The sequence below is a fragment of the Pseudomonas cavernicola genome (assembly GCF_003596405.1).
In the GTDB taxonomy this organism is placed as follows: Bacteria; Pseudomonadota; Gammaproteobacteria; order Pseudomonadales; family Pseudomonadaceae; genus Aquipseudomonas; species Aquipseudomonas cavernicola.
Genome location: NZ_QYUR01000002.1, coordinates 627,602 through 742,944 on the forward strand (window position 1 = coordinate 627,602; position 115,343 = coordinate 742,944).

Below are 115,343 nucleotides of genomic sequence, written 5' to 3' on the forward strand. Positions count from 1 at the left end.
GGTGACGAGCTGCACACCTCCATGGAAGCTGGCGCCATGGTGCGTAAAGCGGCCATGAAATCCGAGAAGTGGATCGCTGCCTACGAAAACTGGAACGTCGATATCGGTCTGGCTACCGGCCTGCAAGGTCGTGCGCAGATCGGTAAAGGCATGTGGGCCATGCCCGACCTGATGGCCGCCATGCTCGAGCAGAAAATCGCTCACCCGCTGGCCGGCGCCAACACTGCCTGGGTCCCGTCGCCGACCGCTGCTGCTCTGCACGCCCTGCACTACCACAAGGTCGACGTGTTCGCTCGTCAGGCCGAGCTGGCCAAGCGTGAACGCGCGTCCCTGGACGACATCCTCAGCATTCCGTTGGCTGCAAATACCAATTGGTCGGCCGAAGAGATCCAGAACGAACTGGACAACAATTCCCAGGGCATCCTCGGTTACGTGGTGCGCTGGATCGACCAAGGCGTCGGCTGCTCCAAGGTGCCGGACATCAATGACGTCGGCCTGATGGAAGACCGCGCCACCCTGCGCATCTCCAGCCAACTGCTGACCAACTGGCTGCGTCATGGCATCGTCAGCGCAGAGCAAGTGCTGGCCAGCCTCAAGCGCATGGCGCCGGTGGTTGACCGTCAAAACGCCAACGACCCGCTGTACCGCCCGCTGGCACCGAACTTCGACGACAACATCGCCTTCCAGGCTGCCGTCGAACTGGTGATCGAAGGCACCAAGCAGCCGAACGGTTACACCGAGCCGGTACTGCACCGCCGCCGCCGCGAATTCAAGGCCAAGAACAGCCTGTAATTCGTACTGCGACTAAAAAACCGCCCTTCGGGGCGGTTTTTTATGGGCGCTTGCAAAACCTCGACCTGATATAGGTCGCCCGGTAATTGCAGCCTAGTAGGGCGGGTGAAACCCGCGCGGCTGGCCTCTGTGGAATTACCGCGCGGGTTCCTCCCGCCCTACTGAAGCCTCATTTGCGACTTCTGCGAATGGCCGGTTAGGGTCGCACGCGCTCATTCAATACGGGGCAGGAGCTGAGCGACAAGCCATTCCCTCTCGCAAGTGGATTGCAGAAATCTGGCCTGCACACTGCATCCTCCTCTCTGAGGTAAGGAGTACGGCAAAACCCGTCTTTTAGACTTACGTCCAATGTGCCCCCGGCGCCATCCGGCCGACCATGGGGCAGTCGATGAATCTGGATGTGCGTGATGAGCAAAGCGGATGACTTCGCCCAGGCGGGCAAGGTTGCGGTGCAGCAGAACATCCACGGGCTGATGGAGTTCCTGCAGAAATTCCCGCCGTTCAACCTGATGGAAAGCGCCCACCTGGCCTATCTGCTGGAGCAGTGTCAGCTGCGCTTCTATGGCGCCGGCGAGAGCATCCTCCAACCCAGCGACGGGCCGGTTCAGCACTTCTATATCGTCAAGCAGGGCCGGGTAGTCGGCGAGCGGCCGCACGCGGCCAAGCTCGGCACCGAGACAACCTTCGAGATCACCACTGGCGAGTGCTTTCCGCTGGCGGCGCTACTCGGCGAGCGCGCCACCCGCACCGAACACCTGGCCGCCGAAGACAGCTTCTGCCTGCTGCTGAGCAAACCGGCCTTTATCAAGCTGTTCGCCCTCTCCAGCACGTTTCGCGACTTCGCCCTGCGCGGGGTCAGCAGCCTGCTCGATCAGGTCAACCAGCAGGTGCAACTGCGCGCGGTGGAAACGCTCGGCGCGCAGTATTCGCTGGATACCCGCCTGAGCGAGCTGGCAATGCGCCAACCGGTGGTTTGCGTACCGGGCACGCCACTGTGCGAAGCGGTCAAGCTGATGCACGAACAGCAGGTCGGCAGCATCGTCATCGTCGATCCACGGCGACGGCCGCTGGGGATTTTTACCCTGCGCGATTTGCGCCGCGTGGTGGCCGCCGGCAGTGGCGATCTCAGCCAGGCGATCGACCAACTGATGACTCCGGCGCCCTTCCATCTACCGCCAGCGGCCAGCGCCTTCGACGCCGCCATCGCCATGACCGAGCGGCATATCGCCCACGTCTGCCTGGTGCAGGACGGCCAACTCTGCGGGGTAGTTTCCGAACGCGACCTGTTCTCCCTGCAACGGGTCGACCTGGTGCATCTGGCGCGTACCATCCGCCACGCCGGCAAGGTCGAAACCCTGGTGGCACTGCGCAGCGACATCCGCCAACTGGTCGACCGCATGCTCGCCCACGGTGCCTCCTCGACGCAGATCACCCAGATCATCACCCTGCTCAACGACCACACCGTCTGCCGGGTGATCGAGCTGACCCTGGAAGAACTCGGCGACCCGGGCGTGCCCTTCACCTGGCTGTGCTTTGGCAGCGAGGGTCGACGGGAACAGACCCTGCATACCGATCAGGACAACGGCATGCTGTTCGATGCAGCGGATGCACCGGAGGCCGCGCAGATTCGCGGGCGCCTGCTGCCGCTGGCGGAACGGATCAACCAGAGCCTGGCACTCTGCGGTTTTAGCCTGTGCCAAGGCAACATCATGGCCGGCAACCCCGAGCTGTGCCTGTCGCGGGCGGAGTGGTCACGGCGTTTCAGCGGCTTTATTCGTGAGGCGACGCCGGAGAACCTGCTGAGATCCAGCATCTACTTCGACCTACGGGCCGTCTGGGGGCCGGAAGATGGCTGTGAGCAATTGCGCCAGCAGTTGCTGGTAGACGTCGCCGACAACCGTATCTTCCAACGCCTGCTGGCCGATAACGCCTTGCGCAATCGGCCGCCGGTCGGGCGTTTTCGCGACTTCGTAGTGACCCGTAAAGGCGCCGAAAAACACACCCTCGACCTCAAGGTGCAAGGCCTGACGCCCTTCGTCGATGGCGCCCGGCTGCTCGCCCTGGCCCACGGCATCGCCGCCGGCAACACCTTGCAGCGCCTGCGCGAGCTGACTGTCAAAGCAGTGATCGATCCACTGGATGGCGCCGCTTATGAGGAGGCCTACCACTTCATCCAGCAAACCCGCATGCAACAGCACCAGCAACAAGCGCGACAGCAGCTGCCATATTCCAATCGCCTGGACCCGGACAGCCTCAACCACCTGGATCGGCGCATCCTGCGTGAATCCTTCCGTCAGGCCCAGCGCCTGCAGAGCAGCCTGGCGCTGCGCTACCAGCTATGAACGCCTTCTCCTGGCTCAGCCGCCGCTCTCGCCCACAGCCGGGCAGCGCCCTTGCCGAACGGCGCGCCCAGCTGGCGACGCCCACGGCACTGAATGATCGGCCCCTGCGCGAGCAGCGCTTCGTGGTGCTCGACCTGGAGACCAGTGGGCTGAACATGAGCCGCGATCAGGTGCTGTCGATTGGCGCGGTGGTGATCGAGGACGGCGCCATCGACCTCGGCCAGCAGTTCGAGTGCACCTTGCAGCGGGCCGCGCAGAAGCCCAGCGCCAGCGTGCTGATCCACGGCATCGCCCCCAGCGCCCTGGCGGCCGGGGTCGAGCCGGCAGATGCGCTGCTGGACTTCATGGAGTTCGTCGGCGACAGCCCCCTGCTCGCCTTCCACGCCCCGTTCGACCAGCACATGCTGGCCCGAGCCTTGAAGCAGGACCTCGGCTATCGCCTACGGCACGCCTTCTTCGATGTCGCCGCGCTGGCGCCGCTGCTCTGCCCGCACGCCGCCATCCGTCACGCCGGACTGGACGACTGGACCCAGCACTTCGGGCTGCAGGTGCAGCAGCGCCACCACGCCAGCGCCGATGCCCTGGTCACCGCCGAACTGGCAATGATCCTGTTCAGCCGCGCGCGCCAGCAAGGGTTGGACAGCCCCGCCAAACTGGCCGATGCCACTGCCCGCTGGCGCCGCCGACAGCAGGCCCCGGCGATTTAGCCGCGGCTCATCACCCCGAGAATCGGCTCGGTGCGGCCATGAGTCTGCGCACTGATGGGGGCGCCAGCCGTAAGCAGGGCCTCACGTTGCTGGGCAATCGGCGTGCGCGCGCAGATCGCCTCGAAGGCAGTCAGCTTGCCGAACGCCGGCAGTTTCAGGGTCGCATCCATGCAGGCAGCCAGCCTCGGCCAATGCGCGACGTCCAGTTGATAACGGGCGAATTGGGCGTTACGCATGAAGCTGGCAAGGCTGATCTCGCCGATCGACGGCGTACCGAACAGCCAACCCTGCGCCGGCAACTGGCCCTCGAGATAGTCGAAGATGGCCGGCAGGTCTTCGTTATAGGTGCGCTCGAGCAGCGCCTGATCCGGCTCCTTGCCCCACACCGAACGCCGGATCACCAACTGGTTGAACAGTTGCCAGATGATCACCTGGCCCATCCGCGTGTCGGCGAATTCCTCCAGCCAGCGGGCCCGAGCGCGTTGGGCGATGTCCGCCGGATAGAGCGCAGGCTCGGGGTAGCGCTCCTCCAGGTACTGGCAGATCACCGTGGAGTCGTTCAGCACCAGCTCGCCGTCCACCAGCACCGGCACCTGGCGCAGCGGGCTGAGGCGGCCGAAGTCGTCGTTACCGAAGAACGGCACTATCGGGTCGACCTCGTAGGCCACGCCCTTGCTCTCTAGGCAGACCAGCACCTTGCGCACATAAGGCGATAGATAGGAACCAACGATCAGTAGGGGCGCGCTCATGCGGCTTCTCCTTAGTTGTGGGTGATGGCACAGCTCGGCGCACACGACAAGTTGCCGCCGAACCCTCACCAGTCTCCGGCAGTCCATACTGAGTGTCCACTGGCCGGAGTTCGCCCATGCCTCGTTCAGCCTTGGCCGCCGTGCTCGGCCTGTTGCTCAGCACGCCCCTGTTCGCCGCTCAAGTGCAGTACTACCCGTTGCCCCGCGGCAGCGGCCCGCATGACGTGGCCCCCGCGCCGGATGGACGCATCTGGTACACCGCGTAGGTTGGTGCTGAACGCAGTGATGCCCAACAAGGAGTCGCATGCGACTGCCTATGCTCGGTCTCGAACTTGGTAGCCCGGCCTTTCAGCCCGGTTGTTGGGCATCGCCTTCGGCTCAGCACCAACCTACCTCTGCGTTCAGACTGGCAGGGTGGGTTTTGCAGGCTGACTGCCATCGGCTGCAGCGATTTATTATCCGCATCACGCATCCTTGCCATGAACTCATGGTCCATAGCCATTTGAGAGCTGTGCCGGTTATGCCGAGATATAAGAGACTTGCCAACCCTACATCCGCGTTTCCCTACGGAGTGACACGCATGCCGTCGATGACCCTGTTCCACAGCCCCTCCTCCCCCTTCGTGCGCAAGGTGATGGTGCTCTTGCATGAGACCGGCCAGCTTGACCGCGTGGCCTTGCACAGCGTAACGCTGAGTCCGATCAGCCCGAGCCCAGACGTGAATGCCAGCAACCCGGCCGGCAAGATTCCCGCCCTGCGCCTGGCCGATGGCAACCTGTTGCACGACAGCCGGGTGATCTTCGAGTACCTCGACCAGCAACATGTCGGCGAACCGCTGATTCCCCGTGAAGGCCCCGCGCGCTGGCGGCGCCTGACCCTGGCCTCGCTGGCCGATGCGATTCTCGATGCCGCCGTACTGATCCGCTACGAGACCTTTCTGCGCCCGGTAGAAAAACACTGGGACGTTTGGCTGGCCGCGCAGCAGGACAAGATCACCCGCGCCCTCAGCCAGTTCGAAGAAGAAGCCATCGCCGAGCTGACCTGCCATTTCGATGTCGCCGCCATCGGTGTGGCCTGTGCGTTGGGCTACCTGGACTTCCGCCAACCCGAGCTGGACTGGCGCAGCCACTATCCGAAACTGGCCGGCTGGTATGCCGAGGTCAGCCAGCGGCCGTCGTTGCAGGCCACTCAGCCGCCGGTTTGATCGACGCGGGGCAGGCTCTTGTAGAAAAAGGCCGCATTGTTTTTGTAGCGGGAGCTTTAGTCGCGACTCGATCCACTTCCTAGAACGCGACTCCGAGAGTGGCGGTCAAATCGCTCCGGTGGGCGGGGAAATAGTTTGGCAATGCGCGCGACCAAGACCGCGCGCACTTGCGCGTCTTCGCGCAGCCCCAGATACCCGCTCATCGCCAGCAGCACCCACGGAACAACCCCGCTCCCAGCAGCAAGGCGAGCTGCCCCAGCGCCGCACAGAACTGCAAAAAGGACTGCACCGAGGCGTTCTGCGCAGCGCCTTGCACACCGGTCAGAGCGCTCCAAACGCTATCCGGCAACAGCGTTAGGCTCAGGCTGGCCAACGGCTTGCCGGTCAGCACAAGCCCGTCGATGACACCGAACGCGCTGGTGAACATCAGGCCAACCAGAATCAACAGCGCGACAAACACGCCGAGCGCCAAACAGGCGGAAAATTGCAGCACTACTTTCATCGTCGAATCCTCCCTAAAGGCACGACGTCGCAGCTTCAGCTTTGCCGAGGCCATACCAGTCGAGCTTGCGGGTCAGCACCATCACACAGGCCAGCAGGCCGAAGACCAGCAGCGAACCCATCAGCAGCGCGTAGTCCTCGGCACTGAGCAAGCCGTAGAGCATCCCGTAGAGCACGGCCAGGGCAGTGCTGAAACCGGCACCGCGCAGCACGCTCTTCAGCACCGCTGAGAGGTACACGCCGAGCAGCAGCACGCAGGCCGTGGCGGCCACCCCGTAGGCCGTAGCGAAGGGCAAGTGCTCGGACAGCGACAACAGCAACAGGTAGAACAGCGCCAGGGCCAGGCCCACCAGGCCGTACTGCACCGGGTGCACCGCCAGACGCTTGAGCACCTCGAAGAGGAAGAAGCCGGCGAAAGTCAGGGCGATGAACAACAGCGCGTATTTGATCGCACGGTCGGTCTTCAGGTACTGGTCCACCGGATCGATGAAGCTCACGCCGAAGTCGCGGTTGTTGAAGGCCTGGCAGTCGCCGCCGCTGACGCAGTCATCCAACACTTCCTCGAAATTGGTGGCGAAGAAGCTGGTCTGCCAATGCGCGGTAAAACCGCTGCCCGTCACTTCCCGCTGCACCGGCAGGAACTCACCAACGAAGCTCGGGTGTGGCCAATCGGAGCGCAACTGCACCTGGGTATCGCGGCCGACCGGGGTTACCGCCAACTGCGCGGTGCCTTGCAGTTTCAGGCTGAAGGCGAAGTCCAGGCGCTGGCCGTTGACCCTGTCCAGCGCCGGCAGCGGCGCATGCACGCCGTTGGCCAGCAGGCGGTCGGCACTGCCGGCGGCAAACGGCAACTCCGTGCCATTCAGGCGCAACTTGAGGTCGCTCTCGATGCCGCGAATATCACTGATGCCGACACTCAGGAAGGCCGGCTCGAAGCGGTAATCGGCGTAGTTCTCGCGAATGCCGTACTGCGCCGGCAACAGGAAGTGGCCGCCGATCTGGTTGTCGCTGTGGTACAGGCGAGCCTGGTAAATGCCACGGCTGCGCTCCTCGGTGGCGACCGTGCCGTTGAGCTCGAAACGCTCCGGCAGGAAGTACAGGCGCCCACGCTCTTCGAGCTCCTCAAGGTAGCGCACGCCGCTCTTCTCATGGGTTTTCCACTCCCGCACCGTCTTGCGGTAGGGCACCACCAGAATCGGCCCAGTGACTTGCTGCTGCCCGCTGGAGCTGTGCGCAATGTCCGCCAGCACAGCATCACGCAGGGTCTGCCGCTCACTGACCATGCCGCCGATCAGCAGCAGCGGAATCATCAGCAGCACAATAAGCAAGGCAATCACGCCCAGCTTGATGCCAAGGTTTCGGTTCATCCTCATCTCTCCCTGTGGGTGGCCAGGTGGCCGATGGGGAGAGTCTGGGTAGGCTGAGTGGAGGCTGTGTGCAGGGCGGATGGAGAGTGTGTGGAGAATGTGCGCAACCGTAGGATGGGTTACACCGCTTCGCGGCTAACCCACCCTACATCCTCCCGTATCGGAACCGGGCCGCGCGCTACTCGCCGCGAATGTACTGCTCTAGATGATGAATCAGGCTTTCCTGCTCGGAGATGATGTTCTTGACCAGATCGCCAATGGACAGCAGGCCGATCAGCTTGCCGTCTTGCATAACCGGCAGATGGCGCAGGCGCCCCTCGGTCATTAACTGCATGCATTGCTGGCTATTCTGTCTCGGCTCTACAGTGATGACCTTCGCCGTCATGATTTCGCTGACTTGCGCAGTAAACGACGAGCGCTCCAGCAGAGCGACCTTGCGTGCATAGTCACGCTCACTGACGATACCGACCAGTTGCTCGCCCTCCAGCACCACCAGTGCACCGATACCCTTCTCAGCCATCAGGGTGACGGCATCTAGTACCGAGGTCGTGGGGCTGACACTGAAGATCATTGAATGTGATTTTGACTTGAGGATTTCGGCAACCGTTTTCATTCAGCTACTCCCGAGGCTTGTATTTCTTTTTAGCAGAGCTTTGCGACTTGCACGATTTCTGCCAACGCCAACCGAACTCTAGAGTGGATCAGGCCAAAGGCCGTAACCCAACAATGCCTGAGCATTCACAGTGGGATATGCCGCTGCGCGACCTTGCCTATTCAACCCGCGGCAGTGTCAACCGCACCTCGACCCCGCCGTGCACGTTACCCACTCTTAAACCACCACTATGCAGGCTAGCCACTTCCTGCACGAAATTCAGGCCCAACCCAGTGCTCTTGCGCCCAGTGAGCGGGCGCGGCAGGGAATAGAAGCGCTCGGTCAGACGCGGCAAGGCGTAATCGGGGATCGGTTCGCCCTGGTTGAACAGGCTCAGTTCAACGTACCCCGCACGCATCTCGGCGCTAAGACGGAGCAGCCCGCCCGGCGGGGTGAAGTCCAGCGCGTTGTCGAGCAGATTGGCCAGTGCCTGCTGTAGCAAGAAGCGCTCGCCCAGTAGCTGCACCCCCTCGGCCACCTGGTTCTCGATGCGCAGTTGCGCGCTCTCGATACGCGCGGCCTGGGCCTGCAACTGCTCGTCCAGCAGCGCCCGCAGCGGCAGCCCGATGCGCTCCTCCAAGCCTTGGCGCTGCTCCACCAGGGCAAGGTTCAGCAGCCGCTCGATCAGTTGCTGCAGGCGCGCGCTCTCGTTCTGGATATTGCCGACGAAGCGCTGGCGCTGCGCGACCGGCATCTCACCTTCGAGCAGTTCGGCGGCACCACGGATGGCCGCCAGCGGGCTCTTCAGTTCGTGGGTCAGGGTGTGCACATAGCGCTCGACATAGGCCTTGCCCTCCAGCTCGTTGCGCATGTACTCAAGCGCCTCGGCCAGTTGCGCCAGCTCGCCGCCGCGCAGCCTGGGCAGTTCTCCACGCTCACCGGCCGAGACCGCGCGGGCATAGCGGGTCAACCGGCGCAACGAGCCGCTCAGCCACCAGGACAGCACGCCACCGACCAGCAGGCCGAGGGCGATCAGCCCGGCGCCGAACCACGCCAGGCGCCGCTGCGAGCGTTCGATGTAGGGTTGCACGGTACGGCTCGGCTTGCTCACCGACACCACGCCAATGATTTGCCCGTGATCATTGATCGGCGCCGCCACGTACATCACCGAGGAATCGGGATCGCCCGCGGTCTCGCGGGTCGAGCGAGCCCCGTATTGACCGCGCAGGGTCAGGTAGACATCGTTCCAGCGTGAGTAATCCTGGCCCACCGCCTGGCCGCTGGAATCCAGCAGAACCATGCCCTGCGCGTCGGTGACGTAGATGCGGTGGCTCACCGCCGTCTTGGTCACGTCCCAGATCCGGGCCTGCGGCTGGCGCTGGCCATAGGCCTGGAACAGTTCCTGCCAGCGGCTCTGGTTCAGGCGCCCGGCGCGCAGGTCATCGCGCAGCAACTCGGCCAAGAGGTTGGCGGTGTCCACCAGGGTTTCCTCGGTGGACTGGCGCACGCCGGGACGAATCTCCTCCATCACCGTGCTTAAGACAAACCAGCCGGACAGCCCGACGAACAGAAAGTAGACCAGGAAGATGCGGATGCCGAGCGGCATCACGTGAGCCTCAGGCTGTAACCCAGGCCCCGATGGGTCTGGATCGGCTCGGCGTCAGGCGCCACCAGGCGCAGCTTGGCGCGCAGGCTCTTGATATGACTGTCCACGCTGCGCTCGTAGCCGACGTCACTGGCAACGCCGGTGGCATCCAGCAGTTGCTCGCGGGAAAACACCCGCTCCGGCTGGCCGAACAGGGCTTGCAACAGGCAGAACTCGTGGCGGGTCAGGCCGAGCAGTTGACCGTGGTAGTGGATCTGGTAACGCTCGAGGTCGAGGCGGAACGGCCCGGCCTGGCTCCACGCGGCAGGCTCCGCTGGACGCGGCTGCACACGCTTGAGGATGGCCTTGACCCGTGCGGCCACCTCGCGCGGGCTGAACGGTTTGGTCACGTAATCGTCGGCGCCGATCTCCAGGCCCACCACCCGGTCGATTTCGGCATTGCGCGCGGTGAGAAACAACACCGGCACCTCGGAGAAACGCCGCAGTTGCTTGCACGCCTCGAAGCCGCTCATGTCTGGCAGGCCGACATCGAAAATCAGCAGGTCCGCCGGTGTCGCCCGCTGAAACTCCAGCGCCGCGCCGGCCAGCGCCACCCAGTGGGTACTGAAACCCTCGCTTTGCAGGGCATAGATCAGGGTGTCGGCGATTGCCGCTTCATCTTCAACGATCAGAACCTGTGGCATAAGCAAGCAATCCGGCAGCAACACGATAGCCGCACGGTGCCGAAACCGGCGCTAAGGGTCAACCGCGACCTGGCGGTCGCCGTCATGCCAGGCGCATGCCCACAGCAATCAGCACTTAGGTTTGCCAGCGGTGAAGCGGCGCGCCGGGTTGACCGCCGCGTCGAACTCGCGCAATGCCTTGGCGCCGATCAACAGCGGATAGTTGAAACTGCTGCGGTCGGTCAGGTTGACCTCGATGGTGCGCGTCACACCAGCCAGGCACATCTGCAGATCCACCACCGGGCGCTTCACCACCTCGGGGTCTTCCTCACCATCCTCCTCATCGGCGCGGCTTTTGATCTTGCTGATGCGCGCCAGGCGATGCTCGTAGACCGTGTCATCCGCCCCTTTTGTCGCCAGGCGGAAGCGCACCCACTCTTCACCATCGCGCTTGAAACTCTCGATATCCTTGGCCGACAGCGAGGCGGTCAGCGCGCCGGTGTCCATCTTGGCTTTGAAGGTCTGGTTGATTTCCGGCAGCTTGATGTATTCGTAGCGGCCATAAATGGTCGGTTCGGCGGCCAGAACAGGCAGCGCCATGAGGGCCAGCAGGGCGAGAGTACGTTTCATGCGCAGTGTTACTCCGAGCTAAGGATGTAGGGGTAGGACTGAATTGACCGCAGTCGGTTCTTTTTACTAGCTCCGCAGTGAAAAGGAGGTGCTGATTTTGTCAGAAACTCCTCGCCCCAAGCGCCAGCCCGAGCGCGCAGGCCGCCCGCGCCGAATGCTTGCAGACCGCCAAAACCCTACCTCGATCGACTTCGACGCCGCCCAAAGATGCGCGCTACGGCGAAGCATCGGCCTGAGGCGGGTGCCGCGGCTCAGTAGCGCCCGCAGCAGCGATCAGGCGCCGTTGCCGACACCCCAGAGGCTGCCCAGGTTGCCCAGCAGCGAGCCAGCAACGCCCTGCTGGCCGAGGTACTGCAGCAGCAGCGGGGCGAACTGGCCGATCATCCCTCCGTCCATGCCCAGGGCGCTGAACGCCTGATTCAGATCCTGCAGGCTATTCACATTCGCCAGCGCGGCATTGGCTTCGCCACTCACCGGGGTTCCCGCCGACTGGCCGAGCAAGCCGCTGAGGGCGCTCATCTGGCTCAGGCCATTGTTACCCTCGAGTTTTTCCAGACCTGGAACGGTCTGGGTCAGTTGGCTGTACTCGGCGCCAGGCAGTTGATTCTTCGCCAGCCCGAGCAAGGCCCCCGTACCGCCCACCGCCTGTTGCGGCGTCAACTTGAGGCTGCTCAGCGTCTGCAGCAACTCAAGGTTCTGCGGATTGCCCAGCAAGCTTGCCGTGTCACTGCCATTGCCGTTGCCGCCTGTAGCGGCCGACACCACATTGGCGGCGTCGCTCAAGCTGAAAGCAAAGGCCGGGCAGGCCGCCAGGGAAAGAGCTGCGACCAGGGCAAGGCTACGTGGAGCGTTCATCGGTAAAAAACCTCTTCGGGGAAAGTCCTGCCAAGGAGATGCCGCCGGCAGGTAAATGAGCCACCGGTTTGACTGGGCCGGAGCAGACGATGTTCCCGTCTTGCGCAAGATTATCCGTTGCCCGGCCATGGAAGGCGACAGGCGGGAGGCGATCGCGTTGGATAATCAGAAGAACGCAGAGGTAGGTTGGTACGTGGATTGGTGCGTAGGTTGGTGCTGAGCCGAAGGCGATGCCCAACAACCGGCCTGCAAGGCCGGGCTGTCGTGCAAAGGGAGTCGCTGAGCGACTCCTTGTTGGGCATCGCTGCGCTCAGCGCCAACCTACAGGTTAGGCGGCGCTGAACAGCTTGTGCGGATCCATGACGAATTTCTTCGGCACCCCGGCATCGAACTCGTGGTAACCGCGCGGCGCGTCGTCCAGGCTGATCACCTGCACGCCGACGACCTCGGCAATGTTGATCCGGTCCCACATGATCGCCTGCATCAGCTGGCGGTTGTACTTCATCGTCGGGGTCTGGCCGGTATGGAAGCTGTGTGACTTGGCCCAGCCGAGGCCGAAGCGGATGTTCAGGCTGCCATGCTTGGCGGCTTTATTGACCGCACCCGGGTCTTCGGTGACATACAGGCCGGGGATACCGATACTGCCGGCCACCCGCACCACGCCCATCAGCGCGTTGAGCACGTCGGCCGGGGCCTCATGCTGCGCGCCGTCATGCCCGTGGCCGCGGGCCTCGAAGCCGACCGCATCGACCGCGCAATCGACTTCCGGCTCACCCAGCAGGTTGGCGATCTGCTCGTGCAGCGGGGTGTCCTGGGTCAGGTCGGCGATCTCGAAGCCCTGAGCCTTGGCATGCGCCAGACGCAGTGGGTTGACGTCGCCGACTATCACCACCGCGGCGCCGAGCAGGCGCGCCGAGGCCGCCGCGGCCATGCCGACCGGGCCGGCACCGGCAATATACACCGTGCTGCCGGGGCCCACACCGGCGGTCACCGCGCCGTGGTAGCCGGTCGGCAGGATGTCGGAGAGGCATGTCAGGTCGCGGATCTTCTCCATCGCACTGTCGCGGTCCGGCAGCTTCAGCAGGTTGAAGTCGGCGTACGGCACCAGTACGTATTCGGCCTGGCCGCCGACCCAGTCGCCCATGTCGACGTAGCCATAGGCACCGCCGGGGCGCGCCGGGTTGACCGACAGGCAGACGCCGGTGTTCTGTTCCTTGCAGCTACGGCAACGGCCGCAGGCGACGTTGAACGGCACAGAGACCAGGTCACCGATCTGCAGGTTTTCCACGTCACGGCCCTTCTCGATCACCTCACCGGTGATCTCGTGACCGAGCACCAGCCCGACCTGGGCCGTGGTCCGACCGCGCACCATGTGCTGATCGGAGCCGCAGATATTGGTCGAGACCACGCGCAGGATCACGCCATGGTCGATGCGCTTGCCGCGCGGGTCTTCCATTTTCGGATAGGGGATGGTCTGCACCTCGACCTTGCCTGCGCCGAGATACACGACACCACGATTACCAGACATGCTTTCACCTCGCTTTTGTTGTTGTGAGAACACGGCCCTTGGATTTCCAAGGGTCGCGCGGCCTTACATTGCAGCGGTATATGTCTTGCGGATGCTTACAAAATCACGGTGCGATTGGCGTTGAGGAACACCCGCCGCTCGATATGGAAGCCGATAGCCTTGGCTAGGGTCAGGCACTCGATGTCGCGGCCCTTGGCGATCAGGTCTTCGGGATAATCGGTGTGGTCTACCGGCTCGACGCCCTGGGCGATGATCGGGCCTTCATCCAGGTCGTTATTGATGTAATGCGCCGTCGCGCCGACCAGCTTGACGCCTTTCTGATAGGCCTGGTGATACGGCTTGGCACCCTTGAAACCGGGTAGCAGCGAATGGTGGATATTGATCGCCCAGCCATCCAGCTTGCGGCACAGTTCCGGCGACAACACCTGCATATAGCGGGCGAGAATCACCAGTTCGGCACCGGTTTCTTCGATCACCTGCCAGACCTTGCGCTCCTGCCCGGCCTTGTCGTGCGGGTCGAGGGCGAAGTGGTGATAGGGAATCCCATGCCAGCGCGCCAGCGGTTCAAGATCCGGGTGATTGGAGACCACCGCCACCACCTCCATCGGCAATTGGCCGATGCGCTGGCGGTAGAGCAGGTCATTCAGGCAGTGATCGGCCTTGGAGACCATGATCACCACCTTGCTGCGGTAGTTCGGCGGGGTCAGCTCGAAGTTCATGTCGAACGCCGCGACACGCTCGGCCAAGCCCTCGCGGAATTCCTGCTCCGCGAAGGTATCCGGCTGGCGGAATTCGATGCGAATGAAGAAGCGACTCGACAGCCGATCATCGAAGCTATGGTGCTCGGTGACATAGCAGCCCTGTTCGAACAGGTAGCGCGTCACCGCATCCACCGTGCCCAACAGACTCGGGCAGTCGGCGGTGAGAATCCAGGTATCGGGTGTGCGGCTCATGTGCGTACTCCGATGGGGTATTTCGTTAATCGTTCCCACGCTCCAGCGTGGGAACGCAGCCTGTGACGCTCTGCGTCACCGCCGTAGAGCTGGACGCGGAGCGTCCGGGGAGGCATTCCCACGCAGAGCGTGGGAACGATCGGACGTACACGTGCTCCCTACTCCTTGATCGCCAGCCCATACTCCTGGCTGGCATCCTGCAGCCACAGCCAGTAGTAGTCGGAGAAGCTGCGGCGAACCAGCAGTTCCCAGGTCTCCTCGCCGGTGCGGCGAATCACCAGTTGCGACTTGGCGAACACCGTGCCGACCGCTTTACCGACCGGGAAGTTTCTCGGGTGTACGTCATAGCTGGTGGACTTCATCAACAGCTCGCGGACTTTCGGCCCGCTCAGCTCAAGAATCGTCTGCCCGCCGCTGACGTTGACCACCTGATGATGTTGCTCAGCCAGTGCTTCACGCAGGCGCTGCTCGGCGGCCAGCTCTTCGCCACTCGGGACGATCAGCAGCCACTCATCCGGGCCCATCCACTGCAACGAGGTGTCGCCCTGGCTGACCAAGGTCAACGCGCCGGGCAGCTCCAGTCCGGTGGCCTTGTGCACGCCGCCGGCAAACGCCGCGTCATGAGCATCGCCACGAATGGTCAGGTGACCGAGCAACTTCTTCTCGCGCAGGTGGATACCGGCATTAGCTTTGCCCTTGCCAGCCAGCTCATGGAGACCGGTGTGGAACAGCGGCGACTCGGCGTGGGCCGCATCCGGACGCTGTTTGTAGACGTTTACTGAAGTCATAGGGGCCTCGCTTGCTTGTGCACCAGGCTATCGAAATGAACCGTCATCCCCGCGTAGGCGGGGACCCAATAAAGAGATGCTCTAGACATTCTGCTGATCCCCTTTCGGATCGAAGAACACCGAGCTGACGATTTCGGCCTCGATCATGCGGCCGTCCACCAGAGGCGCGAAAACCTTCTCGCCAAGGCGCTTCAGCCCGCCTTTGACCAGCGCCAGCGCGAAGCTGTAGCCGAGGCTGCTGCTGTAGTAGCTGGAGGTGACGTGACCGACCATCGCCATCGGGATCTGCTGTTTGGCGTCGAACACCAACTGCGCGCCTTCCGGCAGCACGATGTTGGGGTCGACCGGCTTGAGCCCGACCAGTTGCTTGCGGTTTTCCTTCACGCAGTCTTCACGGTTCATCCCGCGCCAGCCGATCCAGGAGAATGGTTTAGTGCGGCCAACACACCAGCCCATGTTCAGGTCGTCCGGGGTCACCGAACCGTCGGTGTCTTGGCCGATGATGATGAAGCCCTTCTCGGCCCGCAGCACGTGCATGGTCTCGGTGCCGTACGGGGTCAGGTTGTACTTCTTGCCGGCCTCGACGATTTTTTCCAGCACGCCCATGGCGTAGTCGGCCTGCACGTTGACTTCGTAAGACAGCTCACCGGTGAAGGAGATGCGGAACACCCGCGCCGGCACGCCGCCGACCTGACCTTCTTTCCAGGTCATGAAGGGGAAGCCATCTTTGTCCAGATCGATGTCCGTCACTTCGGCCAGCAGCTTGCGGCTGTTCGGCCCGGACAGGGTCATGGTCGCCCAGTGGTCGGTTACCGAGGTGAAATACACCTTGAGGTCCGGCCACTCGGTCTGGTGGTAGATTTCCAGCCACTGCATGACGCGCGCAGCGCCGCCGGTGGTGGTGGTCATCAGGAAGTGATTGTCGGCGAGACAGGCGGTTACGCCGTCGTCGAAGACCATGCCGTCTTCCTTGCACATCAGGCCATAGCGGGCCTTGCCGACATCGAGCTTGGTCCAGGCGTTGGTGTACACGCGGTTGAGAAACTCGCGAGCATCCGGGCCCTGAATGTCGATCTTGCCGAGGGTCGAAGCATCGAGAATACCGACGCTGTCGCGCACCGCCTTGCATTCGCGGCCGACCGCTGCGTGCAGATCTTCACCGTTTTTCGGGAAGTACCAAGGACGCTTCCACTGGCCTACATCTTCAAACTCGGCGCCGTTCTTCAGGTGCCAGTTGTGCAATGCGGTGTAACGCACCGGATCGAACAGCGCGCCGCAGTTACGTCCGGCTACCGCACCGAAGGTTACCGGGGTGTAGTTCGGGCGGAACATGGTGGTGCCCATCTGCGGGATGCTGATGCCCAGCGAACGCGCGGCGATGGCCAGCCCGTTGATATTGCCCAGCTTGCCCTGATCGGTACCGAAGCCCAGCGCGGTGTAGCGCTTGACGTGCTCGACCGACTCGAAGCCCTCGCGGGTCGCCAGTTCGATACCGGCGGCGGTGACGTCGTTCTGCAGGTCGACGAATTGCTTCGGTCCCCGAGCAGTCGGTTTTTCGTGCGGCACCTGGAACAACGCCACGCTGGCCTCTTCATGGCGCCCGAAGACTTTTGGCAGCTCGCCGCTGACCGGAGCGAACCCAGCATCACCGGCAGCTTTGACGCCGGCTTCGAAACCATCGGCAAGCACATCCCCGAGGGCGAACACACCGTTCACCGCACCGGCGCAAACCCGCTGCTGGAAACCTTCACCGGGCACAAATGCAAGGATGTCTTCACGCCAGCTCGGTTTGCCACCCAGGTGCGAAGCCAAATGCACGACCGGGCTGTAGCCGCCGGAGGTGGCGACCAGGTCGCACTCCAGCCACTCGCCAGGGCTGGTGACTTTATGCGCCAGCGGATCGATCGCCGCCACCCGCGCTGCGCTGACGCGCTTGCTGCCACGGGTTTCGATGACCGCGCTGCCGGTGAGAACCCGCAGGCCTTTCGCGCGCGCTTCCTCGACCCAGGCACCACGCGGGTTTGGCCGGGCATCGGCGATGGCGACCACTTTCAGGCCAGCCTCAAGCCAGTCCAACGCAACGCGATAGGCGTAATCGTTGGTGGTCGACAGCACCAGCTGTTTGCCCGGCGCCACGCCATAACGGCGCACATAGGTGGAGACCGCGCCGGCCAGCATATTGCCCGGTACATCGTTGTTGCCATAGACCAGCGGACGCTCGTGGGCGCCGGTAGCCAGCACCACACACTTGGCACGCACGCGGTGCATGCGTTGACGCGCCTCTTGGAAACTAAAAGCGCCCAGCGGCGCGGTTTCGCCGATGTGATCGAAACGACGCTCATGAATAGTCAGGAAGTTGTGGTCGTGGTAGCCGTGCACCGTGGCGCGCGGCAACAGCAGCACCTCGGGCATGGCCTTGAGCTCGGCGATAGCTTTGCCCACCCAGTCGGAGGCCGGTTTGCCGTCGAGGCTTTCGCGGCTGTCCAGCAGGTGGCCGCCGAACTCTTCCTGTTCGTCCGCCAAAATCACCCGCGCACCGGCACGACCGGCGGCCAATGCGGCAGCCAGGCCCGCAGCACCGCCACCGACCACCAGCACATCGCAGTGCTGGTTCATGTAGTCATAGCGATCCGGGTCGTTTTCTTTCGGCGCGCGGCCCAAGCCTGCGGCCTTGCGGATGTACTTCTCGTAGGTCATCCACATCGACTGCGGATACATGAAGGTCTTGTAGTAGAAACCGGGTGACATCATCTCGCCGCCGACCTTACCGAGAATGCCCATCAGGTCGTTGTTGACGCTCGGCCAGCCGTTGGTGCTGCTCGCCACCAGGCCGCTGTACAGCGCCTGTTGCGTGGCACGCACGTTGGGGATCTGGGTTTCTTCGCGCGAACCGATCTGCAGCACCGCGTTCGGCTCTTCGGCGCCGGCGGCGACGATGCCGCGTGGCCGCGAGTATTTGAAGCTGCGACCGATGATATCGACGCCGTTGGCCAGCAGCGCGGCGGCCAGGGTGTCACCGGCATAACCCTGATAGGTCTCGCCATTGAACTTGAAGGTCAAAGGCTGGCTGCGGTTGATCCGCCCACCTTTGCTCAGGCGATTGATCTGGCTCATGCCTTTCCTCCTGCTGCGCGGCTGGTCAGCGGAGCGCTCTTGGGCTTGGCGGTCACGCTCGGCTTCTCGCCAATTTTGTAGGTTTCGAAAATTTCGTAGCTGATCGTGTCACGGGTGGCGTTGAAGTACTGCCGGCAGCCGGCCGCGTGAATCCACAGCTCGTGGTGCACGCCGCGCGGGTTGTCGCGGAAGAACAGGTAATCGCCCCATTCCTCATCGGTGCAGCCATTCGGATCGAGCGGGCGCGGAATGTGCGCCTGGCCGGCCGAGTGGAATTCCTCTTCGGAGCGCAGTTCGCCACAGTGAGGGCAGAATATTTGCAGCATTTGCAGTACCTCCAGAATTCTTTACTCCCCTCGCCTTTGTATGGCGTAAGGGGCAAGGGGCAACATCACTCTCGGTCTACCCCCTCTCCCTTCAGGGAGAGGGCTGGGGAGAGGGGCTCCCGTGCAGGCCGAACCCACCCTCTCCCGCCCTTCGGGCACCCTCTCCCATAAATGGGAGAGGGTCATCAGCCGTCGCCTTTCAGGCGACCTTTTAGTGGGCGACGCCGGCGGCGCCGTGCTCGTCGATCAAGGCACCGTTATAGAAACGGTCCATGGCGAAGGGTTTGGCCAGCGCGTCCATCTCGCCGGTGGCGAGGCTCGCGGCAAACACATGACCGGAACCCGGCGTGGCCTTGAAGCCACCGGTGCCCCAACCGCAGTTGAAGAACAGGTTCGGCACCGGAGTTTTACTGATTATCGGGCAGGCATCCGGCGTGGTATCGACGATGCCGCCCCATTGGCGGTTCATCCGCACGCGGCTGAGCACCGGGAACATCTCGACGATGGCTTGCAGGGTGTGTTCGATGGTCGGGTAGGAACCGCGCTGGCCGTAACCGACGTAGCCGTCGATACCGGCGCCGATCACCAGGTCGCCCTTGTCCGACTGGCTGATATAGCCATGCACGGCGTTGGACATGATCACGCTGTCGATAATCGGCTTGATCGGCTCGGACACCAGCGCCTGCAACGGGTGCGACTCGATCGGCAGGCGGAAGCCGGCGAGCTTGGCCATGTGCCCGGAGTTACCGGCAGTGACCACGCCAACGCGCTTGCCGCCGATAAAACCACGGTTGGTTTCGACGCCGATCACCGCACCGTTTTCCTTGCGGAAGCCGGTTACTTCAGTCTGTTGAATCAGGTCGACACCGAGGGCGTCGGCGGCGCGGGCAAAACCCCAGGCCACGGCATCGTGACGGGCGACGCCGCCGCGACGCTGCAGGGAGGCGCCCATCACCGGGTAACGAGTGTTCTTCGAGCAATCCAGGTAGGGGATCATCGCCTCTACCTCTTTGGCATTGAGCACTTCGCCGTCGATGCCATTGAGACGGTTGGCGCTGACCCGCCGCTCGATGTCACGCATGTCCTGCAGTGTGTGGCCGAGGTTGAACACACCGCGCGGCGAGTACATGACGTTGTAGTTGATGTCTTGCGACAACCCTTCCCACAGCTTCATGGCGTGCTCGTAGATCGCCGCCGACTCGTCCCACAGGTAGTTGGAACGAACGATGGTGGTGTTGCGCGCAGTGTTACCGCCGCCCAGCCAACCCTTCTCGACCACCGCGACATTCTTGATGCCGTGGACCTTGGCCAGGTAGTAAGCGGTGGCCAAGCCATGGCCGCCACCGCCGACGATGACCACGTCATATACCGGTTTCGGCGTGGGGTTACGCCACATACGCTGCCAGTTTTCGTTATGGCTGAGCGAGTGTTTGAGCAGGCCGAAGCCGGAATAACGTTGCATGTGGATGCTCCTGGTTTTACTCCCCTCTCCCACGTGTGGGAGAGGGGCTGGGGGAGAGGGTTTGGCGACATCGCCCTCTCCCGCCCTTTGGGCACCCTCTCCCGCAGACGGGAGAGGGGATCAGTCAGCTCAGCGGTAAACCGGGAAATCGCTGCACAACGCAGCGGCCTGCCTGGCGACTTGCGCCTCGACATCGGCATCGCCGAGGTGATCGAGGATGTCGCAGATCCAGCCGGCCAGTTCGATGCTCTGGGCCTCCTTGAAACCACGACTGGTAATCGCCGGCGTACCGATCCGCAGGCCGGAGGTAACGAACGGCGACTGCGGGTCGTTCGGTACGGCGTTCTTGTTCACGGTGATCCCGGCACGGCCCAAGGCGGCGTCGGCGTCTTTGCCGGTCAGGCCCTGACGGATCAGGCTGACCAGGAACAGGTGGTTGTCGGTACCGCCGGAGACCACGTCGTAGCCACGCTCGATAAAGACCTTAGCCATCGCCTGGGCGTTCTGGATCACTTGTGCCTGATAGCTCTTGAAGCCCGGTTCCAGCGCTTCCTTGAAGCACACGGCCTTGGCGGCGATCACGTGCATCAGCGGGCCACCCTGGCCGCCGGGGAATACTGCGGCGTTGAGCTTCTTCTCCAACTCCGGGTTGGCCTTGGCCAGGATCAGGCCGCCGCGCGGGCCGCGCAGGGTCTTGTGGGTGGTGGTGGTGACCACATCGGCGAAGGGAATCGGGTTCGGGTACAGACCGGCAGCCACCAGCCCGGCGACGTGAGCCATGTCGACGAACAGGTAGGCACCCACTTTGTCGGCAATGGCACGGAAACGCGGGAAATCCAAGGTCTTCGAGTAGGCGGAGAAACCGGCGATGATCATCTTCGGCTGGTGCTCGACGGCCAGGCGCTCGACTTCGTCGTAGTCGATCAGCCCGGTAGCGGTGTCGATGCCGTACTGCACGGCGTTATACAGCTTGCCGGAGAAACTGACTTTGGCACCGTGGGTCAGGTGACCGCCGTGGGCCAGGCTCATGCCCAGCACGGTGTCGCCGGCTTGCAGCAGGGCCAGATAGACCGCGGCGTTGGCCTGGCTGCCGGAGTGCGGCTGGACGTTGGCATAATCGGCGCCGAACAGCTGTTTGGCGCGGTCGATGGCCAGTTGCTCGACCACATCGACGTGCTCGCAGCCGCCGTAGTAGCGCTTGCCCGGATAGCCTTCGGCGTACTTGTTGGTCAGCCCGCTGCCTTGCGCTTCCATCACCCGCTGACTGGTGTAGTTCTCCGAGGCGATCAGCTCGATGTGGTGCTCCTGCCGCGCTTCCTCGGCATTCATCGCCGCCAGCAGTTCGTCGTCGTAGCCTTTGATCTGGTCGTGCTTGCTGAACATCTCGGATCTCCTGCGACAATCGCGTGTCACGTTTATTGTTGGGGCCGCCCTACCCAGGTTGATTCGGCACCCGCCAAGCCTGATGCGGCCCGGCGACGGTGACGCGGCCAGCGGTGGTCGGCCTGTGGTTCTGCGTTGCTACCGATTCTGCGAAATACCCAGGCACCGCGTTTGCCTGTTTACGACGTCAAAATGCTCAAACTGACCAAGCACAGCCGCCGCTGAGCGAAATTACCGCCCCAGCGGCTAGCTATTTGCGACAACCCGCCTGAGCGTAGCCCGCAAATGTTTCCGTGGCCGCCAAAACCAGCGCCTGACGGCGCTCAACCCAGGGCTGAATGGGTGTAAGCTCGGCCCTGGCGGGATGACTTTCCACGCCCTCGAAAACAATAAAAACAACACAGCTGTCTTAGGCCTTCGGCAGAGGCCCCGCATCCCAAATGCGACAGTTGTAGTAGTGGAGGAACACCAGATGGCAACTGCCACCCAACCAGCAGGACTGGTCAATGTCCGCTCGAGCGAAGCGCCCGCCGCTCGGGTCAAGACCTTCGGCTTTCTGCTGATCCCCAACTTCACCACCATCGGCTTCGCCTCGGCGATCGAAACCTTGCGCATGGCCAACCTGGCGGCCAAACAGACGCTCTACAAGACCCTGCTGATCGCCGCCGATGAGCAGCCGGTGAGTGCCAGCAACGGCATGCGCGTGGTGCCGGACTTTACGATTGCCGACGCGCCCAAGCTCGATGCGTTGTTCGTGGTCGGCTCCAACCCAATCAATCCTAAAAACGACCGCACGATGCTCAACTGGTTGCGCAAACTGGCCCATGAGCACGTTCCGCTGGGCGGGATCTGCACCGGTAGCCACTTGCTGGCCTGCGCCGATCTGCTCAAGGGCTACCGCTGCACCATCCACTGGGAAGACATCGAACAACTGAAAGAGAAGTTTCCAGGGATCATCATCTCCAACCAGCTGTTCGAGCTGGATCGCGACCGCTACACCTGCTCGGGTGGTACGGCCTCGATGGACATGACCCTGCAGCTGATCGCCCGTGAGCCGAACGGCGTGGAGATTGCCATCCGCGCCGCCGAGTTACTGCTCTGCGACCGGATGCGCGGCGCTCGCGAACAGCAGCGCGTGCCGCTGCGGCAAAAACTCGGGCATGCCCAACCGAAGCTGAGCCAGATCGTCGGGCTGATGGAGGCTAACCTGGAAGAGCCGCTGGAACTCGACGAAATCGCCCGACTCAACGAGGTCTCGGTGCGCCAGCTCGAACGGCTGTTCCACAAATACCTGCAACGCACGCCCAGCCAGTACTACCTGGAACTGCGCCTGAACCGCGCGCGCGAACTGCTCCTGCGCAGCGAGTCGCAGGTGCGCGATATCGCCCTGTCCTGCGGCTTCGCCTCACCGGCGCATTTCTCCAAGTGCTACAGCCGCTTCTTCGGCATGTCGCCCAGAGGTGAGCGCAAGCACAGCGTTTTGCATGCCTGACGGGCAGTTTTTAGCTCATTGCGCAAACAACAAAAAACGCCGCCCCCCTAAGGAGTACGGCGTTTTTTTGTTGCGTCCGAGTCAGTCCGACTCAGTCAGGCAAGGCATGGTGCGCGGTTTCACGAACCGCCAAGGTCGCCAGTAGCGCCACCGCCGCGGCCACGACCAGAAACCAGGCCGGTGCCATCTTGTCGCCGCTGACGCTGATCAGCCAGGTGGCAATGAACGGCGCCGTACCGCCAAACAACGCATTTGCGGTATTGAAGCTGAAGGCGAAACCGCTGTAGCGCACCCGAGTCGGGAAGATCTCGGTGAGGAAGCACGGCAGGGTGCCATCGTTCATGGCCAGCATCAGACCGAAGGCGATTTGAATCAGCAGGATCACCATGAAGCTCTGCCCGTTGAGCAGCGAGAACAACGGCACCGTCAGCCCGAGGAACAGCACCGAGGCAGCGACCAGCATGGTCTTGCGGCCGAAACGGTCGGACAACTTGCCCATCAGGAAGATGAAACCGATATAGGTCGCCAGCGAAACCGTCGAGGCCATAAAGGAGTCGGTTTCCGACATGCCCATTTCCGCCGAGAGGTAGGTCGGCATGTAGCTGAGGACCAGATAGAAAGCCACCGCGTTCAGGCAGGTCACACCAATCGCCACCAGCACTTTGAGGCGATACACGCCGAACAGTTGGCGAATCGGCGCCTTGTGCTCAGCCTCCTTGTTTTCCAGGGCCTTTTCCATTTCCAGGAACTTCGGCGTGTCCTGCAGGCGCAGACGGATGTAGCGGCCGATCAGGCCCAGCGGTGCCGCCAGCAGGAACGGCAGGCGCCAGCCCCACTCATGCAGTTGCTGGCTGTCCAGCAGGTTGTACAGCACCGCCACGAACAGCGAGCCGAACAACAGCCCCGCCGCCGTACTCGCCGGCACCAGGCAGGTGTAGAAGCCGCGCTTGTTGTCCGGTGCATATTCGGCCAGGAAGGCCGACGCCCCGGCATATTCGCCAGAGGCGGAGAAGCCCTGAACCAGCCTGATCAGCAACAGCAGCAAGGGTGCCCACATCCCGACCTGGGCATAGGTGGGCAGGAAGGCGATGCCGAAGGTGGCGGCGGACATGATCAGGATCGACCACGCCAGCGCATTGCGGCGCCCGTGGCGATCACCAATGTGGCCCCAGATGATCCCGCCGATTGGGCGCACGATGAAGGAAATGGCGAACACCGCAAAAGCCGCCAGCAGGCCGGAGGTTTTGTCGGTTTGCGGGAAGAACACCACCGCGATCACGGTAGCCAGATAGCCATAGGCGGCGTAGTCGAACCACTCGACGAAGTTGCCGATGAAACTGGCGACCGATGCCCGCCGCAAGGCTTTGCGTTCTACCGACATCGCGCGACCTCGCGGCGTATCGCCGTACGCTTGCGCTCCGCTCACAGTGCTCATTGCCCACCTCCCGACAGCAGCGCAAGCTGCTCGGACTGGGCCACGCAAGAACAAACTTTACTAGCTTTCATATCTACTTACCGTCCGCATAAGAATATTTGTTTTAAGGAGCGATAAAAACAGAGAGCCACAACTTGCAGAGGCTTTAAACTGCAAGCCCACGCAATGCAAACTTCAGGAATTCACCCATCGCCCATGCCGCTGTACTTATTACAGCTTCGGCAGTTGGATAATGAATCCCGTGCTTTCGCCAATTGTTAAACAACATTCGGCAAAGCCTTCAGATTTTGTTATTAGAATCAAACACAGCACATCGCGACTGCAGGGGCTTCAAAGCAACGCCAAAAGGAGTTGAAGCAGCCATTGCCAGGGATCGGACCTTTACAGCCAGCCGATCAAGCCCTATGCAGTTGACACTCCAGTCCGCCCCTGGTTTCAGGCTCTCCAACTCAAAAACAATCAACCCAACTGTCTTACCACTAACACTGGTCAAGGAGTACCTGAGCCAGTACTTGTTCGTCGTCCCCGCCTACGCGGAATGACAACTTACGTAGAACTCCCTTAAGACCCAGCACAGCGCACCAGCAAATATTCAGGCGTAATGCGCTGCGCACGGACTTATTTACGGATAATGTTTTTCTCCGGCCCGTAGGGGAACTTGGTGATGTTCTCGGCGCCATTCTCTTTAACGATCAGAATGTCATGCTCGCGATAACCGCCGGCACCCGGCAGGCCTTCGGGCAGCATGATCATCGGCTCAATGGACACCACCATGCCCGGCTCGAGAACCGTGTCGATATCCTCGCGCAGCTCCAGACCCGCCTCGCGGCCGTAGTAGTGGCTGAGCGTGCCGAACGAGTGGCCGTAGCCGAAGGTGCGGTATTTCAGAAGGTCGTGCTTGAGGAAGATCTCATTCAGCTCGCGGGCGATGTCGCAGCAGCGCGCGCCGGGCTTGATCAGCTTGAGGCCGGCCTCGTGCACCTCGACGTTGACGTTCCACAGGCGCAGGTGCTCATCCGAGCAATGGTCGAGGAACAACGTGCGCTCCAGCGCAGTGTAGTAACCGGCGATCATCGGGAAGCAGTTAAGGCTGAGGATGTCGCCCTTGTTGACCTTGCGGCTGGTCACCGGATTATGCGCGCCGTCGGTGTTGATGCCGGACTGGAACCAGGTCCAGGTGTCCATCAACTCGCCATTCGGGAAGGTTCGGGCGATTTCCCGCACCATCGCCTGGGTGGCGTGCAGCGCCACTTCATACTCCGGCACCTGATCGCGCAATGCTTCGACCACCGCCGCGCCACCGATATCGGCAATCCGCGCGCCGTGGCGAATCATCACCTGCTCTTCCGCCGACTTGATCATGCGCATGCGCATGCACGGTGCGGCGATGTCGACCAGCTGCGCCTGCGGATAACGCGCGGCGAGCTTCTCGTGGTTCTGCAGGTTCAGGTGATCGAACTCGATACCGATGCGCCCCGCCTTCGGCAGCGCCTGCTGGATGGCGACGAAGTAGTTGTCGCGCTGCCAGTCGGTGTAGACGATGTTTTCGGTGCCGACGGTGCGGCGCCAGGGCTGGCCACCGTCGATGTTGGCGCTGATCGACACCACCTTGTCCTGGGTGACCACCAACGCATAGGGACGGCCGAAGGAGCAGTAGAGGAAATCGCTGTAGTAGTTGACGTTGTGGTACGAGGTGAAGACCGCAGCGTCAATGTCCTGGGCCGCCATGTAGGCGCGCAGCTTGGCCTGACGCTCGGCGTATTCCTGCTCGGAGAAGGTCGGTTGGACTTTCTCGCCATTCTGGATTTGCAGCGTTTTTGGCATTTGCATGATCTGTATTCCTTGTCATTGTGAGCGTTTCGGTATGCCGCTTTTGGCCGGCCCCTGGAGAGCATTGCAGCAGATACCCGGGAGCAACTTTTGTACGTTTGCGACCCGAAGTTGGTTAGATCCGAATAGTGGACACCAGGGCAAAAAAAACCGGCCCCGAAAGATCTCGAGGCCGGATGGGTGACGCGTCAGTGATGCTCTCAATGCAGCGGCGGGGAATTCATACGGCGGCGGTGCACTCGCTCATCTTTGGGCGGCACGCCATATTGTTCGCGGTAGCGCTTGGAGAAGTGCTGGGTTGAAATGAAGCCGCACTCAGCCGCCACCTGCATCACCTGACGTGGGTCCATGCCGTTTGGAAGGGTGGAACAGGCGCGCCAGGAGCACTGACGGAGGGGGGAAGGAAAAAGCCGGCCTGCTCTGGGAGCAGGCCGTAAAGAGGTGAGCGATAGACGGCGCCAGGTGGGCCTAGCGTCAAACGCTTTCCGTTGAAGCCACTTCAATGGTTTGCACGGTACTTTTCTTGGCGTTGAAGATTGAGCCCGTACATACGATGGACAGTGTGAGCGCACCGGTAGCGATCACTTCCATACGATGCTCTGGCAAAATCAGCATAACGACCAGAATGCTCAAGATACAGAAAATAACCAGATAGCTGAGCCATGGGTAAAACCACATCTTGAATGCAATGGGCTGTCCCGATTCATTCAATTTCTTGCGAAGTTTGAGCTGGGAAACAGCAATGACGAGGTACACCAGCAGTGCGACAGCTCCCGAACTGGCCAGCAGGAAGGAGAACACTTCGTTGGGCGCGAAGTAATTGAGCGCTGTGGTCAGAAAACCGACGGCTGTGCTCGCCAGTACCGCAACATATGGCACCCCGGACGATGAAGTTTTCTGCAGCACTTGAGGGCCATCCCCGCGCTTGCTCAGGGAGTAGACCATGCGCGAGGCTGTATAGATGGCTGAGTTGAGGCAGCTGGCCACCGCTATCAGTACAACGATATCGACAATCATCTTCGCCTGTGGAACGTTCATCAGCTCAAGCGCTCGCTGATAAGAACCCACCTCCCCAAGCAGGGGGTCGTTCCAGGGGACGATGGAGATGATGAGGAATACCGAGACAATATAGAAAATCCCCATTCGCCAGACGACCGAGTTTGTCGCGCGGATGATCTGCTTGGCGGGGTTCTGGGATTCGGCCGCTGCAATCGTGACGATTTCCGTGCCCATGAAGCTGAATACGGTGATGAGCATCGCGCCGATGACAGCCGTCATGCCATTGGGCATGAAACCACCAAACGCGTTGCTTAACTGCATGACACCACTCACCTCTCTACCCGGCAATGCGCCCGCCAGGGCGAGCCCGCCGATGGCGATGAAGCCCAATACGGCAATGACTTTGAGCATGGCGAACCAGAACTCGAACTCCCCGTAACGAGCCACGCTGAACAGGTTGGTTACCGTCAATAGACCGGTGACCGCGATTGCAAACTCCCACGTCTGCACCGCAGGGAACCAGGCGTGCAAGATAGCGGCGGCGGCGATGGCTTCGATAGGAATGACCAATACCCAGAACCACCAGTACAGCCAGCCGATGGTAAAGCCCGCGCTGCGTCCCATCGCACGCTCGGCATAGGTCGAAAATGATCCGGTATCGGGTGAGGCTACAGCCATTTCTCCCAGCATGCGCATGACCAGAACGACCAGCGTACCGGAAAAAATGTAAGCCAGAATCGCCGCGGGACCGGCGGATGCGATGGCGTGCCCTGAGCCGATGAATAGGCCGGCACCGATGGCGCCGGCAATGGAAAGCATGGTGACATGACGCTGCTTGAGGCCTGGGGCCAAAGTGGAGCTGTTGGACATGATATTTACCCTTTTTATTCTACTAGGAGGGTGAAGGATCAGCTGTGGGTTGTTATTTCGGGCCTCAGGGGTGCTCTTTATGTTGCTAAATCAAACGCCTCCCGTACTGCGGCGCTGATGCCGGAGACACAGACGCTCAGGATCAGCTCGCCCTTCTCGCGGCTGGCCGTTTTCGCCGAAGACAGCGTGCCCGGCGCCGGGGTGCGCTCGGGAATGACCGGGAACACGTCGTAAGGCGGAAAGGTGGCGGGCGGATGGTCCACGACCTTGTCCAGATCGACCAGCTGGGGGTACAGGGCCAGCATCAGCGAAGTCTCGAAGACGCCGCCGTGCTCGATATCCCAGCCCAGGAAACCGTCCGGATACAGACGCCCGATCACCTGGGGATCGCGGACGAAGTCCCAGTACGAGAGCGCCACGACCTTGAAATCGTCCACCCCGGCGTAGCGCAACTCGCGCAAGGCCAGATCGATGCCTTCGACTATGAACATCGAGTTCTCGTAGTGGCCGTTCATCATCACCAGGCGGCGCACGCCATGGCGCGCGAGCTCGCGGATGATGTCCTGGACCGTGTGCGTCAGGGTGGCGCCGTCGAGGCTGGTGGTGCCGGGGAAGTGGTTGCCGCCACCGGACTTCTGCTGCGACTTGTAGCCGTACTGGATCCCCGGCAGCACCAGCGCGCCGATGCGCTCGGCGACCCGCTGGCACACCGCGGTGGGCAGCAGCACATCGACGTTCATGCACATGTGGTGGCCATGCTGCTCGAGCGCGCCGACCGGCAGCATCGCCACGCAGTTACCCTCGGCGACCTTGGCTTCGTACTCCTTCCAGGTCAGCTCACCTATGAAAACACTCTTGCTCATCGATATTTCTCCAACATTTCCGGGTCCGGCCGGAGTGCCGACCGGGATCTGATGCTCACTCGCCGCGCAGGATCAGCGCACGCGCGCCGTCCCACTCGGCGAAGATCTGCTGTCCGCCGTGCAGGCCGAGCCGGTCGTAATCGGCATGCGGTTTCTGCACCTGCAGCTCGAGCCCGCCGCCGGCTTCGAGGTGGATGTTGACCATCGAGCCGATGAACTCTTCACCGACCACGGTGCAGGCCAGCCGGTTGGGCCGGCCAGGCTGCGCGGTGAGGTCGATATGCTCGGCGCTCAGGCAGACGGTGACCAGATCGCCGGGGGCGACCGACTTACCGTCCGGCAGACGCGCCTGGAACTCGCCGTGCTCCGAGCCGACATGGACCAAGCCCGCATCGTCGAAGCCGGTGACGGTACCGGTGAGGATGTTCTTGCCGCCGACGAACTCGGCGACGAAGCGGTTGTGCGGCTCGAGGAAAACCTCCTGCGGCGAGCCAATCTGTTCGACCCGGCCCCGGCTCATGATCACCACGCGATCGGCCATCGCGAAGGCTTCGGACTGACTGTGGGTGACGTAGACGAAGGTGATGCCAAGATCCTTCTGCAGCCCGGTCAACACGCTCTGCATGCGCACGCTCAGGTTGGCGTCGAGTGCGCTCAGCGGCTCGTCGAGCAGCAGGATCGGCGGCTCGGTAACCAGCGAGCGCGCCAGCGCCACGCGTTGGCGCTGGCCGCCGGAGAGCTGGCTGATGTCGCGCGCGGCGAACTCCTCAAGCCCGAGCCGCTCGAGCCAATGCAGCGCCTTCTTGCGCCGCTCGGCCTTGGCCATACCGCGCATCCGCAGACCGAACTCGACGTTCTCGAGCACGTTGAGAAACGGGAACAGCGCCAGGTTCTGCCAGACCAGCGGCGTCTCCCGCTCCCAGGAGTAGAGGTCATTGATCCGCTCGCCGTTGAGGCGTATCTCGCCTTCGCTCGGCTTGTCGAGGCCGGCGAGCATGCGCAGCGTCGTGGTCTTGCCGCAGCCGCTCGAGCCCATGATCGCGACGAACTCGCCCTTGTAGATCTCGAGGTTCATGCGCTCGACGGCTAGGTAGCTGCCGAAGTGCTTGACCACATTGTCGAATACCACCAGCGGTTGAGTCATGGCTGAAATCCTTCCGATTCGGGTGTTTGTCAGGGTCGCCTCAGGCGCTCGCCGGCTTCTGCCGCCGCATCAGCAGCACCTGCGCGAGGATTACCAAGGTCATCGTCGTGATGAAGACGATCGTGCCGATCGCGTTGATGGTCGGGCTCACCTGCCCTTGCAGCGTATTGAGGATGCGTACCGGCACCGTCTCGTTGAGCCCTGACACGAACCAGGCGACGGCGAACTCGTCGAAGGAAACGGCCATGGTCACGAACAGCGCGGCGAAGATGCTCGGTGCCGCGAACGGCAGGATCACAAAGCGCATGGCCTTCCATTGACTGGCGCCAAGGTTCCACGCCGCCGCCTCGATGTTGGGATCCATCTGCGCCAAGCGCATCCGGATCACCGCCATCGCGAACGGCGCGCACATCACGATGTGGCTGACTATCACCGAGTGGATCTCGCCGGAAAGCCCGATCCGCGACAGGAAAGCCAGCATCGCCAGCCCCATGATCACGACTGGGATGGTCGGCGGCAGCAGTGCGAGCGCCATGTATATCGGCTTGCCGAAGAAGTGGTAGCGGAAATCGGTGTAGGCCGCAGTGAAGCCGAGCAGGGTCGACACCAGCGACACCACCACACCCACCATCAGGCTGTTCCTGAATGCCTGCCACACCGCCGGGTCGGCGGCGATCGTCTCGTACCAGTGCAGGCTGAAGCCGCCCAGCGGCAGGGACGGGAAGCGGTCGATGTTGAATGAGAACACGAAGCTGCCGGCGATCGGCGTGAAGATGAAGATGAACACCAGCACGACGTAACTGCGCAGCAACAGGTTGATCAGGCGATTCTCGTTCATGCGCGCCTCCGGTAAGCGAAGCGGACTGATCCGAAGGCCGTGATCAGCAGCGTCACGATCATCATCGTTGCAATCACTGCCGCGCGTGGCCATTGCTGACCGGACTTGGTGGTGTCGGTGATCAGCGTGCTCAAGGTCGGCGGCTGGCCACCGCCCAGGTAGAGTGGGCTGACAAAGTCGCCGAAGGTTAGGATGAAGCAGAACAGCGCCGCGACGACTATGCCGATCCGCGCCGACGGCACCACCACCTGGAACACCGTTCGCAGTCGTCCGCAGCCGAGGTTGTGCGCCGCCTCGATCAGCGAGCGGTCGATGTACATCAGGCTGAACAGCTGCAGTAGCACCACCAGCGGCAGGCACAGCGTGAAGTAGCCGACATAGGTGCCGAACGCGGTGTTCAGCATTGGAATCGGCCCCAGCCCGAGCAGGCCGAGCGCGGCGTTGAGGATGCCGTTGTCGCTGAGGAACACCTGCCACGAATAGGTGCGCACTAGGTAGCTGGTGAAGAACGGCGTGATCAGCAGCAGCACTATCAGCTGCTTAGCCGATTCGCGGAACTTGAAGGCGATCGTGTAGGCGCAGGGAAAGGCCACCATACTGACCAACACCGTTGCACCCGCGGCCATCCCGAGGGTGTGCAAATAGGCGTCCCAGAAGAACCCGCGGCTGAGCATGTAGCTCCAGTTCAGCCACTCGAACGTCGGCACCATCCGGAAATTGCGCACGACCCAGAAGCTGATCGCGACCAGGAACACCAACGGAAAGACGAAGAAGATCAGCTGCCAGATCAGGATCGGCATCGAGAAACTGAGGCCGTACCAAGGCAAGCGGAATGTTTTCTTGCCGCCATATGCCTGCGCGAGCGGCTTAGAGCCACTCATGTCAGCACTGATCGGCGGGGCATATATCTTGCGTGAGACCATTACGACCACTCCCGCGTTTTTTCGTCAGGCGCCCTTGTATTCCGACCAGAAGTCGTTCCACTCCTCCAGACTCTGCTGGACCGGAAGCTCGCGGTACTTGATGCGGCCATCCCGGATGTCATCCATGACGTTGCGCTGGCCGAGCACCATGCTTTGGCGCTTCGCTTCGGCGGGATCAGCCTGGCTCAACAGTTCCCAACCTTTCTTGCTCGGGATCAGAGCCGGATAGGCGGCCATCTTCGCCGACTTGACCTGACCTTCCGGCGAGGTGATGTACTGGATGAACTTCTTCGCCAGTTCGGGGCTGCTCGCCTTCTTGGCGATGCAGTAGGACTCAGTCCATTGCAATCCACCTTCCTCCGGCACCACGGTCTTCACCGGGGCGCCGGCGCGCTGCAGGACACCGGTGATCCAGTCGCCGATGCCGCACATCGCATGGATCTGACCGTTCTTCAGCGATGAAAAGGTTCCGCCGTAATCGAAGAATCCGCCGATCTGCGGGCGTAGGCTCATCATCTTCTGCTTGACGGCTTGCCAGTGCGCCTCGTCGATGTCGTACGGACGCGAATTGCCGCTCAGCAGGCTGATCTGTCCCAGATTCGGCAGGTGCCAGTCGAAATGCCCGACCTTGCCCTTGAGGCTTTCGTCCCAGAACACGTTATAGCTGCGCACCTTGGCTTCGGAAACAAGCTGGGTGTTGTAGGCGATGCCGAGAAAGCCGAAGCGGATCAGGACCGAATACAGTTCGTTGTCCTGCCAGTGCCCGGGGAAGCGCTGGAATTCGGGGAAGAAGTCGTCGAAGGGGTAGTCGGCTGGGTCGAGTCGCTCGATGTAGCCGGCGGCGTTGAGTTGCTGCACGTATTCGGCGTCAGACAGGATCAAGTCGAAGGTGCCGGGTGGGGACTGCGAGATCAGCCCGAGCATGTTGTCACCGCCGGTGTAATACTTGGCCCTGACCTTGATCCCGTGCTGGCGCTCGAAGTCGGCGACTATGTCCGGCTCGGCATGCCCGGCCCATGCCAGGATGACCAGCTCTTTTTCCTCTGCGGCAAAGCTTCTCAAGGGTAGGAAGCTAGAAAGGGCCGCGCTACCCGCCAGAATGCCCGTGGTCTGGAGAAATGTCCGGCGCGAAAGGTCGATGCGATTTTTCATTATTTTCTCTCCTCGGTGATGGAAAGGTGCTTCTGTCCTTCTGTCCTTGCCTCTTGCTTTCTTCTCTGCCCTGGCGCGTCAGCGGTGGATGCGGGGAGGGAATTCCCCCTCCCGCAAAGGCCGGCTGCGACATCTTTTACGTTAGTCGAAGGTACCCGACGGGATGCAGCATTGGCGCGCCCCTGGAGAGCATTTCAGCAGATCCCCAGGAGCAACTTTTGTACGTGTGCGACCCGAAGTTGGCCAGATCCGCCCAACTGTTTTTGCCCGCTTCAGGCACGCCAAAGCGCCGACACCAAGGTGTCGGGTGAGCCGTTTTTCTTGCAGGTTTCAGGGACGAAAAAGAGGCGAGCGCGAACGCTTCTGCGCGGGCGATTGGCGGCGTGTCGTGGCCCATCCATCGCCTCTCATCTGAAGGGCAACAGGTGAGCCTTCGATAGAACGGAAAGCTATGCCATCAATGCAGCGGCAGGGGATTCGAGCGGCAGCGGTGCAGCCGCTCTTCGGTCGGCGACACGGCAAAAAGTTCGCGGTAGCACTTAGAAAAGTGCTGAGCCGAAACGAAGCCGCAGTCCACCGCCACCTGCACCATCGGCAACGCGGTCTGCTTGAGCAGCTGCCGGGCGCGGATCAGTCGCAACTTCAGGTAATAGCGCGAGGGTGTGCAATACAGGTACTTCTGGAACAGCCGCTCCAGCTGCCGCCGTGAAACGCACAAATAGTCGGCCAGCTCATCGAGACTGAGGGGCTCGCGCAGGTTGCTCTCCATCAGCGCCACCACTTCCTGCAGCTTCGGTTGCGAGTTGCCGAGGATGTGTTTGAGCGGCAGGCGTTGGTGTCCCTGCTCATTGCGCAGGTGTTCGAAGGCCAGGGTTTCGCAGATCTGCGCCACCAGTTCAGGCCCATGCCCGTGGCCGATCAGGCGCAACATCATGTCCAGCGGCGCCGTGCCACCCGAGGCGGTGTAACGATCACGGTCGATCACGAACAATTGTGGGCTGATCGCGACCTGCGGGAAGCCCTCCTGCATTTCCAGCAGGTATTCCCAGTCGACACTGCAGTCGTAGCCATCGAGCAGGCCGGCAGCGGCCAGGGCCCAACTGCCGGAACACAAACCGCCCAGATGCAACCCCTGCTCGGCCTGCGCCCTGAGCCAGGCCGCCTGTTCCGCGGTGCAACTGCGTTGGATACCCTTGCCGCCACAGACAATTAGCGCATCCATCGCCGGAGCCGTGCTGCTGGCGGCACTGGGTGAAATCTGCAGGCCGTTGCTGGCCCACACCGGGCGCCCATCCAGGGTCAGGGTGTGCCAGCGGTACAGCTCCTGCCCGGACAACTGGTTGGCCAGGCGCAGGGGTTCCACGGCGGAGGCCATGGCCATCAGCGTGAAGTTGTTGACCAGCAGAAAGCCGATGGACTCGAGCGCACGCGTGTGTGGCGCATGCCGGGTGTATTCAGTAGCCATGGCGCTGCTCCTCCGCTCGGCTCAGCACTCGATGGCACTGACGGCCAGACCGCCGCGCGAGGTTTCCTTGTACTTGTCGTGCATGTCGGCGCCGGTGTCGCGCATGGTACGGATCACCCGATCCAACGAGATGAAGTGTTCGCCGTCGCCACGCAGGGCCATCTGCGCCGCGTTGATCGCCTTCACCGCCGCTATCGCGTTACGCTCGATGCACGGCACCTGCACCAGCCCGCCGACCGGGTCGCAGGTCAGCCCGAGGTTGTGCTCCAGGCCGATCTCGGCGGCGTTCTCCAGCTGTCCCGGGGTGGCACCGAGGATTTCCGCCAGGCCGGCGGCGGCCATCGCGCAGGCCGAACCGACCTCGCCCTGACAGCCGACTTCGGCGCCGGAGATCGAGGCGTTTTTCTTGCAGAGGATGCCCACCGCTGCGGCGGCAAGGAAGTAATCGATCACGTCCGCCTCGCTCACCGCCGGGCTGAAGCGCACGTAATAATGCAGCACCGCCGGGATGATCCCCGCCGCGCCGTTGGTCGGCGCCGTGACCATTCGCCCACCGGCGGCGTTTTCTTCGTTCACCGCCAGGGCGAACAGGTTGACCCATTCCATGCCGCTGAGGGTCGTGCCGATCACGTTGGGCTTGCCCAGCTCCTGCAGGCTGCGGTGCAGCTTGGCGGCGCGGCGTTTGACGTTGAGCCCGCCCGGCAGCACGCCTTCATGCTTGAGGCCCTGCTCGACGCAGTCGCGCATGGCCTGCCACAGACGCATCAGGCCTTGGCGGATTTCCGCTTCGCTGCGCCAGGCCTTTTCGTTGGCCAGCATCAGTTCGGACACCCGCAGGCCATGTTCCTGGCACAGACGCAGCAGTTCGGCGGCGCTGGAGAAGTCGTACGGCAGCTGGGTCTGGTCCTGATCCAACGAGCCGCTGGCGGCCTGGGCGGCATCCACCACGAAGCCACCGCCGACCGAGTAGTAGGTGTCGCGGTGCAGCTCGCCGCTCGCGCCTTCGACGATCAGGGTCATGGCGTTCGGGTGGTAGGGCAGGTTTTCGTCGAGCAGCAGCAGGTCGCGCGCCCAGTCGAACGGCACCTCGAAGTGGCCATCGAGCAGCAGGCACTGGCTCGCGCGCAGGGCGGCGATGCGTGGGCCGATCTGCGCCGGGTCGATGGCGTCCGGCCATTCGCCCATCAGCCCCATGATCACCGCGTTGTCGCTGCCGTGCCCGACCCCGGTGGCGGACAGCGAGCCATACAGGCGCACCTCAACGCGGCGCACCTGCGCCAACACGCCGCGCTCGCGCAGCCCCTGCACGAACAGCGCGGCGGCGCGCATCGGCCCCACCGTGTGCGAGCTAGAGGGGCCGATACCAATCTTGAACAGGTCGAATACGCTGATGGCCATGCCGGTTTCCTGAGCTGAACTGGCGCCAGGATGAAGCGCGCCTTGCGTTGGATTGTCAGCCGGCTAGCAAGGGCAAAGCTGTCTAACCTCGACCCAAACGTGTTCATACTCGCCGCCGTGCCGGCCTCATCTTGCGTGTCGATTCGAGCGCTTAGCCCTTTGCCAGAGCGGGGCTGGCTGGCACGGGGCAGCCAATGGCTAGTGGCCTGTACGGCTAGTTGGTTAACTCAAGTTCGGATGCCTGGAGTCCCGAGACAAGGCGCCGTGACGAGTCATAGCTGGGCTATGACGAGGAGCGGCAACGCAGTATCGGGGCTTCAGGCGCCGAAATTGACTAATGGAACTAGCCACACAGGCCACTAGGTACGTCACGCTGCGGGCGCTTGCGACATGACTGAAGAGAACGGCTAGGCCAGCACGCCCAAGACAGGCGGCGGCATGAGGGACAACGCAGGCGTCACGCCTGGCCGAAAGCTGTGCCGGAAGGCTGAAACAGCCAGGCCGCCCTACTGATAGTTCAATATCGTCAAAAAAATATCTTTTTAATTACATCTATTTAGATAGATAAAAATATTTCAAGAAGAAAAGTGCCGGCACATTGACAGCCTTGCTCAGCAGAACTTAAGTCTGACTGTAGGTGTGTGTGTGACCGGTGGCGGGGAATGCGGCGCAGGAGAGGGCGTTGCGTCCTATGTCAGGTCTATCGCTAGGGAGAAGATCATGGACAAAGCATCGTTCATCTACGGAGTGGTCGTGCTTTTCCCGCCTGCGAGTTTTTCACCCCAACTGCATGGCCCGCCGTCGATCTGACCAGCAACGCCGTCCTCTGGCGCGCTGTCATCGCGGGTAAAACCACCTGTCCTTGACCACTGAGTAGGCGCAAGCCACTCAGCCGCGATCAGCTGAGGCGTTACCCCAAATCCCTGTCATTCAATCTTCTTCGTTCAAATACGGAGGGGTTTTTTGCAGCCATGAATTAAGCATGGCCGCAGCCAGCACTGAGGAATGCACTACCAAGGAGAAGAGCTGCCATGAAATCAAAACTCTTGGCTAACTGGAAAGGCAAACTGCAAGCGGGCACGTGGGGGATATCCATCCAGGCGAGTGGCTGGAAACCCCTCTCGCCCGCCCCATTGGACGAAGCCGACGGCGCCGGCCGGCGCTCCTTCCTGAAGCTCGGCGCAGCCGCGATGGCGGCGCCGCTCCTGCTGCGGGCGCGTATCAGCACGGCCGGGGACGATGATGATGACGCAAGCCCGCCGGTGTTCCCCCCCAGCCCGCCGACCAAGCCGTGGCAGGAGAGGCTACCCGACGCGATCACGCCACTCGCCCCGCTCGACCAGCTCAACCCGCTAACCCCGGCCCCCAGCGTGACGGCGAATACTGCGGGCGAAGAAGAGTGCGGCCGGGGCGCGCACCAGCGCCATGACGAACTCCTTGACGCGGTTGGCGTGACACAGACTGTTTACGCGCTGAATGCCGTGGAGCGGCCCGATTGGCAGTTCCATCCGGACTATCCGAAACAGCCGGTCTGGGTCTTCGAAAGCGACAACCCGGATAAGAGCCAATTCAGTCCGGTGTTCTTCGCCCGTTATGGCCAGCCCATCCTCTGCCGCTTCCGCAATCGGCTGCCGCAGAATCACACCGGCTTCGGCTCGCCCGAGATCTCCGTGCACCTGCACAATCTGCATGCGCCATCGGAGAGCGATGGCTTCCCCGGCGACTACTTCAGCCCGACCAAGGCCGGGCCGACCCTGAGCGCGCCGGGGAAATGGAAAGACCACTTCTACCCCAACATCTATGCCGGCTACGACCAGCAGAAAACCCCCCTCGGCGATCCGAACGAGGCCCTCGGCACGCTGTGGTTTCACGACCACACCCTGGACTTCACCGCGCCGAACAACGTCCGCGGCTTGTTCGGCTTTTACCTGTTGTTCGACAACCTCGACTCGGGCGACGAGGGCCCGCAAAGCAGCGGGCTGCGGCTGCCGAGCCATCCCTACGATTACACCCTGAGCTTTGGCGATCGGCGCTTCGACGCCAACGGCCGGCTGTTCTACGACCAGTTCAATCCCGAGGGGGTGCTCGGCGACAAGGTGATAGTCAATGGCAAGATCGAGCCGGTGTTGCGCGTCGCCAAACGCAAGTATCGCCTGCGCCTGCTGAATATCGGCCCGAGCCGTAATTACGAGCTGTATCTGGCGCGGGCCAACGGCGTCGTGCAGACCTTCACCTACATCGCCAACGACGGCAACCTGTTGCCGGCGCCGCTGCTGAACCAGGCCAGGGTGCGCATCGGCGTGGCCGAACGCGCGGATATCGTCGTGGACTTTTCCAGGTATCCGATCGGCACCGAGCTGTACATCGTCAACCGCCTCGAGCAGATCACTACGCGCAAGCCTGGAGCCGTAAAGGCGCCGGGCACCCAACTGCTGAAGATCATCGTCGACCGCACCGCGGCGGATGTCAGCGTGGTGCCGAGCGCGCTTCGCCCGCTGCCGCCGCTACCCACTGCTGCAGAAATCGCGGCATTTCCGGTTCGCCGCTGGGTGTTTAACCGCAGTGGTGGCTTGTGGACGATTAACGATCAGCTGGTCGACGTGCAAACCCCGCGCGCCCAGATCCGCCAAGGCGAGTACGAGGTATGGGAGCTGGTGAATATCGACAACGGCTGGATCCACCCGATCCACATCCACTTCGAGGAGGGACGCATCCTCAGCCGGAATTTTGAGGGGAAAAACGTCCCGATCCCGGCACACGAGCAAGGCCGCAAGGACGTCTTCATGCTCCGCGGACCCGAGACCATTCGGGTGCTCTTGCGCTTCCGCGACTTCAAAGGGAAATACGTCATGCACTGTCACAACCTGATCCACGAGGATCACGCGATGATGCTGCGCTTCGACATCGTCTGATGTGCGCGCCAACCCCATCCGTGACGCTGGAGGTATGCAGATGAACACTCGCAGAAATCTCTTGGTCGGCCTCGGCGCCGCCGCGCTCGGCGTTGTCGCCTGGCGCACCGGCAGCGACACCCGCCGGCTCGAAGCTCAGCCGGCTGGCGCCGATACAACTGGCGCCAGCTATTTCCCGAACATCACGCTCTACACCCACGAAGGCAAACCGGTGAAGGTCTACGACGACCTGATTCGCGGCAAAGTGGTCGCCTTCAACATGATGTACACACTCTGTGGCGGCTTTTGCCCGACCATGACGGCGAACCTGCGGGGCGTGCAGAAGCTGTTGGGCGAGCGCGCCGGGCGTGACGTCTTCATGTACTCGATCTCACTGCAGCCGGAGCTGGATACGCCACAGATCCTCAAGGCCTACGCCGAGCAGCATCACGTCGGCCCAGGCTGGTCGTTCTTGACCGGTGCGCCCGCCGACATCGAACTGCTGCGCCGGCGCCTCGGCTTCTACGATGTCGATCCGCTGGTCGACGGCAACAAAGCGAGCCATACCGGCATGGTCCGGATCGGTAATGACCGCAACAACCGCTGGACCATGGCTGCGGCGCGCTCAGTTCCCGAACAGATCTTTGCCGCCATCAATCATGTCGACAATAGCGTCGTGCATACGGCGTAGGGTGGGTTAGCCGTAGGCGTAACCCACCACCCGAACCGCACGCGGCGCTGCTCTGCGGCACCGTTGTGGGCGGTGTCTGTTGCTGACACCGCTGGTGGGTTACGCCGCTACGCGACTAACCCACCCTACACTTGATGACTTAAGGCGGCTCGGGATCAGTGCGTAATTAAATCCGACGAAAGCGACGGGTTAGCGTCGCTTTCAACTTTACGATTCCTAGGTCTTGGACTTTAGTCTAATCATTGACGTTTTGAGCGGCATCGAAGAACGAGCCGCGGGACAGTCACCGTCAAGCTAGCGCTGGGGAGGGCAACCGCCATGAACCAAGCATTCATGGGGAGTTGGCAGCGCAAATTGGCAGCTGGGGGTAGGTATGCCCCATGAAAAGCAAGGCTTGGAAATCCAGGTCGAAGCGTTCCAAGGATTTACCCGACGGCGAAGCAAGACGCTCATTCCTCAAATTATCCGCCGCGGCAATGGCGGCGCCGCTGCTCCTGCGAGCACGCAACAGCGCTGCCGTGGAGTGGGTCACCACGCCCCAGCCGATCTTCCCCCCCAGCCCGACCACCAGGCCCTGGCTGGAGGAACTGCCCAGGCAGATCGTGCCGATCGCGCCGCTCGACCCACTAATAACCCCGCTAACCCCGAGTCCCACTGTGGACGCAAATATCGCAGGCGGCGAAGCCGGGCGAGCGCCGCACCAGCGTTACGCCGAGCTCATCGCAAGGTTCGGAGCGCCGCAACTCTATGAGTTAAGTGCCGTGGAGAATCCCGCATGGGTGACCCATCCGGACCTGCCCAACCAGACCGTCTGGGCTTACCGCAGCGCCACACCGAACGCGACCGTGCCCGCCACCATCTTCGCGCGTTATGGCAAGCCGATCCTCTGCCGCATCCACAACGAACTGCCGCAGGATCACGTCGGCTTCGGCAGCCCGGAGATCTCCACCCACCTGCACAATCTGCATACGCCCTCGGAGAGCGACGGCTTCCCGGGCGATTTCTACAGCCCGAATCTGGCCGGCCCGACCCTAACTGCGCCAGGGGAATTCAAGGACCACTTCTACCCCAACATCTATGCCGGTTACGACGAGCAGAAAACCCCTCTCGGCGATCCGAACGAGGCCCTGGGCACTCTGTTCTTCCATGACCACACCCTGGATTTCACCGCGCCGAACGTCTACCGAGGCCTGGTGGGGTTTTACCTGTTGTTCGACGACCTCGACTCGGGCGACGAACGCGATCCCAACGGGCTGCGGCTGCCGAGCCATCCCTACGACTACCCGCTGGCCTTCGGCGACCGGCGATTCACCCCGCTCCCGGACGGCCAGCTGTTCTTCGACCAGCTCCATGCCGAAGGCGTGCTCGGCGACAAGGTGGTGGTCAACGGCAAGATCGAACCGGTGTTGCGCGTGGATCGCCGCAAATATCGCCTGCGCCTGCTCAACAGCGGGACCAGCCGCTTCTACGAGTTCTATCTGGTCACCCCGGGCAACGTCGTGCAGCGCTTCGACTACATTGCCAACGACGGCAACCTGTTGCCGGAAACGCTGCGCAACCAGACCAAGGTGCGGCTCGGCGTGGCCGAGCGCGGCGACATAGTGGTGGACTTTTCCAAGTATCAGATCGGCACCGAGCTCTACCTGGTCAACCGGATCCGCCAGCTCAGCACCCGTGGGCCCAAGGACGTGAAGGCGCCAGGCACCCGCGTGCTCAAGTTCATCGTCGACCGCGACCCGCCGGAGCAGGACATGAGCCAGGTGCCGGACAAGCTGCGGGACTTGCCGGAGCTACCCACCGATGAGGAAATCGATAAATTACCGGTGCGGCGCTGGGAGTTCGATCGCAAGAATGGCCTGTGGGTGGTTAACCAGCAGCTGTTCGACGTGGACAACCCGCGGGCCAAGATCAAGCAAGGCGACGCCGAGGTCTGGGAATTGGTGGATGACGCCGGCGGCTGGTCCCATCCCATCCACATCCACTTCGAGGAAGGCATCATCCTCAGCAAGACCGTCGATGAGATAGAGGTGCCAGTGCCGCTGCACGAGCGCGGCCGCAAGGACGTCTTCGTGCTGGAAAAAACCATGGCCATGCGGGTGCTGCTGCGCTTCCGCGATTTCAAAGGCAAGTACGTCATGCACTGTCACAACGTGATCCATGAAGATCACGCGATGATGGTGCGCTGGGACATCGTGGGCGAGGGCGAGGAGGACGTGGACGTGGGCGAGGACGTGGACGTGGACGTGGACGTGGACGTGGACAATGACGATGACGATGACGATGACGACTGAATGCTGCGCGGCAACGACGCTCATGAGCCTGGAGGAATGCAGATGAACACTCGCAGAGATCTATTGGCCGGCATCGGCGCCCTCGGCGCCGCCGCGCTCGGCTGGGCTGCCTGGCGCGAGGTCGGCGAAGCACCGCAACGCCTTCGCAGCGCGGCCGCCGCTGGCGGTCGCTTGCCGAACACGCTGCTCTATACCCACGAAGGCAAGGCGGTCAGCTTCTACGACGACTTGATCCGCGGCAAAGTGGTCGCCATCAACATGATGTATGCATCCTGCGCGGGGATTTGCCCGACCGCGACGGCGAACCTGCGGCTGGTGCAGCAGCTGTTGGGCCAACGCCTGGGGCGCGACGTCTTCATGTACTCGATCACCCTGCAGCCCGAGCTGGACACGCCGCAGAACCTGAGGGAATACGTCGAGTTGCACCATATCGAGCCGGGCTGGTTGTTCTTGACCGGCGCGCCCGCCAACATCGAGCAGTTGCGCTATAGCCTCGGCTTCTACGACCCCGACCCGCTGGTCGACGGCAACAAGGCGTCCCACTCCGGCATGCTGCGCGTCGGCAACGACGCCTACCAGCGCTGGACCATGGCGCCCGCACTGGCCACGCCCAAGCAGATCCTCGCCACCATCAATCATGTGGACAGATCCAGGGTGCACAGCGCTTAGGGCTGTAGGGTGGGTTAGCCGTAGGCGTAACCCACCAGCCGGCCTGCACGCGGCGGTGCTTGACGGCACCACTGGTGGGTTATGCCGCTACGCGACTAACCCACCCTACAAAAGGCTACGGCCCGATTCAACATTCAACTGGTACATAGCCTTGAAAGCGAGCGGTGGCTAGTCCAGGGCGCGCGGTTTGATGCGCTCTGCAACCACACTGCCGTCAGCCGCGATGCGACCACGCACTTGCACATAGTCCCCCGCGACCGGGGCGTTATCCACGCGGGTGGCCGAGTCGACGATCAGCCTCAACCCATCCAGCGTCCAGCCGGCACCGAGCCTGCCGTGCAAACGCACCCGCGCGCCGCTCGGGCTGGGCGCGGCATTGCCTTGCGCATCCCGCGCGCCCTGGTTGATCCAGGCGCTGATCAAGGCGATTTCCGCATCATCCAGATACGGCGGTCCATCGTGTGGCATGCGCGGCAGCGCCTGCCCGCGAATACGCCGCACCAGCTCGCTGGCCTCGGCAAAACCCGGCACCACCCGCGCGCGCTCGGCGCGGGAAACCGTCGCCTGGTAGGAGGTCAGCACATAGCCCTCGGGCGCCCGCCCCTCGGCGTGGCATTTGGCACAGCGCTGGGCAAAGATCGGCGCAACACGGGCATAGCTGACCGGTTCACCCGGCTGCGCTCGCAGCTCCGCACGGGCCACGGCAGCCGCCGGAGGTGGCGCACCGTGCGGCAACCCGGCAGCCACCCAGCGCTCGAACAGGTCGATCTCCTGCTCAGTGAGAAACGGTGGCCCGGTCATCGGCATGCGCGGCAGGCTGAGGCCTTTGAGCCGGCGGATCAGCTCACTCTCGGCCGGATTACCGGCCTTGACCACCGGGCCGTTTTGGCTGCCGGCCAGCAGGTTGTCGAGACTGTCGAGCTTGAGTCCCAGCGGCGCCGCTGGCCCGCTATGGCAGAGCACGCAGCGCGTTTGCACAAGCGCCGCGAGATCCGCATAGGTCACTTCCTCGGCGTGGCCCGTGGGCGCAGCGAGCAACACCGGCAGCAGGTACAACGACGTCATTCGGTACAGGTTCTGGTTCATCCGCACACCCGCCTCAGGCGCGCTCGCGCACTCGCAAATAACGGCTTGGCTCTTGTAGGAGCGAGCGGGCATGGCAGAAAAGCATCGCTCGCGATGCTCGCTCCCACATTCATTTCCGGGCGCTGCAAGCGAGCTACTACAAGGCCGCCAAGGTGTAGCTCTAGCGCATACGGAAAGAGAGCGTTATTCAGCAACAGCACAGCTGGCGGAGAGGCCCAGCCTCGGAGTACCTGCCATAGCCCACAGGCTTAACAGCTGATATCAATGAGCCATAACAATCTATTGAACCTCTGGCAGAACAGTTATTTGCATACTTATCAAGAACGGTTCTGATCTAAACTGGTCATCGACACCTTTAGCAACATAGTTCAGTTCCAAGGAGGATTTCGACGTTTTGCAGAGCGTTGTGTTGAATAGGCAAGGGCACGACGCCCGGTGCCAGCGTCAACACAACGACGGAGAAAATCATGGACAGCGAGCAACGCACTCGCATGCTGGCGCCGCCGCCAACCGGCGCTTTCGCGGCCTATCAGCCTACCCCCGCCCGGCAACTCCATACCGACCGTTTGTTCGGTGTCGTCAACGCCCAGAACCACTTACGACTGAGCGCTGATAAGCGAAAGCGATTCAGAGGCGTTCGGCTGTGGGCGTTATCCCAATGCCCGATCGCCGAACGCCTGGTTCGAACACGGAGCTGACGTTTTGCCACCCTGCCAGGTGCCGGGCGGCAGTTAGCGAGGAGCAAGCCGCGTGAGAGAAGCACCGCCATGAAACCTACAGACTTGAGACACAGGAAAGGTCAACTGCCGAACCCGCAAGACTCAGCCGATGTCGAGGCCCGGCGCTCGTTCCTTAAGCTCGGCGCTGCCGCCATGCTGACGCCGCTACTGCTGAACGGACGCAGCGCTGTCGCCGATGATGATCCAGAGCCCCCGGTATTCCCCCCGAGCCCGCCCACCACGCCGTGGCTGGTGACACTGCCCAACGCGATCACGCCGCTCCAAGCGGTCGCCGCCCTGAACCCGAGCCCCACCGTGGCGGCGAATACTGCGAACGGCGAAGCGGGGCGAGCGCCGCACCAACGTTTCGCCGAGCTCACCGGAGTGCTCGGCGCACCGCTACTGTACGAGCTGAAGGCCAAGGAGCGCCCCGATTGGGTGTTCCATCCGGCCTATCCGCCGCAGCGCATCTGGGGTTACGAAGGCACCACGCCGGGTGCGACCAGCCCGGGCCCGACGATCTTCGCGCGCTATGGCCGGCCGATCCTCTGCCGCATACGCAACCAACTGCCGCAGAATCATGTCGGTTTCGGCACGCCGGAGATCTCCACCCACCTGCACAACTTGCATACGCCGTCGGAGAGCGATGGCTTCGCGGGCGACTACTACAGTGCGAACAAGGCGGGCCCGACCCTGACCGCGCCTGGGGCATTCAAAGACCACTTCTACCCGAACATCTATGCCGGCTACGACCAGCTGCAGAACCATATCGGCGATCCGAACGAGGCCCTGGGCACGCTGTTCTACCATGACCACACCATGGACTTCACTTCGCCGAACATAGTGCGCGGCTTGTTCGGTTTCTACTTTATTTTCGACCCGCTCGACTCGGGCAACGAGCGTGATCCAACCCCCGGCGCCCTGCGGCTGCCGAGCCATCCTTACGACTACCCGTTGAGCTTTGCGGATAAGCGCTTCGACGCCAACGGCATCCTGTTCTACGACCAGGTCAACCCCGATGGGGTGCTCGGCGACAAGGTATGCGTAAACGGTTACATCGAACCGGTGCTCAGGGTGGCGGCCCGCAAGTATCGCTTCCGCCTGCTCAATGTCGGGCCCAGCCGTTTCTATGGCCTGTCCCTGGTGACGGCGAGCAATGTGCGGCAGACCTTCACCTACATCGCCAACGACGGCAACCTGTTGCCGGCGCCGCTGCTGAACCAGACCCTGGTCAGCTTTTCCGTGGCGGAGCGCGCCGACATAGTGGTGGACTTTTCCCGCTACCCGATCGGTACCGAACTCTATCTGATCAACCGGCTCCGTCAGGACAACACCCGCGGACCTGATGGAACTGGAATCGGGAGTAATGGCCCGCGCATCCTCAAGTTCATCGTCGACCGCTTCCCGCCACAGCAGGACCTGAGCCAGGTACCGGCTGCGCTGCGCCCGCTGCCGCCACTCAGTCTCGCCGAAATCGCCGCCGCGCGAGTTCGCCGCTGGGATTTCGACCACGACCGCGGGGTGTGGGTGATTAACGACCGGCTGTTCAACGTGAATCGCGCCAGCGCCCTGATCCCCCAAGGCGCCGCCGAGGTGTGGGAACTGATCAATGACGACGACGGCTGGCAACACCCGATCCATATCCACTTCGAGGAGGGGCGCATCATCAGCAAGACCAGGGAGGGGAAAAACGTGCCGGTGCCGCTGCACGAACGGGGGCGCAAGGACGTTTACTTGCTCGGCGAGGATGAGACCGTGCGGGTATTCATCCGCTTCCGCGACTTCAATGGGAAGTACCTCATGCACTGCCACAACCTGATCCACGAGGACCACGCGATGATGCTGCGCTTTGACATCGTGGCGCAAAGCGGCAACCAGGGCCCCGGCGGCGGAGGCAGCAGCGGCACCGGCTAAGTGAGGCGCCAGCAACGCTCACAGGCCAGGAGGATTGCAAATGAACACTCGCAGAAATCTCTTAGTCGGCATGAGCGCGGCCGCGCTCGGCGTGCTCGCCTGGCGCGGGGCCAGCGAAGAACCGCAGCGCGCTCGTAGCGGCGCTGCGGACGGCGGCTACTTCCCGAACACGCCGCTGTATACCCACGAAGGCAAGGCAGTCAGGTTCTATGATGATCTGGTCCGCGGCAAAGTGGTCGCCATCAACATGATGTACACCTCGTGCACAGGGATTTGCCCAACCACGACGGCGAACCTGCGGCTGGTGCAGAAGCTGTTGGGTGAGCGCGTGGGCCGCGACGTCTTCATGTATTCGATCACCCTGCAGCCCGAGGTGGACACGCCGCAGATCCTGAAGGAATACGTCGAGAGGCACCACATCGAGCCCGGCTGGTTGTTCTTGACAGGCGAGCCCGCCGACATCGAGCAACTGCGCTTTAGCCTCGGCTTCTACAGTCCCGACCCGCTGGTCGACGGCAATAAGGCCAACCATTCCGGCATTCTGCGCATCGGCAACGACGCCTACGAGCGCTGGACCATGGCGCCCGCGCTGGCTGAGCCGGAGCAGATCCTGGCCACTATCAATCATGTGGACAGATCCGTCGTGCATACGGCGGCGTAGGTTGGTGCTGAGCCAAAGGCGATGCCCAACAACCGGCCTGCAAGGCCGGGCTGCCAAGCGAAAACCCGAATACCGGGAGTCGCGAGGCGACTTCATGTTGGGCATCACTGCGTTCAGCGCCAACCTACGTTCAGCGCCAACCTATGTTGACGGTCAGGCTCAGCCTATCCGGCGCCTAACGCGCCGTGCAAAAGCGCCCGCGCGCCGCTCGGGCGGGGCGCAAGCGAATCCTGTCGTCAAGCAGATCAAGCATCAAACAGCCTGATTTCTTCCCTGCACCTCGGCCAAGGCGCTTGGGGATGTAGCCGGCTGAAACCGAAGGTTGAGGCTGGCAGTCTGCGGCTGAATTTTTCATTTCCGACAAGCAGTTACAGAACGGATGTCCTAATTTTCCTTTATCTCGACATACCCCCGTGCATCTTTCGCCTGGCAGGGTGCTGGTGCGCGAATTCGGGGGAGCGCGAACACGAGGTCACTTTGACCCCGGAGAGCGGCTTCAAGGCGTTAAGCTCCGCCTTTCCGGCAGTGCCAATGTGCCACCTAGAAGGAAGGGGTGGAGAAGTTGGCGATAGCCGCCCTAAGCTGTCCGTTGTCGACATCGAAGGTCAGGGTGAAGGACGCGAGCACCGGGCGCGCCGATTCGGTCGCGTTGGCGTTCACCGGGGTGATGGGGAAAGTGAGCTCTACCAGATCACTAGGCCGGAGCGGCCGGACCACCGTGTTCTCGCCATGCGCGAAGTACCTTGCCCCTGTCGATTGCCCGACGCCGATCACGTTGAGGAAATCGATGGAAAGGATGACACCGGGCGGGCCGTCAAAGTCGGGATCGGTGAACATGGTGCTCCTGATGCGTGCCTGCCCCTTAAGGGCAATGTTTTCCGTAGCCCCGTCCAACGTGCCCTCGATCGGGACGATGAGCTGGGATGTCTGGCGCGCTGGTGAGGGAGCGGCAGAGGCGCTCTCCCAGATCAGGCTGCCCACGATCCCGGCGAGCGCCAGGAGGGCAGACGTGAATCTCGGGTGACCGGTGTTCATTTTTGCCTCCTCGACTCCTTTCGGAGTTCCTATGAGCCCGGAGCGTCGCTCATGGGCTGGGGCATCATCGGGGGCGTCGAGTCTTTCCCTTCCGGATGCTCGTGGGCTGCGCTTTGCGCCTCGAGATACTGGATCAGAGCCTCCACATCGCCATCGCCCAGGTGCAGGTTGGGCATCCGCACCGCGTTGTATCTGGCGTACAGGTCCATGGCGATCGGGTCCTGCTCCGCCAGCATCTCGTCCGGCGTCTTGATGAACCGCCTGAGCCACGCCTGGTCGCGGCGGCTCGTGACACCCAGCAGGTCCGGCCCCAAGGCATCCCCTTTGCCGATGGTGTGGCAGGCGGAACATCGGCTGCGGAAGAGATAGCCCCCTGCGTCCAGCCCTTCGATCGGGGGGGCGGCCGTGTAACTTTTGCCCATGTCCTCCTGCCGATTTTGCCAACCCAGCAGGAACGTGCTGAGCTTCATGGCGAGGAAGCGTGGGTTGTCCAGAGCGGATTGCCGCATCCATTGGCCGGTCGGCTCGTTGCCGATCATGAGGCTGGAAAGGTGGCCGTCCGGGTCGTCGGCGTCCGTGCGCGACCACAACCCCAGCTTCTTCTGCACGAGGGTGATGTCTTCTTTCTTTCCGGTGAGGAACAGCCATCCGGGACCCGCGTGAAACTTCTCTGCATAGGCCTTGAGCACCGCTGGCGTATCGCGTTTGGGGTCGATGCTGATCGAGTAGAAGAAGATCTCTTTCCCCACCCGGTCGCCCAGCAACCGCTGCACCTGAGCCAGCTTTGCGGTGCTGAGAGGGCACTTGTCCGGGCAGTGGGTGTAGATCACGTTGATCACCACAGCCTTGCCCTTGAGCAGATCGTCATAGAAGCGGACCCTCTTCCCGTCCTGCGTGACCAGGGGGACATTGGGAAAATAGTCTGCCCCCCATCGCTCCGCGCTAAGGGCGGGGCCGATCCACAGAAGAGCCCCGGCGCCGGCGAGCCATACGCAGGCTGCCGTGATGCATGCCCACTGGGGCCTTTGCATGGTACCCGCTCCTTTCAGTTCCAATTGACACCTCGCCCGGCGCCGATGCGCCGACGTCGCAGACGCATTACCGAAACGCGGTCGAGAGAATGTCGGTCGGGTCCACGAACGTCACACCCTGGGGCGTCGGCATCGGGGTCGGCAGCGGCCTCAGGAACGCGCCGCCCGCGTCGTTGATCTCCCAGCGCAACAGCATGGCGTTGTCCTCGTGGGTGGTGTTGTGGCAGTGCTCCATGAACATCCCGCCAAAGTCCCGGAACTGCATGGTGATGGTGACACTGCCACCCGGACGCAGCCGATAGACATCCTTGCGGCCGCGCTCCCACGCCGGGACGTTGCTCAGCTTGCCGTCGCGGGCGAGGATCTGGCCCTCTTCGAAGTGGATGTGAATCGGATGATCCCAGCCGCCGCCACCGTTTCTCAGGGTCCAGATCTCACGAGTGCCGAAGCGCGGCGCGGCCGAAATGCGCCCGAAGTCGGCGGCGAGCATGTCTCTCCCGTTGGTCTTGATGCCCCAGGGACCGAAGAACGACGAGACGGGGTCGCTCGTGGTCTGCTTGGCACCCCGCCCGAACTCGAAGATTCGCTTCGCTGCCACGGGAATCCTGGACAGATCCGGGTTTGGGCAGAGGACGGCAGGCACTCGGCTCACATCGGGCCTGGCGGGATCCCGGACGATCCGGAACTCGAAAAACTTCCCGACGCAGGGATCGGACGAAATCCCCGAAAGGGCCTCCCGCAGCGAGAGGTCTTCATGTGGCTTCCTGCCGTTCTCGTGCTCGGCGAGGTTCACCATCCAGACCTTGTCGCCCACCCGATAGCGGGAAAAGTCGATCACGATGTCGTAGCGCTCCGCGATGCCCAGCTCGTCGAGTTCGGTGAGGACCACCGGGCTCGGCAGCAGGTTCCCGTCGTTGGCGATCATGATCAAGGGTGAAGCATCGCTCAAGGCGATCTTGAAGAACCGGGCGACGGCCCCGTTGAGGATGCGGAAGCGGTATTTGCGCCGCTCGACCTCGAAGTAGGGCTTGTAGACGAGGTTCACGGTCATCACATCGCCCAGGAACCCGTCGAAGTCGAAGATATTCATCGCCAGCTGCCCGTCCCCGTCCCAGGCTTTGTCCGCCAGCATGAGGTTCACGTCGAAGTCGAGGTTGCCAAACGACTTGTCCCTGCCGCTGGGCAATCTGAGATTCACCCCGTCGTTGATCTCCTCGTTGCCGCGATCGAGGCTGCTGTAGATGTTGAACATCCCGGCGTTGCCCTTGTACACGTTCTGGGCGGTGAAACTGAACATGTGGTCGTGGAACCAGTGGGTGCTCATGGTCTCGCGGAAGTCGCCGGCGAGCTTGTCGATGCCACCGGCGTCATTAGGGCTGCCGCAGCGGGAATCCGTGGCCTCCAGGTTGAAGCTGAAGTAGCCGCCATGGCAGATCGGGTAGTGGTAGTCGTAGAACTGGCCGGGGAAGAAAAAGGCCCCGGTGAAGCCGTCGTTCTCCGCCCCATGGTGCCCGTTATGCTCATGGGTGCTCAGCGTGTGTATCCCGAATCCGCCGTTTTGGGTCGGGTCGACCGGCAGGCGGTTGTGATGGCGGAAGAGGATGGACTCGTGGTAGCGACCGATCAGCAGCTTGGGTGGCAAGGTCCCGTTGAACGTCCAGAGCGCGAGTGGCCCTTGGTCCGGCAGGCCCGGATGGAAGCGCGGGCGCAAGGCCGCCGTCGGGTCGATGCCGGAATTGAGGCTCGATGGGACGCCGGGATTGTAGAGGGTGTTGGCCTTGGCACCCTCCTGCGTGACCTCCACGGCCACGGTGGGAAAGAAATCGTGCCACTGCTGGTGGGCCCAGATCGGTCCCGGAGGGCGGCCCTCGATGGGGCCGGTGCGCCCGCCCAGCACGGCGGGCACGGGCTGCTGGGTGGTGTTCGCCTGCTCTGTCGGGTCGAACCCCGGACGGCCAGGAAACGCCGGGAGTGGATTCATCACGCCCTTGCCGGGCGTATACGCTTTGCGCGGCAGGACATCGAAGCGAGGCATGGGCTGGGTGAAGGCCTGGACGCCGAACAGCGGGCTCGGCGGCAACCCGGTCGGGACATTGAAATCATCGGCATACGCACTGCTAGTGAAGGGACTCAGGCCGTGGATCGGGACCAACAGTCCCCCTGTCGTGACGAGGCCCCACTTGATGAAGTCGCGTCGTGTAACCTCTCCCTGGGAGTAAGCCTTTACTAACTCCGCAAGATTCCGTCTCGCGTTCTCGGCTTCTCTGAGTCGAGCTTTGGATACATTCGGTGGAAGGTACATTCGCACCTCCTTGCTCGCAGTATCCCCCGACGTACTAATTCCCCTGCTGCCTGAAAGATGCAGGGCCTCAGCGTGTCACTTCGGACCCACTATCGAGCCGAAAATACAGCGCTCTCGCGGTGGCCTCCGCTATACAAGCACCGCACCCCAGTCACCTATGTGTCTTTGGGGCACAAGTGGAGCAGAATCTCACCTTCACCGCCTATATATCCCGTTTAACGGTTAAATTGTGGCGGATGCCTTCTCTAAGCTTAGCTGAGCAAAAATCGAACTAAAGGGGGGAACTAAAGGGGTCGTAAAAATTTATTTTTAAGCGGCGGCCGCCACCGATTACATTGCCCAACCACGCGACCTAAATTTCGCTCAACTGACTCACGGAAGCGCTCATTACCCAGCGGATAGTTGTGAGTCAACGCCTCACGCATGACATGCAAGGCTGAAGCCTCGAGGTGCTCCGTGAACAACTGTCGATAGGCCTGTTGCCGCTGAGAGGCATCTTCGCCCAACTGCTGATAGAGAAGATGATCCGCCACCACCCCATTCGGCATTCCCCAGGCATGCCAGCCATAGCTTGACCAAGGATATTCCTCCGGAGCCGCAACCATGCCTGCTCGCAGGGGGTTCAGCTCGATGTAGCGATAGCAGGTCAGCAGATTCTCGGCAGCGTTGACCAGGCTTGCTTTGTGCCGCCCCTCCCACAGCGTGCCCGTGTGCCGATGGGTTCGGTTGATGTTCAGCACATACAGGCGTCCCACATTCTGCATCACCCGCGAAATACCCTCAGTATCCGCCGGCGTCATCAGCAGATGGACGTGATTGGTCATCAACACATAAGCATGCAGCTCCACCCGATAGCGCTTCAGCGCATCGGCCAGTGCCGCGAGGTAAAAACGGTAGTCGTCCTCATGGAAGAAACTGGCAGCGCGATTGTTTCCGCGCTGCACCACATGGGCCGGCACACCAGGCAGATACATCCGGTGTTTACGAGGCACGGCAAACTCCTTTTGCCAAAAAACACGACCAACAGCTTAGTTGATCGAAAATAAATCACTACGACCCCTTGAGTTAGGCCGGGCCTTCAGGTAGGGCTCCGTTCGCTCACTAGATTCCCCCTGCGCGGGAATCCAATCAAGTTCGAGACCGAGCATTAGGAGTCGCGAGACGACTCCATGTTGGGCATCACTACGTTCAGCGCCAACCTACGTTGACGATCAGACTCGGCCGTGGCCACGCTGGAAAACCCAAAGCCCACGCAAAAAACCCAGACAGACAACCGCCCCGGCGCGAAACATTCCCGCTAAAGTGAGCCGCATAGCCGCAGACAGGAACGCGCCACATGACCGACAACACGCAACAATTCGCCAGCGACAACTACTCCGGTATCTGCCCGGAAGCCTGGGCCGCCATGGCCGAGGCCAATCACGGCCACGAGCGCGCCTACGGTGACGACCAGTGGACCGCCCGCGCCGCCGATCACTTCCGCCGCCTGTTCGAAACCGACTGTGAAGTGTTCTTCGCCTTCAACGGCACCGCCGCCAACTCGCTGGCGCTGTCGGCGCTGTGCCAGAGCTATCACAGCGTCATCTGCTCCGAGACCGCCCACGTCGAGACCGACGAGTGCGGTGCCCCGGAGTTCTTCTCCAATGGCTCCAAACTGCTCATCGCACGCACCGAGAACGGTAAGCTGACACCCGCGGCGATCCGCGAGATTGCCCTCAAGCGCCAGGACATTCACTACCCCAAGCCACGGGTGGTCACCCTCACCCAGGCCACCGAGGTCGGCAGCGTCTACCGTCCGGACGAGATTCGTGCCATCAGCGCCACCTGCCGCGAGCTTGGCCTCAACCTGCACATGGACGGCGCGCGCTTCGCCAACGCCTGCGCCTTCCTCGGCTGTGCCCCTGCGGAGCTGACCTGGCAGGCCGGTGTCGACGTGCTCTGCTTCGGCGGCACCAAGAACGGCATGGCCGTCGGCGACGCCATCCTGTTCTTCAACAAGGACCTGGCCGAAGACTTCGACTACCGCTGCAAACAGGCCGGCCAACTGGCCTCGAAGATGCGCTTCCTCTCCGCGCCCTGGGTCGGCCTGCTGCAGGACGACGCCTGGCTGTATTACGCCAACCACGCCAACCACTGCGCGCGCCTGCTCGCCGAGTTGGTCAGCGACATCCCCGGCGTCAGCCTGATGTTCCCGGTCGAAGCCAACGGCGTGTTCCTGCAAATGTCTGAACCCGCGGTCGAGGCCCTGAGCGCCCGCGGCTGGCGCTTCTACACCTTCATCGGTGCCGGCGGCGCGCGCTTTATGTGTTCGTGGGATACCGCAGAAGAGCGGGTACGGGAGTTGGCGCGGGATATCCGGGAAGTGATGCGAACCGCTTAAGGTGCACGGAGCTTATATAAGCCGGTTACAAGCCAGAGAGCCTAATCGCCATCGGATATAGCTTGTTGGGCCTCGCGCAAGCAATTAAGCCTAGACAGCCGCGAGCGCCCACTATGCTTCATCGTGCCGCCGACCAAACTTGGCGAGGGCTTATCGCCCATGACACGAGGTTGAGAACGAGGAGGATAGCACCATGGTCAAAATCGAAATCAGCTTAGTCATCAACCGCCCCGTCGAGGAGGTGTTCGCCTTTGTCTCCAATTACGAAAACCTCCCCCGTTGGAGATCGATTGCCTTAGAAGTCAGGAAGACTTCAGAGGGCCCCAGCCGCGTGGGCACTAGCTACACAGGAAAATTCAGCTTTCTGGGCCTACCCTTCGACGCAGTCTTTGAGGTCATCGAACACGAGCCGAGTCGCAAGTGCACGATCAAGACCACCACCCGACCGTTTCCACTCGAGACGCGCTACAGCTTCGAGCCGGTGGAGAATGCCACCCGCATCACTCTTGTCTCCGAAGGCTCGCCAGGCGCTTTCTTCAAATTGGCCGAGCCTCTGGTTGCGAGCATGGGGAAAAGGCTGTTCGAGGCCGATCTGCATAATCTGAAAGAGCTGCTGGAAGCCCAGGCCCTATGAACGCCTGAGACGACTAATCAAAGGGGACAGCTTTATTTTCTGAGGCTGCCAAGGTTTGGAAAGATAGATCCGTCCCCTTTACCCATCTTTACCCACTTATGTGTTCATGGGATACCGCAGAAGAGCGCGTGCGGGAGTTGGCCGCGGATATTGGGCTGGTGATGACCGCCGGCTAACGCCCAACCCAGTTGCCGCTCGTGTCAGGGCGGCAGCGGCCGATTCAGCCCGAGCCGCGCCGATCTATACTCCATGCACGCATGCACGCCTTTTCTGCCTAGCGGGAGTTCAAACACAGCGGACTAGCGCCAGCCCCTCAGCGGCGTCGTTCGCCACTGCCATTTGCAGCCGATGAAGCCTCAGCTTTCGTAGGCTCGCGAGGAGTTCACCATGTCTCGTGCTCTCAAACTTTGGCCCCTGCTGACGGGCACCCACCGTTATGAGAAGACCGTGTCGACCCGCGGGCGCGGCCATGGGCAGTTCATTCAAGCGCCGATCCTCGCGTACCTGATCGAGACACCCAACGGCCGCATTCTCTACGACGTCGGCTGCGACTACCGCAAGGTGGCCGATCCCAATTTGAGTAAACAGTACTTCGAGCCGATGCGCCCTCAGTTCGAGCCGCCCACCATGCATGAAGAGCAGCGCATCCCGCGCTATTTGGCGAAATTGGGGCTGACGCCAGCCGATATCGATGTGGTCTTCATCGGCCACCTGCACTTCGACCACGCCGGCGGCATCTGCGACTTGCCGGGCTGCGAGGTGCATCTGCACGCCGACGAACTGGCGGCCGCGCGTACCGGCCTGGATGAGGGGGTGTTTGCCGACGAACTGACCAATGCCGATCAATGGCGCCTGCAAACCGGCGAATACACCGTCGCCCCAGGCGTCGAAGCCATCTCCAGCCCTGGCCACACCGCCGGGCACATGTCGTTGTTCATCGAGTTACCGAAAGGCCGGCCGGTGATCCTCTGCGGCGACGCCGCCGATCTCAGCGAGAATCTGACGGAGGAAATCGCCCCCGGTTACTGCTGGCAAGACAACGAAGCGCTGGCCCTCGCCAGTATCCGCAAACTCAACGCGCTGGCCCGCGACGAAGACGCTCAACTCTGGCCTAACCACGATATGGCCTTCTACCAAAGCTTGCCGAGGTTCCCGCTGTGGCGGGACTGAGGTTGCGCTGACAACCTATGCCCGGGGAGCGCCTGAGCACCCGGGCAATTGGATTATCGGATCGAATACAAACGTGAACTGCTGGCCGGCGGCGTGGTCTCCATTCAGTCCGCGAGCCTGGAGGTCCACGACAAGTCGATTCGCTTCACCCATGAGATACCCAACGCCGAAACCGGCGAGCTGCCGGCGAGCACCGTATTGGTCGGCCTGCACCTCGACATGGCCACCAGGAAAGCCCGCCCCCTGCCGGCCGACGTGCGCGAGCGCATAGCGCTCATGATCGACGAAGGCCGCTGGATTGATAATTGAACTATCTGATCGTTAGAGGCCTGGATCAGGCCACGGAGCAACCATGCAAAAAATCGCGAGCTTCATGTTGATTGGCGCCAGCGCCCTGGCCCTGTCGGGATGCTTCGGGCAAACGTCCGAAGTCGACCAGTCGTACCTCTGCACTTACAGCACCGATGCGCAAGCCGAGCGGTGCAAAGACGGACAACTGGCCTGGTTCAAGCCCGAGCAATGGAACAACGAGCAGCTGCCGCTCAGTGTGGCGGCGGCCTATTGCGACTTTAACCATGAGGTCATGTACAACAAAGCCGGGGTTATCTGCGTGTTCACCAACAAACGCATGAACCTCGTCAAATAAGCATCGGGCTATAGGTGCGGACTGCGTCGAATCGCGGTGCTGGAAGGGCGCGCGATGGCTGGGCGGCGCAGCAAATAGCCCGGATTACCTCACTTACCCCCGCAGACAAATCGCTTTGCGACATGTCCGCCCTACGAGCTTACGGAGCGAAACGAGAATGCAATCGTAGGGTGGACATGGCGAAGCTTTGTCCACCGCAAACGCCGAGGGTTGGCTAGACTTCGGCAGTCAATGAATAACGGACACAAGGATGAGTCCATGCCCCACTATCGTCGTACCTGGGTGCCGGGTGGCACCTACTTCTTTACTGTCAACCTGCATGACCGCCGCAGCGATCTGTTGATCCGCGAGATCGCTCTGCTGCGCCGGGTCGTGGCCGAAGTCAAAAAGCGTCACCCGTTCCAAATCGAGGCCTGGGTGGTACTGCCCGAGCATATGCACTGCCTCTGGACATTGCCGCCGGCGGACTGCGATTACGCGAAGCGCTGGATGGTAATCAAGCAATTGTTATGTCGCGGCTTGCCTGCCACTGACACCTCCTCCGCCCTCCAGCCCAAACGCGGGCGGGAGCGTGGCGTCTGGCAAAGGCGCTACTGGGAGCACCTGATCCGCGACGAGGAGGACTACAGGCGCCACTTCGATTACATCCATATCAACCCGGTTAAGCATGGATGGGTGCCTAGGGGGCGTGACTGGCCATTTTCCAGTTTTCACCGAGCAGTGCGTTCGGGGATCTACTCGGCGGATTGGGCCGGCGATGTTGGCGTGGAAGTGCCGGGCTCGGAGTGGTGAATTGTGGCGGACAAGGCTGCGCCATGTCCGCCCTACACGAGAGTGTCCTCGGCACACCCCTTCAGCGCCTGCCTATACTGCAAAAACCTGCGCTTGGAGGTCGTCATGTCGAACTACTCGGTCGAAAATATTCGCACGGTCGCCCTGGTCGGCCACGGCGACAGCGGCAAGACGACCTTGGCCGAGGCGCTGCTCCAGCGTAGCGGCGCCATCCCCGTGATGGGCACGCTGGAGCGTGGTGACACGGTCTGCGACTTCGACCCGATGGAGCGTGAATACCGCCATTCATTGGCGGCAGCGCTGGTGCACTTCAGCCATGCCGGCGCCGAGATCAACCTGATCGACAGCCCCGGCTTCCCCGACTTCATCGGTCATGCAATCCCCGCGCTGGCGGCGGTGGAAACCGCGCTGGTGGTGGTTAACGCGCAGAACGGCATCGAATTGACCACCCAGCGGATGATGAACGCGGCGCGCGAGCGCGGACTGTGCCGGATGCTGGTGGTCAACAAGATCGATGCCGAGCGAATCGACCTGCCGGCGCTGGTCGCCGATCTGCGCGAGACGTTCGGCAAGGAGGTGCTACCGATCAACCTGCCAGGCGATGGCGGCAACCGGGTGGTCGACTGCTTCTTCGACCCGGCCGGCGAGGCGGACTTCTCGTCGGTGGCCGAGGCGCACCAGGCGCTGGTGGATCAGGTGGTCGAGGTCGACGAAGAGCTGATGGCGCGCTACCTGGAACAGGGCGAGATCACCCCGGAGGAACTACACGCCCCCTTCGAGCGGGCGCTGCGCGAGGGGCATCTGATCCCCCTGTGCTTCGTCTCGGGGCGCAGCGGCGCTGGCGTGAGCGAGCTGCTCGAGATACTGGCGCGGCTCGCGCCCAATCCTCTCGAAGGCAACCCACCACTGTTTTTCAAGGGCGAAGGCGCTGCGGCGAAACCCTTCCGCTCTGTCCCCGATCAGGAACGCCACGTACTGGCCCATGTGTTCAAGGTGGTGATGGACCCGTTCGTCGGCAAGCTCGGCGTGTTCCGCGTACACCAGGGCACGGTGCAGCGCGACATGCAGCTGTTCGTCGGCGATGGCAAGAAGCCGTTCAAAGTCGGGCACCTGCTGCGCCTGCAGGGCAAACGCTATGACGAGGTGGCGCGGCTGATTCCCGGCGATTTCGGCGCTGTGAGCAAGATCGACGAGATCGAGTTCGACGCCGTGCTGCACGACTCCCATGACGAGGACAATATCCACCTCAAGCCGCTCGCCTTCCCCACCCCGATGCAGGGGCTGGCCATCGAGGCGAAGCGGCGCGGCGACGAGCAGCGGATATCCGAAGTGCTGCACCGGCTGCTGGCCGAAGACCCCTGCGTGAAACTCGATTACCACCCGACTACCCAAGAGACTGTGCTGCGCGGCATGGGCGAGTTGCACCTGCGCTACCTGCTCGATCGCCTGGCCGGCACCTACAAGCTCGAAGTGCAGACCCAGCCGCCGCGCGTGCCCTACCGCGAAACCATCACCCGTGCGGCCGAGGGCCATAGCCGGCACAAGAAGCAGACCGGCGGCGCCGGCCAGTTCGGCGAAGTGTTCCTGCGCGTCGAGCCGCTGCCGCGCGGCAGTGGCTTCGAGTTCGTCGACGAGGTGAAGGGCGGAGTGATCCCTGGGCAGTTCATTCCCTCGGTGGAAAAAGGTGTGCGCTCGATGCTGGCGACCGGGCCCCTGGCCGGCTATCCGGTCGAGGATGTGAAAGTGACGGTCTACGACGGCAAGAGCCACTCGGTCGACTCCAAGGACATCGCTTTCCAGGCGGCCGGGCGCAAGGCGATGCTGGAAGGTCTGCGTGCGGCGGGGTGCATCGTGCTGGAACCGATCGTCGCCATCGAGATCACCACGCCCGAAGCCAAGCTCGGTGACATCACCACCGACCTGATCGGCCGCCGCGGCCAGGTGGCTGGCACCGAAACCCTGTCGCAGAGCATGGTGCTGATCCGCGGCCAGGTGCCGCTGGCCGAACTGGACGGCTATGGCGGCCGACTCAAGTCCATCACCGCCGGCCACGGCGCCTACAGCCTGGTGCTGAGCCACTACAGCGCCGTGCCCCTGGACGTGCAGCAACAACTGGCCGCCGGTTATAAAGCCGAGCAGGAGGAGGATTGAGCTGCCACCCGAGCCAGCCAAGGTCTTTGCAGCCGCACCAGGCAGCCGCCAAATTATCCGCTATGGTTTCAGGCTGAACTGTTTCTGCCTCATGCCCCTCCCCGCAATCAGTAGGAACGACCTGTATGTCTGTCACCCCTGAAGTCATCCTCTTCCACTCCCCGCACACCCGCTCCACCGGGGCACTGACCCTGCTCGAAGAGCTCGGCACACCGTACCAGTTGCACGTGCTGAACCTGCAAACGGGCGAGCAGCGGGAGCCGGCGTATCTGGCGATCAACCCGATGGGCAAGGTGCCGGCGATCAAGCATGGCGATGCCGTGATCACCGAGCAGGGCGCGGTCTTTCTCTACCTCGCGGATCTGTTCCCGGAGGCCGGGTTGACTCCGGCCATCGGCGATCCGTTGCGCGGGCCTTTTCTACGCTGGATGTTCTATTACGGCTCGTGCTTCGAGCCGGCGCTGGTCGACCGCGCGCAAAAGCGCGAGCCTGCGCCGCCTGCAATGTCGCCCTATGGTGACTTCGACACCATGCTGCGCACCTTGAACGAGCAACTCGGCAAAGGCCCTTACCTGCTCGGCGAAAAGTTCACCGCCGCCGATGTGCTGTGGGGCACGGCACTGACCTGGACCACGATGTTTGGGCTGGTGCCGCTATCGCCGGTGATCAAGGCTTATATCGAGCGAGTGAATGCGCGGCCAGCCGTGGCGCGGGTCAGGGCCAAAGACGAGGAACTGGCCGCCGCTCAAGCCAAGTGAATCACCTTCAGGCTAAAGCGGCAGAGCCCCCAGCCCTGGCAATGCGCTGGGGGCTAGCACTGGCCAGACTGTTAGGCCAGCCAGTGCAAGCCTTCGGTCTTCATGGCTTTCTGCACCGCCGGCCGGGCGGCGATCCGTTGCAGATAGCCTTGCAGTTCCTCGGTGTTCGGCAGCTCGAACTTGAGATAGGGCGCCCATCCCGACAGGACGAACAGGTAGGCATCCGCCGCGGTGAAGCTGTTGCCGGTCAGGTATTGCTTGCCGCGCAACTGCGCGGAGACCCAGCCGAATTTCTTCTGCAGGCGGCTGATGAAGATCGCCTTGCTCGCCGCGTCGAACGTCGGGTCGAACAGTGGCGCAAAAGATTGGTGCACCTCCGAGTTGAGGTAGCACTGCCATTCCATCACGCGATAGCGCGCCTGGCTCCCGGCGGCCGGCATCAGCTCGGTATTGCCGGCTTTGTCGCTGATGTACTGGGTGATGACCGGCCCCTCGGTCAGCCGCTCACCGTTGTCCAGTTCCAGCGTGGGCACGTAGCCCTTGGGGTTGATGCCGTAGTAATCGGCGCCGGTCTCGGTCTTGTGCGTCTCGAGGTCGACCCGCTCGAGGCTAAAGGGCAAGCCGGATTCGTGCAGGACGATATGGGGGGCGAGCGAGCAGGCGCCGGGTGAGTAGTAAAGTTTCATGGCTATGGCTCCGCAGGGATGCGTGACAGCCCGCAGACTGGGCTGAGCGCGGGCGCTGCCGGAACCTTCGCAGCAACGCCGGCGCGTGACCCGACTCAGCTTAGATCAGTCCTGCGCAAGGCTCCCTGCCCTTCGTCGCCCTGCCAGGCACAAGCACCGCGGAGACGCTTCAGTACTCGATGCTCACATCACCCTTGGGCACGCTGCAGCAGGAGAGGATGTAACCCTCGGCCACATCTTCATCGGTGATCCCGCCGTTGTGCTCCATCTCCACCTCGCCAGCGGTTTTCATCACCTTGCAGGTGCCGCAGATACCCATGCCGCAGGCTTTGGGGATATGCAGGCCAAGCTTGGCGGCGGCGGCATGCACGGTCTCCCCAGGCGCCACGCGGATGCTTTTGCCGGTATTGGTGAACGCCACTTGATGCAGATCGGCGGCATCCACCTCGGGGGCCTCGGCGGCCTGTTCGGCATGCTCGATGGCATCGGCGCGAGCTTCCGGTGGTGTCGCACCGAAAGACTCTTCATGGTAGCGCTTCATGTCGAAACCATTGGCTTCGAGCAGGCGCTTGACCGCGTGCATGTAGGGCGTCGGTCCGCAGCAGAAGATTTCCCGCTCCATAAAGTCCGGAGCAATCAGTTCGAGCATCTTCTGATTGAGGTAGCCGCGATATCCCGACCAGGTTTCGCCAATCTCGTAGCGCTCGCAGATCAGGTGCAATTTGAAGTTGTTGATCCGCGAAGCCATGTGGCGTAGCTCGCGGTGGTAGATGATGTCGCGTGGCGCCCGCGCACTGTGGACGAAGACCATGTCGACATTGCCGTTGGTGTCGAAGAACCAGCGCGCCATCGACATCACCGGCGTGATCCCCACCCCGCCGCTGAGGTAGAGCACTTTATCGCTCGGGAAATCCATGGCGTTGAACAGCCCCACCGGGCCGTGCACAGGCAGCTCGTCGCCCTCTTTCATATTGTCGTGCAGCCAGTTGGAGACCTTGCCGCCCGGCACGCGCTTGATGGTCAGAGAGAAACTGTAAGGCACCGAGGGCGAACTGGAGATGGTGTAGGAGCGCATGATCGGCTGGCCGTCGATCTCCAGCTCCAGGGTGACGAACTGCCCCGGCTTGAAGAAGAACATGATCGGCTGGTCGGCCATGAAACAGAAGGTGCGCACATCCCAGGTTTCCTGGATCACCTTGACGCAACGCACCAGATGGCGGCCATTGGCCCAGGTCCGGGTGTTGACTGGATTAAGGAAGGTGTTCGACATGCTTCGCTCCCGCCATTTTTAGAGTGCCGCTGCCCGAACCATAGCTCAGTACGCAGTGGGCAAGCGCCCGCCAGCAGAAACGCTGATACAGGCTGATGGAGCCGATTGTGGGCAAGGCAATAAGCAGCCACTTACCTATCAGCGACATCTACATACTTATCGCGACCAGCCCCTAACCACCGGGGCTCGCGCGTCGGAAACGGATGCGAGCATGTCGCCCATGGATAAGGCTCCGCGCACGCCCGACCCCACACTCCAATCCAGTCGAGCCGTACCGGAGCATCCGCCAGCGGCCGAATCAGAGCGCGATCCAGGCCGTGTGAAAACGTGGCGAGCGAAGGTTAGACAAGGCGCAACGCAGCGAAGCGGAGTAACAGCCGCAGGCTGGCCCGAAGGGCGAGCGCCAGTGAGTCAAGACAGGTGAAAAAGCGCAGTTTACGAGTTGTAAATGAGCATTTAAGGCCTGTTTTTAACGCTGTATAACCGAGCGCAGTAGTTTTCACACAGCCTGGACCACAGCGCCTTGCGTGCAGACCATAACCGCCACTTTTTCGCTGGCCGCCAGCCGCGACCAGCCATGAGGACTTACCGATGGATGTCACCACTACCCTGAGTTTGGGCGATCCGCTGGAACCAGCACGCAAGGCCACCGCCGAAATGCTGCAGACCCGCGAACGCACCTATTCGCTGCCGCAACCCTTCTACTGCGACGAGCGGCTGTTCGATATCGACATGCAGGAGATCTTCCAGAAGGAATGGCTGATCGCCGGCATGACCTGCGAGATCCCGGCCAAGGGCAACTACCTGACCCTGCAGATCGGCAAGAACCCGATCATCGTGATCCGCGGTGCCGAGGGCGTGGTGCACGCCTTCCATAACGTCTGCCGCCATCGCGGCTCGCGCCTGTGCACCAGCGAGAAGGGCAAGGTCGCCAAGCTGGTGTGCAACTACCACCAGTGGACCTACGAGCTGGACGGCCGCCTGCTGTTCGCCGGCACCGAGATGGGCGCCGACTTCGACATGAATCAGTACGGCCTCAAGCCGGTCAAGGTGAAGACCGCCGGCGGCTACATCTTCGTCTCGCTGGCCGAGAACCCGCCGGCCATCGACGAGTTCCTCGCCACCCTGGCCCATTACATGGAGCCCTACGACATGGAGAACACCAAGGTGGCGGTGCAGACCACCTTGATGGAGAAGGCCAACTGGAAACTGGTGCTGGAGAACAACCGCGAGTGCTACCACTGCAGCGGCTCGCACCCGGAATTGCTGAAGACCCTGCTGGAGTGGGACGACGTCACCGACCCGCGCGCCGATCAGGCCTTCAAGGACCACGTGGCCGCCTCCGCCACCGCCTGGGAGGCGGAGAAGATTCCCTACGCCCACGCCGAATTCGGCCTGCGCAATCGCATCGTGCGCATGCCGCTGCTCAAGGGCACGGTGTCGATGACCATGGACGGTAAGCAAGGCAGCAAGAAGCTCATGGGCCGGATCAAGAACCCCGACCTCGGCTCGATGCGCATCCTGCATCTGCCGCACTCGTGGAACCACTGCATGGGCGACCATGTGATCGTGTTCACCGTGTGGCCGATCAGCGCCCAGGAAACCATGGTCACCACCAAGTGGCTGGTGCACAAGGACGCGGTCGAGGGCGTAGATTACGACGTGGCCCGCCTGCGTGAAGTCTGGGATGCCACCAACGATCAGGATCGCCGGCTGGCCGAAGAGAACCAGCGCGGCATCAACTCCACCGCCTACCAGCCCGGCCCGTACTCGAAAACCTACGAGTTCGGCGTGGTCAACTTCGTCGACTGGTACAGCGAACGCCTGCTGAGCAACCTCGGCGCGGCGCCAGCGGCCTATCTGCGCGGGATCAAGAGCCAGTAAGGTGACCTGCGAAGCCCCGCACCTTCTGGTGCGGGGCTTCGTTTTTTCCAGTTCCCTTTCCGGAGCCCCGCCATGTCGACTGTGAATCTGTGTTTCGTCATCGCGCTGGCGGGCTATGGGCTATATGCCTGCTTCCGGCATGACCGGACGGGGCAGGATCAGCGAAGCTCCAAAGCGACGCCTAAAACGTAGGCTGGGTAGAGCCGCTTTTGGCGAAACCCAGCAGGGCCAATGCTGGGTTTCGCTTCGCTCTACCCAGCCTACGGATACGGGCTTTACGCAGTTAGTAGGGTGGAATCCCCGGAGGGGCTTCCACCGCCTGCCGCGAGCCCAATTTGGTGGATTACGCCGCTGCGCGGCTAATCCACCCTACCTGCTATGGGCTATATGCCTGCTTCCGGCACGAGCGGACGGGGCAGGATCAGCGAAGCTCCAAAGCGACGCCTAAAACGTAGGCTGGGTAGAGCCGCTTTTGGCGAAACCCAGCAGGGCCAATGCTGGATTTCGCTTCGCTCTACCCAGCCTACGGATATGGGCTTTACGCAGTTAGTAGGGTGGAATCCCCGGAGGGGCTTCCACCGCCTGCCGCGAGCCCAATTTGGTGGATTACGCCGTTGCGCGGCTAATCCACCCTACCTGCTGCGCTCTACCCAGCCTACAGACCCCGATAGGTAAGCGAATCAGCCACTCAATCCAGCCGTTTATGCACGCGGGTCACCGCGATGCTGAACATCAGCACCGCAAACAGCCCCAACGCCGCCAACTCGACCCATAGCTCAGCGAGCCCAGCGCCGCGCAGCATGATGCCGCGCGCCAGCCGCAGGTAATGGGTCAACGGCAGCAATTCGGCCAGCTGTTGCGCAAGCCTGGGCATGCCGGCGAAAGGGAACATGAAGCCGGACAACAGGATCTGCGGCAGGAAGGTGAAAAACGCCATCTGCATGGCTTGGAACTGGGTCTTCGCCAGGGTCGAGAGAAATACCCCAAGCCCCAGGCTGGCGACGATGAACAGCAGTGTCGCCAGGTACAGCTCGCCCAGCGAGCCACGCACCGGCACCGTGAACAGCGCCTTGCCGAACAGCAGTACCAGGCTCATCTGCACTAAACCAATGGCGATGAAGGGCAACACCTTGCCGATGGTCAGCTCCCACGGCGACAGCGGCGTGGCGATCAGCATCTCCATGTTGCCGCGCTCGCGCTCACGCACCAGGGTGATGGCGGTGAACATCACCAGGGTCATGGTCAGGATCACCCCGATCAGCCCCGGCACCGTGTTCAGCGCCGCCACCCGCTCCGGGTTGTAGAAGTTCACCACCTCGACACCCGCCGACAGGCTCCAGTTCGGCAGTGGGTAGTTCGCCAGCTGGCGGGCCGCGGCCTGCACCGTCTGATCCGAGCCATCCACCACCAGTTGCAACGGCCGGCGCTCCTGCAGCAGGCCGCTCTGCGACGGGCGGCCCTGCCGCTGTGCCGGCCCGCGCTCCAGGCGCGCCTCGAAATCCGCCGGCACCACCAGCGCCACGCTGATCCGCCCCTGGCGCAGCAAGTGGTCGATCTGCTGCGGGCTCGAGAGCCGGTAACGCAGGTTGAGCACCCGGCTGGAGGCGATCTCGGCGATCACCTCGCGCGAGCGCGCGGTGTTGGCCTGGTCCAGTACCGCCGCATCCAGCCCGCGCACGTCCATATTGATGGCGTAGCCGAACAGCACCAGTTGGAGGATCGGGATGCCGGCGATCATGGCGAACGTCAGCCGATCGCGGCGCAGCTGGCGCAACTCCTTGCGCACGATGGCGATGATCCGCCGCAGGTTCATGCGCCCTCCTGCACGGGTTGCGCCGGACGTTGGGTGACGGCAACGAAGACGTCCTCCAGGTTCGGCTCGGTCTCCACTACCCGCGCGTGTATACCCTGTTCCTGCAACCGCCGAGCGATCCGCTCGCGGCCGTCCGCTGCGCCGCTGAGCACCCGCAGGCTGGCGCCGATTTGCGCCTGGGCGAGAACTTCCGGTATGCCCTTGAGGGCGAGTTGCGCCTGGCGTGGCTGGCTGCACTCGACCAGGAAGGGTCGGCCCGGCAAATGCGCCATCAGCTCACGCGGACTGCCGTCAGCCACCAGCCGGCCGGTGTCGAGAATGCCCAGGCGCGTGCAACGCTCGGCTTCGTCCATGTAGTGCGTGGACACCAGCAACGTGGTACCGGCGTCGGCCAGCTCGAACAGCGAATCCCAGAACTCCCGCCGCGACTGCGGATCGACCGCACTGGTCGGCTCGTCGAGCAGCAACAGGTCCGGCTTGTGCAGCACCGCGGCGGCCAGGGCTAGCCGTTGCCTCTGCCCGCCACTGAGAGTGCCGGCCAACTGCCGCGTCAACTCGCCGAGCCAATAGCGTTCCAGCAACTCCTCGATGCGCTGGCGGCTGGCGGTCTTCGACAGGCCGTGCACGCTGGCGAGGAACTGCAGGTTTTCAGCCACACTGAGGTCTTCATACAACGAGAACTTCTGCGTCATGTAGCCGATACGCCGCTTCAACGCCTCGGCATCGCGGGGAATCCGGCAGCCCAGCACCTCGATCTCACCCGCGCTGGGCCGCAGCAGGCCGCAGAGCATGCGGATGGTGGTGGACTTACCGCTGCCATTCGGGCCGAGAAAGCCGAACACCTCGGCACGCTGGACCTTGAGGTCGAGGCGATTGACCGCGGTCAGCTCGCCGAAGCGTTTGCTCAGCCCGCGCGCCTGGATGACCGGCACCGGCTCATTGGTGTTCATCGACGATCCGCTCGGCGCTCAGCGGCAGGCCGGCTGGCAACTGCCGCGCCGCCTCGCCCTCCAGCAGCAACTCGGCGCGATAGACCAAGCGGCTGGCGTCGTCACCGGTCAGCGCGAAATACGGGGTGAAACTGGCCTCGCTGCTAATGCTACGCACCTTGGCAGCAAAGGGTTCGGCGATGCCCTCGACCTTCACCCGCAACGGTTCACCGATGTGCAAGGCGCTACGCTGCGAGGCCGGCACGAACACCCGCGCATAGGGCGCCTCGCCCACCAGCAGGCTGACCACGGCGGCGCCTTGTGGCGGCTGGTCACCAGGCTTGAACGGCAATGAGTCGACCCGCCCGGCACGCGGCGCGCGCACGCTCAGGTGCTGGCGGCCGACCTGCAGTTGCGCCAGATTGCCCTGTGCGGCCTCAAGCGCCGCCGCCGCCTGTTCGATCTGTTCCACACGGCTGCCGCTCTTCAACTCGCGCAGTTGGGCGCTGGCATTGGCCAGCTCGGCGCGCGCCTGGTCACGGCTGGCGCGGGCTTTATCCAACTCGGCGATAGCCACCAGACTGCGCTTGTAGAGTTTTTCGATGCGGCTGAAGTCCTGTTCGGCGGCAGTCAGCACAGCGCGGTCACGGCGCAGGACCGCCTGAGCCGCATCGATGGTTTCCAGCCTTGCACCATTGCTCAGCTCGCTCAGCCGTGCCTGCGCCTGGGCGACTTCGCCCTGGGCCTGGGCGATGCGCGCGTCCTGGCGGCGCGGGTCGAGCTCCAGCAACAGTTGGCCGGCCTGTACCCTGTCGCCCTCGGCAGTATGCCAGGCAAGGATGGTTTCCGAGGCTTCGGCCGGCAGGCTGACCCGGTCCCACTCCAGGGTGCCGAGCAGGGTCGGGTGGCCCTCGCCTTCGCAACCGGAAACGGCGATCAGCAGCAGCCATAAAGGGAGGAGCCACCCACGCTCTGCACGCACGCTCAAACCTCGTTGAGTTCGTTATGAACAAGCGTAGGCCATACGCCGCCAGCGCCGGCAGCGCCCATACTGAGCATGAAGCGGCACATGGCCGGCGCCGGGCAAGGCAGCCGGCCCAAGCATAGGGGTGGGATAAAGCCATGCGGCACAAGCCTCACGAGCCGACCTGCGACTGGTGCCTGCTGCGCCTGGACGATAACGGCAATGAGTTTGTCGTCAGTTGCGGCCACACCCGGGGAGAGGCGCTAAGCCTGGCCCACGCGTACCAGGCGCGCGGGCACAAACAGCTGTACTGGGCCCAGCAACGTCCTGGTGCAACGCCGACCGAGCAACCCAGCCTACGGATGGCGCCCGACTAGCGCAGCACGCCCTCTTCGAGCAGCAGTTTGAAGACGGCTTCGGCGCCGTCTTGCGGGCTGAGGTCTTTCAGCACTTGCCCGCCACCGCCCGCAGCCTTGGCCGTGGCGGCTTTCATCCGCTCGGCACCGGTTTTCGCCTTGATCACCTTGAGGCGCTTGGGCCGTGGCCGGGCCGGTTGGAACTGCGCGGTGGCGAGCAAGACATCGTCGATCACTTCGACCGCTTCGGCCTTCAGCACGCCGCGCCGGGCCGGGCCGAAGGCACTTTGCCGAGCGGTCGGCGCCGCGTTATCGACACTGGCGAGAAATGGCAGGCGCACCTTCAAACGCCGCCGCTGGCCACGCGGCAAGGCTTGCAGTACTTGAGCGACACCGTTCTCGACCTTCTCCACTTCAGCCAGCCCAACCACCAGCGGCCAGCCGAGTTTTTCCGCCAGCAGGAAGGGCAGCATCCCCGAGCCTTCGCCAGTTTCCGCCTGGCTACCAGTGAGTACAAGCTGGGCGCCGGACTCGCTCAGATAGCTCGCCAGCACCGGCAAGGCGTCAGCGCCTCGCGGTTGTTCGAGCACGCTGAGCTCAGTCAGGCCCATACCCAGATAAGCGCGCAGTGCTTCTTCCTGAGTATCGCCGGCGTGCAGCACTTGCAGCCGCTCACCGGCCAGACGCAGGCCCAATTCGACCGCGCGGGCATCCTGTTCGGCGCGGCGGGCGCGACCCGAGGTGGGATGCGCGCCGACGGAAACCAGGGCAATGATGTTCAGATCAGTCATGGAGCCCCCGTAATGCTATGTGCCGAGACGCACTCGATTTGCCTGCGAGACCTGCTTGGATGGGAATGACGGTAGTTGGGGTTTGACCGCGATGTCATTGCAACCGCTGTCGTCCGCGCGAAGGCGGGGACCCAATAAACAGGCGCATCAGGCCGCATCGCGATTACCTCCCGCGCGGTATTCGGCGACCCGCTGGATCAATGCGCTGAGGATCGCGGCGGAATCGCCGATCACCGCCAGATCGGCACGTTTGATCATGTCGCAGCCGGGGTCGAGGTTGATCGCCACGACTTTGTCACAGCCGCCGATACCTTGCAGGTGCTGGATCGCGCCGGAAATCCCGACCGCCAGATAGACCCGCGCGGTGACCCAGGTGCCGGTCGCGCCGACCTGGCGATTACGCGCCATGTGGCCATCGTCCACCGCCACCCGCGAGGCCCCCTCAGTCGCGCCGAGAGCCTCGGCGGCACGATGGAACAGCGCCCAATCCTTCACGCCGTTACCGCCGGAAACGATGAATTCGGCCTCGGCCATCGGCGTCGCCGCCGGGTCGACTGCCACCGCACCAAGATCCTCGATGCGCGGCAGGCTACGAGCGACAGGCTGCTCCAACGTGACCGGCAGCACTTCATGGCGCGTATCGCTGACCGGCTCGGCACATTCGCTCGCCGCCAGGATCAGCCGCGCCAGCGGCCGCACCAGGTCTTCACGGCCAGCACCGGCACGACCGATGCACTGTTCATCGGTGACCTGCCAGACCCGCGTCGCCGGGCGTTCGCCCAGGAGCGCAGCGAGGCGCCGCCCGAGCTCACCACCACCGGTGCGGCTGTCTGGCAGCAACCAATGGCGTGGCTGGAACTGCCGCTCCACGGCGCCGAGCGCCTGCACTTGCTGCTCAGGTGAATAGCCGGAATATTGCGCACCTTCGAGTTGCAGCAGGCGGTCGACGCCGGCGACATCGAAGGTGGTTTCTTTATGTTCGCCAAACACCACCGCCAACACTGTGCCGTCGTTGCCCGCCAACTTGCGGGCCAGGCCCAGCAGGTCGCGGTCGTGGGTGGTCAGGCGGCCACCGACCATGTCCGGCACTACCACGATGTGGAAGCGCGGCTGGGCAATGACGTGCAACGGCAGTTGAACCACGGCGGCCTGCGTCGCACGCTTGCTCGCGCCACCTTGCTGGGCGCCGCTACGGTCGATCCGTTTGATCCCGTTAGGACCGATGAAGCCGACCGCATGGGGGTTCTTGCGGATCACCCCATTGGGGCCCATCCAACTGGTTTCGCTGCGCTGCATGGCCGCATGCAGCGGGTGCAGGCGGTTACGCGCAATCCATTCGGCGCGCGGGTCACGGCGGATGATGTCGCTCATGCGGGCACCTCCAGGCATGCAGGGACAATCCCCTCGCCCCTTAGGGGGAGAGGGTTAGGGAGAGGGGGTTGCAGGCGACTGAGGAAGCCGCGGCAAAGCGCCCTCTCCCCCGCCCCCTCTCCCTGCTTTCTATAAAAGAAAGGCGGGAGAGAGAAGTAAACGCGTGCGAATGTCATCAATTCACCCCCGCCGCTGCGCGTTTAGCTGGCGCGTTTGGCGCCCCTTCGATCAACACATCGGCCACCAGCTCGGCGATGTCCTTGATCTGCGGCCGCGGTTCGACCACGCCTTCGAGCATCGCCGTGCATTGCGGGCAACCGACCGCTACCAGTTCGGCGCCGGTTTCCTTGATGTCGACCATGCGCATATCGGGAATCCGCTGTTTGCCGGGGATGTCGGTGATCGGTGCACCGCCGCCACCGCCGCAGCAACGCGAACGGAAGCCGGAACGCTCCATCTCCTTCACCTCGATGCCGAGGGCGCGCAGCACCTCGCGCGGCGCCTCGTATTCGCCGTTGTAGCGGCCGAGGTAGCAGGGGTCGTGATAGGTCACGCTGCCCCCCTTGTGCTGACCCAGGTTGAGCTGTTTCTCGGCGATCAGCTCGGCGATATAGGTGCTGTGGTGCAGCACTTCATAGTTGCCGCCCAGCGCCCCATATTCGTTTTTCAGCACATGGAAGCTATGCGGATCGCAGCTGACGATGCGCTTGAAGCGGTACTTGGCCAGGGTCTCGATATTGCGTTTGGCCAGTTGCTGGAAGGTCGCTTCATCGCCCAGACGGCGGGCCACGTCACCGCTGTCGCGCTCTTCCAGGCCAAGCACGGCGAAGTCGACGTTGGCGGCCTTGAGCACTTTGACGAAGGCGCGCAGGGTTCTTTGATTGCGCATATCGAAGGCACCATCACCGACCCAGAACAGCACGTCCGCGCTTTTCTTCTCGCTCAACAGATCGAGGTTCAGGTCCGCCGCCCAGTTCATCCGCCCGCCAGGGGCGAAGCCGCCGGGGTTGTCGGTGGCGATCAGGTTATCCAGCACCTCGGCGCCCTTGTTCGGCGTTGCGCCTTTTTCCAGGGTTAGATGGCGACGCATGTCGACGATGGCATCGACGTGCTCGATCATCATCGGGCATTCCTCGACACAGGCACGGCAGGTGGTGCAGGACCACAACGTGTCGGCTTCGAGCAGGCCTTTGCCTTGCAGAAACACAATCGGCTGATGGGGATCGCCGGCATGTTCACCGACCGGAATGCCCGGATAGGGACTGCCGAAATAACCTTTGTCGCTACCGCCAGCCAGGCCGACGACCATGTCCTGAATCAGCTTCTTCGGGTTCAACGGTTGGCCGGCGGCAAACGCCGGGCAGGCTGCTTCGCACCTGCCGCATTGCACACAGGCGTCGAAACCGAGCAGTTGATTCCAGGTGAAGTCCTTGGGCTTTTCCACGCCCAACGGCGCCATCGGGTCGCTCAGGTCCAGCGCTTTCAGGCCAGTCGAACGGCCACCACCGAAGCGTTCGGCGCGGCGGTGCCAGGCCAAATGCAGGGCGCCGGCGAAGGCGTGCTTCATCGGCCCGCCCCAGGTCATGCCGAAGAACATTTCCGACACGCCCCAGGCCACACCAAGGGCCAACACCCCGGCCAGCAGCCAGCCACCGAAGTTTTCCGGAAGGATGCCAGCCACCGGCAGGGTGGCGATAAAGAAGCTCACCGAGAAGGCCATCAGGCTTTTCGGCAGCCGGCTCCATGGCCCTTTCGACAGACGAGCCGGTGGATTGCGCCGACGTTTGGCCACGAACAGCGCGCCAACGAACATCAAGGCAGTGGCCGCCAACAGGGCGAAACCGAGGATGCGGTTATGCAGGCCAAAGCCATGCACGATGATCGCCAGCAGCGCCGCCAGCACGAAGCCACCAGCCGTCGCCACGTGGGTCTTGGACATGTATTTGTCGCGCTCGACCACATGGTGCAAATCGACCAGGTAGCGCCTTGGCATCGCCAGCAGGCCGCCAATCAAGTCGACCTTCGAGGCTCGACCCTGATTCCACATCAGCATGCGTTTCACTGCACCAATGACGGCCAGCGCCAGGGCGGTGAACAGCAGGATAGGGAGAATGGTGTTCAACATCGTTGGTCTCCTTCGCGGGACCTAAAAGCAGCGCCAATCCAGTCCCCTCTCCACTTGGGGAGAGGGTTAGGGAGAGGGCAAGGTGTGGCAGCCCTCTCCCCCGGCCCCTCTCCCTGCTTTCTATAAAAGAATGGAGGGCGAGGGGAGGTCATCAGAAGTCCTTACACAGCCGTATGGCGTCATAAATCGCCGCATGGGTATTGCGCTGTGCCACGCAGTCACCGATGCGGAACAGCAGGTAACCCTCACCCGGCTCGCTCAGGCACGGCTGCGGCTTGATCGCGAACAGTGCCTCGACATCGATTTGGCCGTTGTTGCGCGAGCCGGCTTTGAGCGCGTAGTAGATTTCTTCGTCGGGGCGCACGCCGTTTTCGATGACAACCTGGTCGATCACCCGCTCTTCCTTGGCGCCGGTGTATTCGTTCTCGAGCACCGCGACCAGCTTGTCGCCCTCGCGATAGACCTTCTCCAGCATCATGTCGCCGGTCATGATCACTTCTTTCGGGTACATGCTGCGGTAGAAGGTCGGGAACGAGGTGCCGCCGACGGCCACGCCCGGCTTGATGTCGTCGGTGACGATCTCGACCTGGGCGCCTTTGTGGGCGAGGAAGTCCGCCACCGACACGCCGCCGAATTCGCAGATGGTGTCGTAGACCAGCACGTTCTTGCCCGGCGCGACCTTGCCGTCGAGCACGTCCCAGCTGCTGACCACCAGGCCATCGGCAGCGCCCCAATGTTCATTCTGCTCGAGGAACGGATGCCCGCCGTTGGCCAGCACCACCACATCCGGGCGCAGGTCGAGGATGGTCGCCGCGTCGGCGGCGGTGCCCAGGCGCAGGTCGATTTTCAAACGTGCCAGCTCCAACTGGTACCAGCGGGTGATGCCGGCGATCTGGTCGCGCTGCGGCGCCTTCGACGCGGTGGTGATCTGCCCGCCGAGGGCGTCCTTCTTCTCGAACAGGGTCACGTCGTGGCCACGCTCGGCCGCCACCCGCGCAGCTTCCATCCCGGCTGGGCCACCGCCGACCACCACCACCTTGCGTTTCACGCCGGTGGTTTTCTCGATGATGTGCGGTACGCCCATGTATTCACGGGAGGTCGCGGCGTTCTGGATGCACAGAACGTCGAGACCCTGGTACTGGCGGTCGATGCAATAGTTGGCACCGACGCACTGCTTGATCTGGTCGACCTGGCCCATCTTGATCTTGGCGATGAAGTGCGGGTCGGCGATGTGCGCGCGGGTCATGCCGACCATGTCGACATAGCCGCCTTCGAGAATGCGTTCGGCCTGGTTCGGGTCCTTGATGTTCTGCGCGTGCAGCACCGGCACCTTGACCACTTCCTTGATCCCGGCCGCCAGGTGCAGGAAGGGCTCCGGCGGGTAGCTCATGTTCGGGATGACGTTGGCCAGGGTGTTATGGGTGTCGCAGCCGGAACCGACCACGCCGATGAAGTCGAGCATGCCGGTGTCGTCGTAGTACTTGGCGATCTGCTTCATGTCCTCATGGCTGAGGCCGTCCGGGTGGAATTCGTCGCCGCAGATGCGCATGCCGACGCAGAAGTCGTCGCCGACTTCCTTGCGCACCGCCTTCAGCACTTCCAGGCCGAACTTCATGCGGCCTTCGAAGCTGCCGCCCCATTCGTCGGTACGCTTGTTGACCCGCGGGCTCCAGAACTGGTCGATCATGTGCTGGTGCACGGCGGACAGCTCAACACCGTCCAGACCGCCCTCTTTGGCACGCCGGGCCGCCTGTGCGAAATTGCCGATCACCCGCCAGATTTCTTCCGGCTCGATGGTTTTGCAGGTGGCGCGGTGCACCGGCTCACGGATGCCGGACGGCGACATCAGGGTCGGCCAGTTGAAACCGTCCCAGCGCGAGCGACGGCCCATGTGGGTAATCTGGATCATGATCTTGGCGCCGTGCTTGTGCATGGCGTCGGCCAGATTCTGGAAGTGCGGGATGATCCGGTCGGTGGACAGGTTCACCGAGCTCCACCACTCCTGCGGGCTGTCGATGGCCACGACTGAGGAGCCGCCGCAAATCGCCAGGCCGATACCGCCCTTGGCCTTCTCCTCGTAGTACTTGATGTAGCGCTCGGTGGTCATGCCGCCATCGGTGGCATACACCTCGGCGTGCGCGGTACTGAGGACGCGGTTGCGGATGGTCAGTTTGCCGATTTGGATCGGCTGGAACAGTGCTTCGAAAGCCATGACGGCACCTCAAATAAAAAGCGGCTCGACTTAAAGGGGTTTAACGACGAACAGGCCGTCGTCGTGGCCTTCTTCGGAACCGCCGTAGACCTGCTCGGCGACGGTACGCAGCGGGCTGCCTTTAGCCGCGAGGATCTGATCCATGGCGCCGGCGAACCAGCCAGTGAACATGTAGTCGACCTTGCGCCCGACCTTGCCGTAGACGTAAACGAATGCGGAATGCTTGAGGCGTACCGAGGCGGTGCCTTTGTCGAGGTCGATGGCTTCGATCTCGAACAGCCCCCAGCCGCGTTGCGACAGTCGTTTCATGTAGTGCTCGAACACCGCTACGCCTTGCAGGCCGTGGCATTCGGCTTCTTTCTCGCACCAGTGCCAGGCGGACTTGTAGCCGGCCTTGTAGAGGATCTCCGCATAGGCTTCGGCGCCCAGCACCTCCTCGATGCCGATGTGGTTGTTGACGAAGAAATGCCGCGGCACGTAGAGCATCGGCAGAGCGTCGGTGGTCCAGACGCCGGTTTCGCTGTCGACTTCGATGGGCAGTTGCGGGGCAGTTTTAGCCATGGTGTTCAAACTCCAGAATTCGGTTTGGTCATACCCTCTCCCCCGGCCCCTCTCCCGCATGCGGGAGAGGGGAGCAAAGCGGCCTCGGTGCTCGCCGGGCCGTCCCCTCTCCCATTCATGGGAGAGGGCTAGGGAGAGGGGCTTTTAAGAGGAGGTTTACTCGCCCCAGACGTCGGCTAGTACCCGCACCCAGTTCTCGCCCATCACCTTGCGCACCACGCGTTCGGGCATGCCGCGCTTGAGCAGGGTTTCGGTGAGGTTTGGGAATTCGCCGACGGTGCGGATGCCCAGCGGGTTGACGATCTTGCCGAAGTTGGTCAGCCGACGGGCGTAGCCCTTGTCGTGGGTCAGCCACTCGAAGAAGTCCTGGCCGTGGCCCTGGGTGAAGTCGGTGCCGATGCCGATGGCGTCTTCGCCGACCAGGTTCATCACGTACTCGATGGCTTCGGCGTAGTCGTCGATGGTCGAGTCGATGCCTTTCTTCAAGAACGGCGCGAACATGGTCACGCCGACGAAACCGCCGTGGTCGGCGATGAACTTCAGCTCTTCATCGGACTTGTTGCGCGGGTGTTCTTTCAGCCCGGACGGCAGGCAGTGCGAGAAGCAGACCGGCTTCTTGGATTCGAGGATGACCTCTTCGGAGGTCTTCGCGCCGACGTGGGAGAGGTCGCACATGATGCCGACGCGGTTCATCTCGGCGACGATTTCGCGACCGAAGCCGGACAGCCCGCCGTCACGCTCGTAGCAACCGGTGCCGACCAGGTTCTGGGTGTTGTAGCACATCTGTACCACGCCAACGCCGAGCTGCTTGAACACCTCGACATAGCCCAGCTGGTCTTCGAAGGCGTGGGCGTTCTGGAAGCCGAAGATGATCCCGGTCTTGCCCTCGGCCTTGGCCTTCTTGATGTCGGCAGTGGTACGCGCCAGCATCACCAGGTCGCTGTTCTCGCGGATCAGCTTCTGGCTGGCGGCAATGTTGTTGACGGTGGCCTGGAAGCCCTCCCACACCGACACCGTGCAGTTGGCTGCGGTCAGGCCGCCTTTGCGCATGTCTTCGAAGAGTTCGCGGTTCCATTTGGCAATGATCAGCCCGTCTATAACGATGCTGTCGGCGTGCAGTTCGGCTGGGCTCATCGGGCGGTCCCCTTATCTAGATAGCACTAGGAGTTCAGTGCGCCGAATCTTCTGCCGGCGCTTTGGGGCCAGCATATCCCTGGGGGATTCGCCGCTATCGCGCAAAAACGACAGGGGAATTGTCGAAAGCGTCAAACCGACGACCTTCGGCCTCCCCGGCGTGCCTCCCAGCTACGGAGCGGCGCTGATCTGTAGCCCGCAGGCTTGCCGGGAGCGCTCCGACAAGCCCTGGCGATCCTGGCTTGGGCAGAAGCCGAAACGCCCGCGATAGCTGCGGGAAAAGTACGACGGCGACTCGAAGCCGCAGGCCAACCCGACCTCCAGCACACTCAGGTCGGTTTGCCGCAGCAGTTGACGGGCCCTGTCCAGACGCAAGTTGAGGTAGAAGTTCGACGGCGTGTCTTTTAGATGCAGGCGAAACAGCCGCTCCAGCTGGCGGCGGGTCACCTGAATGCGCTCGGCCAGCTCCAGGGTGCTCAGCGGCGGCTCGGTATGCCGCTCCATTTCACCGATCACTTGCACCAGCTTCTTGTTGTTGACGCCATAGCGCGTAGCGATCTGCAGGCGCTGGTGGTCCTGGCGCGGACGGATACGGCCGAGCACGAACTGTTCGGAGACTTGCACCGCCAACTCGGCGCCGTGGGCCTGGCCGATCAGGTCGAGCATCAGGTCGATGGACGCGGTGCCGCCGGCCGAGGTGATCCGCGTGCGGTCGATCTCGAACAATTCCTGGGTCACATCCAGGTTGGGGTAGGACTCCTGGAAGGCGCTAATCGCCTCCCAGTGCAGCGTCAGCCGATGCCCGCCGAGCAGGCCGGCTTCGGCCAGCACGAAACTGCCGGTATCGATGCCGCCGAGGGTCACGCCTTCACGGTCGAGGCGTTTGAGCCAGTGTTCCAGCGCCGGGGTATAGGCCTTGAGCGGCTCGAAACCGGCCACCACCAGCAGCGTGGCGCCACGCTTGAGCGGTTCCAGCGCGCCATCGGCGTTTATCGACATGCCATTGCTGGCCAACACCGGACCACCGTCCAGACTCAGGACATGCCAGCGGTACAGCTCGCCGCGAAAACGATTGGCCACCCGCAACGGCTCGACAGCCGAGACGAAGCCCATCACCGAAAAACCGGGTAGCAGGAGGAACCAGAAGTCTTGGGACATGACAGGCGCTTTCGAAAGTTGGCCAGCGTATTTGCTGGCTTACGCGAGTCGAAGCGCTTTAGCAATCCATCAGGTCGCTACCGTGCAAGAGCTGGTCGCTCAGGTGCGTTTTCGGCCCCGTGACGCTGCGTAATTTGTCTACACACGGCGTCACCCGAACGCCGCTATCCCAACAACAATGATTAGCCGTACGAGGGAGCACGCATGAAAAACTTTATCCGTCATCTCAGCTGCAGTGTGCTGATGCTCAGCAGTACCGCCCTACTCGCCGCCGAACCGGCCGAGTGCCAGAAGGTTCGCATGGGCGTGGTCAACTGGACCGACGTAATCGCCACCAGCGCGGTGGCCGATGTGCTCCTGCAAGGCATGGGCTATGAGGTCAAACAGACCAGCGCCGCCCAGCAAATCGTCTTCGGCGGCCTGCGCGACGACCGCCTGGACATCTTCCTCGGCTACTGGCAACCGGCGATGGACAAGAACATCGCGCCGTTCCTCGCCGCCAAGCAAGTCAAGGTGCTCGCCCAGCCGAGCATGAGCGACGCCCAAGCGACCCTGGCCGTACCGGACTATGTAGCTGCAGGCGGGCTGAAAACCTTCGCCGACATCGCCAAATTCAAGGACAAGCTGGGCGGCAAGATTTACGGCATCGAACCCGGCACCGGGGCGAATGCCAATATCAAAGGCATGATCGACAGCAACCAATTCGGCCTGGCCGGCTTCCAGCTGGTGGAGTCCGGCGAAGCCGGGATGCTGGCCGCCGTGCAGCGTGCGGTCAAGCGCAAGGAGTGGGTGGTGTTCGTCGGCTGGACCCCACACCCGATGAATATCAACATGCACATCACCTACCTGACCGGCAGCCAGGACGTATTCGGCGCCAATGAAGGCGCCGCCACGGTATCGGTGGTGACCGCGCCGGACTATGCCGAGCGCTGCCCCAACGTCAGCCGCCTGCTGGAAAACCTCACCTTCAAGGCCGCCCAGGAAAGCCAGATGATGGTGCCGATCATGGAGCACCAAGAGCCGCAGGACGTCGCCCGGCAATGGCTGCGCGACCACCCGGAAGACCTGCAGCGCTGGCTGGCCGGCGTGACCACCTTCGACGGCAAGGACGCTGCGAAAAGCCTGCAACTCAGCCTTAAACCTTAAGCCGCAACGCTCATCCACAACCACTGCCCAGCCCCTCAATCCCTGCGGTTGAGGGGTGCAACCTGAATGCTCGAAGGAAGTACCGCCATGAACCACGACGTCATCATTACCTGCGCCCTTACCGGAGCCGGCGACACGGTTGACAAGCACCCGGCGATCCCGGTCACCCCCAAGCAGATCGCCGCCGCCGCCGTGGAAGCGGCCAAGGCCGGCGCTACCGTGGTGCACTGCCACGTGCGCAACCCCGAGACCGGCAAGTTCAGCCGCGACACCGAGCTATACCGCGAGGTGATGGAGCGCATCCGCGACTCGGGCGTCGACATGATAGTCAACCTCACCGCCGGCATGGGCGGCGACCTGGAGATCGGCCCAGGCGAGCAACCCATGGAGTTCGGCCCGGGCACCGACCTGATCGGCCCGATGAGCCGCCTGGCGCATGTCGAAGAGCTGTTGCCGGAAATCTGCACCCTGGACTGTGGCACCCTGAATTTCGGCGACGGCAACAGCATCTATGTCTCCACCCCGGCGCAACTGCGCGCAGGCGCCAAACGCATCACTGAACTGGGCGTGAAAGCCGAGCTGGAAATCTTCGATACCGGCCACCTGTGGTTCGCCAAACAGATGATCAAGGAAGGCCTGCTCGACAACCCGCTGTTCCAACTGTGCCTGGGCATCCCATGGGGCGCCCCGGCGGACACCACCACCATGAAAGCCATGGTCGACAACCTGCCCGTCGGCGCCACCTGGGCCGCTTTCGGCATTGGCCGCATGCAAATGCCGATGGCCGCGCAAGCCATGCTGCTCGGCGGCAACGTACGGGTCGGCCTGGAAGACAACCTGTGGTTGGACAAAGGCGTGCCCGCGAGCAACGGCCAACTGGTCGAGCGGGTCAGCGAAATCATCAGCCGCCTCGGCGGTCGTGTGCTCACGCCCGCCGAAGGCCGCGTGAAGATGGGCCTGAAACAGCGCGCCTGACGTCCTCCCCTCTCCCATTCATGGGAGAGGGGCCGGGGGAGAGGGACTGACTTGACGCCAAGTCGCCTGCTTTCCCGCTCCCCAACCCTCTCCCGCAAGCGGGAGAGGGGGTATTCGACCTTATTGCTCAAAGGAGCCAACATGCCTTTTATCACCCAAATCAAAACCTTTGCTGCCCTCGGCAGCGGCGTTATCGGCAGCGGCTGGGTCGCCCGTGCCCTCGCTCACGGCCTCGATGTGGTCGCCTGGGACCCCGCGCCAGGGGCTGAAGCGGCTCTGCGCAGCCGCGTCGCCAACGCCTGGCCGGCGCTGGAAAAGCAGGGCTTGAAGCCCGGCGCGGCCCAGAGCCGCCTGCGCTTCGTCGCCACCATCGAGGAATGCGTACGCGACGCCGACTTCATCCAGGAAAGCGCGCCGGAACGCCTCGAATTGAAATGCGAGCTGCACGCCAAGATCAGCGCCGCCGCCAAACCCAATGCCCTGATCGGCTCCTCGACCTCAGGCCTGCTGCCGAGCGAGTTCTACGTTGACGCCACGCATCCCGAGCGTTGCGTGGTCGGCCACCCGTTCAATCCGGTGTATCTGCTGCCGCTGGTAGAAGTGGTCGGCGGCGTGAAGACCGCGCCAGAAGCGGTACAGGCGGCGATCCAGGTCTACGAATCGCTGGGCATGCGCCCGCTGCATGTACGCAAGGAAGTCCCTGGCTTTATCGCCGACCGCCTGCTCGAAGCGCTCTGGCGCGAGGCGCTGCACCTGGTCAACGACGGCGTTGCCACGACCGGCGAGATCGACGACGCGATCCGTTTCGGCGCGGGCCTGCGCTGGTCGTTCATGGGCACCTTCCTGACCTATACCCTGGCCGGCGGCGATGCTGGAATGCGCCACTTCATGGCCCAGTTCGGCCCGGCCTTGCAGTTGCCCTGGACTTACCTGCCGGCGCCTGAACTGACCGAGGCCCTGATCGACAGCGTGGTCGAAGGCACCAGCGCGCAACAGGGCGAACGCAGCATTGCCGAGCTGGAGCGCTATCGTGATGACTGCCTGCTGGCAGTACTCGACGCGGTGAAAGCGACCAAGGCCAAGCACGGGTTTGCGTTTGCCGAGTGAGTGTCGGCCCACCGCAAACCTGTAGGAGCGAGCTTGCTCGCGAAGCGCTGCGTGAGCCCGTTCGCGAGCAAGCTCGCTCCTACAAAAGCTAGCCCGCGCAGCAAGAAAAACAGGAGTGTTCCCCATGTCTGCAACAACCCCGCTCACCACCTATAGCACCGCCATCCTGCCCGAGTGGGTCGACTACAACGGTCACCTGCGCGATGCCTTCTATCTGTTGATCTTCAGTTATGCCACCGATGCACTGATGGACCACCTCGGCCTCGACAGTAGTGGCCGCGAGGCCAGTGGCAATTCCCTGTTCACCCTGGAATGCCACATCAACTACCTGCATGAAGTGAAAGAAGGCGCCACGGTGGAAGTCCGCACCCAGCTGCTCGGCCACGACCGCAAGCGCCTGCACCTTTATCACAGCCTGCATCTAGCGGGGACCGAGGAGGCGCTGGCAGCCAGTGAGCAGATGCTGCTCCACGTCGACCTCGCCGGGCCGCGTTCGGCGCCCTTCGCTGGCACGGTGCTGGCCAAGGTCGAAGCCCTCGGCGAAGCTCATCGCCAGTTGCCCACACCCGCCTGCGTTGGCCGCGTGATCGGTCTGCCGGGTTAAATCATGACCAGCCCCTATCCGCTCTCAGCCGAACTCGCTGGGTTCGTCGCCCAGACCTTGGCTTTCAACGCGACGGAGCCTGGCCTGAACGGTATGCGTGAGGCTTATTCACGCATGAGCCGCGCCTTTACCCCGGAGCGGCCGGCCGGGCTCGCGGTGACCGAGCTGGAGCTGGGCGGCGTGCCCGCGCGACGTTACCAGCCGGGCGGCGTCAGGCCCGAAAACGGCTGGCCCGGTGTGCTCTATCTACATGGGGGCGGCTGGGTGGTGGGCGACCTCGACTCGCACGACTTCATCACCGCCGACCTGGCTGCGCAGCTGAATGCCGTGGTCATCGCCGTCGACTACCGGCTGGCGCCCGAGCATCCGTTCCCCGCGGCATTCGACGATTGCCTGGCGGCCTGGCGTGGCATCAACGCCGCGCATCACGACCTCGGCATCGATCCCCGGCGCCTGGCCGTGGCCGGCGACAGCGCCGGTGGCAATCTCGCCGCCGCTCTTTGCCTGGCACTGCGCGACACTGGCGAACCACTGCCCTGCGGCCAGGCCTTGATCTATCCCGGCCTCGGCGGCGGCCACGACCTGCCGTCGCGCAGCCAATGCGCCGATGCACCGCTACTGAGTAGCGCCGATCTCGACTGCTATCTGGCGCTCTACCTGAGCGACGCGAGCCAGCAACACAACCCTTATGTCATGCCGCTACAGGCCTGCAATTTTGCCCAACTACCGGCGGCTTTCATTGCCGTGGCGGAGTTCGATCCGTTGCACGATGACGGTTTGAGCTATCGCGATGCGCTGACCGCGGCAGGCGTGCCGGTGGCTTTTCACCCGGGCCTGGGCCTGGTCCACGGCTGCCTGCGCGCCCGTGGCCTGGCTGCCGAAGTCGACCTGCTGTATGCGCAGTTACTGGCGGCCTTGCGCCGCTTCCTCGGTCTAGGCGCAAGCTGAAACAGTCTTCCCCAAACACCCTGCAAGGAGATCGCAATGAACGCCGTGGATACGTCCCTCGAGGCGCCGGCCATCGCCGACTGGCGCAACTATCCGGTCAGCGCCGGCCTCGCCACCCTGCGGCCCTCGGCCGAGCGCTTGGACGCGGTCTGGAGCGACGGCCGCGTCAGCCCCTTCCATCACCAATGGTTGCGTGACAACTGCCCCTGCTCCCGCTGCGTCTACAGCGTGACCCGCGAGCAGCTGCTGGAGATCGTCGACGTAGCGGAAGACCTGCACCCCCAGCGCACGCGCATCGACGACCAGGGCCACCTGTTGATCGACTGGCAGGACGGCCACCACAGCCGTTATCACCCCGGCTGGCTGCGCGCCCATGCCTACGACGACGCCTCCCGCGCCGAGCGCCACGCGCAACGCCCGCAGAGCCGACTGTGGAACGCCAAGCTGAATGAGCAGCTGCCGCTGTTCGATTATCAGGCCGTGATGGAGGACGAGCGCGCGCTCTTGGACTGGCTGCTGGCCGTGCGCGATATCGGCCTGACCCAGGTGCGCGGCGTACCGACCGCGCCGGGCTCGTTACAAGCCATCGCGCAGCGGATTTCCTTTATCCGCGAAAGCAACTTCGGCGTGCTGTTCAACGTACAGTCCAAAGCCGATGCCGACAGCAACGCCTACACCGCTTTCAACCTACCGCTGCACAGCGACCTGCCAACGCGAGAGCTGCAACCGGGGCTGCAATTTTTGCACTGTCTGGTGAATGACGCAGTGGGCGGCGAGAGCATCTTCGTCGACGGTTTCTCCATCGCCGAGGCGCTGCGCCAGGAGGCGCCGGAAGACTTCCGCACGCTGTGCGAGATGCCGGTGGAGTTCCGCAACAAGGACCGCCACAGCGACTACCGCTGTCTGGCACCGATCATCGCCCTGGATGCCTATGGCGCGGTCAGCGAGATCCGCATCGCCAACTTCCTGCGCGGGCCTTTCGACGTCGCGGCGCAACAGATGCCTCTGCTCTACCGCGCTTACCGGCACTTCCAGGCACTGACCCGCGACCCGCGCTTTCGCGTGATCCGCCGGCTGGATGCCGGGCAACTCTGGTGCTTCGACAACCGCCGCACCCTGCACGCGCGCAATGCTTTCGACCCGGCCAGTGGCGCCCGCCACTTCCAGGGCTGCTATGTGGATCGCGATGAGTTGCTGTCACGGATTCATGTGCTTCAACGCTAGCGTCAGTAGGCTGGCGTAGAGCGAAGCGACAAAACGGCAGGAAAACCGTTTTGCACAGCTTTAGCTGCCCGCAGGGTTGCCACGCTGGGTTTCGCCGAAAAACGGCTCTACCCAGCCTACGCCCTGAATCCCAGGCAAAAAAAGACCCCCGCAAAGCCGACACAAAGCGGGGGTCAAGTGTGGGTACTGTGCACGCGCCATAGAGTCACTCGTCCAGATTGGCGACCAACCAACCAGGCGGTTTGCACCGCAGACCAGGGACCTAGCTGAGGCCAATTGTGCTGGCTGGCCGCACGGATGAATTAGTTGAAAGCGACCTGTTCATGTGCGTCCAAGCCACTCCCCGACCAACACCCTTGTAGCGGCCTCGCCACATCACCAGAATCGATGCGACAACGACCCCGGATGAGGACCACCGCGATGATGCATGCAGATTTGATCGACCAGGACGACCTGCGTGAACGCCTGTTGGCTTTGGGTTTCGAAGTGCCGTCCGGCGCCAGTGCCGAGCAGGCTTGCGAACGGGTCTTGATGGGGCTTAACGAATCACGCGCGGCGGCATTGCGCAGCCTGGTCGAACAGATGTTGGCCAGTGGCGCGGTGATGTTGCCAGCGGTGCGCGAGGCTATCGCCCGGCAGCTGCTACCGGCGCTGGCGGAATATAAGCAAAGCCATGGCTAAACCGCGTAACGCGGTCGATACGCAGCTGCTCTCTTAGGTTGACGCTGAACGCAGTGATGCCCAACAAGGAGTCGCCTAGCGACTCCCGGTGCACCATCCCACGCACAAACAAGCCCGGCCTTGCAGGCCGGTTGTTGGGCATCGCCTTTGGCTCAGCACCAACCTTGTATGTTGTTTTCCGTCAACCGGGTTAACCTTTCAGGCCCTGCGCTTGACGCAGAGAAACAGTTACTGGGGAGGCCGTTCCAACCTGGAGGTGAGTTCACACTCAACCTCGCCCGTAGATTGGCCCCCCGCCTCATTGCCCACCGCGTGGAGTATCCGGAAGCCAGCTCATTGAGGTGGACTTCGCATCACAAGGTTGCAGCGGCAAGAAGTGCGAGGTCGGGGAACCGGTAGCTATTGTTGCTCAAATGCCGGGCGAGATGAAATCAATGAGCGTATTTGTCGGTGTGGATGTGGGTGCCAAGACAGTTGTCTTGGCATGGCGAAAGGGTGGTCGCACGCGGGGCAAGCTGGACATCCAGCAAACGCCCGAGGGGCACGCCCAGGCGGTGGAGCGGATTAAAGCGCTAAAAGCCGTCCAAGTCGTGATGGAGGCCACCGGCGTTTACTACTTGGACTTGGCCGTTGCCTTGAGCAAGGCCGGGATCGTCGTGTCTGTCATCAACCCCAAAAGCTTCCACCACTTTGCCCAACTCAAGTTGGCGCAAAGCAAGACCGACCCGCTAGACGCGGCCCTCCTGGCCGAGTACGCCGAGCGGATGACGCCAGCCCCTTGGACTGCGCCGGATACCCTCCGTATGGCGCTGCGTGACATCGGCCGACAAATCAATCGGCTGACCGCGACCCGTACACAAGCCAAGAACCGCCTGCACGCCTTGCGCTCCAAACGTGACACGCTGGCGCTGCTGATTGAAGACGAAGTTGAAGCGGTCGAGAGGCTGGATCAGCGCATCGAGCGACTCAGCAACGCTGCACAGCGCCTGATTGCCGAGGACGCCGTGTTGAACAGTCAGTTTCAGCATCTGCTGGCAGCCAAAGGTGTTGGCGTTGCCAGTGCTATTGCGTTACTGGCTGAACTCAGTGTCCTGCCCCAGCATCTGAAGGCGCCGCAAGTCAGTCGCTATGCCGGGCTAGATATCCGCCTGTGCCAATCGGGCAGTAGCGTCAATAAGGCTTCACGGCTGAGCAAGGCGGGTAATGCCTATCTACGAAGCGCCCTCTACATGCCGGCACTGAGCGCGGTACGACATGACCCAAACGCCAAGGCCTTCTACCTGTCCCTACAACGCCGTGGCAAAAAGAAAATACAGGCCGTATGCGCCGTCATGCGCAAGTACCTGACCGGGCTTTGGGCCTGCATCCAACTGGGCGAACCCTTCGACTCCAGCAAGCTATTCAGCAAAATCCATCTGGCTGAAGCTTGACGTCCAACAGAGTATCTACGGTTTTGCGCAGACTCACAGGTAACCGGTGATACGCAGGTGCCCTCGTAGGTTGGTGCTGAACGCAATAATGCCCAACAAGGAGTCGCTTTGCGACTCCCAGCGCACCATCCCATGCATCTACAAACCCGGCCTTGCAGGCCGGTTGTTGGGCATCGCCTTCGGCTCAGCGCCAACCTACGTTACAAGCGCACGCTGGCAAAGGTCGACTCACTGCGCGCCTGACTCAAGGCCGACATGGCCCCGGACAACGGCGCCAGCACCAACGCCTGCGGGATAGGCAGCAACGCCACCTGCTGTGCGGTATTCGAGCCCATACGTTCGTCACGCGGAGGAATGCCGAAGTACTCGCGGTAGCACTTGGAGAAGTGCGGAGTGGAGACGAAACCACAGACCGAAGCCACTTCGATGATCGACATCGGCGTCTGCTTGAGCAGTTGACGGGCGCGCACCAGGCGCAGCTTCAGGTAATAGCGCGACGGCGAGCAATGCAGGTACTTCTGGAACAGCCGCTCAAGCTGGCGACGCGAAACGTTGACGTAAACCGCCAGTTCGTCGAGGTCGATCGGCTCTTCCAGGTTGGCTTCCATCAGCACGACGATTTCCTGCAGTTTCGGCTGGTTGGTGCCAAGCATGTGCTTGAGCGGCACACGCTGGTGGTCCTGTTCGTTGCGGATGCGCTCGTAAACGAACATTTCCGAAATCGCCGCCGACAACTCGCGGCCATGCTCGCGGGAGATCACGTGCAGCATCATGTCCAGCGGCGCGGTGCCACCGGAGCTAGTGAAGCGGTTACGGTCGAGGGTGAACAAGCGGGTACTCATGACCACCCGCGGGAAGGCTTCCTGCATCGCTGCCAGGCATTCCCAGTGCACGCTGCAATCGTAGCCATCGAGCAGGCCGGCACAGGCCAAGGCCCAACTGCCGGTGCAGACCGCACCGAGTTTGCGCGACTGACGCGCCTGGGTTTGCAACCAGGCAACGTGTTCCCGAGTAACACTGCGCTGAATGCCGATACCGCCGCAAACGATCACCATGTCCAGTGGCGGCGCCTTGCTCACCGCGCAATCCGGGGTGATCTGCAGGCCATCGCTGGCCCAGACCTGGCCGCCATCGAGGGTCAGGGTGGTCCAACGATACAACTCACGACCGGATAGCTGGTTGGCCATACGCAGTGGTTCAACGGCCGAGGCCAATGAAATCAGAGTGAAATTATCCAGCAGCAGAAAACCGATGGATTGTGGAGCACGGCTCTGGGGTTGCGCCCCTTGGTTGAACGGCGACATCACGGTATCTCCTCACGCAACGCAGGTATGGCCTCAGGCGAGGCTCTTGTTTTATTGCCATGGGCAGCGCGAACGACACCCTGGCTATGGGCTAACCCAACGCAATTGCCGTGCCTAAATTGAACATGCATTCAATAAAACCTAAAAACGACGCCGCAAAGCCTCTAGTTGGCGGGCAGCCAGCAGCGAGGAGAGCGCCGGGCGCGAGACCTGGACACCCGACAGCGGCAGGGCTTGAGCACTTTCGTAGCACTTTAGAATTATAGCAAGCCGAGGCCTGGGCTAAGTGTCACCCCAAGCGCAATCGGTCCGTGTTCTGCGTACCGTTCAGTACGTGTTCAGGAGGGAAGCACCGCGCCAAAAGATGGCGCAGCGCGGCGAGCATGAGCGAAAAGCGTGCACGTTTTATGCGCTCTCCGCCTCAGAGCCTGTTCACGATCTCGCGAGCTAAGGTCAGGCAAGGCGAAATCGGGCGAAAAAGCGCAGTTTACACGTAGTAAATGAGCATTTTGAGCCCGATTTCAACGCCGCATGGCCGACGCGCAGCAGATCATGAACAGGTTCTCAGCACTCGATGGCGCTGACGGCCAAACCGCCGCGCGAGGTTTCCTTGTACTTGTCGTGCATGTCGGCGCCGGTGTCGCGCATGGTGCGGATCACCCGGTCGAGCGAGATGAAGTGTTCGCCGTCGCCACGCAGGGCCATCTGCGCCGCGTTGATCGCCTTCACCGCCGCTATCGCGTTGCGCTCGATGCACGGCACCTGCACCAGCCCGCCGACCGGGTCGCAGGTCAGCCCGAGGTTGTGCTCCAGGCCGATCTCGGCGGCGTTCTCCAGCTGTCCCGGCGTGGCACCGAGGATTTCTGCCAGGCCGGCGGCGGCCATCGCGCAGGCCGAACCGACCTCGCCCTGGCAGCCGACTTCGGCGCCGGAGATCGAGGCGTTTTTCTTGCAGAGGATGCCCACCGCTGCGGCGGCAAGGAAGTAATCGACCACGTCCGCCTCGCTCACCGCCGGGCTGAAGCGCACGTAATAATGCAGCACCGCCGGAATGATCCCCGCCGCGCCGTTGGTTGGGGCCGTGACCATTCGCCCACCGGCGGCGTTTTCTTCGTTCACCGCCAGGGCGAACAGGTTGACCCATTCCATACCGCTGAGGGTCGTGCCGATCACGTTGGGCTTGCCCAGCTCTTGCAGGCTGCGGTGCAGCTTGGCGGCGCGGCGCTTGACGTTGAGCCCGCCCGGCAGCACGCCTTCATGCTTGAGGCCCTGCTCGACGCAGTCGCGCATGGCCTGCCACAGGCGCATCAGGCCTTTGCGGATTTCCTCTTCGCTGCGCCAGGCCTTTTCGTTGGCCATCATCAGTTCGGACACCCGCAGGCCATGTTCCTGGCACAGGCGCAGCAGCTCGGCGGCGCTGGAGAAGTCGTACGGCAGCTGGGTCTGGTCCTGGTCGAGCACGCCGCTGGCGGCCTGGGCGGCATCCACCACGAAACCACCGCCGACCGAGTAGTAGGTGTCGCGGTGCAGTTCGCCGGCCGCGCCTTCGACGATCAGGGTCATGGCGTTCGGGTGGTAGGGCAGGTTTTCGTCGAGCAGCAGCAGGTCGCGCGTCCAGTCGAACGGCACCTCGAAGTGGCCATCGAGCAGCAGGCACTGGCTCTCACGCAGGGCGGCGATGCGCGGGCCGATCTGCGTCGGGTCGATCGCATCCGGCCACTCGCCCATCAGCCCCATGATCACCGCGTTGTCGCTGCCATGCCCGACCCCGGTGGCGGACAAGGAACCGTACAGGCGCACCTCAACGCGGCGTACCTGCTGCAACAGACCGCGCTCGCGCAGGCCCTGCACGAACAGCGCGGCGGCGCGCATCGGCCCGACCGTGTGCGAGCTGGAGGGGCCGATACCAATCTTGAACAGGTCGAATACGCTGATGGCCATAGCTGTCTCCTAAACCGAGCAACGCGGGCGCACACCAGATTGGCCAGCCCACTTATGCACGGATCATCCGGCTTTTCCCCGCCGCGCCGGTCTCCCAATCCGACCCGGCCATATCCACAAACGCCGCAGGTCCAGCTACGTCAAATACCCAGCCCTAGCCAGCGGGCAACGTCATGCTGAATACGACTCCACTGTTGCCAAACGCGACTCACGTCATAGTCGCCGCGGCAACCCTGGCCCATGATCCAGCCGCCCGGCACGCTTGCTGCGAGGCCGAAGAGCCCACCGGGACGCCCCCATTTACCAGCTAAGGATCGCGCCTATGAAATGTTTCACCTCTTTGTGCCTGGCCTTGTGCCTAAGCTCGCCCGTGCTGGCCAGCGCGGCGGAAGCAGACAGCTGCAAGCGGGTGCGGTTTGCCGATGTCGGCTGGACCGACATCACCATGACCACCGCCGTGACCCGGCTGCTACTTGGCTCACTCGGCTACGTGACCAACGTCAAACGCATGTCCGTGCCGCAGACCTACAAGGCGCTGGCAGATAACAAGCTCGACGTATTCCTCGGCAACTGGATGCCGAGCATGGAAAACGACATCCGCCCTTATCTGGACAAAGGCAGCGTGGAGACGCTGCGGGCCAACCTGCACGGCGCCAAATACACCTTGGCCGTGCCGGAATACGCCTATGAGGGCGGTCTGAAGAGCTTCAACGACATCGCCAAGTTCGCCGACCAGCTGGACAGCAAGATCTATGGCATCGAGCCCGGCAACGATGGCAACCAACTGATCAGCAAGATGATCAAAGAAAACGCCTACGGCCTCGGCACATTCAAACTGGTGGAAAGCAACGAGGCGAAGATGCTCGCCAGCGTCGAACGGGCGGCGCATCTTAATCAGTGGCTGGTGTTCCTCGGCTGGGAACCACACCCGATGAATACCCACAACAAGATGCGCTACCTGGAAGGCGGCGATGCGTTCTTCGGCCCCGACTACGGTGGCGCCACCGTCTATACCAACGTGCGCAAGGGCTACAGCCAAGAGTGCGGCAACGTCGGCCAGTTGCTGAGCAACCTGGCGTTTGAGCTGCCGATGGAAAACCAGCTGATGGATGCCGTGCTGAACCAGAGCCTGAATCCGCGGCAAGCGGCCAAAGCCTGGCTACAGGCCAACCCCCAGGTGCTCGACGCCTGGCTGCGTGGGGTCTCCAGCCGTGACGGGCAGCCAGCGCTGGCGGTCGTCAAAACCAAACTGGAGCTGGCGCAATAACGCCGCCGAGCCGTCACGATTTGCCGCGAATTCGCTGACCAGAGTCTGCCAAGCCGCAACTTTGGTCGGCAAAAAGGCCGTAAACGACCTCACTAATGCTGGATACGACGCCCTCTGCACTGGATGCGACGCACCCTGTAGGCGTTTGTTTTTCACTGTTCCATGATCGTTCTCGACACGACCGCTAGGCTGAATGGCGGTGACGCTCAGAATCCCCCCTCTGAGTTCAACCAGCAGCACAAAAAAACCGGCAACTCGCGCTCAGTAGCACACTGCCGACAACAATTAGAAAGGAGTCCGTCCCATGAAAGGTTCCACATCATTGCTGTTGGCCGCGTCGCTCAGCCTACCGCTGCTGGCCAACGCGGCAGAGCCCGAGTCCTGCGGCACCGTACGCTTCTCCGACGTCGGCTGGACCGACATCACCGTCACTACGGCGGTCACCAGCGAAGTGCTGGAATCGCTGGGTTACAAAACCAAGACCACCATGTTGTCGGTGCCCGTGACCTACAAATCCCTGGCAGTGGGCAAAGACCTCGACGTATTCCTCGGCAACTGGATGCCGACCATGGAAAACGACATCAAGGCCTACCGCGAAAAAGGCACCGTGGAAACCCTGCGCGCCAACCTCGAAGGCGCCAAGTACACCCTCGCCGTACCGGACTACGCCTACGATGCCGGCCTGAAAAACTTCGCCGATATCGCCAAGTTCAAAGACCAGCTGGAAGGCCAAATCTACGGTATCGAGCCGGGTAACGACGGCAACCGCCTGATCCAAAGCATGATCGACAAGAACGCCTTCGGCCTGAAGGACTTCAAAGTGGTCGAGTCCAGCGAAGCAGCCATGCTCTCGCAGCTGAAACGCGCCACACGTAAAAACGAATGGATGGTGTTCCTCGGTTGGGAACCGCACCCGATGAACACCCGCAACAAGATGAAATACCTGGCCGGCGGCGACGATTATTTCGGCCCCGATCTCGGCCGCGCCACCATTTACACCAACGTGCGCAAGGGTTACACACAAGAATGCAGCAACGTCGGCAAGCTCCTGCAGAACCTGGTGTTTAGCCTGGACATGGAAAACCAGCTGATGGACGCCGTGCTCAACGAAAACCAGAAACCGCGTGACGCCGCCAAGGCCTGGCTGAAAGCCAACCCGCAGGTGCTCGACACCTGGCTGGCTGGCGTCAGCAGCCGTGACGGCAAGCCCGCGCTAGAAGTAGTTAAGGCCAAATTAGCACCTTGATACAACCCGCAACCCAGGTCGTGTGAACGCGTTAAAGGCAACTCGCAGGCGCGTTCACCGATCTGCTTCCATCCCTCTGCATGTGGACGTTCAATACCATGCCGACTTTTGACAAAATCCCTCTGGGTCAAAACATAGCCGACTTCGTCGAATGGCTGACCCAGCACGGCGCCGCTTACTTCGATGCCTTCGCCGATGCGCTTGAGATGATGATTCATGGCGTGACCAACGGCCTGACCTTTTTCAATCCGCTGGTATTGATCGGTCTGTTCGGTTTGCTGACTCACCTGATTCAACGCAAATGGGGCCTGACCCTGTTCTGCGTGCTGTCATTCCTGCTGATCCTGAACCTCGGTTACTGGCAGGAAACCATGGAGACCCTGGCGCAGGTGCTGTTCGCCACCCTGGTCTGCGTGCTCATCGGCGTGCCATTGGGGATATACGCCGCGCACAGACCGACCTTCTACACCGTGATGCAGCCGGTCCTCGACCTGATGCAGACGGTGCCGACCTTCGTCTACCTGATCCCAACCCTGACCCTGTTCGGTCTCGGCGTGGTGCCGGGGCTGATCTCCACCGTGGTGTTCGCCATCGCCGCTCCGATCCGCCTGACCTACCTGGGCATCCGCGATGTGCCGCAGGAGCTGCTCGACGCCGGCAAGGCCTTCGGCTGCTCGCGCCGCCAGCTGCTGACCCGTATCGAACTGCCGTATGCCATGCATAGCATCGCCGCCGGCATCACCCAGTGCATCATGCTGTCGCTGTCGATGGTGGTGATCGCCGCCCTGGTCGGCGCCGACGGCCTCGGCAAACCTGTGGTCAACGCCCTGAATACCGCCGATATCGCCCTCGGCTTCGAGGCCGGCCTGGCCATCGTGCTGCTGGCGATCATCCTCGACCGGGTGTGCAAACAACCCGAGTCCAAGCCGAAGGAGGCCGAGGCATGAGCATGATTCGCTTTGACAATGTTGACGTGATCTTCTCCAAGCAACCGCGTGAGGCGCTCGCCCTGCTCGACCAAGGCCTGAGCCGCGATGAGATCCTGAAGAAAACCGGCCTGGTGGTCGGCGTAGAGAAAGCCAGCCTGAGCGTCGAGCGCGGCGAGATCTGCGTGCTGATGGGCCTCTCCGGCTCGGGCAAATCCAGCCTGCTGCGCTGCATCAATGGCCTCAACACGGTCAGCCGTGGCCGTCTGTTGATCGAGCACGAAGGCGCCGAAATCGATATCGCTTCTTGCTCGCCGGCGACCCTGAAAGCCATGCGCACCAAACGCATCGCCATGGTCTTTCAGAAGTTCGCCCTGATGCCCTGGCTGACGGTGCGCGAGAACATCAGCTTCGGCCTGGAAATGCAGGGCCGCCCGAGCGAAGAGCGGCGCAAGCTGGTCGATGAAAAGCTCGAACTGGTCGGCCTCACGCAATGGCGCAACAAGCGTCCGGACGAGCTGTCCGGCGGCATGCAGCAGCGCGTCGGGCTGGCCCGCGCGCTGGCCATGGACGCCGACATCCTGCTGATGGACGAGCCGTTCTCGGCCCTCGACCCGCTGATCCGCCAAGGCCTGCAGGACGAGCTGCTGGAACTGCAGCGCAAGCTGCACAAGACCATCGTATTCGTCAGCCACGACCTCGATGAGGCGCTGAAGCTCGGTTCGCGCATCGCCATCATGAAAGACGGGCAGATCATCCAGTACGGCAAGCCGGAAGATATCGTGCTCAACCCGGCGACCGACTACGTGCGGATGTTCGTCGCCCATACCAACCCGCTCAACGTGCTCTGCGGCGAGAGCCTGATGCGCCCGCTGGAGCAATGCCGGCGCGAGGCCAACGAGGTCTGCCTCGACCAGGGCCGCGACTGCTGGCTTGGTCTGGCGGCCGACAACAGCCTCAATGGCGCCCGCCAGGGCAACCAGAACCTCACTCTGCAGCACTGGGAACCCGGCCAGTCGCTGGCCAGCCTGCACCGCGAGCCGACTCTGGTGGACATGCGCATCACCATGCGCGACGCCCTGCAGATCCGCTACCAGACCGGCCACAAGCTGGTGCTGCAAAACGGCAAGCGGGTGGTCGGCATCCTCGGCGACAGCGAGCTGTACCACGCCCTGCTCGGCAAGAACCTGGAAAAGAGTGAAGAGCCAGGCGGCGAAGCCGCCACGCTGACGACTCGCTCCACACTTTCCAACGTCAGCTGATTTGCTTTAACGCACGGGGCGAGCAGGATGCTCTCCCCGTTGGGTTTTCAAAGCGTCCTCGTTATTCCTTCCCCAGTTAGCCAAGCATCGTCCTTAATGGGACGACCCCCCCCGCCCTATCGAATGCCCCCGTTTACCACACGGCTCAGGTTGACCTGCCACGCCTACGGAAAACCGAATTCCCATTGTCACCGCACCAACCTCCGCCTGATCAAAGAGCTCAATCCAAATGGCCGCAACGCAAGGTTGTGAACATGTCGCTGGAAAACGGTCAACGCGAAATTTCCACTGAAACAATCAGACCCTTCCTATTTATCGCTCTTCGCCTAATCCATACCGTCGGTCGCGGATGCCTGCGTCAGGCGCTGTGCCTGATCGAGCACTAGCTAGAACCGGCACAACTTGGCACAGACTGGGGCCGTGGTCGTAGCGACTCTTTACCCGTAAAACTCGATAGGACGTCTCGTTAAATGGCCGAAGAAGACTGGGCTGGACATCACTGAAAGATTTGTTATGAGCAGTACATTCGATCTCGTTCAATACCAACCAAAGAACAAGAAATTCAGGCGCATGAGGAAGCGTCTCGTCGATACCTCGCAGGTCTAGAAGCCGACCGCGCCCGAGAAGATGAGGCCAATCGCCAGTATGAAGAGCGCCAAAGGGCAGATAAGCCTGTCCGGACTGGCTGCGTGTTTGCCAAGTCCTGCAACTTGCCTGCGGGCATCATCAACCATCACAACCCGAGTGGCTTCGTTCCGCTTGAGCAGCTAAAGGACTACGGCGACTGGGCTGTCCTGGGCACCGGCAGCGCGGTTGCTGCGGGCGGGACACCGCTAAAGCTGATCGGTGGCTCAGCATCGGCCGCAGCCTTGGCGACGCGGTTAGGTGGCAAGTTGTCGCTCGGACTGGCTGAAGGGATATTGACCGCAGGTGTGGCCACGGGCGCTATCGTTGGCACCGTCGCCATGCTGTTGCCGAACAACACCTCAGCTGACAGCGCCTTCTACACCAAAGAGCAGTTCGCAATGCTCACTGTCGCCAACACGCGTGTGCGGGTGAACATCAAGCAGCTGCCAGATGGCTCCGTCGATGCCTATGGCTTTTACACCGGCACCAAGCCCGCGTGGCAGAGCGTCCAGGTCATCAGAGCTAGTGCTCGTGGTGAGCAGTTCGTCGCTGATTTAGGCCAAGGAATAGAGCTTATCTGGACGCCTGTCGCCAACCCTAACGAAACACTAGGCATACCAGCATTGGAAGGGGCGCCAAAGCTACCGACCGTGTGGGTCTATCCACCAACCGAAAAAACCGTCCAGATTTTGGTTAACCCGGTGTATCCGTCGGATTACCAAGACGCCATTATTTGGTTCCCGAACACGGGTGTTCAACCGATCTATGTCGCGCTGAGTGTGCCGGGAGATCATAAATACCATAGGCCGCCAGCAAGCTTCCCCGCTTTTCCTGACCTCAAACGGGCAACGCCTAAAACCCGAAAAAAAGGTGGAGTGCGTCCTAGGTGGAAAGACAAAACGGCAAGATTTATGAGTGGGACTACCAGCACGGCACACTAGAAAAGTATGACAAACACGGCAAGCACCTAGGCGAGTTCGACCCTGTAACTGGCGATCAAACCAAACCGGCAAACAATGCTAGGGAAGTTGAAAAATGACATATGAAGTATACGGAATACCTGCAAACAGCGACTTAGCAGTGTTCGAGACAGATCTACCCTCTACTGTTAATACAGAAACCTTGGCATCGATAATGGGTTGGGAGAGCGAGGAGGATGCTTTTCTTGACTACCGCCTCACTCCCGAGCAAATCAGTGATATCGAGCACCTAGCAACGATAGAGCTCCCTAAGGAACTGGCGTTGTACCTGAGCTGTCACGCCTGAACTACCTCCCCAAGACGGTGCGGAAAATTCAAACGAAGGTATCACCGAAACGGTCAAGGCATGGCGTGCTGCCAACAACTTGGCGGGGATTAAAAGCCAATTCTAAACGCCCGCCTTGGCGGCGGCTTACGCGAGAGGTGAACAGATAAAGACGGTACGATCTACGAATGGGACTCTCAGCACGGGGCTCTGGAGAAGTACAACAAGCGCGGCAAGCACCTAGGCGAGTTCGACCCCACAACTGGCGAGCAAACCAAACCGGCCGACAAAACCAGAGAGGTTGAACCATGAAGTACGAGCTGAAATATGAAATACACGGCGCACCGGAAAACAGCGACCTAGCCGTGTTCGAGACAAATCCACCCTCTACTGTTACTACGGAGGCTCTGATGCCGATAATGGGCTGGCAGAGCGAGGAGGATGCGGTGTCGACCTATCTCCTGTCCGCCGAGCAGACCAAAGCCATAGAGAGCCTCGCAGCGATTGAGCTTCCCAAAGACCTGGAGCTGTACCTCAGTTGCTACGCCTGAACCGTGAAATACGTCATTGAAGTTTTTGACAAAGACACCGATTTTCTAGCCTTTGAGATTGAGTTTCCAAATGGTTGCATCGGTCAGCAGCAGCGGCTCAGCCCGGACAGTGTTGGGCCAATCGTATTGACCTCTCGGGGAACTTTCGCTGATTCGCTGATTGCGCTCAAGTTCACCCGGACTCCCTCCTCGACTGCCTGCGCGCAGGCTCAGCCTGCTCCGTAGGAGGGAGGAGTCCAATTCATTGCGCTACAAACACCCCGTTTTGCCCCTCTCACCCCAAACAAGCACCCTGCCGCCCCTTGCCAACGGCTTGTCGCGACAAGCTATGTTCGGTCGGTTTTGTTGATTCCTCGTTCAATCAAAACTCAATAGACTGCCTGACACCTTCGCGATTCAGGCATCTGTAGGTGTTGGGGCCATAGCCGCGAATGCACATGCGCTCCCCAGCCTGCGAGCCTCACCTTGGTGAAAGGGATCGAGGTCCCCACCTCCAACCTGTAACCGGCACCCATAAAAAAGGCCCCACACCGTCACCGGCATGGGGCCCAGGTTTTACCAGGCGGTGCGCGCAATGCCCTTCACGAGGAAGGGCCGCGCGCCTCTTTTAGCAGTACACCCGGCTCAGGAGCTGCCGATGGTTCTCGTACTGATCCAGCACATCACGCGTGATCTGCTCCCTGGTATAGCCCATCAGGTCGTATTCCTGAGTCCCGTCGAACAGATACACCTCGGCACGGTAATAGCGGCACGGCTCGCTCGCCACACTCCCCGCTTCAGCCAGGGCCAACGTCTGCGGCGGCGCGAAGTAGCCATCCAGGCTCACCTCGTAAACGAACGGCTGGCCATCGGCATGTTCCACCCGCAAGCCCAACTCGTGCTGGCCCAGGCCCAGATGCGTCTGCACCTGCAGGCCACGACCACGCAGTTGTTCGGCGGCAGCCAGCAGGGCGGGGCGCACGTCGCTATCGAGGAACGCCTGCACCACTGCCTGCGCAGGTTGCTGCACCAGCTCAGCCATACGCTGACTGAAGGCGCGACGACCGTGGGTCAGTGGCTCGGCCTGTTCCTGACGCACCTGCTCGTCACGGATCAACGCCTTGTACAGGCCAACCATATACAGCAACAAGACCACCGAGAATGGCAGGCCGGCCAGCACCACCATGGTTTGCATGGCCGTGAAGTTACCGGCGAACAGCAGCCCGATGGTCACCAGGGTAATCACCGCCGACCAGAAGATCCGCAGCCAATGCGGCGCGTCCTCGTCCAGGTCACCGCCCTGGCGCGACAGGTTGGCGAGCATCACCGAACCGGAGTCCGCCGGCGTCAAGAACAATACGAAGCCGACGAAAATCGACATGCCAATGACGATCTTGGCCAACGGGTAATGCTCGAGCAGCAGATAGATCGACATCGACGGCTGCTCCAGCGCCGCCTTGCCCAGCTCCACCGCGTTCTGGTTCATCACCAGATCCAGGGCGCTGTTACCGAAGATCGACAACCAGGCCAGGGTGAAGCCCAGCGGGATCAGCAGCACGCCGCCAACCAGCTCGCGAATGGTCCGACCGCGCGAGATACGCGCGATGAACATGCCCACGAACGGTGCCCAGGAAATCCACCAGGCCCAGTAAAACAGGGTCCACAGCCCCAGCCAGGCTTCGCTCTTGGTCGGCGCCCCGGTGTAGGAGTAGAGGTCGAAGGTCTTCAGCAGCAGGCCGTTGAGGTAATCGCCGACGTTCTGCACCAGGCCGTTCATCAGCATCAGCGTCGGTCCGCAGACCAGCACGAAGATCAGCAGGCTGCTGAACAGGATGATGTTCAGGTTGGACAAGCGGCGGATACCCTTCTCGATCCCGGAAACGGCCGCCAGGGTCGCCACCGCACTCATCACCAGAATCACCATCAGCAGCGCGGTCTGGGTATGCGGCAGGCCGAACAGGTATTCCAGGCCCGAAGACACCTGCAACGCGCCGATGCCCAAGTTGGTCACCAGGCCCAGCAGTGTGACGAAGATGCCGAAGCAATCCACCGCGTTACCCACCGCGCCTTTGACCAGGCGCTCGCCGAAGATCGGCAGCAGCGCCGAACGCAGCGCCAACGGCTGGTTGTGCCGGTAAGCGAAATAACCCACGGCCAGGCCAACCAGCGCGTAGATCGCCCAGCCGTGCAAGCCCCAGTGCAGGAACGTCAGCTGCAACGCCTGGCGTGCGGCCGCATGGCTGCCGGGCTCGCCTTCCGGCGGATTGACCAGGTGATCGATGGGCTCGGAAGCGGCAAAATACAGCAGCGAAATGCCGATCCCGGAAGAGAACAGCATGCCCGCCCAGGCGCCGTAGCTGAAGACGGGCTTTTCATGGTCGGCACCGAGTTTGAGCGTGCCGAAGCGCGAAAAGGCAATCCACACAACGAAGACCAGGTAAGCCCCGATCGCCAGCATGTAGTACCAACCGAAGCTATGCGACAGCCACGTCTGGGCAAGACCCAGGAATTGGCCAGCGGCTTCGGGCGCGAGGATCAGGGCAGCGGTCAGAACCAGGATCAGCACGGTAGAACCGTAGAACACGACGGGGTTCAGACGCACCCGTTCAGGGTTTGTACTGATGGGAGAGATACTCAAGGGAGGCTCCATGGCAGTGAAAGCAGGCACCCGCTGGGTGCCAGACGACAGACACAGCAAAACACCACGCCCGCTCTTTCGTGGACTCTAGGACGGTCACAATGAAAAAACGACGTGATATAGGCGACGAAGCACAAGCGCACGCAAGGTCAATGTCACATATTGTCGCAGAGCTTATTCGTTGTTGATTGAGCGTTCAATAAAAATAAAATAGACTGGTTCACGCCAAGTCGGACGCCTGCCGTCCGTTACCAGGCCCAAGGAGATTTACAGATGCCCAAGATCGGTATGCAGCCCATCCGCCGCTCGCAGTTGATCCACGCCACTTTGCAGGCGGTCGATCAGGTCGGCATGAGTGATGCGAGCATCGCCTTGATCGCGAGGCTGGCTGGTGTGTCCAACGGCATCATCAGCCACTACTTTCAGGACAAGAACGGGTTGCTCGAAGCAACCATGCGCCACCTGATGTCGGCGCTGAGTTTGGCCGTACGAGACCGCCGCCAGCTGCTGGGCGACGACAGCGCAGGCGCCCAGATCCGCGCGATCATCGACGGCAACTTCGATGACAGCCAGGTCAACGGCCCGGCCATGAAAACCTGGTTGGCCTTCTGGGCGACCAGCATGCATCAACCCTCGTTGAGCCGCCTGCAACGGATCAACGACCACAGGTTGTATTCCAACCTGTGCTGCCAGTTCCGCCGCGTATTGCCGCTCGCTGATGCGCGCAGCGCTGCTCGGGGCCTGGCGGCATTGATTGACGGTTTGTGGTTGCGCGGCGCGCTGTCCGGAGAGGCCTTCGACATCAAGCAGGCACTGCAAATCGCTTACGACTATATGGACCAACAACTGGCCAAATAGGCGGGCCAATCAGACCCGTCAACGCCAGCCCACATGCACTTGCGAGGACACTATGGCCCGTTTCGAACTGCAAAAACTCTACATTGACGGCGGTTACGTGGATGCCACCAGCGGCACCACTTTCGAGTCCATCAACCCCGCCAATGGAGAAGTTCTCGCGCAGGTGCAACGCGCTTCGAAAGAAGACGTCGAGCGTGCCGTAGCCAGTGCCGAGAAGGGCCAGAAAGTCTGGGCCGCGATGACCGCCATGCAGCGCTCGCGCATCTTGCGCAAAGCAGTCGATATCCTCCGTGAGCGCAACGACGAGCTGGCCGAACTGGAAAGCCTGGACACCGGCAAGCCGCTCTCGGAAACCCGCAACGTCGACATCGTCACCGGCGCCGACGTGCTCGAGTACTACGCAGGCCTGGTGCCCGCCATCGAAGGCGAGCAGATCCCCCTGCGTGAGACCTCCTTTGTCTACACCCGCCGCGAGCCGCTGGGCGTAGTCGCCGGTATCGGCGCCTGGAACTACCCGATCCAGATCGCCCTGTGGAAATCCGCCCCGGCCCTGGCCGCCGGCAACGCGATGATCTTCAAACCAAGCGAAGTCACCTCGCTGACCACCCTCAAACTGGCTGAAATCTACACCGCCGCCGGCCTGCCCGATGGCGTGTTCAACGTCCTGACCGGCAGCGGCCGCGAAGTCGGCACCTGGCTGACCGAGCACCCGCGCATCGAGAAAATCTCCTTCACCGGCGGCACCGACACCGGCAAGAAGGTCATGGCCAGCGCCTCCAGCTCCTCGCTGAAGGAAGTCACCATGGAGCTGGGCGGCAAGTCCCCGCTGATCATCTTCGAAGACGCCAACCTCAACCGCGCGGCCGACATCGCCGTCATGGCCAACTTCTACAGCTCCGGCCAGGTCTGCACCAACGGCACCCGCGTGTTCATCCCGCGTAGCCTGCAAGCGCGCTTCGAAGCCAAGGTGCTGGAGCGCGTCAAGCGCATCCGCCTGGGCAGCCCGATGAGCGAGACCACCAACTTCGGCCCGCTGGTCAGCTTCGCCCACATGGACAACGTGCTCGGCTACATCAGCAAGGGCAAAGCCGAAGGCGCACGCCTGCTGGCCGGTGGCGAGCGCGTGACCGAAGGCGAATACGCCAAGGGCGCCTATGTCGCACCGACCGTATTCAGCGACTGCACCGACGAGATGAGCATCGTGCGCGAGGAAATCTTCGGGCCGGTCATGAGCATCCTCGTCTATGACGACGAAGACGAAGTCATCCGCCGCGCCAACGACAGCGAATTCGGCCTGGCCGCCGGTGTCGTCACCCAGGACCTGAACCGCGCCCACCGCGTTATCCACAAGCTCGAAGCGGGCATCTGCTGGATCAACACCTGGGGCGAGTCGCCGGCAGAGATGCCGGTAGGCGGTTACAAGCAATCCGGTGTCGGCCGTGAGAACGGCCTGACCACCCTGGCTCAGTACACTCGGATCAAATCCGTGCAGGTCGAGCTGGGCGACTACGGCTCGGTGTTCTAAACGAACCCGTAGGGTGGATTAGCCGCATCGCGGCGTAATCCACCGCTCAGTTTCACGTTCGCCACGGTGGGTTACGGCTTCGCCTAATCCACCCTACGTGCTGCACATGCCCATACGAAGGGTGCAACCATGACCAAAGAATTCGACTACATCATCATCGGCGCCGGCTCGGCCGGTAACACCCTGGCCACCCGTCTGACCGAGGATGCCGACGTCAGCGTGCTGTTGCTCGAGGCCGGTGGCCCGGACTACCGCCTCGACTTCCGTACCCAGATGCCCGCCGCCCTCGCCTTCCCGCTGCAGGGCCGCCGTTACAACTGGGCGTACGAGACCGAACCAGAACCCTTCATGAACAACCGCAAGATGGAATGCGGCCGTGGCAAGGGCCTGGGCGGCTCCTCGCTGATCAACGGCATGTGCTACATCCGCGGCAACGCCATGGACTATGACGGTTGGGCGAAAAACCCAGGTCTGGAAGACTGGACCTACCTCGACTGCCTGCCCTACTTCCGCAAAGCCGAAACCCGCGACATCGGCCCCAACGACTACCACGGCGGCGATGGCCCGGTCAGCGTGACCACGCCCAAGGCCGGCAATAACCCGCTGTTCCACGCCATGGTCGAAGCCGGCGTGCAAGCTGGCTACCCGCATACCGAAGACCTTAACGGCTACCAGCAGGAAGGCTTCGGCCCGATGGACCGCACCGTCACCCCGCAGGGCCGCCGCTCCAGCACCGCGCGTGGCTACCTCGACCAGGCCCGTGGCCGGCCGAACCTGACCATCGTCACCCACGCCCTGACCGACCGCATCCTGTTCAAGGGCAAGCGCGCCGTTGGCGTTGCCTACCTCAAGGGCGACAGTGATGCGCGGATCACCGCCAATGCCCGCCGCGAAGTGCTGCTGTGCTCCGGCGCCATCGCCTCACCGCAAATCCTCCAGCGCTCCGGCGTCGGCCCAGCCGCCCTGTTGCGCGACCTCGACATTCCGGTGGTTCACGACCTGCCAGGCGTCGGCGCCAACCTGCAGGACCACCTGGAGATGTACCTGCAATACCAATGCACCCAGCCGATCTCGCTGTATCCGTCGCTGCAGTGGTGGAACCAGCCGGCGATCGGCGCCGAGTGGCTGTTCCTTGGTAAGGGCATCGGCGCCAGCAACCAGTTCGAGGCCGGCGGCTTCATCCGCACCCGTGACGAGTTCGAGTGGCCGAACATCCAGTACCACTTCCTGCCGGTGGCGATTAACTACAACGGCAGCAACGCGGTGAAGGAACACGGCTTCCAGGCCCACGTCGGCTCCATGCGCTCGCCCAGCCGGGGCCGCGTGCAGGTGCGTTCGAAGGACCCGCGCGAGTACCCGAGCATCCTGTTCAATTACATGTCCAGCGAGCAGGACTGGCAGGAATTCCGCGACGGCATCCGCATCACCCGCGAGATCATGCAGCAGCCGGCGCTGGACCCGTACCGTGGCAAGGAAATCAGCCCTGGCCTCGAGTACCAGAGCGATGCCGACCTCGACAAGTTCATCCGTGAACATGCCGAAACCGCCTTCCACCCCTCCTGCTCCTGCAAGATGGGCACCGATGACATGGCGGTAGTCGACGGCCAGGGCCGTGTGCACGGAATGGAAGGTCTGCGCGTGGTCGATGCCTCGATCATGCCGCTGATCACCACCGGCAACCTCAATGCGCCGACCATCATGATCGCCGAGAAAATCGCCGACAAAATTCGTGGTCGCAAGCCATTGCCGCGCAGTACCGCCAAGTACTACGTCGCCAACGGCGCACCGGTGCGTGGCAAGGCGCAACGCCCGGCCAAATAAGCACTGCGCGGATTTGCGCGGCGTCTCGAACAGCAGGAAGCACGCAACGAGGACGCCGGTTGGCACTGAACGTAGGTTGGTGCTGAGCAAAGCGATGCCCAACAAGGAGTCGCCCGCGACTCCCGAGGCTCGGCCCCACATTTGCAAGCCCGGCCTTATAGGCCGGTTGTTGGGCATCACCTTCGGTTCAGCACCAACCTACGTTTTGTTCACCTGCGGAAATGCCTGCGCAGACCTTTATTCCGGGAGCTCCTGACGGATCATCCAATGCCCCCCCGGGGGCATCAGGCGGCTGATATCGAAACGCTCCAGGCTCTGTCGATCAAGCATCTCGATCTGCGGGCTGACCAGGCCTGGCAAGCTCTTGCTTTCCAACGCACGCACCGCCAGGTCGATGGCCACCCGCGCCTGGATCACCGGCGAGTCGGTGGGTGCGGCGAGGATCAGACCGTCCTCGATAGCTTTCAGCACCCGTTCGGTGGCGTAGAACGAGAGCACCTGAGCGTGGTAGCGCGAGCGGTTCGAATTCACCAATTGGGCGGCGAAGGCGGCGGCCTCGGCATTGCCCAACAGGTAGTCGAGATCGGGCTCCCGAGTCAGCAGGTCACGCACCAGCAGCGCCTGGCTCGAGCGATCAACCGGCCCGTAACCGCCCGGTACCAGAGTCACCGCGCTGCCCTGCAACGCCTCGCGCAGGCCGCGCTCACCGTCCGCCACCCAGCCGGCGTCCCGCGGCCCCGGCAACCAGCCGACGCGAATCGCCCGGCCCTGGCTATGGCGAACGATGTAGGCCAGCGCAACCTTGGCCATGGTGGCGAAGTCCACCCGCGAGCGCGCGGTGACGCCGGCGCATTCGATCCGGTTGACCAGATCGATCACCGGCACACCGGCCTTGTGCAACAGGCCAATGTCGTCACACAGCCTGTTGGTATTGATCGCCGCGATCACGTAGGCATCGGCGCCGAGCTGGATGCAGCGGGTCAGCTGGGCCCACTGCATATCCGGATACTGATAGCCGCCGGCCTCGTAGATACCCAGCTGCACGCCCTGACGCCGGGCCTCTTCATTCAGCCCCCAGGCCACGCCCCACCAGTAGCGATCCATGCCATGGGGCAACAGGGCGCAGATACGCCAAGGCTTGCTCGCCGCCGCCAGCGGCTGGTAGCTGGCCGCCTGGCCATCGGCAAGCACCGGATAGGGGAACCAGTCCGCCGCGCGCAAGGGTGCGGCAGCCATGACTAGCAACAGGAAGGTGCAGAACATCCGCATCGGCAGCGCCTTGTCCGGTTGGCGGGAGAGCAGGAAAGAACACTTTCCCAAGCCCGGCAGTCACTTGTTCGGGTTCGCCGCATATTCCATCAGGGCATTTGCGCTGGCAAGCAGCGGATCATCGGCCTAAAGTCCGAGCAGCCTCAGCACCAAGGACCCCCATGCCCAGCCTTCCCAACCTGGACGCCCGCACTGCCCGCCTACTGCCCTGGATCGTCGCCATCGCGTTCTTCATGCAGACCCTCGACGGCACCATCCTCAACACCGCCTTACCCGCCATGGCCCGCGACCTCGCCGAAGATCCATTGCGCATGCAGTCGGTGGTAATCGCCTACATGCTCACGGTGGCCCTGTTGATTCCGGCCTCCGGCTGGGTCGCCGACCGCTTCGGCACGCGGCGGATTTTCTTCGGTGCGATCCTGTTGTTCAGCTGTGGTTCGCTGCTCTGCGCGCTTTCCGAAAGCCTCAGCCAACTGATCGCCGCGCGGATAGTCCAAGGCCTAGGTGGCGCACTAATGATGCCGGTCGGGCGGCTAGTGGTGCTGCGCGCGTACCCGCGCTCCGAGCTGGTACGGATCATGAGTTTCATCACCCTGCCCGGCCTGCTCGGCCCCTTGATCGGCCCGACGCTGGGCGGCTGGTTGGTGGAATACGCCAGCTGGCACTGGATCTTCCTGATCAACCTGCCGGTCGGTCTGCTCGGTTGCTACGCGGCGATCCGCTTTATGCCCGATCTACGCGGCCCGCAACGCAGCCGTTTCGATGGCGTCGGTTTCGCCCTCTTCGGCGCCGCCATGCTGCTGATCACCATCGCTCTGGAAGGCCTCGGCGAACTGCAACTTGCGCATATGCGCGTCATGCTGCTGTTGCTCGGTGGGCTGGCCTGCTTGGCCGCTTACTGGCTGCGCGCCGGACGGATCGAACAGCCGCTGTTTGCCCCCGAGCTGTTCCGTACCCGCACCTTTGCCGTCGGCATTCTTGGCAACTTGTTCGCCCGCCTGGGCAGCGGCGCCCTGCCGTTCCTGGTACCGCTGCTGTTGCAGGTGGCGCTGGGTTACTCGCCGGCGCAGGCCGGGATGAGCATGATCCCCCTGGCGCTGGCCGCCATGCTGGTCAAACCGCTGGCCAAGCCGCTGATCGAGCACCTTGGCTACCGCAACGTCCTGAGTGGCAATACCTTACTGCTCGGCGCGTTACTCGCCAGCCTGGGCCTGGTCGGCGCGACTACACCGTATGCCCTCTTGCTGCTGCAACTAGCCCTGCTCGGCGCGGTCAACTCGCTGCAATTCACCGCGATGAACACCGTCACCCTGATCGACCTCGATGACACCTCCGCCAGCAGCGGCAACAGCCTGCTGTCGGTGGTGGTGCAACTGGCGATCAGCCTCGGCATTGCCTCCGGCGCCGCTCTGCTCGGTGGCTTCAGCAGCGAGATCGGCAAAGGCACGGTCAACAGCCTGCTCGGCGCCTTCCAGCTGACCTTTGCCTGCGTCGGGGTGTTGTCGATGCTCGCCGCCGCGATCTTCCTGCAACTCGCCCCCGAGGATGGTCGCCGGGCTCGCCGCCTCAATCCGGAGATCGACGGCTGAACACCTCGGCCTTGCCATGGGAGTCGACCAGTGTGCTGGTCGGCTGAGGGAAACCCCGGGGTAGGGGACGTCGCAGTAAACGGAAAAAATCCTACGCCAAGCCCTACCCGCAGCACCCACGCTGCAGCTGAATCGGTGGGCACTTCACCGAGCCGAACGAACAGAACACACAGCAGTCACCGGGATTCGGGCGCAACAGGGCCTTGCAGTTGCTGCACTCGTAGAAGTACTGGCAGGCGTTCGTGGGCATGCTTTCTCGCTTGGCGAAGCCGCAGTGCGGGCAGGTCAGCACGGATTCAAGAACGATAGCGCTCATCGTGGCGTCACTTCTGCACGGCGGAGGGGTAGCCCGCGTTCGTGGTCGCCTCGGTCAGCGCCTCGGGCTGGGCTTTGTCGGGGTCATAGGTCACGGTGGCCGTTTTCTTGTCGAAATCGACCTCGACGGCGTTCACGCCGGGCACCTTTTCCAGTGATTTCTTGACCGTGATCGGGCAGAGTTTGCACGTCATGTTCTGTACCTCGAGCGTGACGGTTTTCGGTGTGGCGGCCAACGCTGCGAGGGGTAAGGCGGCGAGCGCGGCAATCAGCAGTTTGCGCATGGCGATCTCCTTTCAGTAGAACAATGGGGCGAACCACGGCACGGCCAACAAGCCGAGCAGCAGGACGGCAACGACCCAGAACGTGAGCCGCTGCCGCTTGATCGTGCGCGGATCGACACACGGCGTGCCTGCTTTGCAGACCTGCGGCAGCCAGTAGAGCTTGCGCAAGGCCAAGCCGAGAAACAGCAGCGTCAGCCCAATGAAGATGGGCCGGTAAGGCTCCATCGCCGTCAGGTTTCCGACCCAAGCACCGCCGATGCCGAGCGCCAGCAGCACGAGCGGCCCGACGCAACACAGCGACGCACCGATGGCGGCCAGCACGCCCGCGATTAGCGAGGCTTTTCCGCTGAATTGCGCCATGCCTGTCTCCTGGAGACTGTTTGCCAAGTGCTACTCTAAACTCCGTACCTAAGTACGGGATCAAGGAGAATGTGATGGCCGCAGAACTGACCATCGGCAGACTGGCGGATGCCGCCGGAGTGAACGTCGAGACGATCCGCTATTACCAGCGGCTCGGCCTGCTGGATGAGCCGGCGAAGCCGCTGGGCGGGCATCGACGCTACGCGGCGGAACAGGCGAAGCGGCTGCGCTTCATCAAGCGGGCTCAGGCACTTGGCTTCACGCTGTCCGAGGTCGGCGGCCTGCTGCGGTTGGACGCGGGCTGCGCGTGCGCCGAGACGCGGGCATTGGCGGCCCGCAAGCTGGCGCTGATCGAACAGAAGATCACCGACCTTGCCGACCTGCAGAAGGTCTTGGCCGGGTTGGTGAAGCAATGCGATGCAGACGAAGGCGGTGCAGCCTGTCCGATTATCGACGTGCTGGCACAGGATTAAGTCAGGTTGACCGATACCCGGGCATCAGGCGCGAGGTGCAAACCGCGTCAGGGCAGCGCTGGTTTCGGCATTGCCTGACGTCTGCGGCCTAATCGCTCAGGCTTCAACCTGACTGACCGTCCCTGAGCGTGCGATTCTTTCCATTGCCTGCGCTTGTACGGTGATCATTCTTCTCAATGCCTCGCTGTCGCCCTCACCCCCGGTCGCGCCACGCCAACAGCCACAGGCCGGCCTGTTACACTGCACGCCATTTTCGTTTAGCAGGCCTGTCCCGTGACCTCCACCGCTTTCAATTCGCTGCCGCTGTCCGCCGCCATGCTGGCTAACCTCGAGTCCCTCGGTTATGCCCAGATGACGCCGGTTCAAGCGCAAAGCCTGCCGGTGATCCTCAAGGGCATGGACCTGATCGCCCAGGCCAAGACCGGCAGTGGCAAGACCGCCGCCTTCGGCATTGGCCTGCTCAACCCGTTGAACCCGCGCTACTTTGGCTGCCAGGCGCTGGTGCTCTGCCCGACCCGCGAGTTGGCCGACCAGGTGGCCAAGGAAATCCGCCGGCTGGCCCGTGGCACCGACCACATCAAGGTGCTGACTTTGTGTGGCGGCGTACCGTTCGGCCCGCAGATCGGCTCGCTGGAGCACGGCGCGCACATCATCGTCGGCACCCCCGGGCGGATTCAGGAGCACCTGCGCAAAGGCACCCTGAAACTCGACGGCCTCAACACCCTGGTGCTCGATGAAGCCGACCGCATGCTCGACATGGGCTTCTACGATTCCATCGCCGAGATCCTTCAGCAGACCCCGGCCAAGCGCCAAACCCTGCTGTTCTCCGCCACCTATCCGGCCAGCATCAAGCAGCTGTCGGCGGCGTTCATGCGTGACCCGCAGCAGGTGAAAGCCGAGGCGATGCACGCCGACAGCCAGATCGAGCAACGCTTCTACGAGATCGCTCCCGAGCAGCGCATGGAAGCCGTGACCAAGCTGCTGGCGCACTTCCGCCCGCAGTCCTGCGTCGCCTTCTGCTTCACCAAGCAGCAATGCCAGGAGCTGGTCGAACACCTACAAGCCAGCGGCATTTCCGCGATGGCCTTGAATGGCGATCTCGAACAGCGCGACCGCGACCAGGTGCTGGCGATGTTCGCCAACCGCAGCTGCTCGGTACTGGTGGCCACCGACGTCGCCGCCCGCGGCCTGGATATCGAAGCACTGGATGCGGTGATCAACGTCGAACTGGCGCGCGACTCGGAAATCCACATCCACCGCGTTGGCCGCACCGGCCGCGCCGGTGAAAAAGGGCTGGCGCTGAGCCTGGTGGCCCCGTCCGAAGGGCACCGCGCACAGGCCATCGAAGACTTGCAGAAGGCCCCACTGAACTGGCACCAACTGGACGGCCTGAAGCCACAAGGCGGTGGGCCGCTGCTGCCACCGATGGTTACCCTGTGCATAGGTGGTGGCCGCAAAGACAAAGTCCGCCCCGGCGACATCCTGGGCGCCCTGACCGGGGATGCCGGCATCCCCGGCGCCCAGGTCGGCAAGATCGCCATCTTCGATTTCCAGGCCTATGTCGCCGTCGAGCGCGGGGTCGCCAAACAGGCGCTGCAACGCCTGAACGACGGCAAAATCAAAGGCCGCTCGCTGCGCGTGCGAATTCTCTGAGACCGCCTCGTAGGTTGGCGCTGATGTAGGCTGGCGCTGAACGCAGTGATGCCCAACAAGGAGTCGCCCCGCGACTCCTATGCTCAGTCTCGAACTCGTAAGCCCGGCCTACAGGCCGGTTGTTGGGCATCGCCTTCGGCTCAGCACCAACCTACCCTCACCGGCCTCAGAAACCGTGGCGCTGGAAAATCTGTGCGTAACTGCCGTCCCCGCGCATCTCCCGCATTGCCCGATTGAAGGCCGCGACTATCTGCCGATACTGCGGATGACTGCGACGCACCACGATGTGCAGCCCATTTTCGCTGAGCGGCTTGGGCAGGAATTCCAGCTGCCCTTGCAGTTCGTGCAACTCGCGCTTGAGGTAATGACGAGCCACCAATTCGTCCTCCAGGGTCAGCTGCACCCGCCCGGCGGCGAGCATCCGCGCGCCCATGGCGAAGCCCATTACCGGGATCTTGTGCAGCCGGGCATCCTGATCGAACTCTGTCTGGTAGGCATATCCACGCACCGTCGCAATGCTGTAAGGGCGCAAGTCCTCCAGCCGTTCGAAATGAATGTCCGCGCCCTTGCGCTGCAAAAAACGGATGCGGTTGACCAGATAAGCCTCGGAATACAGCCCGTACTGGGTTCGCTGCGTGTCATACCAGGCGCTCAGCAGCACATCATAGTCGCCGGCCTGTAAGCCGCGTAATGCCCGCGCCCAGGGCACCTCATTGTATTCGCTGGTGTAGCCGGCACGCTGCAGCGCGATATTGACCAGGTCACTGGCCAAGCCATTGTTCGGCAGGCGGGCATCGGTAAACGGCGGCCAGGTGTCGGCCACCAAGCGCAGGGGCTCGGCGTTAACGGTGCAGCAACTGCAAAGCAATGCCCACAACGCGATACCGCGTGAAAGCCTCATGCCTATCGTCCGTAGCCGGTTGCTGATTAAGGCAGCTTAGCCAGCCTGCACCACACAACACCAGACCAGCCGGCGGGAAACGCCAAGCATTACGCAAACCTTGCGGTAAACTGCCGCCCCCAGCGGACTCTACGCAGGGCTTTTATCAGGGTTTTGAGGATGTGGCTGTGCTCGGTACAGATGTAGTGATTCTTGGCGCCGGTGCCGCCGGCTTGATGTGTGCGCTGACTGCTGCCGGGCGCGGGCGCAAGGTCATGCTGCTGGACCACGCCAACAAGGCCGGCAAGAAAATTCTCATGTCCGGCGGCGGTCGCTGCAATTTCACCAATATGTACACCGAACCGAGCAATTTCCTCTCGCAGAACCCGCACTTCTGCAAATCCGCCCTGGCGCGTTACACCCAGTGGGACTTCATCGAGCTGGTGAGCAAACACCGCGTGCCTTACCACGAGAAAAAGCTCGGCCAGCTGTTTTGCGACAACAAGGCCAGCGACATCCTCGGCCTGCTGCTTGCCGAGTGCGAGCAAGTCGGCGTGCAACTGCTGCTGAACACCTCGATCCAGCAGATCGACAAGGCCACCAGCGGCTACCAGCTGCACACCAGCGCCGGGCCGCTGAGCTGCGAGTCCTTGGTGATCGCCACCGGTGGCCTGTCGATCCCGACCCTCGGCGCGACCGGTTTCGGCTATCAGGTGGCCAAGCAGTTTGGCCATAGCCTGCTGCCGACCCGCGCCGGACTGGTACCGTTAACCATCACCGATCAGCTCAAGGAGCTTTGCAGCGAGCTGTCCGGCACCTCGGTGGATTGCCTGGTGAGCTGCAATGGCGAGAGCTTTCGCGAGAACATCCTGTTTACCCATCGCGGCCTTAGCGGCCCGGCGATCCTGCAGATTTCCTCGTACTGGCAGCCGGGCCATGCGGTGGAAATCAACCTGCTGCCCGACCATGACGTGCCGAGCTGGCTGCTGGAACAACAGACGGAGCGGCCAAACTCCGAGCTGAAAACCCTGCTCGGGGAAATCTTCACCAAGAAGATGGCTAACCTGCTGGCCGAGCACTGGTTCGTCTCCAAGCCGCTGAAGCAGTACAGCCCGGGCGAGCTGAGCGCGATTGCCGAGAAACTGGCGAGCTGGCAGTTGGTGCCGGCCGGCACCGAAGGCTATCGCACCGCCGAAGTGACCTTGGGTGGCGTCGACACCAAGGAAGTTTCCTCGAAGACCCTGGAATCGCTGAAGTCGCCAGGCCTGTACTTTATCGGCGAAGTGCTCGACGTCAGCGGCCACCTCGGCGGCTTCAACTTCCAGTGGGCCTGGGCCTCGGGCTATGCGGCGGCGCAGTACGTCTGAGCAGTTGCAGGGCGGGCATTGGAAAGGCGCAAACCCGTTAAAGGTTGAACTGAGCTGCTCTTGGTAGGAGCGAGCTCTGCTCGCGAAAGCCCTTCAAGCCAGAGCTTCGCGGGCATGGCCCGCTCCTACAGGTTTTGCGCTCTTCCAATGAACAGCTAACTCCCTTCCGCCTAGAGATGCTCCAGCACGCTGGTGGCCGACTGGAACGGCAAGCCGTGAGCCTCGGCCACGCTGCCGCAGGTAATCAAGCCTTTGGCGACATTCAGCCCATTGAGCAGGTGCGGGTCGTCTTCCAGGGCGCGCCGTGTGCCTTTTTCCGCGAGCGCGATGACGAACGGCAGGGTCGCGTTGTTCAGCGCCAGGGTCGAGGTGCGCGCCACTGCCCCGGGCATATTGGCCACGCAGTAATGCACCACCCCGTCGACCACGTAGGTCGGATCGGTGTGGGTGGTGGCTTTCGAGGTTTCGGCACAACCACCCTGGTCGATGGCGACGTCCACCAGCACGGCGCCGGCCTGCATCTGCCGGATCATCTCCGCCGTGATCAGCTTCGGCGCCGCTGCACCGGGAATCAGCACCCCACCGATCACCAGATCCGCCGCCAGGACCTGCTCGCGCAGGGCCGCATGGGTCGAGTACAGCGTGGTGATGCGGTTACCGTACTGTGCGTCCAGACGGCGCAAGACATCCACGCTCTTGTCCAGCACCGTGACATTCGCACCCAGCCCCACCGCCATGGCCAACGCGTGGCTGCCGACCACACCACCGCCAAGGATCACCACTTTGCCCGGAGCCACGCCGGGCACCCCGCCAAGCAGTACGCCGCGGCCACCTCGAGCTTTTTCCAGGCAACTGGCGCCGGCCTGGATCGACATCCGCCCGGCGACTTCGGACATCGGTGCCAGCAGCGGCAAGCGCCCTTGTGCGTCGGTGACGGTTTCATAGGCGATGCAAATCGCCCCGGAGGCCATCAATTCCTCGGTCTGTGGCAGATCCGGCGCCAGGTGCAAATAGGTGAACAGCGTGTGTTCCGGGCGCAGCCGGGCACGCTCGCCGGCATGCGGTTCCTTGACCTTGACGATCAGTTGCGCCTCGGCGAACACCTGGGCGGCGTCCATGCCAATCTGTGCGCCGGCCGCGCGGTAATCCTCGTCGCTAAAGCCAATAGCCGCGCCCGCGTGGGTCTGCACCCAGACCTGATGACCGAGCCCGCTCAACTCGGCCACCGACTGCGGCGTCAGGCCGACGCGGTATTCGTGGTTCTTGATCTCCTTGGGTACTCCGATACGCATGACAACCTCCGGGTCGATGAAGCGGGGCGCCGCACGCTTATGCCGCTTTTTGCAGTAAAGCCTAGAAAGCCGTCGCCGCGGAACGCCCTCGAAGACGTACTGGTTTTGCGCTGACTCAGCTAAAAACCGCGCCCTTTATCGGGCCGCTCAGGTCTTCGACGACAATTCGGCCATGCCCTTCAACAGCTCGATCGGCAGTGGGAAGACGATGGTCGAGCTCTTGTCGCCGGCGATGAGGCCGAGGGTCTGCATATAGCGCAGCTGCATGGCGCCGGGCTGGCGGCCGAGCATCTCGGCGGCCATCATCAGCTTTTCCGAGGCTTGCAACTCGCCCTCGGCGTGAATCACCTTGGCCCGCCGTTCGCGCTCGGCCTCGGCCTGTTTGGCGATGGCGCGGATCATCGACTCGTTGAGGTCGACGTGCTTGATCTCCACGTTCGACACCTTGATGCCCCAGGCGTCGGTCTGCGAGTCCAACACTTGCTGGATGTCGGCGTTGAGCCGTTCGCGCTCGGCAAGCAGCTCGTCCAGTTCGTGCTTGCCGAGCACCGAGCGCAATGTCGTCTGCGCCAGTTGGCTGGTGGCCATCAGGAAGTCCTCGACCTGGATGATCGCCTTCTGCGCGTCGAGCACGCGGAAATAGATCACCGCGCTGACCTTCACCGAGACGTTGTCGCGGGTGATCACGTCTTGCGTCGGCACGTCCAGCACCACGGTGCGCAAATCCACCCGCACCACCTGTTGGATCGCCGGGATGATGATCACCAGCCCCGGGCCCTTGACCTTCCAGAAGCGCCCGAGTTGGAACACTACGCCGCGCTCGTACTCACGGAAGATGCGGAACGCCGAGACGATCAGCACTATCAGCAGCACCAGCAGGGCGCCAAAACTCAGTGGAAAACTCATGACTAGTCTCCTTGTGGCGGCATCTCGTCAGCCGCAGTTACATCCAGCAGCAGGCCGTTGCGCGCCAGCACCCGAACCCGTTGACCGGGCCGCAGCGGCGCCTGGCTGAGCACCTGCCAGTTTTCCCCTTGCAACTTCACCCAGCCGCCGAGCGGATTGCCCTCCTGCAGAGCGGCCACTTCCACCAGGCTGCCGACCAGTCCCGCATCGCCGCTCACCAGCCGCCGGCGCCGCGCCTTCAGCGCCATGCCGAGGATGGTCACCATCAGCAGCGCGCTGACGAGGGCGACGCTGACGATCAACCCAAGCGGGATGCCTAAGCCCGGCACCTCGGTATCGATCAGGATCACCGCGCCGACCACGAAGGCGACTATGCCGCCGAAGCCGATTACGCCGAAACTGGGCATGAAGGCCTCGGCGGCCATCAGCGCCATGCCGAGCAGAATCAGGGCGACCCCGGCATAGTTCACCGGCAGCAGTTGCAGGGCGTAAAGCGCCAGGATCAGGCAGATGCCGCCAACTACCCCGCCGACGGCCGTACCCGGATTCATGAACTCGAAGAACAAGCCATAGATGCCGAGCATCATCAGGATCAGCGCCACGCTGGGGTTGGTGATCACCGCCAGCAGGCGCGTGCGCCAATCCGGCTCATGGCTGATCAGCGCGGCGCCGGCGGTATGCAATTGCACGGTCTGCCCGGCGGCGTTCAACTTCTTGCCGTCCAGCTGCTTGAGCAGGTCGCTCAGATCGTCCGCCACATAGTCGATCACCTTGAGCTTTAACGCTTCCTTGGCCGACAGGCTGACCGACTCGCGCACCGCCTGCTCGGCCCACTCGACATTGCGCCCGCGCAGTTGGGCCAGGCCGCGGATATAGGCGGCGGCATCGTTGATCTGCTTCTTGGTCAGGGCATCGTCCGACTCGGCGGCGGGCTTGGTTTTGTCGGCCTCGGGTGTAGTGGGTTGTTCCGGCTTCTGCGGTGGCGCGCCCGGCATGCCACCGATCTGCACCGGCGTGGCCGCACCGATATTGGTGCCCGGCGCCATGGCGGCGATATGACTGGCATAGAGGATGTAGGTGCCGGCACTGGCCGCCCGCGCGCCGCTCGGTGCCACATAGCTGGCCACCGGCAGCGGACTGGCGAGAATCGCCTTGATGATCTCGCGCATCGAGGTGTCCAGTCCGCCTGGGGTGTCGATGTTCAGCACCACCAACTGCGCACCCTCATCCACCGCCCGCGCCAGCCCGCGGACAACGTAATCGGCACTGGCCGGGGCGATTGCACCGTCCACCGTCAGCACCACGACTGCGCCCGCAGCCGCCAGCGGCCCGACCGGTAACCCGGCCAGCACCAGCAACAAAAGTACACTGCGCCACCACTGACTGCTCACACGACCCTCCTGGCAGATACCCGTGGGCCGCCACGAACATCCCTGCCCCCTTTCGGCGGCGGCTGATAGCTGAGCGAACGCTGAAACAACCGCAGCGGTTTATGCGACGTTTGCTTACAACAGCGTTCGGTTACAGCTTAGTTGACGCAGGCCGTGGGCGAAGGCTGTCCGCTCAACGCACGATTTTTGCTAAAAAATTTGCACAGCCGGTTCGCAGCGGCGCGCATATCCGCTCTAATCGATCTTCCACCAATCAGGTCGTTAGCCTCTGATGATGCCTTCCAGCTCACTCAGCCACTCCCTGCGCCGCCTGTGGGCGTTGGATAAGTTCAGCTATAGCCTGCGGGCGTTCATCGCGCTGACCGGCATCATGGCGCTGTGCTGGGCGCAGGACTCGATGCACCAGCTGATTCCACTGTTCCTCGGCATCATCGCCAGCGCCCTGGCGGAAACCGATGACAGTTGGCAAGGCCGGCTGACGGCGCTGCTGGTGACGCTGGGCTGCTTCAGCGTGGCCTCGATCGCGGTCGAGCTGCTGTTCCCCTATCCCTGGTTATTCGTCTGTGCGCTGGCGCTGGCGAGCTTCAGCCTGACCATGCTCGGCGCTCTGGGTGAGCGCTACGGCAGCATCGCCCAGGCCACCTTGATTCTCTCGGTGTACACCATGATCGGGGTCGATCAACGCGGCGGCGCGACGGCGAACTTCTGGCACGAACCCTTGCTGCTGGTGGCCGGGGCGGCGTGGTATGGCCTGCTGTCGGTGATCTGGCAGGCACTGTTCTCGCATCAACCGGTGCAGCAGAGCCTGGCGCGCTTGTTCCGCGAGCTGGGCCACTACCTCAAGCTCAAATCCGCCTTGTTCGAACCGGTGCACGGGCTGGATGTGGAACAGCGCCGCCTGCAGCTGGCGCAACAGAACGGCCACCTGGTGGCCGCGCTCAACAGCACCAAAGAAATCATCCTGCACCGCGTCGGCAATGACCGGCCCGGGCCGAAAGTCAGCCGCTACCTGAAGCTGTACTTCATGGCGCAAGACATTCACGAACGCGCCAGTTCCTCGCACTACCCGTACAACGAGCTGGCCGAGGCGTTCTTCCACAGCGATGTGCTGTTTCGCTGCCAACGCCTGCTGCGTCAGCAGGGCGAGGCCTGTCAGGCCCTGGCCCAGGCCATTCAGCTGCGCCAGACGTTCGAGTACGGCGGCCTGTCGGCCC

The 115,343-nt window shown here is 62.6% G+C and carries 95 protein-coding genes and 6 pseudogenes (2 of these 101 running past the window's edge); 47 read left to right on the plus strand and 54 right to left on the minus strand.

Annotated elements, in window-relative coordinates; translation table 11 throughout:
* The 3 genes from D3879_RS03285 to D3879_RS03295 all read left to right on the plus strand — a co-directional run.
* A protein-coding gene (locus D3879_RS03285; protein ID WP_119952664.1) for a malate synthase G crosses the window boundary here: on the plus strand, positions 1-792 show its end. 1,386 nt of this gene lie to the left of the window's left edge; the window shows 792 of its 2,178 coding nt (coding positions 1,387-2,178); its start codon lies off the left edge, out of view; it ends in the stop codon at positions 790-792.
* A gap of 407 nt (positions 793-1,199) precedes the next feature.
* Entirely contained in the window at positions 1,200-3,134 is a 1,935-nt protein-coding gene (locus D3879_RS03290; protein ID WP_119952665.1) for a putative nucleotidyltransferase substrate binding domain-containing protein, read from the plus strand.
* Entirely contained in the window at positions 3,131-3,841 is a 711-nt protein-coding gene (locus tag D3879_RS03295; protein WP_119952666.1) for a 3'-5' exonuclease, read from the plus strand. Before D3879_RS03290 ends, D3879_RS03295 begins: the two co-directional genes overlap by 4 nt.
* Here D3879_RS03295 and D3879_RS03300 read toward each other — a convergent pair.
* Positions 3,838-4,590: a glutathione S-transferase family protein gene (locus D3879_RS03300; protein ID WP_119952667.1), complete on the minus strand. Its 753-nt coding sequence runs from the start codon at positions 4,588-4,590 to the stop codon at positions 3,838-3,840. The genes D3879_RS03295 and D3879_RS03300 overlap by 4 nt on opposite strands.
* A gap of 116 nt (positions 4,591-4,706) precedes the next feature.
* Here D3879_RS03300 and D3879_RS26455 point away from each other — a divergent pair, with 116 nt between their 5' ends.
* Both D3879_RS26455 and D3879_RS03305 read left to right on the plus strand, forming a co-directional pair.
* Positions 4,707-4,856 carry a hypothetical protein gene (locus D3879_RS26455; protein WP_158592059.1) on the plus strand — a complete coding sequence of 50 codons (150 nt, stop codon included), beginning with the start codon at positions 4,707-4,709 and terminating at the stop codon, positions 4,854-4,856.
* A 314-nt stretch (positions 4,857-5,170) separates the two neighbouring features.
* A complete protein-coding gene (locus D3879_RS03305; RefSeq protein WP_177412358.1) occupies positions 5,171-5,794 on the plus strand; it encodes a glutathione S-transferase in 624 nt (207 codons plus the stop codon).
* A gap of 199 nt (positions 5,795-5,993) precedes the next feature.
* Here the strand turns inward: D3879_RS03305 and D3879_RS03310 are convergent, their stop codons facing one another.
* From D3879_RS03310 to glyA, 14 genes are all read right to left on the minus strand, one after another.
* Positions 5,994-6,296 (minus strand): hypothetical protein, encoded by a 303-nt coding sequence (locus tag D3879_RS03310; RefSeq protein ID WP_119952668.1) that lies wholly within the window; start codon positions 6,294-6,296, stop codon positions 5,994-5,996.
* 13 nt (positions 6,297-6,309) lie between these two features.
* Complete coding sequence (gene creD / locus D3879_RS03315) at positions 6,310-7,662, minus strand: cell envelope integrity protein CreD (RefSeq protein ID WP_119952669.1); 1,353 nt, start codon at positions 7,660-7,662, stop codon at positions 6,310-6,312.
* 178 nt (positions 7,663-7,840) lie between these two features.
* A complete protein-coding gene (locus tag D3879_RS03320; RefSeq protein WP_119952670.1) occupies positions 7,841-8,275 on the minus strand; it encodes a CBS domain-containing protein in 435 nt (144 codons plus the stop codon).
* A gap of 157 nt (positions 8,276-8,432) precedes the next feature.
* On the minus strand, positions 8,433-9,860 hold the full coding sequence (gene creC / locus D3879_RS03325; RefSeq protein WP_119952671.1) for a two-component system sensor histidine kinase CreC: 1,428 nt from the start codon (positions 9,858-9,860) through the stop codon (positions 8,433-8,435).
* Positions 9,860-10,543, minus strand: coding sequence for a two-component system response regulator CreB (creB, locus tag D3879_RS03330; RefSeq protein WP_119952672.1), 684 nt, complete (start codon positions 10,541-10,543; stop codon positions 9,860-9,862). The genes creC and creB overlap by 1 nt, the downstream gene beginning before the upstream one ends.
* Positions 10,544-10,651: 108 nt before the next feature.
* Positions 10,652-11,152 (minus strand): retropepsin-like aspartic peptidase RloA2, encoded by a 501-nt coding sequence (gene rloA2 / locus D3879_RS03335; RefSeq protein WP_119952673.1) that lies wholly within the window; start codon positions 11,150-11,152, stop codon positions 10,652-10,654.
* Between the two features lie 273 nt (positions 11,153-11,425).
* A complete protein-coding gene (locus D3879_RS03340; protein ID WP_119952674.1) occupies positions 11,426-12,007 on the minus strand; it encodes a DUF2780 domain-containing protein in 582 nt (193 codons plus the stop codon).
* Positions 12,008-12,335: 328 nt separating this feature from the next.
* Entirely contained in the window at positions 12,336-13,535 is a 1,200-nt protein-coding gene (gene fdhA, locus D3879_RS03345; protein ID WP_119952675.1) for a formaldehyde dehydrogenase, glutathione-independent, read from the minus strand.
* Between the two features lie 95 nt (positions 13,536-13,630).
* Positions 13,631-14,488 (minus strand): formyltetrahydrofolate deformylase, encoded by an 858-nt coding sequence (gene purU / locus D3879_RS03350; protein WP_119952676.1) that lies wholly within the window; start codon positions 14,486-14,488, stop codon positions 13,631-13,633.
* Positions 14,489-14,646: 158 nt separating this feature from the next.
* Entirely contained in the window at positions 14,647-15,276 is a 630-nt protein-coding gene (locus tag D3879_RS03360) for a sarcosine oxidase subunit gamma (RefSeq protein WP_119952678.1), read from the minus strand.
* An 81-nt stretch (positions 15,277-15,357) separates the two neighbouring features.
* Positions 15,358-18,390, minus strand: a complete 3,033-nt coding sequence (locus tag D3879_RS03365) for a sarcosine oxidase subunit alpha (protein WP_119952679.1) — start codon at positions 18,388-18,390, stop codon at positions 15,358-15,360.
* Complete coding sequence (locus D3879_RS03370) at positions 18,387-18,716, minus strand: sarcosine oxidase subunit delta (protein WP_119952680.1); 330 nt, start codon at positions 18,714-18,716, stop codon at positions 18,387-18,389. The genes D3879_RS03365 and D3879_RS03370 overlap by 4 nt, the downstream gene beginning before the upstream one ends.
* Before the next feature lie 211 nt (positions 18,717-18,927).
* The gene (locus D3879_RS03375; RefSeq protein ID WP_119952681.1) at positions 18,928-20,178 is read right to left on the minus strand and encodes a sarcosine oxidase subunit beta family protein; all 1,251 of its coding nucleotides are present in this window, start codon (positions 20,176-20,178) and stop codon (positions 18,928-18,930) included.
* 129 nt (positions 20,179-20,307) lie between these two features.
* Positions 20,308-21,561, minus strand: a complete 1,254-nt coding sequence (gene glyA, locus D3879_RS03380) for a serine hydroxymethyltransferase (protein ID WP_119952682.1) — start codon at positions 21,559-21,561, stop codon at positions 20,308-20,310.
* Positions 21,562-22,033: 472 nt separating this feature from the next.
* Here glyA and D3879_RS03385 point away from each other — a divergent pair, with 472 nt between their 5' ends.
* Entirely contained in the window at positions 22,034-23,053 is a 1,020-nt protein-coding gene (locus D3879_RS03385; protein ID WP_119952683.1) for a GlxA family transcriptional regulator, read from the plus strand.
* A gap of 91 nt (positions 23,054-23,144) precedes the next feature.
* Here the strand turns inward: D3879_RS03385 and D3879_RS03390 are convergent, their stop codons facing one another.
* The 11 genes and pseudogenes from D3879_RS03390 to D3879_RS03440 all read right to left on the minus strand — a co-directional run bounded on the left by D3879_RS03390 (position 23,145) and on the right by D3879_RS03440 (position 35,970).
* Entirely contained in the window at positions 23,145-24,434 is a 1,290-nt protein-coding gene (locus D3879_RS03390) for an MFS transporter (protein WP_119954871.1), read from the minus strand.
* 672 nt (positions 24,435-25,106) lie between these two features.
* Positions 25,107-26,318, minus strand: a complete 1,212-nt coding sequence (locus D3879_RS03395) for a M24 family metallopeptidase (RefSeq protein WP_119952684.1) — start codon at positions 26,316-26,318, stop codon at positions 25,107-25,109.
* A 236-nt stretch (positions 26,319-26,554) separates the two neighbouring features.
* Positions 26,555-26,644: pseudogene (locus D3879_RS27765) on the minus strand (AraC family transcriptional regulator); the annotation flags it as partial.
* Between the two features lie 148 nt (positions 26,645-26,792).
* Positions 26,793-28,187 (minus strand): GABA permease, encoded by a 1,395-nt coding sequence (gabP, locus tag D3879_RS03405; RefSeq protein ID WP_119952686.1) that lies wholly within the window; start codon positions 28,185-28,187, stop codon positions 26,793-26,795.
* Between the two features lie 77 nt (positions 28,188-28,264).
* The gene (locus tag D3879_RS03410) at positions 28,265-29,050 is read right to left on the minus strand and encodes a creatininase (RefSeq protein WP_119952687.1); all 786 of its coding nucleotides are present in this window, start codon (positions 29,048-29,050) and stop codon (positions 28,265-28,267) included.
* A gap of 55 nt (positions 29,051-29,105) precedes the next feature.
* Positions 29,106-30,194, minus strand: coding sequence for an ABC transporter ATP-binding protein (locus D3879_RS03415; RefSeq protein WP_119952688.1), 1,089 nt, complete (start codon positions 30,192-30,194; stop codon positions 29,106-29,108).
* A gap of 40 nt (positions 30,195-30,234) precedes the next feature.
* Positions 30,235-31,032 carry an ABC transporter permease gene (locus D3879_RS03420; RefSeq protein WP_119952689.1) on the minus strand — a complete coding sequence of 266 codons (798 nt, stop codon included), beginning with the start codon at positions 31,030-31,032 and terminating at the stop codon, positions 30,235-30,237.
* The gene (locus D3879_RS03425; RefSeq protein WP_238474197.1) at positions 31,029-31,913 is read right to left on the minus strand and encodes an ABC transporter permease; all 885 of its coding nucleotides are present in this window, start codon (positions 31,911-31,913) and stop codon (positions 31,029-31,031) included. Before D3879_RS03425 ends, D3879_RS03420 begins: the two co-directional genes overlap by 4 nt.
* A gap of 66 nt (positions 31,914-31,979) precedes the next feature.
* The gene (locus D3879_RS03430; protein WP_119952691.1) at positions 31,980-33,107 is read right to left on the minus strand and encodes an extracellular solute-binding protein; all 1,128 of its coding nucleotides are present in this window, start codon (positions 33,105-33,107) and stop codon (positions 31,980-31,982) included.
* 493 nt (positions 33,108-33,600) lie between these two features.
* Positions 33,601-34,572, minus strand: a pseudogene (gene gbdR / locus D3879_RS03435) (choline metabolism transcriptional regulator GbdR); the annotation flags it as partial.
* 21 nt (positions 34,573-34,593) lie between these two features.
* Complete coding sequence (locus D3879_RS03440; protein ID WP_119952693.1) at positions 34,594-35,970, minus strand: L-serine ammonia-lyase; 1,377 nt, start codon at positions 35,968-35,970, stop codon at positions 34,594-34,596.
* A 1,031-nt stretch (positions 35,971-37,001) separates the two neighbouring features.
* Here D3879_RS03440 and D3879_RS03445 point away from each other — a divergent pair.
* The 4 genes from D3879_RS03445 to D3879_RS03460 all read left to right on the plus strand — a co-directional run bounded on the left by D3879_RS03445 (position 37,002) and on the right by D3879_RS03460 (position 42,512).
* Entirely contained in the window at positions 37,002-38,882 is a 1,881-nt protein-coding gene (locus tag D3879_RS03445; protein ID WP_238474198.1) for a multicopper oxidase family protein, read from the plus strand.
* A gap of 40 nt (positions 38,883-38,922) precedes the next feature.
* Positions 38,923-39,552 (plus strand): SCO family protein, encoded by a 630-nt coding sequence (locus D3879_RS03450; protein WP_119952694.1) that lies wholly within the window; start codon positions 38,923-38,925, stop codon positions 39,550-39,552.
* Positions 39,553-39,932: 380 nt separating this feature from the next.
* Positions 39,933-41,843: a multicopper oxidase family protein gene (locus tag D3879_RS03455; protein WP_119952695.1), complete on the plus strand. Its 1,911-nt coding sequence runs from the start codon at positions 39,933-39,935 to the stop codon at positions 41,841-41,843.
* Between the two features lie 42 nt (positions 41,844-41,885).
* On the plus strand, positions 41,886-42,512 hold the full coding sequence (locus tag D3879_RS03460) for an SCO family protein (RefSeq protein WP_119954873.1): 627 nt from the start codon (positions 41,886-41,888) through the stop codon (positions 42,510-42,512).
* 168 nt (positions 42,513-42,680) lie between these two features.
* Here D3879_RS03460 and D3879_RS03465 read toward each other — a convergent pair whose 3' ends face one another.
* Positions 42,681-43,598 carry a c-type cytochrome domain-containing protein gene (locus D3879_RS03465; RefSeq protein ID WP_238474199.1) on the minus strand — a complete coding sequence of 306 codons (918 nt, stop codon included), beginning with the start codon at positions 43,596-43,598 and terminating at the stop codon, positions 42,681-42,683.
* Between the two features lie 767 nt (positions 43,599-44,365).
* Here D3879_RS03465 and D3879_RS03470 point away from each other — a divergent pair.
* Together D3879_RS03470 and D3879_RS03475 are read left to right on the plus strand one after the other, a co-directional pair.
* The gene (locus tag D3879_RS03470) at positions 44,366-46,231 is read left to right on the plus strand and encodes a multicopper oxidase family protein (RefSeq protein WP_177412367.1); all 1,866 of its coding nucleotides are present in this window, start codon (positions 44,366-44,368) and stop codon (positions 46,229-46,231) included.
* A gap of 40 nt (positions 46,232-46,271) precedes the next feature.
* Positions 46,272-46,892 carry an SCO family protein gene (locus D3879_RS03475; RefSeq protein WP_119952697.1) on the plus strand — a complete coding sequence of 207 codons (621 nt, stop codon included), beginning with the start codon at positions 46,272-46,274 and terminating at the stop codon, positions 46,890-46,892.
* A gap of 540 nt (positions 46,893-47,432) precedes the next feature.
* Here D3879_RS03475 and D3879_RS03480 read toward each other — a convergent pair.
* The 4 genes from D3879_RS03480 to D3879_RS03495 all read right to left on the minus strand — a co-directional run bounded on the left by D3879_RS03480 (position 47,433) and on the right by D3879_RS03495 (position 52,252).
* Positions 47,433-47,927 (minus strand): hypothetical protein, encoded by a 495-nt coding sequence (locus tag D3879_RS03480; protein ID WP_119952698.1) that lies wholly within the window; start codon positions 47,925-47,927, stop codon positions 47,433-47,435.
* Positions 47,928-47,956: 29 nt separating this feature from the next.
* Entirely contained in the window at positions 47,957-48,958 is a 1,002-nt protein-coding gene (locus D3879_RS03485; protein ID WP_119952699.1) for an SCO family protein, read from the minus strand.
* A 67-nt stretch (positions 48,959-49,025) separates the two neighbouring features.
* Positions 49,026-51,110 carry a multicopper oxidase family protein gene (locus tag D3879_RS03490; RefSeq protein ID WP_158592060.1) on the minus strand — a complete coding sequence of 695 codons (2,085 nt, stop codon included), beginning with the start codon at positions 51,108-51,110 and terminating at the stop codon, positions 49,026-49,028.
* 434 nt (positions 51,111-51,544) lie between these two features.
* Positions 51,545-52,252, minus strand: coding sequence for a transposase (locus D3879_RS03495; protein WP_119952701.1), 708 nt, complete (start codon positions 52,250-52,252; stop codon positions 51,545-51,547).
* Positions 52,253-52,596: 344 nt separating this feature from the next.
* Here D3879_RS03495 and D3879_RS03500 point away from each other — a divergent pair, with 344 nt between their 5' ends.
* From D3879_RS03500 to D3879_RS03535, 8 genes are all read left to right on the plus strand, one after another.
* Entirely contained in the window at positions 52,597-53,640 is a 1,044-nt protein-coding gene (locus D3879_RS03500; RefSeq protein ID WP_119952702.1) for a threonine aldolase family protein, read from the plus strand.
* Positions 53,641-53,833: 193 nt separating this feature from the next.
* A complete protein-coding gene (locus tag D3879_RS03505; protein ID WP_119952703.1) occupies positions 53,834-54,274 on the plus strand; it encodes an SRPBCC family protein in 441 nt (146 codons plus the stop codon).
* Positions 54,275-54,661: 387 nt separating this feature from the next.
* Positions 54,662-55,444: an N-acyl homoserine lactonase family protein gene (locus D3879_RS03510; protein WP_119952704.1), complete on the plus strand. Its 783-nt coding sequence runs from the start codon at positions 54,662-54,664 to the stop codon at positions 55,442-55,444.
* A 48-nt stretch (positions 55,445-55,492) separates the two neighbouring features.
* Complete coding sequence (locus D3879_RS03515; RefSeq protein ID WP_119952705.1) at positions 55,493-55,753, plus strand: acyl-CoA thioesterase; 261 nt, start codon at positions 55,493-55,495, stop codon at positions 55,751-55,753.
* A gap of 43 nt (positions 55,754-55,796) precedes the next feature.
* Positions 55,797-56,090, plus strand: a complete 294-nt coding sequence (locus D3879_RS03520) for a hypothetical protein (RefSeq protein ID WP_119952706.1) — start codon at positions 55,797-55,799, stop codon at positions 56,088-56,090.
* Positions 56,091-56,348: 258 nt separating this feature from the next.
* Positions 56,349-56,882: an REP-associated tyrosine transposase gene (locus D3879_RS03525; RefSeq protein ID WP_119952707.1), complete on the plus strand. Its 534-nt coding sequence runs from the start codon at positions 56,349-56,351 to the stop codon at positions 56,880-56,882.
* A 105-nt stretch (positions 56,883-56,987) separates the two neighbouring features.
* Entirely contained in the window at positions 56,988-59,033 is a 2,046-nt protein-coding gene (gene fusA, locus D3879_RS03530) for an elongation factor G (protein ID WP_119952708.1), read from the plus strand.
* Between the two features lie 125 nt (positions 59,034-59,158).
* The gene (locus D3879_RS03535; RefSeq protein WP_119952709.1) at positions 59,159-59,791 is read left to right on the plus strand and encodes a glutathione S-transferase family protein; all 633 of its coding nucleotides are present in this window, start codon (positions 59,159-59,161) and stop codon (positions 59,789-59,791) included.
* A 71-nt stretch (positions 59,792-59,862) separates the two neighbouring features.
* Here the strand turns inward: D3879_RS03535 and gstA are convergent, their stop codons facing one another.
* Entirely contained in the window at positions 59,863-60,477 is a 615-nt protein-coding gene (gene gstA, locus D3879_RS03540; RefSeq protein ID WP_119952710.1) for a glutathione transferase GstA, read from the minus strand.
* A 169-nt stretch (positions 60,478-60,646) separates the two neighbouring features.
* Positions 60,647-61,747, minus strand: coding sequence for a glycine-betaine demethylase subunit GbcB (gene gbcB, locus D3879_RS03545; protein WP_119952711.1), 1,101 nt, complete (start codon positions 61,745-61,747; stop codon positions 60,647-60,649).
* Positions 61,748-62,338: 591 nt separating this feature from the next.
* On the opposite strand from gbcB, the gene gbcA reads away from it, so the two are divergent.
* Positions 62,339-63,631, plus strand: a complete 1,293-nt coding sequence (gene gbcA / locus D3879_RS03555; protein ID WP_119952712.1) for a glycine-betaine demethylase subunit GbcA — start codon at positions 62,339-62,341, stop codon at positions 63,629-63,631.
* Positions 63,632-64,319: 688 nt separating this feature from the next.
* Here the strand turns inward: gbcA and D3879_RS03560 are convergent.
* Genes D3879_RS03560 through D3879_RS03570 form a run of 3 tightly spaced genes read right to left on the minus strand, consistent with a single transcriptional unit; the run spans position 64,320 to position 67,355 of the window.
* Positions 64,320-65,444 (minus strand): ABC transporter permease, encoded by a 1,125-nt coding sequence (locus D3879_RS03560; RefSeq protein WP_119952713.1) that lies wholly within the window; start codon positions 65,442-65,444, stop codon positions 64,320-64,322.
* On the minus strand, positions 65,441-66,394 hold the full coding sequence (locus tag D3879_RS03565; RefSeq protein WP_218567808.1) for an ABC transporter ATP-binding protein: 954 nt from the start codon (positions 66,392-66,394) through the stop codon (positions 65,441-65,443). Before D3879_RS03565 ends, D3879_RS03560 begins: the two co-directional genes overlap by 4 nt.
* Complete coding sequence (locus tag D3879_RS03570; RefSeq protein WP_119952714.1) at positions 66,381-67,355, minus strand: HlyD family secretion protein; 975 nt, start codon at positions 67,353-67,355, stop codon at positions 66,381-66,383. Before D3879_RS03570 ends, D3879_RS03565 begins: the two co-directional genes overlap by 14 nt.
* 140 nt (positions 67,356-67,495) lie before the next feature.
* Here D3879_RS03570 and D3879_RS03575 point away from each other — a divergent pair, with 140 nt between their 5' ends.
* Complete coding sequence (locus D3879_RS03575) at positions 67,496-67,714, plus strand: hypothetical protein (RefSeq protein WP_119952715.1); 219 nt, start codon at positions 67,496-67,498, stop codon at positions 67,712-67,714.
* On the opposite strand, the gene etfB is transcribed toward D3879_RS03575, so the two are convergent.
* The 7 genes and pseudogenes from etfB to D3879_RS03620 all read right to left on the minus strand — a co-directional run bounded on the left by etfB (position 67,711) and on the right by D3879_RS03620 (position 77,045).
* On the minus strand, positions 67,711-68,484 hold the full coding sequence (gene etfB / locus D3879_RS03580; RefSeq protein ID WP_119952716.1) for an electron transfer flavoprotein subunit beta: 774 nt from the start codon (positions 68,482-68,484) through the stop codon (positions 67,711-67,713). The two genes, D3879_RS03575 and etfB, sit on opposite strands and share 4 nt — an antisense overlap.
* 147 nt (positions 68,485-68,631) lie before the next feature.
* The gene (gene etfA / locus D3879_RS03585) at positions 68,632-69,855 is read right to left on the minus strand and encodes an electron transfer flavoprotein subunit alpha (RefSeq protein ID WP_119952717.1); all 1,224 of its coding nucleotides are present in this window, start codon (positions 69,853-69,855) and stop codon (positions 68,632-68,634) included.
* A gap of 175 nt (positions 69,856-70,030) precedes the next feature.
* Positions 70,031-71,980, minus strand: coding sequence for a dimethylglycine demethylation protein DgcB (dgcB, locus tag D3879_RS03590; protein ID WP_119952718.1), 1,950 nt, complete (start codon positions 71,978-71,980; stop codon positions 70,031-70,033).
* A gap of 151 nt (positions 71,981-72,131) precedes the next feature.
* Positions 72,132-74,192 (minus strand): dimethylglycine demethylation protein DgcA, encoded by a 2,061-nt coding sequence (gene dgcA / locus D3879_RS03595; protein ID WP_119952719.1) that lies wholly within the window; start codon positions 74,190-74,192, stop codon positions 72,132-72,134.
* 30 nt (positions 74,193-74,222) lie between these two features.
* The gene (locus D3879_RS03600) at positions 74,223-74,753 is read right to left on the minus strand and encodes a DUF5943 domain-containing protein (protein ID WP_119952720.1); all 531 of its coding nucleotides are present in this window, start codon (positions 74,751-74,753) and stop codon (positions 74,223-74,225) included.
* 156 nt (positions 74,754-74,909) lie between these two features.
* Positions 74,910-75,887 carry a dipeptidase gene (locus D3879_RS03610; protein WP_119952721.1) on the minus strand — a complete coding sequence of 326 codons (978 nt, stop codon included), beginning with the start codon at positions 75,885-75,887 and terminating at the stop codon, positions 74,910-74,912.
* Between the two features lie 131 nt (positions 75,888-76,018).
* Positions 76,019-77,045, minus strand: a pseudogene (locus D3879_RS03620) (GlxA family transcriptional regulator).
* 204 nt (positions 77,046-77,249) lie between these two features.
* Between D3879_RS03620 and choX the strand changes: the two are divergent.
* The 8 genes from choX to D3879_RS03660 all read left to right on the plus strand — a co-directional run bounded on the left by choX (position 77,250) and on the right by D3879_RS03660 (position 85,160).
* Positions 77,250-78,191, plus strand: a complete 942-nt coding sequence (gene choX / locus D3879_RS03625; protein ID WP_119952724.1) for a choline ABC transporter substrate-binding protein — start codon at positions 77,250-77,252, stop codon at positions 78,189-78,191.
* Between the two features lie 87 nt (positions 78,192-78,278).
* On the plus strand, positions 78,279-79,166 hold the full coding sequence (gene cdhC, locus D3879_RS03630; protein WP_119952725.1) for a 3-dehydrocarnitine:acetyl-CoA trimethylamine transferase CdhC: 888 nt from the start codon (positions 78,279-78,281) through the stop codon (positions 79,164-79,166).
* Between the two features lie 141 nt (positions 79,167-79,307).
* Complete coding sequence (locus tag D3879_RS03635) at positions 79,308-80,273, plus strand: L-carnitine dehydrogenase (protein WP_119952726.1); 966 nt, start codon at positions 79,308-79,310, stop codon at positions 80,271-80,273.
* Between the two features lie 124 nt (positions 80,274-80,397).
* The gene (locus D3879_RS03640; protein WP_119952727.1) at positions 80,398-80,877 is read left to right on the plus strand and encodes a thioesterase family protein; all 480 of its coding nucleotides are present in this window, start codon (positions 80,398-80,400) and stop codon (positions 80,875-80,877) included.
* 3 nt (positions 80,878-80,880) lie between these two features.
* Entirely contained in the window at positions 80,881-81,825 is a 945-nt protein-coding gene (locus D3879_RS03645; RefSeq protein ID WP_119952728.1) for an alpha/beta hydrolase, read from the plus strand.
* 36 nt (positions 81,826-81,861) lie between these two features.
* Positions 81,862-83,049 carry a gamma-butyrobetaine dioxygenase gene (locus tag D3879_RS03650; protein WP_119952729.1) on the plus strand — a complete coding sequence of 396 codons (1,188 nt, stop codon included), beginning with the start codon at positions 81,862-81,864 and terminating at the stop codon, positions 83,047-83,049.
* Positions 83,050-83,469: 420 nt separating this feature from the next.
* Positions 83,470-83,730, plus strand: a complete 261-nt coding sequence (locus D3879_RS03655; RefSeq protein ID WP_119952730.1) for a hypothetical protein — start codon at positions 83,470-83,472, stop codon at positions 83,728-83,730.
* Positions 83,731-84,164: 434 nt separating this feature from the next.
* Complete coding sequence (locus tag D3879_RS03660) at positions 84,165-85,160, plus strand: IS110 family RNA-guided transposase (RefSeq protein ID WP_119952365.1); 996 nt, start codon at positions 84,165-84,167, stop codon at positions 85,158-85,160.
* 200 nt (positions 85,161-85,360) lie between these two features.
* On the opposite strand, the gene gbdR (D3879_RS03665) is transcribed toward D3879_RS03660, so the two are convergent.
* Together gbdR (D3879_RS03665) and D3879_RS03670 are read right to left on the minus strand one after the other, a co-directional pair.
* Positions 85,361-86,464 carry a choline metabolism transcriptional regulator GbdR gene (gbdR, locus tag D3879_RS03665; RefSeq protein WP_119952731.1) on the minus strand — a complete coding sequence of 368 codons (1,104 nt, stop codon included), beginning with the start codon at positions 86,462-86,464 and terminating at the stop codon, positions 85,361-85,363.
* Positions 86,465-87,028: 564 nt separating this feature from the next.
* A complete protein-coding gene (locus D3879_RS03670; RefSeq protein WP_119952732.1) occupies positions 87,029-88,405 on the minus strand; it encodes an L-serine ammonia-lyase in 1,377 nt (458 codons plus the stop codon).
* A 322-nt stretch (positions 88,406-88,727) separates the two neighbouring features.
* Here D3879_RS03670 and D3879_RS03675 point away from each other — a divergent pair, with 322 nt between their 5' ends.
* The 9 genes and pseudogenes from D3879_RS03675 to D3879_RS03715 all read left to right on the plus strand — a co-directional run bounded on the left by D3879_RS03675 (position 88,728) and on the right by D3879_RS03715 (position 95,529).
* A complete protein-coding gene (locus D3879_RS03675; RefSeq protein ID WP_119952733.1) occupies positions 88,728-89,672 on the plus strand; it encodes a choline ABC transporter substrate-binding protein in 945 nt (314 codons plus the stop codon).
* Between the two features lie 304 nt (positions 89,673-89,976).
* On the plus strand, positions 89,977-90,918 hold the full coding sequence (locus D3879_RS03680; RefSeq protein ID WP_119952734.1) for a choline ABC transporter substrate-binding protein: 942 nt from the start codon (positions 89,977-89,979) through the stop codon (positions 90,916-90,918).
* Between the two features lie 98 nt (positions 90,919-91,016).
* On the plus strand, positions 91,017-91,865 hold the full coding sequence (choW, locus tag D3879_RS03685; RefSeq protein ID WP_119954876.1) for a choline ABC transporter permease subunit: 849 nt from the start codon (positions 91,017-91,019) through the stop codon (positions 91,863-91,865).
* Positions 91,862-93,106 carry a choline ABC transporter ATP-binding protein gene (choV, locus tag D3879_RS03690; protein ID WP_119952735.1) on the plus strand — a complete coding sequence of 415 codons (1,245 nt, stop codon included), beginning with the start codon at positions 91,862-91,864 and terminating at the stop codon, positions 93,104-93,106. Before choW ends, choV begins: the two co-directional genes overlap by 4 nt.
* A gap of 1,025 nt (positions 93,107-94,131) precedes the next feature.
* Positions 94,132-94,772, plus strand: a pseudogene (locus D3879_RS27600) (colicin E3/pyocin S6 family cytotoxin).
* Positions 94,769-94,999: a DUF7683 domain-containing protein gene (locus D3879_RS03700; RefSeq protein WP_119952736.1), complete on the plus strand. Its 231-nt coding sequence runs from the start codon at positions 94,769-94,771 to the stop codon at positions 94,997-94,999. The pseudogene D3879_RS27600 and the gene D3879_RS03700 overlap by 4 nt, the downstream one beginning before the upstream one ends.
* A gap of 19 nt (positions 95,000-95,018) precedes the next feature.
* Positions 95,019-95,105 (plus strand): annotated as a pseudogene (locus D3879_RS03705) (bacteriocin immunity protein); the annotation flags it as partial.
* An 11-nt stretch (positions 95,106-95,116) separates the two neighbouring features.
* A pseudogene (locus tag D3879_RS03710) lies at positions 95,117-95,290 on the plus strand (colicin E3/pyocin S6 family cytotoxin); the annotation flags it as partial.
* A complete protein-coding gene (locus D3879_RS03715; protein WP_119952737.1) occupies positions 95,287-95,529 on the plus strand; it encodes a pyocin S6 family toxin immunity protein in 243 nt (80 codons plus the stop codon). The pseudogene D3879_RS03710 and the gene D3879_RS03715, both read left to right, overlap by 4 nt.
* 607 nt (positions 95,530-96,136) lie before the next feature.
* Here the strand turns inward: D3879_RS03715 and betT are convergent.
* Positions 96,137-98,131, minus strand: a complete 1,995-nt coding sequence (betT, locus tag D3879_RS03720; protein WP_274381373.1) for a choline BCCT transporter BetT — start codon at positions 98,129-98,131, stop codon at positions 96,137-96,139.
* Between the two features lie 288 nt (positions 98,132-98,419).
* Here betT and betI point away from each other — a divergent pair, with 288 nt between their 5' ends.
* The 3 genes from betI (at position 98,420) to betA (ending at position 102,350) form a co-directional block, all read left to right on the plus strand.
* A complete protein-coding gene (gene betI, locus D3879_RS03725) occupies positions 98,420-99,004 on the plus strand; it encodes a transcriptional regulator BetI (protein WP_119952739.1) in 585 nt (194 codons plus the stop codon).
* Positions 99,005-99,056: 52 nt separating this feature from the next.
* A complete protein-coding gene (gene betB, locus D3879_RS03730; RefSeq protein ID WP_119952740.1) occupies positions 99,057-100,529 on the plus strand; it encodes a betaine-aldehyde dehydrogenase in 1,473 nt (490 codons plus the stop codon).
* Between the two features lie 129 nt (positions 100,530-100,658).
* On the plus strand, positions 100,659-102,350 hold the full coding sequence (gene betA, locus D3879_RS03735; protein WP_119952741.1) for a choline dehydrogenase: 1,692 nt from the start codon (positions 100,659-100,661) through the stop codon (positions 102,348-102,350).
* 237 nt (positions 102,351-102,587) lie between these two features.
* Here betA and torT read toward each other — a convergent pair whose 3' ends face one another.
* The gene (gene torT, locus D3879_RS03740) at positions 102,588-103,670 is read right to left on the minus strand and encodes a TMAO reductase system periplasmic protein TorT (RefSeq protein ID WP_238474202.1); all 1,083 of its coding nucleotides are present in this window, start codon (positions 103,668-103,670) and stop codon (positions 102,588-102,590) included.
* 110 nt (positions 103,671-103,780) lie between these two features.
* On the opposite strand from torT, the gene mdtD reads away from it, so the two are divergent.
* Positions 103,781-105,208 carry a multidrug transporter subunit MdtD gene (gene mdtD, locus D3879_RS03745; protein WP_119952742.1) on the plus strand — a complete coding sequence of 476 codons (1,428 nt, stop codon included), beginning with the start codon at positions 103,781-103,783 and terminating at the stop codon, positions 105,206-105,208.
* Positions 105,209-105,311: 103 nt separating this feature from the next.
* Here the strand turns inward: mdtD and D3879_RS26875 are convergent, their stop codons facing one another.
* Genes D3879_RS26875 through D3879_RS03760 form a run of 3 tightly spaced genes read right to left on the minus strand, consistent with a single transcriptional unit; the run spans position 105,312 to position 106,167 of the window.
* Positions 105,312-105,524, minus strand: coding sequence for a GDCCVxC domain-containing (seleno)protein (locus D3879_RS26875; RefSeq protein ID WP_119952743.1), 213 nt, complete (start codon positions 105,522-105,524; stop codon positions 105,312-105,314).
* Between the two features lie 7 nt (positions 105,525-105,531).
* A complete protein-coding gene (gene merP, locus D3879_RS03755; RefSeq protein WP_119952744.1) occupies positions 105,532-105,807 on the minus strand; it encodes a mercury resistance system periplasmic binding protein MerP in 276 nt (91 codons plus the stop codon).
* A 12-nt stretch (positions 105,808-105,819) separates the two neighbouring features.
* Positions 105,820-106,167, minus strand: a complete 348-nt coding sequence (locus tag D3879_RS03760) for a mercuric transporter MerT family protein (RefSeq protein WP_119952745.1) — start codon at positions 106,165-106,167, stop codon at positions 105,820-105,822.
* A gap of 74 nt (positions 106,168-106,241) precedes the next feature.
* Here D3879_RS03760 and merR point away from each other — a divergent pair, with 74 nt between their 5' ends.
* Positions 106,242-106,640 carry an Hg(II)-responsive transcriptional regulator gene (gene merR / locus D3879_RS03765; RefSeq protein ID WP_119952746.1) on the plus strand — a complete coding sequence of 133 codons (399 nt, stop codon included), beginning with the start codon at positions 106,242-106,244 and terminating at the stop codon, positions 106,638-106,640.
* Positions 106,641-106,913: 273 nt separating this feature from the next.
* On the plus strand, positions 106,914-108,293 hold the full coding sequence (dbpA, locus tag D3879_RS03770; RefSeq protein ID WP_119952747.1) for an ATP-dependent RNA helicase DbpA: 1,380 nt from the start codon (positions 106,914-106,916) through the stop codon (positions 108,291-108,293).
* 166 nt (positions 108,294-108,459) lie between these two features.
* Here the strand turns inward: dbpA and D3879_RS03775 are convergent, their stop codons facing one another.
* Positions 108,460-109,194 carry a substrate-binding periplasmic protein gene (locus D3879_RS03775; RefSeq protein WP_119952748.1) on the minus strand — a complete coding sequence of 245 codons (735 nt, stop codon included), beginning with the start codon at positions 109,192-109,194 and terminating at the stop codon, positions 108,460-108,462.
* A gap of 167 nt (positions 109,195-109,361) precedes the next feature.
* Here D3879_RS03775 and D3879_RS03780 point away from each other — a divergent pair, with 167 nt between their 5' ends.
* Positions 109,362-110,540 carry a BaiN/RdsA family NAD(P)/FAD-dependent oxidoreductase gene (locus D3879_RS03780; RefSeq protein WP_119952749.1) on the plus strand — a complete coding sequence of 393 codons (1,179 nt, stop codon included), beginning with the start codon at positions 109,362-109,364 and terminating at the stop codon, positions 110,538-110,540.
* 170 nt (positions 110,541-110,710) lie between these two features.
* On the opposite strand, the gene ald is transcribed toward D3879_RS03780, so the two are convergent.
* From ald to D3879_RS03795, 3 genes are all read right to left on the minus strand, one after another.
* Entirely contained in the window at positions 110,711-111,832 is a 1,122-nt protein-coding gene (gene ald / locus D3879_RS03785) for an alanine dehydrogenase (RefSeq protein WP_119952750.1), read from the minus strand.
* A 147-nt stretch (positions 111,833-111,979) separates the two neighbouring features.
* The gene (locus D3879_RS03790; RefSeq protein WP_119952751.1) at positions 111,980-112,738 is read right to left on the minus strand and encodes a slipin family protein; all 759 of its coding nucleotides are present in this window, start codon (positions 112,736-112,738) and stop codon (positions 111,980-111,982) included.
* A 2-nt stretch (positions 112,739-112,740) separates the two neighbouring features.
* On the minus strand, positions 112,741-114,129 hold the full coding sequence (locus D3879_RS03795; protein WP_119952752.1) for an NfeD family protein: 1,389 nt from the start codon (positions 114,127-114,129) through the stop codon (positions 112,741-112,743).
* A 274-nt stretch (positions 114,130-114,403) separates the two neighbouring features.
* Here D3879_RS03795 and yccS point away from each other — a divergent pair, with 274 nt between their 5' ends.
* A protein-coding gene (yccS, locus tag D3879_RS03800) for a YccS family putative transporter (protein ID WP_119954878.1) crosses the window boundary here: on the plus strand, positions 114,404-115,343 show its 5' end (the start). Its footprint extends 1,250 nt past the window's final position; only the first 940 of its 2,190 coding nucleotides appear in the window; the start codon lies at positions 114,404-114,406; the stop codon falls past the right edge of the window.

Excerpts from the sequence above, each read along its gene's own strand:
- D3879_RS03290 (WP_119952665.1), top strand. The coding sequence starts at position 1,200 with ATGAGCAAAGCGGATGACTTCGCCCAGGCGGGCAAGGTTGCGGTGCAG.
- D3879_RS03295 (WP_119952666.1), top strand. The coding sequence starts at position 3,131 with ATGAACGCCTTCTCCTGGCTCAGCCGCCGCTCTCGCCCACAGCCGGGC.
- D3879_RS03300 (WP_119952667.1), bottom strand. The coding sequence starts at position 4,590 with ATGAGCGCGCCCCTACTGATCGTTGGTTCCTATCTATCGCCTTATGTG.
- D3879_RS26455 (WP_158592059.1), top strand. The coding sequence starts at position 4,707 with ATGCCTCGTTCAGCCTTGGCCGCCGTGCTCGGCCTGTTGCTCAGCACG.
- D3879_RS03305 (WP_177412358.1), top strand. The coding sequence starts at position 5,171 with ATGCCGTCGATGACCCTGTTCCACAGCCCCTCCTCCCCCTTCGTGCGC.
- D3879_RS03310 (WP_119952668.1), bottom strand. The coding sequence starts at position 6,296 with ATGAAAGTAGTGCTGCAATTTTCCGCCTGTTTGGCGCTCGGCGTGTTT.
- creD (WP_119952669.1), bottom strand. The coding sequence starts at position 7,662 with ATGAACCGAAACCTTGGCATCAAGCTGGGCGTGATTGCCTTGCTTATT.
- D3879_RS03320 (WP_119952670.1), bottom strand. The coding sequence starts at position 8,275 with ATGAAAACGGTTGCCGAAATCCTCAAGTCAAAATCACATTCAATGATC.
- creC (WP_119952671.1), bottom strand. The coding sequence starts at position 9,860 with ATGCCGCTCGGCATCCGCATCTTCCTGGTCTACTTTCTGTTCGTCGGG.
- creB (WP_119952672.1), bottom strand. The coding sequence starts at position 10,543 with ATGCCACAGGTTCTGATCGTTGAAGATGAAGCGGCAATCGCCGACACC.
- rloA2 (WP_119952673.1), bottom strand. The coding sequence starts at position 11,152 with ATGAAACGTACTCTCGCCCTGCTGGCCCTCATGGCGCTGCCTGTTCTG.
- D3879_RS03340 (WP_119952674.1), bottom strand. The coding sequence starts at position 12,007 with ATGAACGCTCCACGTAGCCTTGCCCTGGTCGCAGCTCTTTCCCTGGCG.
- fdhA (WP_119952675.1), bottom strand. The coding sequence starts at position 13,535 with ATGTCTGGTAATCGTGGTGTCGTGTATCTCGGCGCAGGCAAGGTCGAG.
- purU (WP_119952676.1), bottom strand. The coding sequence starts at position 14,488 with ATGAGCCGCACACCCGATACCTGGATTCTCACCGCCGACTGCCCGAGT.
- D3879_RS03360 (WP_119952678.1), bottom strand. The coding sequence starts at position 15,276 with ATGACTTCAGTAAACGTCTACAAACAGCGTCCGGATGCGGCCCACGCC.
- D3879_RS03365 (WP_119952679.1), bottom strand. The coding sequence starts at position 18,390 with ATGAGCCAGATCAATCGCCTGAGCAAAGGTGGGCGGATCAACCGCAGC.
- D3879_RS03370 (WP_119952680.1), bottom strand. The coding sequence starts at position 18,716 with ATGCTGCAAATATTCTGCCCTCACTGTGGCGAACTGCGCTCCGAAGAG.
- D3879_RS03375 (WP_119952681.1), bottom strand. The coding sequence starts at position 20,178 with ATGCAACGTTATTCCGGCTTCGGCCTGCTCAAACACTCGCTCAGCCAT.
- glyA (WP_119952682.1), bottom strand. The coding sequence starts at position 21,561 with ATGTTCAGCAAGCACGACCAGATCAAAGGCTACGACGACGAACTGCTG.
- D3879_RS03385 (WP_119952683.1), top strand. The coding sequence starts at position 22,034 with ATGGCAACTGCCACCCAACCAGCAGGACTGGTCAATGTCCGCTCGAGC.
- D3879_RS03390 (WP_119954871.1), bottom strand. The coding sequence starts at position 24,434 with ATGTCGGTAGAACGCAAAGCCTTGCGGCGGGCATCGGTCGCCAGTTTC.
- D3879_RS03395 (WP_119952684.1), bottom strand. The coding sequence starts at position 26,318 with ATGCAAATGCCAAAAACGCTGCAAATCCAGAATGGCGAGAAAGTCCAA.
- gabP (WP_119952686.1), bottom strand. The coding sequence starts at position 28,187 with ATGTCCAACAGCTCCACTTTGGCCCCAGGCCTCAAGCAGCGTCATGTC.
- D3879_RS03410 (WP_119952687.1), bottom strand. The coding sequence starts at position 29,050 with ATGAGCAAGAGTGTTTTCATAGGTGAGCTGACCTGGAAGGAGTACGAA.
- D3879_RS03415 (WP_119952688.1), bottom strand. The coding sequence starts at position 30,194 with ATGACTCAACCGCTGGTGGTATTCGACAATGTGGTCAAGCACTTCGGC.
- D3879_RS03420 (WP_119952689.1), bottom strand. The coding sequence starts at position 31,032 with ATGAACGAGAATCGCCTGATCAACCTGTTGCTGCGCAGTTACGTCGTG.
- D3879_RS03425 (WP_238474197.1), bottom strand. The coding sequence starts at position 31,913 with ATGAGTGGCTCTAAGCCGCTCGCGCAGGCATATGGCGGCAAGAAAACA.
- D3879_RS03430 (WP_119952691.1), bottom strand. The coding sequence starts at position 33,107 with ATGAAAAATCGCATCGACCTTTCGCGCCGGACATTTCTCCAGACCACG.
- D3879_RS03440 (WP_119952693.1), bottom strand. The coding sequence starts at position 35,970 with ATGGCCATCAGCGTATTCGACCTGTTCAAGATTGGTATCGGCCCCTCT.
- D3879_RS03445 (WP_238474198.1), top strand. The coding sequence starts at position 37,002 with ATGAAATCAAAACTCTTGGCTAACTGGAAAGGCAAACTGCAAGCGGGC.
- D3879_RS03450 (WP_119952694.1), top strand. The coding sequence starts at position 38,923 with ATGAACACTCGCAGAAATCTCTTGGTCGGCCTCGGCGCCGCCGCGCTC.
- D3879_RS03455 (WP_119952695.1), top strand. The coding sequence starts at position 39,933 with ATGAAAAGCAAGGCTTGGAAATCCAGGTCGAAGCGTTCCAAGGATTTA.
- D3879_RS03460 (WP_119954873.1), top strand. The coding sequence starts at position 41,886 with ATGAACACTCGCAGAGATCTATTGGCCGGCATCGGCGCCCTCGGCGCC.
- D3879_RS03465 (WP_238474199.1), bottom strand. The coding sequence starts at position 43,598 with ATGAACCAGAACCTGTACCGAATGACGTCGTTGTACCTGCTGCCGGTG.
- D3879_RS03470 (WP_177412367.1), top strand. The coding sequence starts at position 44,366 with ATGAAACCTACAGACTTGAGACACAGGAAAGGTCAACTGCCGAACCCG.
- D3879_RS03475 (WP_119952697.1), top strand. The coding sequence starts at position 46,272 with ATGAACACTCGCAGAAATCTCTTAGTCGGCATGAGCGCGGCCGCGCTC.
- D3879_RS03480 (WP_119952698.1), bottom strand. The coding sequence starts at position 47,927 with ATGAACACCGGTCACCCGAGATTCACGTCTGCCCTCCTGGCGCTCGCC.
- D3879_RS03485 (WP_119952699.1), bottom strand. The coding sequence starts at position 48,958 with ATGCAAAGGCCCCAGTGGGCATGCATCACGGCAGCCTGCGTATGGCTC.
- D3879_RS03500 (WP_119952702.1), top strand. The coding sequence starts at position 52,597 with ATGACCGACAACACGCAACAATTCGCCAGCGACAACTACTCCGGTATC.
- D3879_RS03505 (WP_119952703.1), top strand. The coding sequence starts at position 53,834 with ATGGTCAAAATCGAAATCAGCTTAGTCATCAACCGCCCCGTCGAGGAG.
- D3879_RS03510 (WP_119952704.1), top strand. The coding sequence starts at position 54,662 with ATGTCTCGTGCTCTCAAACTTTGGCCCCTGCTGACGGGCACCCACCGT.
- D3879_RS03520 (WP_119952706.1), top strand. The coding sequence starts at position 55,797 with ATGCAAAAAATCGCGAGCTTCATGTTGATTGGCGCCAGCGCCCTGGCC.
- D3879_RS03525 (WP_119952707.1), top strand. The coding sequence starts at position 56,349 with ATGCCCCACTATCGTCGTACCTGGGTGCCGGGTGGCACCTACTTCTTT.
- fusA (WP_119952708.1), top strand. The coding sequence starts at position 56,988 with ATGTCGAACTACTCGGTCGAAAATATTCGCACGGTCGCCCTGGTCGGC.
- D3879_RS03535 (WP_119952709.1), top strand. The coding sequence starts at position 59,159 with ATGTCTGTCACCCCTGAAGTCATCCTCTTCCACTCCCCGCACACCCGC.
- gstA (WP_119952710.1), bottom strand. The coding sequence starts at position 60,477 with ATGAAACTTTACTACTCACCCGGCGCCTGCTCGCTCGCCCCCCATATC.
- gbcB (WP_119952711.1), bottom strand. The coding sequence starts at position 61,747 with ATGTCGAACACCTTCCTTAATCCAGTCAACACCCGGACCTGGGCCAAT.
- gbcA (WP_119952712.1), top strand. The coding sequence starts at position 62,339 with ATGGATGTCACCACTACCCTGAGTTTGGGCGATCCGCTGGAACCAGCA.
- D3879_RS03560 (WP_119952713.1), bottom strand. The coding sequence starts at position 65,444 with ATGAACCTGCGGCGGATCATCGCCATCGTGCGCAAGGAGTTGCGCCAG.
- D3879_RS03565 (WP_218567808.1), bottom strand. The coding sequence starts at position 66,394 with ATGAACACCAATGAGCCGGTGCCGGTCATCCAGGCGCGCGGGCTGAGC.
- D3879_RS03575 (WP_119952715.1), top strand. The coding sequence starts at position 67,496 with ATGCGGCACAAGCCTCACGAGCCGACCTGCGACTGGTGCCTGCTGCGC.
- etfB (WP_119952716.1), bottom strand. The coding sequence starts at position 68,484 with ATGACTGATCTGAACATCATTGCCCTGGTTTCCGTCGGCGCGCATCCC.
- etfA (WP_119952717.1), bottom strand. The coding sequence starts at position 69,855 with ATGAGCGACATCATCCGCCGTGACCCGCGCGCCGAATGGATTGCGCGT.
- dgcB (WP_119952718.1), bottom strand. The coding sequence starts at position 71,980 with ATGTTGAACACCATTCTCCCTATCCTGCTGTTCACCGCCCTGGCGCTG.
- dgcA (WP_119952719.1), bottom strand. The coding sequence starts at position 74,192 with ATGGCTTTCGAAGCACTGTTCCAGCCGATCCAAATCGGCAAACTGACC.
- D3879_RS03600 (WP_119952720.1), bottom strand. The coding sequence starts at position 74,753 with ATGGCTAAAACTGCCCCGCAACTGCCCATCGAAGTCGACAGCGAAACC.
- D3879_RS03610 (WP_119952721.1), bottom strand. The coding sequence starts at position 75,887 with ATGAGCCCAGCCGAACTGCACGCCGACAGCATCGTTATAGACGGGCTG.
- choX (WP_119952724.1), top strand. The coding sequence starts at position 77,250 with ATGAAAAACTTTATCCGTCATCTCAGCTGCAGTGTGCTGATGCTCAGC.
- cdhC (WP_119952725.1), top strand. The coding sequence starts at position 78,279 with ATGAACCACGACGTCATCATTACCTGCGCCCTTACCGGAGCCGGCGAC.
- D3879_RS03635 (WP_119952726.1), top strand. The coding sequence starts at position 79,308 with ATGCCTTTTATCACCCAAATCAAAACCTTTGCTGCCCTCGGCAGCGGC.
- D3879_RS03640 (WP_119952727.1), top strand. The coding sequence starts at position 80,398 with ATGTCTGCAACAACCCCGCTCACCACCTATAGCACCGCCATCCTGCCC.
- D3879_RS03645 (WP_119952728.1), top strand. The coding sequence starts at position 80,881 with ATGACCAGCCCCTATCCGCTCTCAGCCGAACTCGCTGGGTTCGTCGCC.
- D3879_RS03650 (WP_119952729.1), top strand. The coding sequence starts at position 81,862 with ATGAACGCCGTGGATACGTCCCTCGAGGCGCCGGCCATCGCCGACTGG.
- D3879_RS03655 (WP_119952730.1), top strand. The coding sequence starts at position 83,470 with ATGATGCATGCAGATTTGATCGACCAGGACGACCTGCGTGAACGCCTG.
- D3879_RS03660 (WP_119952365.1), top strand. The coding sequence starts at position 84,165 with ATGAGCGTATTTGTCGGTGTGGATGTGGGTGCCAAGACAGTTGTCTTG.
- gbdR (WP_119952731.1), bottom strand. The coding sequence starts at position 86,464 with ATGTCGCCGTTCAACCAAGGGGCGCAACCCCAGAGCCGTGCTCCACAA.
- D3879_RS03670 (WP_119952732.1), bottom strand. The coding sequence starts at position 88,405 with ATGGCCATCAGCGTATTCGACCTGTTCAAGATTGGTATCGGCCCCTCC.
- D3879_RS03675 (WP_119952733.1), top strand. The coding sequence starts at position 88,728 with ATGAAATGTTTCACCTCTTTGTGCCTGGCCTTGTGCCTAAGCTCGCCC.
- D3879_RS03680 (WP_119952734.1), top strand. The coding sequence starts at position 89,977 with ATGAAAGGTTCCACATCATTGCTGTTGGCCGCGTCGCTCAGCCTACCG.
- choW (WP_119954876.1), top strand. The coding sequence starts at position 91,017 with ATGCCGACTTTTGACAAAATCCCTCTGGGTCAAAACATAGCCGACTTC.
- choV (WP_119952735.1), top strand. The coding sequence starts at position 91,862 with ATGAGCATGATTCGCTTTGACAATGTTGACGTGATCTTCTCCAAGCAA.
- D3879_RS03700 (WP_119952736.1), top strand. The coding sequence starts at position 94,769 with ATGACATATGAAGTATACGGAATACCTGCAAACAGCGACTTAGCAGTG.
- D3879_RS03715 (WP_119952737.1), top strand. The coding sequence starts at position 95,287 with ATGAAGTACGAGCTGAAATATGAAATACACGGCGCACCGGAAAACAGC.
- betI (WP_119952739.1), top strand. The coding sequence starts at position 98,420 with ATGCCCAAGATCGGTATGCAGCCCATCCGCCGCTCGCAGTTGATCCAC.
- betB (WP_119952740.1), top strand. The coding sequence starts at position 99,057 with ATGGCCCGTTTCGAACTGCAAAAACTCTACATTGACGGCGGTTACGTG.
- betA (WP_119952741.1), top strand. The coding sequence starts at position 100,659 with ATGACCAAAGAATTCGACTACATCATCATCGGCGCCGGCTCGGCCGGT.
- mdtD (WP_119952742.1), top strand. The coding sequence starts at position 103,781 with ATGCCCAGCCTTCCCAACCTGGACGCCCGCACTGCCCGCCTACTGCCC.
- D3879_RS26875 (WP_119952743.1), bottom strand. The coding sequence starts at position 105,524 with ATGAGCGCTATCGTTCTTGAATCCGTGCTGACCTGCCCGCACTGCGGC.
- merP (WP_119952744.1), bottom strand. The coding sequence starts at position 105,807 with ATGCGCAAACTGCTGATTGCCGCGCTCGCCGCCTTACCCCTCGCAGCG.
- D3879_RS03760 (WP_119952745.1), bottom strand. The coding sequence starts at position 106,167 with ATGGCGCAATTCAGCGGAAAAGCCTCGCTAATCGCGGGCGTGCTGGCC.
- merR (WP_119952746.1), top strand. The coding sequence starts at position 106,242 with ATGGCCGCAGAACTGACCATCGGCAGACTGGCGGATGCCGCCGGAGTG.
- D3879_RS03775 (WP_119952748.1), bottom strand. The coding sequence starts at position 109,194 with ATGAGGCTTTCACGCGGTATCGCGTTGTGGGCATTGCTTTGCAGTTGC.
- ald (WP_119952750.1), bottom strand. The coding sequence starts at position 111,832 with ATGCGTATCGGAGTACCCAAGGAGATCAAGAACCACGAATACCGCGTC.
- D3879_RS03790 (WP_119952751.1), bottom strand. The coding sequence starts at position 112,738 with ATGAGTTTTCCACTGAGTTTTGGCGCCCTGCTGGTGCTGCTGATAGTG.